The following is a 112085-nucleotide window of genomic DNA, read 5'->3' on the forward strand; positions in this document are numbered from 1 at the left end:
GACAGTGAAACGACTTTGCGCCGATGATAGTGCGGGTTCCCGTGTGAAAGTAGGTCATCGTCAGGCTCTTACAGCCCCAACCGCCCCCAGTACCATTTGGTATTGGGGGCGTTTGCTTTGGGCCTGCGAAAGGTGCATTGGCACTGTTCAATACCATCAAAAAGGGGGCTGCAGCCCCCTTGTGATCCTCGGATCTTGATCGTCCTCGCGTCAGCAGCCTTGCCGCTGTCCATCCACAAAGACCAGCAATTCGCCCTTGCTGAAAGCCGTCCACTCCTCGTTGACCGTGAGCGGGGCCGTGACGACGATGGCCACACGGTCGCTGGCCGTGGTCTGGGTGGCGAAGTCGATGCGCACGTCCTCGTCGGACAGCTGGGCTTCGCTGAACGGATGCTTGCGCTCGATGTAATACAGATTCGTGGACGCATGGGCCCACAGCGCCTGCCCATTGGAGAGCAGGAAGTTGAAGGTGCCATGCGGCGCGATGCGCGCAGCCAGCTCCTTGAGGGTAATGGTCAGCTCGGCGATGCTGGGCACGCTGGCGTGGGACTTGGCCAGCTCCTGCATGATCCAGCAGAACGCATGCTCGCTGTCCGTGTCACCCACCGGATGGAAATGCGAGTGCAGGCGCGGCCGGAAGTCCTTGAGGTCACCGTTGTGGGCGAACACCCAGTAGCGGCCCCAGAGTTCGCGCACGAAAGGGTGGCAGTTCTGCAGGCTCACCAGGCCCTGGGTGGCCTTGCGGATGTGGGCGATGACATTGCGGCTCTTGATCGGGTAGCGGCGGATCAGCTCTGCCACGGGAGAATCCACGGCCGGCAAGTGGTCCACGAAATGCCGCAGGCCCCGGTCCTCGAAGAAGGCGATGCCCCAGCCGTCCGCATGGTCGCCGGTGTTGCCCCCACGCTGCGCAAACCCCGTGAAGCTGAAGGTCACGTCCGTGGGGGTGTTGCAGTTCATTCCAAGCAATTGGCACATGCCTGCAAGGATACCGGAGCTTAGCGTGGCGGGGTGGGCTCCGACGGTGGTGCGGCAGGTGCCTGGCGCAACTGCCAGGCCGCCACCATGGCCAGTGCACACAGGGCGGTCAGCATCAGAAAAGTCTCGCCAAAGGCAGCGATGCGCGCCGGGTTGCTGGCACCCGTTGCCAGCGACGCGCCATGTGCGCCCATGCGCCACTCCAGCACGATGCCGCAGAGGCTCACCCCGGCCGCTCCGCCCAGCATGCGCAGGAAGCCAATGGTGCTCGAGCCCTGCGAGATCAGCGACTTGTCCAGCGGCCGCATGGCGCCCAGGTTCAGCGAGGGCAGGATGAAACCCAGCCCGATGCGCCCCAGGATGGCAAACACCACCAGCATCCACAGCGGAGAGCCCAGGCCCACCACCACCATGAGCCCGAAGGACAGGGCCAGCAGTGCCAGGCCGGTGCTCACCAGCAGGTGCGTGGGCTGCCGGTCGGCCAGCCGGCCCACCATGGCAATGGTGACGGCCAGCACGAAGCCCGCAGGCAGCATGATGGTGCCCACATGCGAGGCCGACAGCTGCAGGCCCAATTGCATGAACACCGGCAGCAGGTAGGTCGAGCCGAACAGCGCCGTGCCGTAGATGAAGGCCACGACGCTGCCCATGGCGAATTGGCGGTACTGGAACAGGCGCAGGTCCATGAGCGGCTTGCGCCCCTGCTGGAGCTGCCGACGCTGCCAGCCGATGAACAGGCCCGTGGCCACGACCGCACCGGCGAGAAGCAGAATGGCCTCGTGCAGGGTACCGCCATGCAGCGCCACCAGGCCGTTAAGCAGGCACAGCGTGCCGGCCGTGCCCAGTGCCAGGCCGCGCCAGTCCAGGGCTTCGCCGTTGCGGTTGGCGGCCACGCCGCCCGGTGCGGTCACGGGCACGAACTTGTAGGCCAGCCAGATCGATGCCAGGCACAGCGGGACCACCATGAAGAAGATCGAGCGCCAGCCGAACCAGTCGACCAGCAACCCGCCGATGCTGGGGCCGATGGCCGGCGCCAGCACCACGCCCATGCCGAAGATGCCGCTGGCGCGGCCCTGCTCATGGGGCTGGAACGCATAGAGGATGATGACCGCAGGGATGGGCTGCACCACACCGGCCGCGAGGCCCTCGGCCACGCGGGCCAGCAGCACCAGGCCGAAGTCGCGCGCCAGCCCGCCGCCGATGCCGCCGGCCAGCAGCAGCAGCATGGCGCCGACATAGGTCGCACGGTAGCCATAGCGCGACAGCAGCCAGGGCGTGGTGAGCATGGACACTGTGGTCGCCACCATGAAGCCCGAGGTCACCCACTGGGCCCGCTCCTGCCCCAGCGTGAAGTAGTGGCTCATGTCCGGAATCGCCACGTTCACGATGGTCGAGGACATGATGGATGCCATGGTGCCCGCCATGACCGAGAGCAGCAGCAGCCAGCGGTAACGCTCGCCATGGCGCTCGCGCAGCGCGGCAAGGGAGCCGGAAGAAGACGGGGTTGTCATGGCTCAGGATGCAGGGCGTGGTGCAGTCGATTGCGAAGGATCGCAGCACCCTCGTTGGGGGTTGCGGATCCAGGCGAGGGCCACCAGGTGAGGGCAGCCCTGCAATGCCTCAGGAAGCGGTCAGGTCCGTTCGGACCAGAGCTTGCCGCCCGTGGCCCAGTTCTCGCGCTTGATGTCGGTGATCAGGATGTCCACCGATTCGGGCGAGCCGCCCAGTACCTCAACGGACACGCGGGTGATCTCTTCGACCAGCTTGCGCTTTTGTTCGACCGTGCGGCCTTCCATCATTTCGACGTGGTACGTGGGCATGGTGTGCTTTCTTCAGAAAAAAGGGTTGTGCAAACCCCAAATCATATCGGCTGAGGGGGCGGCGGCCCGGCCGCTGCCGCACTGCCGGTGGGCTCGCGCGCGCACACCGGGCAGATACAGGTCAGGCCCCGCTGCCCGGCGGGCAGGCGTGCCAGCGCCGTGGGCGATACCGGGGTGTGCATGCACCAGCAGTCTTCTATGGGGCGGCCGGCCGTGACTGCGCACTGGTTGGGTTGGCCGCACAGGGGGCACTGGGACGGGCCGGTGGGCGCGAGGGCGTCATGGGACATGGCCTGCGCAGTGTAGGCGCTGCCCGTGCCTGGCGGGGTGCCTGCCCACGACCCCGTACCCTTTGACTTGGGGCAGATGTCCGGTTCAGCCCGCGCCGCGCTGGTGTGCAGCTGGCTAGAATGGAACGCACTTGCAAGGGTAAAAAATACAATGTCCACCATTGCTGCCAAAGTCCAATCCCAGATTTCCGAGCTGATCATCAGCGGCCAGTTCAAGCCCGGCACCCGCCTCGACGAGCGCGTGCTGGCCGAGCGCTTCAACGTGTCGCGCACCCCCGTGCGCGAGGCATTGCGCCAATTGGCGGCGCGCGGGCTCACCCAGCTTTTGCCCATGCGCGGCGTGGTCGTCATGGAAATCAGCGTGAAGGAGCTCGCGGAGATCCTGCACGCAGACTGCGAGCTGGAGGCCATGTGCGCGCGCCTGGCCGCCGAATCCATGACCACCATGGAGAAAGCCGAACTGCGCTACATCCACGAGCGCTCCAACGAATACGTGGCCGCGGGCGATCTCGACAAGTACCTCGAGGCCAATCGCGAACTCCATCGCCTGATCCTCGAAGGCGCGCACAACGCGGTGATCAGCAGCATGGTGGGCGAGATCCGTGATCGTCTGAGTCCTTACCGCCAATACCACCCGGCCGAGACGGACCGCCTGGTGACATCGCACGATGCCCACAAGGAGATCGTCGACGCCATCGCAGAGGGCCATGGCGAGAAGGCCTACCTCGCCATGCGCGCACACAACGCTCACCTGGGCAATGCCGCGCTGCGGGCGCTGCGCCAGGCGAAGGAAGCCGAAGGCGCCGTGGAGCAAGCCCCTCCTGCACCGCCGGCGGGCAAGCGTGGCCGGCCGAAAGCCGCACCTGCGGTGAAAGCCATCGCCCCCACCCGTGCACGCAGGGCAAAAAAGCCCGATTAATAAAGTACCAATAAGTCGTTTGGTATACCAAGCGACAAAATTCACCTAGAATCGCAGCAGCTTCTCCGGAAGGTGCTGTGCCGGTCTGCACGCGTTACGTCACTGTTTCGCGGGCCGGGCTGCCAGGCCATGGGCTGCTGGCATGTCTTGCGCCATCCATCCTTCTGCGGCTTGCGCTCGCGCCGTTCGGCCGTGGCGGGCTGGCACCCGACGGAGTCGCTCGCACGGTTCAACTTCGGCAAGGATGTGGGTGATGCTCGACAAGGCTGGCATGGATGCGCTTTTTTCCGGCGCGCGTTCGCACAACGGATTTCTGGACAGACCGGTGCCCGAGGCACTGCTGCGCGAGCTGTATGAGCTGGTGAAGTGGGGGCCGACCAGCGCCAACTGCTCACCCCAGCGCATCCTTTTCCTGGCCACCCCCGAAGCCAAGGCGCGCCTGCTGCCCGCACTCAGCCCGGGCAATGTGGCCAAGACGACTTCGGCGCCCGTGACCTGCATCCTGGCCTATGACCGGCATTTCCACGAGCATGCCGAGGCCCTGTTCCCGCACAACCCTGGCCTGTACAGCAGCTTCGCCCGTGATGAGCGCCACGCCGAGACCACGGCGTTTCGCAACGCCACGCTCCAGGCCGGCTATTTTCTTTTGGCCGCCCGGGCCCTCGGGCTCGATTGCGGCCCCATGTCCGGCTTCGACGAAGCCCTGGTCAACCAGACCTTCTTCCCGGATGGCCGCTGGCGCGTGAACTTCCTGTGCAACCTGGGGCGGGGCGACCCCACCAAACTCTTCGGCCGGCTGCCGCGGCTGGCGTTCGACCAGGCCTGTTCGGTGCTGTAGGCCTGGACAAGCCCTTGCATCGCCTGCAGTGAGGGATAGCACTCGTTGAAGTTTTGTATTTTATTGTGTATTCTTGGTATACCAAATAAAAACGAAAGGATGACAATGTACCGAGCACTCGCAGGATTCGCCCTGGCCTTGTGTGCCGCCACCGGCTTCGCACAGACCTGGCCGGCCAAGCCCATCACCATCATCGTGCCCTTCGGCGCGGGGGGAAACACCGACACCATCGCGCGCCTCACAGCCAGCCACCTCACCAAGGCCTTGGGCACGGCCGTGGTGGTGGACAACCGGCCTGGCGCCTCGGGCCTCATTGCCGCCAAGCAGGTGCTCGGCGCCCCGGCAGACGGCTATACGCTGTTCATGGCCACGGCCACGCAGATGGTCACGGCGCCCTTCGTGAACCCGAACTTCAACTATGACCCGGCCAAGGACTTCGCACCGGTGGTCAACATCGGCGCCAACGCCTTCGTGATCGCCACCAAGTCCGCGCTGCCGGTCAAGAACCTGGGGGAACTGGTGGCCCTGGCCAAACTGCAGCCGGGCAAGCTCAGCTATGGCAGTGGCGGGACCGCGGCGCTCACCCATCTGTCGGCCTACATCTTCGCCAAACGGGCAGAGATCGACATGGTGCATGTGCCCTACCGGGGCGCGGCGCCGGCCATGACGGACCTGCTGGGCGGCGTGATCGACATGTACTCGGCCAGCCCGTCCGAGGTGATTGCCCAGGCGAATGGGGGAAAGATCCGCCTCCTGGCCATCTCCAGCGCTACGCGCTCCAAGGAGCTGCCGAATGTGCCGACCATCTCCGAGACCTTTCCCGGCCATGAGGTCACCACCTGGAACGGCTTGGTGGCGCGCGCCGGCACGCCCCCCGAGGTGCTGGACCGCATCGCCGCGGAGGTGCTGCGCATGAAGGACGACCCCGTGGCACTGCAGAAGCTCGAAGAAGCCGGCGTGGTGCCGCTGTTCACCCCCCGCGCCGCATTCGGTGCACAGATCCAGCGCGAGCTGCTGATGTGGGGCAAGGTGCTCAAGAACTCCGGGATCCGCGCCGAATGAAGCCGCGGTCCCCAACTGCATGAATTCAAGGAAGGAAACTGCAATGAACTGGTTTGGAATTGCCACCTACATGGCCGGTGCGGGTGACACCGCGCCGCGCATGGGTCTGGTGGTCGACAATGCTGTCTACGACGCGCAGGCCGCCCTGCAGGCGTTCACGCCCGCCGCGCAGGCCATGCCCATGGACCTCTGGGGGCTGTTGGCGCAGTGGGATGCGTCCGCCGCCGCGCTGGAGGCCCTGGAAGCGGCGGCGTTGGCCATCCGCCAAGGGCGCATCCAGCTGCCACGGCAAGAGGGGGCGCTCGCCGTTCCCTACGCGCCCGCCCGCATCTTCGCGACAGCCTCCAACTACTACGAGCATGCCGCGGAGATGGGCACCCAGTTGGCCGCGCGCAGCGAGAGCTCGCCCTACATCTTCATGAAGGCCGAGACCAGCGTGACGCCCACGAAGACCGCCGTCGTCATGCCCGCGAGCACGATGAAGCTCGATTGGGAGGTGGAGCTGGCGGTGGTCATCGGACGCGGCGGCCGCCATATCGCCGAGAAGGATGCCTACGCGCACATCGCCGGCTACACGGTGATCAACGACATCAGTGCCCGCGATCTCACGCGCCGCTCGGACTACCCCTTCTCGCACGACTGGTTCCGCGGCAAGAGCTTCGACACCTTCGCGCCGCTGGGTCCCTGGTTCGTGCCCCGCGATTGCGTGGGGGACCCGATGGACCTGCGCATGCAGCTCACGGTCAACGGCGAGAGCATGCAGGACGCGAGCACCCAGGGCATGATCTTCAACATTGCCGAACAGATCGCCTACCTCTCGAGCATCCTCACGCTCAAGCCGGGCGACCTGATCGCCACGGGAACGCCCACGGGCGTGGGCATGGGGCGTGGCCTTTTCCTCAAGCCGGGTGACGTGATGGTGGCCTCGATCGCGCAGATCGGCTCCATCGAAAACCACGTCATTGCAGCGCCCTGAACAGCGCGCGACACAGATTCACACGCAACGGAGTTCGCCATGGAAAAGCTCAAACCCCGCCGCCTCGGGCACATCGTGCTCATGGTGCGCGATATCCAGAAATCGGCCAGGTTCTACACCGAGGTGCTGGGCCTCGAAGTCTCGGACTGGATCGGCGAGAACATGGTCTTCCTGCGCGCGGGGGAGGACCACCATGACCTCGCGCTCGCGCAACTGCCCGCCGACTCGCCGGACCTGGACGACCTGCCGCGCTACTCGCGGCCAGGCCTGGAGCATTTCTCCTACCTCATCGACAGCCTGGAGGAAATGGAGCGCTCGGTGCGGGTGCTGCAGGCGCACGGTGTGGAAATCGTGCGCGGCATCGGCCGCCACGGGCCGGGCAACAACCTCTTCCTGGTGTTCAAGGACCCCGATGGCAACAACGTCGAGGTCTACTGCGACATGACACAGATCCCGCAGGATGGTCAGCACCAGGCCGAGGTCTGGGAGCGCAACCTGGAGAGTTTTGACCAGTACCGGCTCGAACGCTTCGTCGTGCCCCCACCACCGCATCTGGTGGCGTCCAAGACCGGAAGGGGCAAGGCTTCCTGAGCGGCCAGAGGCCGCGTCAAGAGAAAGAGGCGGTGCTCCTGGAGGGGCACCGCCTTTCTGGTTTTGCCGGTTCTCAGCAGAGGGAGATGGCCGTCGCCGGCACACGCCCCGCAAAACAGTCCGCCAGGCTGGCGAGCAGCGCCGTGGTCTGCGCCGCCTGGGATGCGGGTGAGCGCCCTGCCATGTGCGGTGTGAGCAGCACATTGTCGAGCGCACGCAGCGCCGCAGGCACGTCGGGCTCGTACTCGAACACATCCAGGCCCGCGCCTGCAATGCCGCCGGTGCGCAGGGCCTGCACCAGGGCATCGGTATCGACCACCGAGCCCCGCGCCACGTTCACGAAGAAACCCTCGGCACCGAGGGCCGCCAACACCGGCCCGTCCACGATGTGGTGGGTGGATGCGCCGCCTGGGCAGGCGGCCACCAGGTAATCGCTCGCGCTGGCGAGCGCGAGAAGACTGGGCTCATGCTGGTAGGGCAGGCCGTGGCCCGGGCTGCGGGTGCAGTAGCGCACCTGCATGCCAAAGCCGATGGCGCGCCGGGCAATGGCCTGCCCGATGCGGCCCATGCCGATGATGCCGAGCGTGGCGCCATGGAGCGTCGGGCGCGCTGCCCTGAGGCCATGCCAGCCACACGCGCGCACGGCGGCGGTGAGCGCGCCGTAGCCCCGGCTGAGCGCGAGCAGAAAGCCCAGCGCATGGTCGGCCACGGTCTCGTCGTTGGCGCCTGGGGCGTTGGCCACTACCACGCCGCGCCGTGCAGCGGCGGCGAGGTCCACCGCCTCGTAGCCGGCACCGAAGGCGCAGACGATGCGCAGCGCCGGCATCCGCTCCAGCTGCGCGGCGGACAGGCCCGTGGTGCCGTTCGTCACTACCGCAGCGATGTCTTCCCAGGGCACGGGCAGGGTGGCCGTGGCGTCATGCACGGTGTAGAGGCTGGCCAGGGCTGCCCGCGTGGCCGCAGGCAGCGGGATCAGCGCCAGGATGTGGGGACGCTGCTGCTGCACGCTGCGCTCCATTCAGCCCGCGGTGGCCGGTGCCACCTCTTTGACCGCCCCCTTCCAGCCGGACTCGGTGATGTCGAACACGATCCCGTCGGGCGTGCGGTACTTCACCTCGTAGAACACGTTGGGGTCGGTCTCCTTGCGGCCCGTGAGGTAGGTGCCGCCTGCGGCGACCACGCGCTTTTCGGCCTCCTCGAGGTTGTCCACCCACATGCCGAAGTGGATCACGCCACGCACGTCCTTGAGCTTTTCGTAGCCGGGAACCGCCTCGTCCTTGAAGTTCAGCAAGGCCACGTTCATCACGCCGTCGGTCATGTACCAGCCTCGCATGGCGCGGCCCGCGCGGGTCATGCCGAAGGCCTGCTCGAAGAACTGGGCCGCGGCCTCGGGGTCGCTGACCGACAGGGCGATGTGCCTGAGCTTTTCCATGTGATTTCTCCTGTTGTGTATGTCGACATGGAAAGTATAGTGAATTAAATTTCAATTGGTATACCAAAACATCAATGTGTATAATTTTTGGCATGAACAACGCATCGCAGCCCTTCGGATCGCTCAGTGCCCAGGACCAGGCCTTGCTCGACGGCATCGGGCCGCGCTGGGCCGAGGACATCAACCGGCACCGCGACCTGGTGGTGCGCACCTACACGCCCCTGGTGCTGCAGGCAGACAACCGTGGCATCGAGGTGGCCCGCGACCTGCCCTATGGCGCTGCACCACGCCAGGTGCTCGATGTGTACAGCCGCAGCGCCTGGGCGGGGGAGGCGCGCGATGTGCTGGTCTTCTTCCATGGCGGGGCCTTCATCCGCGGCAGCAAGAGCGCCAACGGCGCCATCTACGACAACGTGGCCTACTGGTTCGCGCGCCAGGGCTGCGTGGCGGTGAATGTGGAATACCGGTTGGCGCCACACACCGCGTACCCGGGCGGTGCCGCTGACGTGGTGGCCGCTGTCCGCTGGGTGCGCACGCACATCGCGCGCTTTGGTGGCGATGCGGGGCGCATCTTCCTCATGGGCCATTCGGCCGGGGGCTCGCATGTGGCCAGTGCACTGTTCGACCCGGCGCTGGCAGAGCGCCTCACCCCGGCCGAGACCGCCGGGGCCCTGCTCGTCAGCGCACGGCTGCGTGCCGACGTGCTGCCGGACAACCCCAATGCCGATGGGGTGCGCGCCTACTTCGGCGAGGACACCGCGCTGTACGAACAGCGCTCGCCCGCCAGCCATGCGGGCCAGAGCAATGTGCCCCTGTTCATTGCCGTGGCGCAGTACGAGAACACGCACCTCGACCGCTATGGCCAGGAGTTCCACGCCCGCGCCCTGGCCAGCGGGCGCACTGCGCTCACGCGCTTTGCCTCCCTGCCGCGGCACAACCACACCTCCATCGTCGCCCACTTCAACAGCGGCGAAGAGACCCTGGGCCCGCAGCTGCTCGATTTCATGCACGCAACGCGCTGACCCGCCTCGACCACCCCACCGCTTCTCCAACCCCTTGCGCACCGACACCATGCAAAGCACCCGCCCCCTCAAGGTCCTCGCTCCGGCCCTCACGCCCTTCCATGCCGACCTGTCCGTCAACCGCCCGGCGTTCATCGCCTTCTGCCGTTGGCTTGTGGCGCAGGGTGCCGGTCTGGCGGTGTTCGGCACCAACAGCGAGGCCAATTCGCTCAGCCTGTCCGAAAAAATCGAACTGCTCGAAGCGCTGGTGGATGCCGGCATTCCGGCCAGCGCCATGGTGCCCGGCACCGGTCTGTGTTCCGTGCCAGAGACCGTGGCCCTGACCCGCCGTACCGTCGAGTTGGGCTGCGCCGGCGCGCTGGTGCTGCCGCCCTTCTATTTCAAGCCCGCGGCCGAGGACGGGCTGTTCGCCCACTATGCGCAGGTGATCGAAGCCGTGGGCTCCGAGCGCCTGAAGCTCTACCTCTACCACATCCCCCAGTTCACGGGCGTGCCCATCAGCTGCGCGCTGATCGAGCGGCTGCTCAAGGCCTACCCCGGCACCGTGGCCGGCATCAAGGACAGTTCGGGCGACTGGGCCAACACCGAGCGCGTGCTGCGCGAGTTCCCGGGGTTCGAGGTCTTCCCCGCATCGGAGGCGCTGCTCGAAAAGGCCTTGCCGCTGGGGGCGGCGGGCTGCATCTCGGCCACCGCCAACGTGCAACCGGGCGCCATCGCGCAGGCACTGCAGGCCTGGGGGACGCCGGGGTTCGAGGCCCTGCAGGCCCAGCTCAAGGCGGTGCGCAGCCTGTTCCAGGCCCACCCCATGATTCCCGCGCTCAAGCATGTGGTGGCCCGGGAGTTCGGGGACAGCGGCTGGTGCCATGTGCGCCCGCCCTTCGCGCCCGCCGATGCGGCCTGGGCCGAAGGCCTGTGCGCGCAGCTCGCCCAGGCCGGCTTCCACATGGCGCGCCCATGACGGCGGCCGTCACCCTGCCGCGCCCCCTGGGTGCCTACGCGCGCTGGCGGCGGGTGGGTGACCTGGTGTTCATCGCCGGCGTCAGTGCACGCCTGCCCAGTGGCGAGATCGACGGTGTCCTGCGCGATGGCGCTGCGGTGCGCCACGACGTGGCCGCACAGACCCGCCGCGTGCTGCAGACCATAGCCGCGCTCGTGCAGGAAGCGGGCGGGGCAGGCCTGGCGGACTGCGTGGACATGCAGGCCTTCCTGGTGCGTGCCGAGGACTTCGCCACCTTCAACGCCGCCTATGGGGAGTACTTTCCCGGCGAAGCCCCCACGCGCACCACCGTGGTCGTGCGCGCCTTGCCCCACCCCGACATGGTGGTCGAAATCAAGGCCGTGGCCTGCCTCACCGGGGTGCGCATCCGATAGCCGCTGATCGCCCACGGTGTATGCAACTGGCGGGGCCCAAGCCAGTGCCCCCGTGCAAGGGCCGCCCCGCCGCACCGGGGGCGTCCCCCTCCCGACTCGCGCAGCGAGTCGAGAGAGGGGTGAAGGCGCGCAGCGCCTCAGGGGGTGCTTCACATCACGCCGGCACCGGCATCCCCTGCAAGGCCTTCACCTCCTGCAGCGAAAAGCTCGTGCGCACATGCTTGACGCCGGGCAGGCGCCGCAGCCTGTGCTGCATCAGCGCCGAGTAGGCATCCAGGTCCTGCGCGACGACCACCAGCACGAAGTCCTCGGGGCCCGAGACACCGTGGCACATCACCACCTCGGGAATGTCGCGCACCGTGGCCTCGAAGGCCAGCGACAGTGCTTCATCCTGGCTGTCGATGGTGATGGTGGCAAAGGCCATCACACCCCAGCCCAGGGCGCGCCGGTCCAGCCGAGCGCTGTAGCCGCTGATCAGCCCGGTGTCTTCCAGCCGCTTCACGCGCCGCCAGCAGGGCGACTGGGAGAGATGGGCACGTTCGGCCAGCTCGGAGGAGGTGAGCCGCGCATCGCCCTGCAGGGCGTTGAGCAGCAGTCGGTCGGTGGCGTCGAGGGCAATGGGCATGGCGTTTCCTGAAAGTGCGAATGGCGGGAATGTCTAGACCTGCTCCCCCTGAAACGGGGGCGAAATTGCAAAGAAATTTCGGCAGTCACGGCATAGACTACTTTCATGAATACAAAAATCAATTCTGGTATTCCAGATAAAGACATCCGCACACGGGATGCGGCTCCCATCACATGGGAAGATTGCCTGGCGCGTGACGACGTCGACCCCCTGGCCCCGGTGCGCCAGCGATTCCAGCTGCCCGAGGGCGTCATCTACCTCGACGGCAACTCCCTGGGCGCGATGCCGCGTGCCGTGCCGGCGCGCATGCACCGGGCCATCGAGCAGGAATGGGCCACCGGGCTGATCCGCTCCTGGAACGACGCCGACTGGTACCCCGCCCCCCAGCGCGTGGGCGCACGCATCGCCAGGCTCGTGGGGGCCGAGGACAACGAGGTCATCGTCGCCGACTCCACCTCGGTCAACTTGTTCAAGCTGCTCGTGGCAGCGCTGCGCATGCGACCCGGGCGCAGTCTGATGCTGGGCGAGCGCGGCAACTTCCCCACCGACGCCTACGTGGCCCAGGGCGTGGCCGAAATCACCGGCACGCAGTTCCGCGCCGTGGAGCCCGAGGAGGTGCTGGCCGCGCTGAACGAAGACGTGGCCGTGCTCGCGCTCACGCACGTCAACTACAAGAGCGGCCAGGCCTATGACATGGCCGCCGTGACGCGGCGCGCGCACGAGGTGGGGGCGCTCGTGATCTGGGATCTGGCCCACACCGCAGGCGCCATGCCCTGTGCGCTCAACGACTGCCAGGTCGACTTCGCCGTGGGCTGCGGCTACAAGTACCTCAATGGCGGGCCCGGGGCTCCTTCGTTCGCCTTCGTAGCCCGGCGCCACCAGGAGGGGCTGCGCCAGCCGCTCACGGGCTGGCACGGCCATGCGCGGCCTTTCGCCTTCACCCACGGTTACGAGCCCGCACCAGGGATCGACCGCATGCTCGTGGGCACGGCGCCGCAGCTCGGTTTGATTTCGCTGGAGGCCGCACTCACTGCCTTCGACGGTGTGGACATGCAGGCCCTGCGCGCCAAGAGTGTGGCTTTGACCGGGCTGTTCATCGCGCTAGTGGACCAGGAGTTGGGTGCCTACGGCTTCGGCCTGGCCACGCCGCGCGATCCCGCGCTGCGCGGCAGCCAGGTTTCGCTCACCCACCCCGAGGGCTACGCCATCGTGCAGGCCCTCATCGCACGGGGCGTGATCGGCGATTTCCGCGCACCCGACATCCTGCGCTTCGGCTTTGCCGCGCTGTACCTGGGCCATTGCGACGTGTGGAACGCCGTTGCCGCGCTCAAGAGCGTGATGGCCGAAGGCGACTGGCGCAAGCCCGAGTTCATGGCCCGCAAGGCCGTCACCTGATTCCCGTCCTGCAGACCATTACCACCATAAAAGAGGAGACAAAGAACGTGAATCGAAAGAACATCATTCCGCGCTGCGTGCCCGCCGCCATCGCGGCCTGGGCCATCGCACCGACGCTTGCGTTCGCGCAGGTGACGCTGTCCGGCTTCGTCGATCTGAATCTCGAGATCGCCAAGTCCGGCGGCGGCACCCAGCGCAGCCTGGTGTCGGGGGGGCTGAACACCTCGCGCCTGCAGTTCAAGTCCGTGGAGGACCTGGGCGGCGGGCTCAAGGCCACCGCCGTGCACGAGCTGACCTTCCGCGCGGACTCCGGCCAGGCCGGATCGCCGCGCCACACCTATGTCGCGTTGGGCAGCAAGGACTGGGGCGAGATCAGCGCGGGCCGGCGCGACCTGCCCTCGGCCGAGATGTACGGCTACATCGACCCGACCTTTTCGGGCGACTACAGCCCCATCAGCAACACCCTGCTGTACTTCGCGCCCTGGCGCGAAAGCAACGGGATCTTCTACACCTCGCCGCGCGTGGCCAACCTGCAGGCGCGCATCGGCACCACCTTCGGCCGCGAAGACGGCAGCAAGGACGCCAAGGCCACGAGCATCGCCATCGACTACTGGAACAAGGACCTGTACCTGATGGCCGCCTTTGACCGGCAGTACCGCCGCGACCTGGACAGCCCCGAGCGCATGCGCCACTCCACGGACCACTACCTGGGCGGGGTGTACTCCATGGGGCCGCTGGACCTGACCTTCCTCTACCACCGCTACAACGGCAACTACGCCTATCCGCCCTATGTCGGCTTTGCCTCCAAGGGCAACGACGTGCAGCTGGGCCTGCGCTACGAATTCAATGCGCTGCAGCGCGTGTTCGCCAGCGTGGTGCGCAAGAACGACCGGCCCAACGCCGCGCTGTCGGATGCCACGAGCTGGGTGGCCGGCTACCTGCATGGCCTGTCCAAGCGCACCGACCTGTACACCATCGTGGGTGCAGTACACCACGCACGCGACTCGGAGCTGCGTTTTCCGGTGAGTTTCAACCACGCCACCCCCCTGTCCAACGAAAACCCGCGTGGCGTGCAGATCGGCATGCGCCACAAGTTCTGAAGGAGCGAACGAACATGAAGCCCACCACCACCCTCCTGGCCTGCCTGCTGAGCGCCGGCCTGGTCGCACCCGCACTGGCCCAGACCATCGTGCCGCCGCCTGAAGGCGCGGCACGGCTGCCCGTCAAGGAAGAGCGCGAAGAAGCCAAGGGCACGCCCGGCGAACCGGCGCGGCCGGCCGCGGGCAGCTATGGCATGGACGCCAGCGGCGCTTTCCGGCACCCGGCCGAAGCCCCGGGCATCGGCGGCACCCACCCCTTCAAGGGCAGCCTCGATTACCTGGACCAGAACAGCTACCTTCACAACACCAAGGTCGAGGCACGCTACCCCGACATGCTGGGCAGCCCCTACCACTCGTGGCAGACCACGGTGGACATGGAGGGCCGGCGCTACATGGTGATCCACGAGAAGTCGTTCTACAAGGTGTTCGACATCACCGACCCGCGCGCGGCGAAGAAGGTGGCCGAAAAGAAATGGGCCTGGGGCAGCAACGAGCATCCCTTCGGCCCGCTCACCATCCAGTTCAACGAGAAGCTGGGCAAGCATGTCGCCGTGCAGTGCTATGAAGTCACGCGCTTCGGTATCCTGGAAAACAAGTACAAGCCCGAGCAGAAGGCCAAGATCGACGCCATCCGCCAGCAGCCCATCCTGCGCGGCTTCCGCGTGTTCGAGGTGGGCAGCCCCGACCCGGCGCAATGGAAGAAGCTCTCCGAGCTGCCGCTTCACAGCAAGGCCGTGGCCGACCAGTTCCCACAGCAAGGCTCCGGCTGCGGCGACGTGCCGGTGTACTGGGGGGGCAAGTACCTGTTCGTCTCGGGCGCGCCCGACGACAGCTTTGCCAACCAGGAGTACGCCAACTTCCTCTACAACCAGGCGCAGATGGCCTTCGACCTGAGCGACCCGCGCAAGCCGCAGCGGCTGTCGACCTGGTGGGTGCCGGGGGCGCGCACGGGTGAAGAGGCGGAGTACCGCAAGAACCCGCGCGTGGGCAAGAAGACCGCATGGATGGGCGCGCGCATGCCGCTGTTCATCCCGCGCGATCCCGAAAAGGGCGGCAAGTACGGCTATGCGGCCATGGGCGGTATGGGCTTCCATGTGATCGACGTGTCCAACCCCGGCGCGATGAAGCGCGTGGGCCACCTGGACATGCCGGTCAGCCAGGCGGGTACCGAGGGCGACAACGTCGACGTGAGCCAGGTGGAGAAAACCGGCATCGTCTACTTCAGCGGCTACCCGCTCAACGAGGACTGCTACGAGCCCTACAAGGACATCTATGCGATCGACGTGAAGGATCCGGCCAAGCCGCGCATCCTGGCGACCCTGCCGCGCCCCACGCCGCCCCAGGGCGCGCCCTTCACCGACTACTGCCAGCGCCGCGGCAGCTTCGGACCCAAGCGCAGCGGCTACTGGCACCAGCCGGGCACGCCAAGCGACAAGTACCTGGTCTACGCCTTCTACAACGCGGGTGCGCAGATCTTCGACGTGAGCAACCCGGCAGAGCCGAAGATCGCGGGCTACTTCGTGCCCCCGACCGTCGACCCCAAGGTCAACCAGCACTTCGGTGACCAGACGCATGGCGTGTTCATCGAGTGGGACCGCAACCTGATCTGGGTCTTCACCAACCACGGCGCCTATGCCGTGTCCTCGCCACTGCTCGGGGCTCCCAAGTCCGGCCTGTGACTCTGCCAGAAGAAAAAGGAACATTCATGCCATACAGCCAACATTGGATGATCGGCGCCACGCTCGCACTGCTGGGTGCAGGCGCCAGCGCGCAAGACGTCGTGCGCATCGGCCACGTGGGCCCCACCAGCGGCCCCATTGCCCACCTGGGCAAGGACAACGAGCTGGGCGCGCGCATGGCCATCGATGAACTCAACGCCAAGGGCGTGGTCATCGGCGGCAAGAAGGTCCGGCTCGAACTGCAGGGCGAAGACGACGCGGGCGACCCGCGCCAGGGCACGGCGGCCGCACAGAAGCTCGTCGATGCCAAGGTGCATGCCGTGGTCGGCCACCTCAATTCGGGCACGACCATTCCGGCGTCCAAGATCTACAGCGATGCGGGCATCGCGCAGGTCTCGCCCTCGGCCACCAACCCCAAGTACACGCGCCAGGGCTACAAGACCACCTTCCGGGTGGTGGCCGACGACGTGCACCTGGGCGGAACGCTGGGCAAATACGCGGTGAACGTGCTCAAGGGCAAGAGCATTGCCGTCATCGACGACCGCACGGCCTACGGCCAGGGCGTGGCCGCCGAGTTCGAGAAGGGCGCCAAGAGCGCGGGTGGCAGCATCGTGGGCCACGAGTTCACCACCGACAAGGCGGCGGACTTCATGGCCATCCTCACCAGCCTCAAGGCGAAGAAGCCCGATGTGATCTTCTTCGGCGGCATGGACTCGGTGGCCGGCCCCATGCTGCGGCAGATGAAGCAGCTGGGCATCCAGGCCCGCTTCGTCGGGGGCGACGGCGTCTGCACGGCCGAGCTGCCCAAGCTCGCCGCGGGCGACATGGCCGACGGCCAGGTGGTCTGCGCCGAAGCCGGTGGTGTGGAGGGCGCGCAGAAGAAGGGCATGGACGACTTTCGCGCGCGTTTCAAGGCAACCACCAAGAACGAGGTGCAGGTCTACGCCCCGTACTCGTACGACGCGGTCGGCGTGATCGTGGCCGCCATGGTCAAGGCCGGCTCCTACCAGCCTGCCAAGTACCTGCCGGTGCTGGCACAGACCAAGGGCTACCCGGGCGTGACGGGCAGCATCAGCTTTGACGCCAAGGGCGACCTGCAGGGCGGCGCGTTGACCCTGTACACCTACAAGGCCGGCCAGCGCGAGGCCATCGGCGTGGTGCGCTGACAAGCGCTGCAGCCGGGGAGGGGATCCCTGGCACCCTGGAGGAGCGACCAAGGTTTGCCTCCATGCCCTGCGGCATGGAGGCATTTTTTTTGGTCGCCTGGACGGTGCGGGGAAAAGAGGGTGGATCCTCCATTGCTCGGGATTGGTGTTTTTGGTATACCTAAACACGTTTGGGTATCCATATTGAAGAAATTACCAACCACGAGGATCTCTATGAACTCTTCCATGCATCGCGCACTGGCCCTGGCGGGCTGCGCCGCCCTGCCGCTTGCCGCGCTGGCCCAGCCGGCGGACGCCAACCGGGTCAGCCTCTATGGCTTTCTCAAGGTGGACGTGGAGCAGGTGCGCGCATCGGGCACCGCGGGCGCTGCGGCCCTGCGTGCCAACCGGCTGTCCAACAACCTGTCGGTGCTGGGCTTCCGGGCCCGGGAGGACCTGGGCGGCGGCATGGCCGCCTGGGCCCAGTTCGAGGGCAATGTCCGCGTGGACACCGGCGACGGGCCGTTCAGCGGGCGCAATACGGCGCTGGGGCTTTCCACCCCGGCCGGCGAACTGGTGCTGGGGCAATGGGAGGCGCCGCTGCGCTTTGCCTCGGTGTATGCCATCGACCCCTTCACGGCCGGCATATTCGCCTCCAACTCCATCATGGGCAACGGTTTCGCGACGGCGGCCAACGGCCAGTCCCCGGCTTCGTTCGACCGGCGCCAGCCCAACCTGCTGCAGTACTGGTCGCCGGCCATGGGGGCCTGGTCGCTGCGGCTGGCCTATGCCCTGCCGGAGGAAAAGACCGACCAGACCTCCCCCGACATGTTCAGCGGCCTGCTCAGCTACCGCGACGGCCCGCTCTACGCGGCTTGGGGCTACGAGTTGCACCGCGCCTACTTCGGCGCACACAGCCGCGACGATGCGCACCGCCTGGCCCTGGCCTACACCTTGGGCCGAACCCGGCTGCGGGGCAGCTGGGAGCAGTTGCGCTACGAGCCCGCGCCCGGCGAGTCTCTGCGGCGCAGTGCCTGGCAGGTGGCCGTGACGCACCAGCTCGACGACTGGCAGGAGCTGGCACTGTCCTACGTGCAGGCCCAGGCGGCGCGGGGCCATGCCAGCAGCGCCGTGGGCGGTATCGGCGTCCCGGGCAGCGACTCGGGCGCGCGCCAGGTCTCGCTGGGCTACACCTACCGCCTGTCCAAGCGCACGGACCTGTGGGCGGCCTACACGCGCATCACCAATGGCGCGACGGCGGCCTACAACCTGTCGGCCAACGGCATCGCCGGCCTCAAGCCGGGGCAGGACCCTTCGGGCCTGGGCCTGGGCATCACCCACCGCTTCTGAGCGGCGGCCAGCAAAAACGGCACCCGAAGGTGCCGTCGTTGTGGGCTGGTGGCTCGGCTCAGGCGGCGGCAGCGGCCTTGAGCTTCAGGCGCCAGGCATGCAGCAGGGGCTCGGTGTAGCCGCTGGGCTGGGCCATGCCCTTGAAGACCAGGTCGCAAGCCGCCTGGTAGGCCATGCTGGTGCCGAAGTGGCCGGCCATGGGCTGGTACAGCGGGTCGCCGGCGTTCTGGCCGTCCACCACGGCGGCCATGCGCTCGAAGGTCTCCTTGACCTGGGCTTCGGTGACCACGCCATGGCGCAGCCAGTTGGCCATGTGCTGGCTGCTGATGCGCAGCGTGGCGCGGTCTTCCATCAGGCCCACGTTGTGGATGTCGGGCACCTTGGAGCAGCCCACGCCCTGGTCCACCCAGCGCACCACATAGCCCAGGATGCCCTGGGCGTTGTTGTCCAGCTCCTGCTGCTTCTCGGCGTCGGTCCAGTGGGGCGTGGCCGTCACGGGCACGGTGAGCAGGCCGGTCAGCAGGTTGTCGCGCTCGGCGTTCACATCGGTCTTTTCCAGGCCGATCTGGATCTCGCTCACATTGACCTGGTGGTAGTGCAGCGCGTGCAGCGTGGCGCCCGTGGGGCTGGGCACCCAGGCGGTGTTGGCGCCGGCCTTGGGGTGGGCGATCTTCTGCTTGAGCATCTCGGCCATCAGGTCGGGCATGGCCCACATGCCCTTGCCGATCTGCGCCTTGCCGCGCAGGCCGCAGGACAGGCCCACGAGCACATTGTTCTTCTCGTACGACTGGATCCAGGCGCTGGTCTTCATGTCGCCCTTGCGGATCATGGGGCCGGCCAGCATGGCGGTGTGCATCTCGTCGCCCGTGCGGTCCAGGAAGCCGGTGTTGATGAAGGCCACGCGGCTGGCGGCCGCGGCGATGCAGGCCTTGAGGTTCACGCTGGTGCGGCGCTCTTCGTCCATGATGCCCAGCTTCACGGTGTCGGCGGGCAGGCCCAGCAGCTGTTCCACGCGGCCGAACAGATCGCTGGCAAAGCCCACTTCAGCGGGGCCGTGCATCTTGGGCTTGACGATGTAGACGCTGCCCTTGCGCGAGTTGCGGATGCCGTTGGCGCCGTGGCCTTGCAGGTCGTGCAGGGCGATGGTCGTGGTCACGACCGCATCCATGATGCCTTCGGGGATCTCGCGCTGCGTGCCTTGGGCATCGGTGTACAGGATGGCCGGGTTGGTCATCAGGTGGCCCACATTGCGCAGGAACATCAGCGAGCGGCCATGCAGGCGCACGCCACCAGCCTTGCCGTCGGGGGCCGTGTACACGCGGTCGGCGTTCAGGCCGCGCGTGATGGTCTTGCCGCCCTTGGCGACCTGTTCGGTCAGCGTGGCCTGGATGATGCCCAGCCAGTTGCTGTAGCCCAGCACCTTGTCTTCGGCGTCCACGGCGGCTACCGAGTCTTCCAGGTCGAGGATGGTGGACAGGGCCGCTTCCAGCACCAGGTCGCTCACGCCGGCCGCATCGCTCTGGCCGATGGGGGTGGCACGGTTGATCTGGATGTCGAGGTGCAGGCCGTTGTGCTGCAGCAGCACCGACGAGGGGCTGGCCGCATCGCCCTGGTAGCCCTTGAACTGCGAAGCGTCCTTGAGGCCCGTGCTGCTGCCATTGGCCAGCGAGACCACCAACTGGCCGCCTTCGACGCGGTAGCCGGTCGAATCCTTGTGCGAGCCGCCCGCCAGGGGTGCCGTGTCGTCCAGCACCTGGCGTGCGAAGGCGATCACCTTGGCGCCGCGCACCGGGTTGTAGCCCTTGCCCTTCTCAGCGCCATCGGTCTCGGGGATGGCATCGGTGCCATACAGCGCGTCGTACAGGCTGCCCCAGCGCGCGTTGGCGGCGTTCAGCGCATAGCGCGCGTTCAGGATGGGCACCACCAGCTGCGGGCCGGCCTGGGTGGCCAGCTCATCGTCCACATTGGCGGTGGTGGCCTGCACGTTGGCGGGCTGGGGCACCAGGTAGCCGATCTTTTCCAGGAAACCGCGGTAGGCCACCATGTCGGTGATCGGGCCGGGGTTGGCCTGGTGCCAGGTGTCCAGTTCGGTCTGCAGGCGGTCGCGCTCGGCCAGCAGGGCGATGTTGCGCGGTGCCAGGTCGGCGACGATGGCGTCAAAGCCCTTCCAGAAGGCGGCGCTGTCCACGCCGGTGCCGGGCAGCACCTTGTCTTCGACGAAGCGGAACAGGGAGGTGGCCACTTGCAGGCCGTGGATGGAAGTGCGGTCGGTCATGGGAGTGCCTCGGGCGGTTGGATGTGGACAAAAGCAGGGCCCACCATGGCAGGCCATGGGCACACTGTATTGCAAATGTTTGTCGATATAAATATGCTCAAAAGCTGGAAACCAATGACTTTTTCGCAAAAATAGAGGGCTCCACCGCCCGCCCACCTTCCGGATCCACGCCATGGACAAGCTCAAGGCCTTTGAATCCTTTGTTTCGGTTGCCACGCGCGGCAGCCTGACCGCCGCTGCCAAGGCCGAGGGGGTGGCGCCGGCCATCATGGGCCGCCGGCTCGATGCGCTCGAAGAGCACCTGGGCGTCAAGCTGCTGGTGCGCACCACCCGGCGCATCAGCCTCACGCACGAGGGCAGTGCCTTTCTGGAGGACTGCCAGCGCCTGCTGTCCGACGTGGCCAATGCCGAGGCCAGCGTGTCCGAAGGCGGCGTCAAGGCCACGGGGCACCTGCGCATCACGGCACCGGCCGGTTTTGGCCGGCGCCATGTGGCGCCGCTGGTGCCGCGCTTTCGCGCCGAGCACCCCGATGTGACGATCTCGCTGAACCTCAGCGACCGCGTGGTCGACCTGGCCGGCGAGGGTTTCGACTGCGCCGTGCGTGTGGGCGACCTGCCCGACTCCTCCCTGGTCAGCGTGCGCATTGCCGACAACCGGCGGCTGTGCGTGGCCACGCCCGGCTACCTCCAGCACCACCCGGCCCCGCGCCACCCGGGCGAACTGCCCTCGCACGACTGCCTCACCCTGTCCAGCGAAGCCTCGCAGACACGGGGCTGGGCCTTTCGCATGCCGCTCGAAGGCGGCGGCACCGAGGTCGTGCACCTCAAGCCGGGCGGGCCGCTCGATTGCTCCGACGGGCAGGTGCTGCACGACTGGTGCCTGGCCGGCTATGGCATTGCCTGGCGCAGCACCTGGGAGGTGGAGGCCGAGATCGCGGCCGGCCGCCTGGTCGAGGTGCTGGAGGACTTTGCGGCGCCGCCCAATGGCATCTACGTGGTCTTCCCCCAGCGCAAGCACATGCCGCTGCGCGTGCGGCTGTGGATCGACTTCCTCAAGCACCATTACGCGCAGCCCGCGTTCTGGCGCGGCATGCCGGCCCCCTGACCAGGGTCTTGCGCCTGGATGCACGGTGCCGGCCGTGGCAGACTGTGCACTCCATGTCCGAGCCCACGCTCCTGGTCGCCGATGACCATCCCCTGTTCCGTACCGCCGTGCTGCATGTGCTGCGCGAGCGCCTGCCCCAGTTCCGCACACTGGAGGCGGCCAGTGCGGCCACGTTGGGCGCCGCCTTGCAGGAGCATCCCGAGGTCGAGCTGGTGCTGCTGGACCTGAGCATGCCCGGCGCCCGCGGCTTCTCGGCCCTGCTGCACGTGCGCGGCGAGTACCCGGAACTGCCCGTGGTGATCATCTCGTCCAACGACCACCCGCGCGTGATCCGCCGGGCCCAGCAGTTCGGCGCCGTGGGCTTCATTCCCAAGTCCGCACCGGCCGAGGCCATGGGCGCGGCCATCGAGGCGGTGCTGGCCGGCGACAGCTGGTTCCCGCCCATGGCGGCCGAGCGTTCCGAGGCCGATGCCGAACTCGCCGCCCGCCTGGCACAGCTCACGCCCCAGCAGTTCCGCGTGCTGCTCTACCTGGCCGATGGCCTGCTCAACAAGCAGATCGCGGCCGAGATGGGGCTGGCCGAGAACACCGTCAAGGTGCATGTCACCGCCGTGCTGCGCAAGCTCGCCTGCCACAGCCGCACCCAGGCCGCGGTGCTGGTCAAGGGCCTGGAGACGGAAGACGCCGCTTCCGCCTGAGGCCGGCTCAGCGCTCGCGCAGCCGCAGCAGGGTCTGGCTCATCAGCGCACGCAGCGCGGGCGCACGCACCGGCTTGGCCAGAAAGCCCCAGCCGCGTTCGGCGGCCTGGCGCCGCAGGGTGGCATCGCGCTCCGCCGTCACCAGGATCACGGCGGGCGACTGGCCCCAGCGCTGGCACAGGGCCGCATAGACGTCCGGGCCGTGGTGGCCGGCCCCCAGGTTCACGTCCAGCAGCACCAGCTCGGGCGCCTGGCCGGGCCGGGCCTGGCCCAGCGCCTCAGCCGCGCCGCCGGCCAGGGGCACCTGGCAGCCCCAGCGTTCCAGCAGGGCCCGGGTGGCGGTGCAGGTCGGTCCGTCGTCCTCGATCACCCAGGCGCTGCTGCCGTGCAGCGGTGCGTCCTCGGGCGGTTGCTGCGTGGTCGCGGGCGCCGGGGTCTGCGGCACGGCGGCCGCATCGCCCAGGGGCACCAGCACCCAGAACACACTGCCCCGGCCCAGTTGCGAGCGCAGCCCGATGGGGTGGCCCAGCAGCCGGCCCAGGCGCTCCACGATGGCCAGGCCCAGGCCGGCACCCCGGTCATCGGCACGGCCTTCGTCCAGGCGGCGGAACTCCTCGAAGATCTCGCGCTGCAGCGCTTCGGGGATGCCCGGCCCTTGGTCGTGCACCTCGATGCGCAGGTGGCTGTCGCCTACGCGCCGGCAACCCACCACGATGCGCCCGCGCCGGCTATAGCGGATGGCGTTGGAGACGAAGTTCTGCAGGATGCGGCGCAGCAGGTTCTCGTCGGTGCGCACCACCTGGCGTGTGGGCACGCACGAGAGCTGCAGGCCCTGGCTCTCGGCGAGCACGCCGAAGTTGTGCGCCAGCACCTGCAGCAAGGGGCCCAGGGCCACGTCGTGGATGCGCACCTCAAGCTGGCCCGACTCCATGCGCGAGATGTCGAGCAGGCTGTTGAGGATGGCGTCCTGCGCGGCCAGGGCCCCGTCGATGCTGTCGGCCGCATGCCGGCCGGCCTCGTCGTGCAGGTGGCCGCGCAGCAGCGAGGTGAACATGCGCGCGGCGTTCAACGGCTGCAGCAGGTCGTGCACGGCGGCCGCCACGAAGCGCGTCTTGTAGCGGTTGGCCTGCTCGGCCTCGCGCCGGGCCGCGTCCAGGTCGCGCGTGCGGTCGGCCACGCGCTGCTCCAGTGCATCGGCCAGCGAACGCAGTTCGCGCGCGGCGTTCTTGTAGCTCGTGATGTCGGCATAGCTGGTCACGAAGCCGCCTTCGGGCAGCGGGTTGCCGCGGATCTCCAGCACTGTGCCATCGCCCTTGGCGCTCTCGTGCAGGTGGGGCAGGCCGCTACGCAGGTGCGACAGGCGCCGTTCGATGGCGTCGTCCACCGGGCCCGCACCCAGCAGGCCACGGCGCGCGTTGTGGCGCAGCAGCTCCGCGATGGGCCGGCCCACCTGCATCAGGTCGGCGGGGTAGCGGAACAGCTGCACATAGCGCGAATTCCAGGCCACCAGGTTCAGGTCGGCATCGATGATGACCACGCCTTGCGGCAGGTGCTCCAGGCTGCGCGACAGGCCCGTGTCGGTCTGCTGCGCCGCCTGCTGCGCGGCCTGCACGATACCGTCCTGCGCGGTGCGCAGCTCCTGGGCGTGCTGCTGCAGCACGGTCTCCAGCTCCTGGCGGCTGCGCTGGCGCAGCGAGGCCAGGCGCTGGCGCTGGCGCACGAACAGCACCAGCAGGGCCAGCGCCAGCCAGCCTCCGCCGCCAGCTGCGGCCGCCCAGCGGCTGTCGGCCACGCTGCTGTGGGTCTCGTGCACCAGGTGCAGCTGCCACGGGGTTCCGGGCAGGGGTTGGGTCTGCCACAGCAGGCGGCCGGGCACGCCCGGCAGATCGGCGGTCTGCAGGCGCACCAGGCGGCCGCCGTTGTCCATGTGCTCGTCCACCCGGTAGTCCAGCGGGCGCAGCGGCTGGTCGGAGTACTGGCGTGTCGTGGCCAGCTCGCGCCGCTCGGCATCGGAAAGGGGCTCGAGCAGCCGGTAGCGCCAGGCATCCTGGCTCGCCAGGAAGACCACGCCATGCGCGTCGGAGGCGAGCACGATGTCCTCGGTCTGCAGCCACTCGCGCTCCAGCTCCTGCAGCGCGATCTTGATCACCACCAGGCCCAGCGGTTCACCCTGTGCGTTGCGGATGGCCTGCGACAGGAAGTAGCCCGGCTCGCCCGTCGTCACCCCGATGCCGTAGAAGCTGCCGCTGCCCAGCGCCAGGGCCTGCTGCACGTAGGGGCGAAAGCTGTAGTCCACGCCCACGTTGCTCGTCGCCGTGCGCCAGTTGCTGGCCGCCACGGCCAGGCCCTCGCGGTTGATCAGGGTCAGCGTGGAGGACTGGCTGGCGCCGTTGGCACGCTCCAGCTTGCGGTTGAGCCCGTCCACCTCGGCCGGGCTCTGGGGCCGGCTCAGCGCCTCGTACAGCTGCGCGTCCAGTGCCAGCACCTCGGGCAAGGTGCGGTAGCGGTCGATGCGTTGGCCGAGTGTCTGCCCGTACAGGGCCAGTTGGCGCTGCACGCTGTCGCTCTCTTCGTGGAGCGAGTGCTGCCAGGCCCATTGCCCGGCCACGAACATGCTGGCCGCCATGCCGGCGAGCAGGGTCAGCACGGTCCAGAACTTGCGGCGGTGGGGCAGGGGCATGGCAGGGGCGGGTGTCCGCGGGCGTTTTTCGGTGCGCCGCCGGCAGGAAGAGGGCGGCTGCCCGCACCGGCGCGGTGCGCCTGCGAGTGTGCCGCAGCTTCTGCGGGGCTAAGTATTTCCACTAGGTCGTGCGGGCGTTCTCCCTATGGGAGCGCCAGCGACTACTACCAATTAGCTATCTGCTGAAACGGCGTGCAGCGGTACAAACGGCAGCCTCGACGCACCCCGCTGGTGCGGTTTCCGTGACTTCTGGAGTCCCCCATGCACGCCATTCCTGCCCAGGCCACCCCACCGGTGCACCTGCCGTTCTACCGCCAACTCTACTTCCAGGTGGTGCTCGCCATTGTCCTTGGGGTGCTGCTGGGCCATTTCGAGCCGGCCTACGGCGAAGCGCTCAAGCCGCTGGGCGACGCCTTCATCAAGCTGGTGAAGATGATCATCGCCCCGGTGATCTTCCTGACCATCGTGACCGGCATCGCGGGCATGTCGCAGCTCTCCTCCGTGGGGCGCGTGTTTGGCAAGGCCATGGCCTACTTCCTGTTCTTCTCCACGCTGGCGCTCATCGTCGGCATGGTGGTGGCCAACGTGGTGCAGCCCGGCGCGGGCATGAACATCAACCCGGCCGACCTGGACCAGACGGCCGTGAAGACCTACGTGGCCAAGTCGCACGAGATGACGCTCACCGGCTTTGCCATGGACATCATTCCCAAGACCCTGGTCAGCCCCTTCGTGGGCGACAACATCCTGCAGGTGCTGCTGGTGGCCGTGCTGTTCGGCATCGGCCTGGCCATGGTGGGTGAGGCCGGCCGCCCGGTGCTCAACTTCCTCGAAGCGCTGACCACGCCCGTGTTCAAGGTGGTGGCCCTGGTCATGAAGGCCGCACCCCTGGGGGCCTTCGGCGCCATGGCCTTCACCATCGGCAAATTCGGCCTGGGCTCGCTCGTGAACCTGGCCTGGCTGGTGGGTTCGTTCTACGTCACCTCGCTGCTCTTCGTGCTGGTGGTGCTGGGTTTCGTGGCGCGCCTGTGCGGCTTCTCGGTGCTCAAGCTGTGCCGCTACCTCAAGGCCGAACTGCTGCTGGTGCTGGGCACCTCGTCGTCCGAGTCCGCGCTGCCCTCGCTGATGGAAAAGATGGAGAAGGCCGGCTGCAGCAAGTCGGTGGTCGGCCTGGTGGTGCCCACGGGCTACTCCTTCAACCTGGACGGCACCAACATCTACATGACGCTGGCTGCGCTGTTCATCGCCCAGGCCACCAACACCGAGCTGACGCTGGGCCACCAGGTTGCCCTGCTGCTCGTGGCCATGCTCAGCTCCAAGGGCGCAGCGGGCGTGACGGGCGCGGGCTTCATCACCCTGGCCGCCACCCTGGCCGTGGTGCCCGAAGTGCCCGTGGCCGGCATGGCGCTGATCCTGGGCGTGGACCGCTTCATGAGCGAGTGCCGCTCGCTGACCAACTTCATCGGCAATGCCGTGGCCACCGTGGTGGTCTCGCGCTGGGAAAACGCACTCGACTACCAGCGCCTGAATGCCGCGCTCGACGGCCATCCGCTGCCGGACGTTGCAGCGGCTTCCCCGGTGGTGCCCGCCGACGTGGCGGCCCTGGCGCGTCCTGTGGCCTGATCGCGGACGGCCCCCTGGCGGGGAGCGAAGGGGCATGCCTGCAAGGGCCTGCCCCTTTTTTTGCCTGCGGTTGCCGGTGTCGGGCAGGGCGCCTGCCCGCACGGGCCGTTCATCGCGCACAATCGCCGCGAAACGACCCAAGCAAAGGACCCGCGATGACCCTCGAAGCCGTACTGGCCGCACTGCACATAGTGGCCATACTGACCCTGGTGGTGTTCCTGTCGAGCCAGGCGGCGCTGTGCCGCACCGAATGGCTCAATGCCGCGGTGGTGGAGCGCCTGGCCCGGCTCGACGCCATCTACGCCGCCTCGGCCATGGTGCTGGTGGCCACGGGGCTCGCGCGCGTGTTCTTCGGCGTCAAGGGCATGTCCTGGTACATCTCCCAGCCCATGTTCCACCTCAAGATCACGCTGGTGGTGGCGATCGCCATCGTCTCCATCTTCCCGACCATCGCCTTTCGCCGCTGGCTGCGCCAACTGCGTGCCAACGGCGGCCTGCCCGATGCGGCCGAGGTCGCCCGCGTGCGCCGCCTGGTGATGCTGCAGGCCCATGTGATCCCCGTGGTGGCCGTGATCGCGGTGTTCTGGGCGCGCGGCTGGTAGAAAAAGAAAACCCGCCGGGCAGCAGGCCGGGCGGGTTGGTCTTGGCTGGCGGGGCATCCCGCTCAGGGCTTCACTTCTTGAGGCAGTCGCTCATGAAGGCCTTGCGCTCGTCGCCCTTCTTGCCGGCGGCTTCGGCGTTGCAGGTCTTCATCTTGTCCTGCTGGGTGGCGGGCTTGTTGGACAGGCAGGTCTTCATGAAGGCCTTGCGCTCATCGCCCTTCTTGTCGGCCGCTTCGGCGTTGCAGGTGGCCATCTTGGTCTGCTGCTTGGTGGGCGCTGCGGCGGCAGAGGCCGCTGGTGCTGCCGGGGTGGCGGCTGCAGCCGGTGCAGCGGCCTTGGCCGGGGCTGCAGGGGCATCGGCAGCATGCGCTGCGCCGAACGAGAGAACCAGGCCCAGGGCCGTCAGGGAGAGAAGCTTTTTCATGTAGTGCTCCGGTGGTAAGGGCATCCGATGCAATCCACATCGGATTGCCCGATTACAACGTACGGGCATCGGCCGGCGCTGACACGCGCGCCCGGCGGCAAGAATTCTTTACGATCTGTTGCGAAGACGCAGCGCCTTGCGGGCCCGCCAGGGCCGGATTTGGTGGCGTGGGCCATACACCTGGCCAGGGCGTCCTTGGCCGGCCCCGTAAAATCCCCCGATGCTCTCTGTCAAACACGATCTGCTGGCCGCGCTCGCGGCCGAGCTGGACACCCTTTCCCCTGGCGCAGGCGCCAAGGCGGCGTTCGAATCCCCCAAGGTGGCGGCGCACGGCGATTTCGCCTGCACGGCGGCCATGCAATTGGCCAAGCCGCTCAAGCTCAACCCGCGTGCGCTGGGCGAGCAGCTCAAGGCCGCGCTCGAGGCCACGCCGGCCTTCACGCGCTGGGTGGATGCCATCGAGATCGCCGGCCCCGGCTTCCTGAACATCCGCCTGAAGCCCGCCGCCAAGCAGGAGGTGGTGCGCGAGGTGCTGTCGGCCGGCGAGCGCTTCGGCTACCAGGCCGACCGCGGCGCCAAGGTGCTGGTCGAATTCGTCTCGGCCAACCCCACGGGCCCGCTGCACGTGGGCCACGGCCGCCAGGCCGCGCTGGGCGACGCCATCTGCAACCTGTTCGCCACGCAAGGCTGGAGTGTGCACCGCGAGTTCTACTACAACGACGCGGGCGTGCAGATCCAGACGTTGACCCACAGCACCCAGCTGCGCGCCAAGGGTTTCAAGCCCGGCGACGAATGCTGGCCCACCGACCCCGACAACCCGGCCAGCAAGGCCTTCTACAACGGCGACTACATCCAGGACATCGCCAACGATTTCCTCGCGAAGAAGACCGTCAAGGCCGATGACCGCGAATACACCGCGAGCGGCGACGTGGACGATGTGGAGTCGATCCGCCAGTTCGCCGTGGCCTACCTGCGCAACGAGCAGGACAAGGACCTGCAGGCCTTCAACCTGAAGTTCGACGAGTACTACCTCGAATCGAGCCTGTACACCAGCGGCCGCGTCGAGGCCACGGTGGGCAAGCTCGTGGCCAACGGCAAGACCTACGAGCAGGACGGCGCCCTGTGGCTCAAGAGCACGGACTACGGTGACGACAAGGACCGTGTCATGCGCAAGAAGGATGGCACGTTCACCTACTTCGTGCCCGACGTGGCCTACCATATCGCCAAGTGGGAGCGCGGCTACACCAAGGTGGTGAACATCCAGGGCACGGACCACCACGGCACCATCGCGCGCGTGCGTGCCGGCCTGCAGGCGGCCGAGGTGGGCATCCCGCAGGGCTACCCCGACTATGTGCTGCACACCATGGTGCGCGTGGTCAAGGGCGGCGAAGAGGTCAAGATCAGCAAGCGCGCGGGCAGCTACGTGACCCTGCGCGACCTGATCGAGTGGACCAGCAAGGACGCCGTGCGTTTCTTCCTGCTCAGCCGCAAGCCCGACACCGAGTACACCTTCGACGTGGATCTGGCCGTGGCGCAGAACAACGACAACCCGGTGTACTACGTGCAATACGCGCATGCGCGCATCTGCTCGGTGCTGCGCAGCTGGGCCGAGCAGGGCGGCGGCGACGTGGCCTCGCTCCAGGGCGTGGACCTGTCCGCCCTGGAAGGCCAACAGGCCCAGGCGTTGATGCTGCAGCTGGCCAAGTACCCCGAGATGCTGACCGCCGCCGCCGAGGGCGAGGCGCCGCACGACGTGACCTTCTACCTGCGCGACCTGGCGGCCAGCTACCACAGCTACTACGACGCCGAGCGCATCCTGGTGGACGACGAGGCGGTCAAGCGCGCGCGCCTGGCGCTCGTCGCCGCGACCGCGCAGGTACTGCACAATGGCCTGGCTGTGCTGGGCGTATCGGCTCCGGCCAGAATGTAAGCAACCACTACCATGAAGAAAAAGCAACTGGGCGGAACCATCATCGGCTTTATCGTGGGCGTGATCTTCGGCCTGGGGGCCGCGCTGGCGGTGGCCGTGTACGTGACCAAGGTACCCGTGCCCTTCCTGAACAAGGGCGGCGCGCGCGGCACCGAACAGGACGCCGCCGAAGCGCAGAAGAACAAGAACTGGGACCCGAACTCGCCGCTGTACGGCAAGAACCCGGCCCGGCCGCCTGCGGCTGCCGCGTCTGCCCCCGCCACGGCGGGCGTGGCCCCGGCGCCCGCGCCCACCGCCTCGGCGCCTGCCGTGGCCGCCGCGGCCTCTTCGGCCAAGCCGGCTGCAGCCGCCAAGCCCGGCAGCGCCGACCCGCTGGGCGACCTGGCAGCCGCCAAGGCCGCTGCGGCGCCGGGCAACAGCGCCGACCCCTTCGACTACTTCGTGCAGGCGGGGGCTTTCCGCACCCAGGCCGATGCCGACGCGCAGCGTGCCAAGCTGGCCATGCTGGGCTGGGAGGCCCGCGTGAGCGAGCGTGAGCAGAACGGCCGCACGGTGTTCCGTGTGCGCGTGGGGCCCTTCACCAAGCGTGACGACGCCGCCCAGCTCAAGGACAAGCTGGACACCACTGGCGTGGAATCCGCCCTGGTGCGGGTGCAGCGCTGACGGTGCAGGCGGGCCGCTGCCCGCCTGAACTTTTTCCAGGGGCGTGGCTCACACCCCCAACACCAGACCAAGGAGTGTCTTTTTCATGAAACGCCGCGAGTTTTCCCTGTCTGCCGCTTCCGCAGTGGCTGCATCCGCCCTGGCCCTGCCCGTGGCCACCCCCGCACTTGCGCAGGCGCGCCAGTTCAAGGAGGGCAAGGACTACCGCAAGCTCGACAAGCCGCTCACACCCGATGCACCGGCCGGCAAGGTCGATGTGATCGAATTCTTCTGGTACGCCTGCCCGCACTGCAACGCCTTCGAGCCCACGCTGGAAGCCTGGATCAAGGCCGCTCCCAAGGAGCTTTCCATCCGCCGCGTGCCCGTGGCCTTCAATGCCAGCTTTGTGCCGCTGCAAAAGCTGTACTACACGCTCGAAGGCATGGGCAAGGTCGGCGAACTGCATGCCCGGGTCTTCCGCGCCATCCACGTCGAGAAGGTCAAGCTCGCCAAGGACGAGGAGATCATGGCCTGGATCGCCACGCAGGGCGTGGACGTGGCCAAGTTCAAGGAAATCTACAGCTCGTTCACGGTCTCCAACCAGGTGCGCCGTGCTTCGCAGCTGCAGGACGCCTACGGCGTGGAAGGCGTGCCCTCGATGGGTGTGGCCGGCCGCTACTACACCGACGGCACGATGGCGGGCAGCATGTCCGTGGTGCTGCAGGTGGTGGATCAACTGGCGGGTGTGGCGCGCAAGGCCTGACCCTGGCCTGGCGGGACGACCTCCTGCTGCCGACCCAAGCCCGCACATGCGGGCTTTTTTCATGGGGTGTCGCCACGGGTGGCTACAATGATCTGCAAGATTCGTGCCCTATGAACTACCGCATCCTCCCGACCCTCCTCCTCGCGGCCCTGGCTGTCGTCCAGACCGCGGCCCATGCCGAAAAGGCCGACCGCAACAAGCCCATGAACATCGAGGCCGACGCACTGCGCCACGATGAGCTCAAGCAGACCAGCGTGTTCACTGGCCGGGTGGTCATGACCAAGGGCACCATCGTGTTGCGCGGTGCGCGGCTCGACGTGCGCCAGGACGCGGACGGCTACCAGTTCGGCGTGGTCACCGCCGAGCCGGGCAAGCGCGCCTTCTTCCGCCAGAAGCGCGACACCCTGCCAGGCGCGCCCGACGAGTTCATCGAAGGCGAGAGCGAGGTCATCGAATACGACGGCCGCGCCGACAATGTGAAGTTCATCACCCGTGCGGAACTGCGGCGCTTCCGCGAATCCACGCTGACCGATGAGATCACCGGCCAGGTCATCGTCTACAACAACCTGACCGACGTGTTCACCGTGGATGCCAAGCCACGCAGCAGCACCAATGCCGCGGGCGACGCGCCCGCACCCGGTGGCCGCGTGCGCGCCATCCTGTCGCCCAAGGAAACCCCGGCCGGTGCCGCGGCACCGGCCGCACCGGCCTCCGGCACCACCCTGCGCCCCAGCAGCACCCTCGGCGGCGCCAAGTGAGCGAGGCTGCCGTGAACACCGTCGCCGCGTCCCCGGCGGAAAGCCGGCTGGAGGTGCACCACCTCGAAAAATCCTATGGCAGCCGCAAGGTCGTCAAGGACGTTTCGCTGGTCGTGCAAAAGGGCGAGGTCGTCGGGCTGCTCGGCCCCAACGGCGCGGGCAAGACCACCTCGTTCTACATGATCGTGGGCCTGGTGCGCAGCGATGCCGGCGATATCCGCATCGACGGCCATTCGGTGGCCCACATGCCCATCCACCGGCGCTCGCGCCTGGGCCTGTCCTACCTGCCGCAGGAAGCCTCGATCTTTCGCAAGCTCACGGTCGAGGAAAACGTGCGCGCCGTGCTCGAGCTGCAGCGCGGCGAGGACGGCCAGCCCCTGGCGCGTGCCGTGATCGAGGAGCGCCTCACGGCCCTGCTGACCGAGCTGCGCGTGGAGCACCTGCGTGCCTCGCCCGCACTGGCCCTGTCGGGCGGCGAGCGCCGCCGCGTGGAGATCGCCCGTGCGCTGGCCACGCAGCCGCGCTTCATCCTGCTGGACGAGCCGTTTGCCGGCATCGACCCCATCGCGGTGATCGAGATCCAGCGCATCATCGGCTTCCTGAAGGCACGCGGCATCGGCGTGCTCATCACCGACCACAACGTGCGTGAGACGCTGGGCATCTGCGACCACGCCTTCATCATCAGCGACGGCCACGTGCTGGCCCAGGGAACCCCGTCCGAGATCGTCGACAACGCCGAAGTGCGCCGGGTCTACCTGGGTGAACACTTCCGCATGTAGCCCCACGATGGAACGGACGCCCTTTGCCCACCCGCCTTCGCTGCAGTCCCGGAAGGACGCGCGATGAAGCCCGGCCTGTCGCTGCGCGTATCGCAGCACCTGGCGCTCACGCCGCAGCTGCAGCAATCGATCCGGCTGCTGCAGCTGTCCACGCTGGAGCTGGGCCAGGAGGTCGAGCAGATGCTCGACGAAAATCCGTTCCTCGAACGCAATGCCGACGAGGCGCCGCGCGAGGAGTTCGGCGTGGACACGGCCGATGCGCCGGCCCAGCCCGATGAGTACAGCTCCGACGATGCGGTCTACTCCAACGCCCCGGGCAGCAGCACGCCGAGCGAGTCCGTGGCCGACACGCCCCAGGGCGATGGGGAACTGGGCAGCAGCGCCAGCGACGAGCCCGACTGGAGCGGGGATGGCACAGTGGATGTGTCCCCCAACGATGCCGAGTGGGGCGGCGATGCGCCGGCCCGCAACCGCAACGATGGCGAAGGCGACGAGGCCGATGCCACCGAGCTGGCCCGCTCGCACGAATCGCTGACCGCCTTTCTGCACCGCCAGGCCCTGTCGCTGCGCCTGTCCGAGGTGGACAGCGCCGCACTGCGCTTCCTGATCGAATCGCTCAACGACGATGGCTACCTCGAAGAGCCCCTGGAAGAGCTGGCCATCGCCCTGGCCGGCCCCGACGATCTGGAGCAGATCGAGGAACTGGTGCACCGCTTCACCGTGGCCCTGCGCCTGCTGCAGAGCTTGGAGCCCGTGGGCGTGGGCGCCCGCAACCTGGGCGAATGCCTCACGCTGCAGCTCTCGGCCCTGGCGGCCGACGAGGACAGCGATGCCGACCCCGACACCGTGCAGACCGCGCTGCGCGTGTGCCAGCAGCCGCTGGAGATGCTGGCACGCCGCGACATCCGCCGCCTGACCCAGCTGTGCGGCGACGGCGAGGAGCGCACACGCGCCGCCATGGCCCTGATCGCCCGGCTGGAGCCGCGCCCGGGCCGCAAGTTCGTCGATGTGGAGCGCAACATCATCGTGCCCGACGTCATCGTGCGCAAGGCCGGGCGCGCCAACGGCCGCGACGGCCAGCACAATTTCATCGTGGCGCTGAACCCCGACGTGATGCCGCGCCTGCGCGTGCACGACATCTACGCCGGCGCCCTGCGCGGCCACAAGGGCGGCGAGGGCCACCAGGCCATGCAGCAGCGGCTGCAGGAGGCGCGCTGGTTCATCAAGAACATCCAGCAGCGCTTTGACACCATCCTGCGCGTCTCGCGCGCCATCGTGGAGCGGCAAAAGAGCTTCTTCACCCATGGCGAGCTGGCCATGCGCCCGCTGGTGCTGCGCGACATTGCCGACGAGCTGGGCCTGCACGAGTCCACCATCAGCCGGGTGACCACGGCCAAGTACATGGCCACGCCCATCGGCACCTACGAGCTCAAGTACTTCTTCGGCTCGGGCCTGGGTACGGAGACGGGCGGCAATGCATCGAGCACGGCCGTGCGTGCGCTCATCAAGCAGTTCGTCGCGGCCGAAAGCCCGGCCAAGCCGCTGTCGGACAGCCAGATCGCCGAGATGCTCAAGGAGCAGGGTATCGAATGCGCACGCCGCACCGTGGCCAAGTACCGCGAAGCGCTCAAGATCGCACCCGCCAACCTGCGCAAAGCGCTCTGATCAGGGCAGGTTGCGGAAGGCGCGGCTGGAGATGCTGACGGCATTGCCGTCCGGGTCCTTGGCATTGGCGAAGGCATAGCCCTTGGCCTGGTGCGTGGGTCCGAACTCCAGCCCCTGCGCCAGCGCCTGGGCCTTGAAGGCCTCCACTTCCGGCACATGGAAGCACAGCTTGACCCCTGCCTGCCCGAGCTTCACGCTTTTGGCCGCCTGGTGGATGAGGATGCCAGCCCCGCCACCGGGGGCGTGCAGCTCGATCAAGCCCTCCACCACCACCTCGCCCGTGGTCTCGAACCCGAAGTGCGCGCGGTAGAAGGCGGCGCTGCGCTGCATGTCGCGTGCATAGACCATCACGGTGCCGAGGACGGCAGGCAGAGCCATGGTCAGGGCGCCTTCGTCGCCGGCGCACGCCGCAGCGAGCGCAGCAATTCCAGAGCCTGGGCCGTGGGCTCCTGCGGTGCGCCGTTGACCAGCACCGTGAAGGTCACGCGCAGCTCGTTCATGCCCAGCACCCCCTGGGTCAGGTGCTTGTAGCCATCGGGTTCGGGCGCGCGGTCGGTGGCCGAGAAGTAGTAGCCCGTCTTGCCCGGGGCGCCCAGGTCCTGGAGGGGCAGATCGCTTTCGACGGCCTTGGGTTTGGCCCGGGCAGCGCCCGCCTGCACCAGGGCCCGCAACTCCTCGGCCGTGGGAGCCTTGGGCGCACTGCCCACGGGCCAGATGGGCGTGATGAGCATCTGCAGCACCTTGGCGTCCGGGCCGCTGATGGCCACCGAGGGCGGCAACTCCGCATGCGGGCGGCGCACCTGGGCGCGCCAGGGTGCCGGCAGGTCCATCACCAGGTCGTCGCGGCCGGGCAGGGGCACGCGCAGTTCTTCGGCAAGCACGGGCAGGCACAGCGCAAAGGCCATGGAAACAAGGGTGGTACGGAACATGGGGTGTGTTTATTGGCGTTTGGCAAAGACGGCGTCGTAGGACTGGGTGCTGAAACCGTTCACCCGCTGGCCATTGGTGAGCAGCACCGGCACGCCGCGCGCACCGATCTGCGCGAAGGCGGCCTTGCCGGTCGGGGTGTCCACATCGAATTCGCGGTAGGCGATGCCCTTGCCGCCCAGGTAGGCCTTGGCCGCCTTGCAGTAGCCGCACCAGGTGGCCATGTAGAGAGTGACCTCGCCCCGTGGCTGGGCCGCGGCAGCCGGGGCCCCTGCGGAGGCCTGGCCGGGCGCGGCCGGCGGCAGCGGGTTGCCCGGCACCACGCTGATGGGCGGGGCTTCGAGCTTCATGGTCTTGTGCCCCGCACCGGACGCGGGCGGCTGGTCGCTGTAGACCACCTTGCCATTCGGGTCCACGGATTTGTAGAGCGTCTGGGCGTGTGCCGTGCCTGTGAGCGAGGCCACCACCAGGGCGAGGATCAGGCTGCAGCGCAGGGGGTGCATGGGGGCTCCGGGTAAAATCGGCATCCCGGGAGCATAAGAGACTTCTGCCGCCCCGCGGTCCGCTGGGGCCATGCCTCACCCGTATGGGGCACCCTTGCAGCCCCCGATACCCTTTGCCGGGCTTTTCCGCAGGGCGCCATGTCCCCGGTTCGCTGCCTTTTCCCGATCCTTCTGTTTTCCCGCGCCATGGCCCGCATCGTTTTCGACCTTCCCGCGCAGTTCGGTTTTGCCACCGAGCTGCAGATCTACATCAGCCACGTCAACCAGGGCGGGCACCTGGACAACGCGCAGCTGCTGAGCCTGGTGTCCGAGGCGCGCGTGCGCTTCTTCCAGTCGCTGGGCTACCCCGAGGCCGATGTGGGCGGCCTGTCCACCGTGGTGGGCGACATCGTGGCGCAGTACAAGTCCGAGGGCTTCCACGGCGAGACCATGCGCGTGGAGATGGCGCCGGCCGACCTCAACCGCTATGGCTTCGACCTGGTCTTTCGCATGACCGAGAAGACCTCGGGCCGCGAAGTGGCGCGCGGCAAGGTGGGCATCGTCTTCATCGGCCGCAGCGACCGCAAGGTGGCGCCCATCCCCGAATCCATCCGCCAGCTGCTGCTGGCGCGCGCCGCATCCCACGCATGAGCGTATCCTGTCGCCCAGTGCCATGAACCAACTCCAACTCTTTCTTCCCTGCGCCGCCGGTGTCGAGGGCTACCTCGCCGACGAGGTGCATGCCATCACCGGCCTCACGGGCCAGGACCTACTGGTCGGCCGCGGCGGTGTGCTGCTGCGCGCCTCGTGGCGCCACGCGCTGCTGCTCAACCTGCACAGCCGCCTCGCGCAGCGCGTGCTGGTGCAACTGGCGCACCGGCCCTACCGCTCCGAGAACGACCTCTACGGCATCGCCAGCGAGGTGGCCTGGGAGATCTGGTTCACCACGCGCCAGACCTTCAAGGTGGAGGTCACGGCCCAGCACAGCCCGCTGCAGAGCCTGAACTTCGCCGGCTTGCGCGTGAAGGACGCGGTGGCCGACCGCTTTCGCCACAAGACGGGCGTGCGGCCCGATGTGAACACCCAGTGGCCCGATGTGCGCATCCACCTGCACCTGACCACTGACGAGGCCACGGTCTACATCGATACCTCGGGCGAGCCGCTGTTCAAGCGCGGCTGGCGCGAGGACAAGGGCGACGCCCCGCTCAAGGAAACCCTGGCCGCAGCCATGATCGCCGCGAGCGGCTGGGACCCGCTGGGCGATGACCCCGTGCCCCTGTACGACCCCTGCTGCGGCAGCGGCACCATCGCCATCGAGGCAGCGCAGATCGCCTGCCGCATCCCGGCCGGCATGCTGCGCCGCTTTGCGTTCGAGAAACTCCTGCCTTTCCAGGGCCATGTGTGGTCGGCCATCCAGGCCGAGGCCGAGAGCGCCATCCGCCCCAGCCCCGTGCCCGTGTTCGGCAGCGACGTGGCCCACCGCATGGTCGACTTTGCCCAGCGCAATGCCGAGCGTGCCGGCGTGGCCGAAGCCCTGCAGCTGCGCGGCGGCGATGCGCTGCAGCGCATGCCGCCCAGCGAGCAGTCGGGCGTGATGCTGCTCAACCCGCCCTACGGTGAGCGCATTGCCGCCGCCGGATCGGCCGGGCGCAATGCCAACGAGCGCGCGGCCGAGCGCGCCCAGGGTGCCAGCGTGGGCCGCGAGGCCGCGCACACCGATGACGGCGGCGAATTCTTCAGCCAACTGGCCGCGCACTGGAAGAAGAACTACTCCGGCTGGACGGCCTGGATGCTCACGCCCGACCTCAAGCTGCCCGGCAAGATGCGCCTGAAGGAGTCGCGCCGCGTGCCGATGTGGAACGGCCCCATCGAGTGCCGCATGTTCCGCTTCGACATGGTCAAGGGCGCGGTGCGCGAGCGCAGCGCCGCCAAGGCCCCTGGCCAGGGGCCGCGCGATGCGGGTTGAGCTCTCCCTGCCGGCCGAGGCCCCTGTCGGCGAGCCTGCGCGCCCGGTGGTGGTGGACACCAATGTCGCGCTCGACCTGCTGATCTTCTCCGACCCGGCCACCGCGCCGCTGCGCCAGCTGCTGGCCGAGGGGCGCCTGGCCTGGATCGCCACGCAGGTCATGCGCGACGAGCTCGAACGCGTGCTGGCGTATCCGCACATCGTTGGCCGCATGGACTACTACCAGGTCGATGCCGCCCGGGTGCTCGCCGCTTTCGACGCGCAGGCGCGCCTGGTGGAGATCGCGCCGCGCGTGGCCTATGTCTGCAAGGACGCCGACGACCAGAAATTCATCGACCTGGCGGCCGCGCACCGCGCCATCCTGCTGAGCAAGGACAAGGCCGTGATCTGCATGCGCAAGCGCCTGCTCCTGCTCGATGCCCATGTGGCGACGGCGCTGGTGCTGGAGGCGGCACCCGCCGAAGCCCATCTGGAGTCCTGGACCGCGCCCGCCTGAGCCCCCGGCCCATAAAGCCGGCGCGGCCAAGGCCAGTGCCCCCGCGCAAGGGCCGCCCCGCCGCGCTGGGGGCGTCCCCCTCCCGACTCGCGTGGCGAGTCGAGAGAGGGGGAAGGCGCGAAGCGACTCAGGGGGTGTTTGACTTCAAGGCCCCAGCAGGTCGTAGGCCGCACGCACGCGCTGCATGTCGCGCCCCAGTTTGCGGCTTTGCGGCAGGTGGCGCATCCAGCCCATGCGCCCGACACTGCTGGCCATCACGGCCTGCAGCTCGGGGCTGCCGGCGGCGATCCAGGCCGCCCACAGAGCGCGGGCATCGTCGAGCGCGCCCACCAGGCGCAGGTAGATGGCGGTGGAGTGGGCGTAGCACAGCGCATCGCGCGCATGGCACACGGGCAGTGGCAGCACGCCGGCCGGGTCGTCCTCGAAATCGATGTAGCCCACCACACCATCGGGGCAGCGCACCAGGTTGCGCGCAAAGGCCTGGCTCAGGCAGGTGCCGGCTGCATGCACCTGCGCAATCGCCGCCAGGCCCTGCTGCCACAGGGCCAGCACGGCGGCGGGGCCGGCGGACACGGCATGGTCGATCTCGTTGCCCAGCGACGGTGTCTGCTGCGCCGGGCGGCCCAGGTGGCGCATCAGAAAACCGTCCTCCTGCGCCGCCAGCACCATGGGCACGCGCAGACCCCGCGCCTGCAGGTCGCGCAGGCGCCGCACCTCGGTGGCGATGGCCTCGTTCCCGCCCCGGTTGGGCACGGGGCGCAGCACCTCCAGGCGCAGCAGGGCCGCCAGCGCCGCCATGGCGCGGTAGCGGCCCGTGCCGTGCGGCGCTCCCGCCTTCTTGAGCCACACCTGCTCATCGCCCAGGCGGTAGCTGGCCACATTGAACTGCTGCTGCGCGAGCTGCTGGCGCAGGTAGGCCACGTAGTCGATGATGCTGCTGCTGCCCGGGGTGGTTTCAGGGGCCTGGCCTGCGTCCATCGTCGTCATACGGCGGCGTTGGCAGGCAGTTCGCCGACGGCGGCCACGGCCGCGTGGGCCACCTCGACATGGTGGGGAACCGAAGGCTCCAGCGCCGGCTCGCTGGCCGCGAAGCTGTGCGCGCTGGCCAGCGGCCAGTACAGGCGGAACACATTGTGCTGGGCATCGAGCGGTCCCAGCAGCGCACCCGGCTGCATGCGCGTGATCAGGTTGGACAAGAGGCGCACCTCGGTGTCGCTGATGCGGCGCACGATGTGGTGGGCCGTGATGTCCTTGGGGTGCTGCAGGCCGGCCGCCTGCACCAGCTCCTGCAGCGCATGCAGGGTGCTGCGGTGGAACTGTGCCACGCGCGAGGCCTTGTCGGGCACCACCAGCGCCTGCTGGCGCTGCGCGTCCTGCGTGGTCACGCCCGTGGGGCAGTGGCCGGTGTGGCAGCTTTGCGCCTGGATGCAGCCCAGCGCCATCATGAAGCCGCGCCCGGCGTTGCACCAGTCGGCGCCCAGGGCCATCATGCGCGCGATGTCGAAGGCCGTGATCACCTTGCCGGCGCAGCCGATGCGCACGCGCTCGCGCAGGTTCACGCCCACCAGGGTGTTGTGCACCAGCAGCAGGCCTTCCTGCAGCGGCGCGCCCACATGGTCGCTGAACTCCACGGGCGCGGCGCCGGTGCCGCCCTCGGCACCATCGACCACGATGAAGTCGGGCGTGATGCCGGTGATGAGCATGGCCTTGACGATGCCGAACCATTCCCAGGGGTGGCCCAGGCAGAACTTGAAACCCGTGGGCTTGCCGCCCGAGAGTTCGCGCAGGCGCGCGATGAACTGCATCATCTCCACTGGCGTGGAAAAGGCGCTGTGGCGCGAGGGCGAAATACAGTCCTTGCCCATGGGAACGCCCCGCGCGGCGGCGATCTCGGCCGTCACCTTGGCGGCGGGCAAGACCCCGCCATGGCCCGGCTTGGCGCCCTGGCTGAGCTTGAGCTCGATCATCTTGACCTGCGGGTCCTGTGCGTTCGCGGCGAAGCGCTCGGGGCTGAAGCTGCCATCGTCGTTGCGGCACCCGAAATAGCCCGAGCCGATCTCCCAGATCAGGTCGCCGCCATGCACGCGGTGGTGCTGCGAGATCGAGCCCTCGCCCGTGTCGTGCGCAAAGCCGCCCTGCTGTGCGCCCTTGTTCAGCGCCAGCACGGCATTGGCCGACAGGGCGCCAAAGCTCATGGCCGAGATGTTGAACACGCTGGCATGGTAGGGCTGGGTGCAGGGCGAGACCGAGGGCGACGGCGCATCGGGGCTGCCGCCGATCCACACGCGGAAGTCGTGCGAGGTGAGCTGTGTGGGCGCCATGGAATGGTTGACCCATTCATACCCATGCGCGCCCACGTCCAGGTGGGTACCGAAGGGGCGGTTGTCGGGCTCGCCCTTGGCGCGCTGGTAGACCAGCGAGCGCTGGGCGCGCGAGAAGGGCGCTGCCTCGCTGTCGCTCTCGATGAAGTACTGGCGTACCTCGGGGCGCACGTACTCGAGCATGAAGCGGATATGCCCGATGACCGGGTAATTGCGCAGGATGGCGTGGCGCCTCTGGCGCAGGTCGTAGACGCCCACAGCCACCAGGGCCCCGAAAACCAGCACCAGCGGCAGGCCCACGCCGAATGCCACCAGGGCGAACAGTGCCAGCAGCAGGCCCAGCACGCACAGGGCAAATGCCGTGTAGCGCACCGGGTACAGGGAATTGAGTTGGTGGAGCATGGCTTGTCCTGGTTTTTTTGCGGGCGTGGCGGGAGGGCTACACTGCCGCCTTTGCACCGGGTGGCGCTGCCGCGCTCGTCCCCGGGCCCATCATAAAAGTAAAAGTTTGCCTCCAGCACCCGTCCACGGAGCCCCGCCATGACCGAATCCACCGAAAAACCCGAAGCCGACCCTGAAACCGCCGCCCTGGCACCTGCCCTGGGCCCGGACGCGCTGGAAGAAATCGACAATATTCTCGACGACCTGCGCACCCGCGGGGAGGAAATCCCGCAGTGGGAGTTCTGCGACGGCTTCCTGGCCGCCGTGGTCTGCAGCCGCCGCCCCATCGCGCCGGCCGAGTACCTGCCCATGCTGTTGGGCGACGGTGCCGAGCTCGAGGTCGCCGAGGGCGAGCCTCTGCCCCTGCTGCCAGCCTTTGCCGATGCCGCCCAGCAGGCGCGCTTCCTGGAATTGTGGACACGCCGCTGGGACGAGGTGGTGCAGCAGCTCGACGCCAAGGTCGACCGCCTGGACGACGACCGCACCTACCAGCCCGAGGCCATGGACATGCGCGGTGCAGTGGCCAGCCTGACCGAGGAACAGCGCGCCGAGATGGACTCCGACGAAGAGGAGATCCCCTCGTTCGGCCAGATCTGGGCCCTGGGATTCATGTTCGCCGTGGAGAACTGGCCCGAGGACTGGGCCGCCCCGCGCGACAAAGAGGCCGCCCAGTGGATCAACGATGCGCTGGACAGCATCGTCGCCCTGACCGAGGACGACACCGGCAAGCCCGAGGTCTGCATGTTCGACGAGAACGGCCCGCCCAGCACCAGCCAGGCCCGTGTGGAGGCCTTCGGCGAGGCCATCTGGGCGGTGTACGACCTGCGCCAGGTCTGGAAGAGCCTGGGCCCGCGCGTGGAAACCCTGCGCAAGGCCCCCGAACCCGGCCGCAACGACCCCTGCCCCTGCGGCAGCGGCAAGAAGTACAAGAAGTGCCACGGCGCCACTTGAACGGCCTGCCCTGACCTGCCGGCGCGCGGCCATGCGCCGGCCGGTGCGTTGCTTGCGCAGGTCTTTCCCCTTTTCCCTGTGACCGTACGTCTGCGCGTGCGGCCTGCCATGTCTTCTTCCGTCCTGTCCCGGCTGCGCGCCGAATGGGCGCCGGTCAGCATTCCGCGCGAACTGCTGGCGGGCGCCGTCGCCACCTTTGCGCTGATCCCCGAGGTCATCGCCTTTTCCTTCGTCGCGGGGGTGGACCCGTCGGTGGGGCTCTTTGCCTCCTTCGTCATCAGCCTGGTGATCGCCTTCGTGGGCGGGCGGCCTGCCATGGTTTCTGCGGCGGCCGGCTCCGTCGCCCTGGTGGCGGCGCCGCTGGTGCAGTCGCATGGGCTGCAGTACCTGCTGGCGGCCGGCATCCTCGCGGGCCTGGTGCAACTGGCCTTCGGTCTGCTGCGCATGGGGGTACTGGTGCGCTTCGTCTCCAGCTCGGTGCGCACGGGGTTCGTCAATGCCCTGGCCATCCTCATCTTTTCGGCGCAACTGCCGCACCTCTCCGGCGCGGGTGCGGCCACCTGGGCCATGCTGGCACTGGGCCTGGTCATCATCTACGGCCTGCCCTGGCTGGGCCAGCGCCTGGGTTGGCGAGCGCTCACGGCGATCCCCTCACCGCTGATCTGTGTGGTGCTGCTCACGCTGCTCGCCTCTGGCATGGGCCTGGCGCTGCCCACGGTGGCGGACCTGGGGCGGCTGCCCGATGCGCTGCCCGCCTTGGGCTTGCCGCAGGTGCCGCTGGCGCTCGATACCCTGCGCATCATCGCGCTGCCTGCCCTGGCGATCGCCATGGTGGGCCTGCTCGAATCGGTGCTGACCGCTGCCGTGGTGGACGAGATGACCGACACCCCCAGCTCCAAGAACCGCGAGTGCGCGGGCCTGGGCGTGGCCAACGTGGCGGCCAGCCTGTTCGGTGGCATCGCCGGCTGCGGCATGATCGGCCAGGCCGTGGGCAACGTGAAGTACGGCGGGCGCGGGCGCCTGTCCACGCTGTTCGCGGGCGTGTTCCTGCTGATCCTGATGGTGGTGCTCAAGCCCTGGGTGTCGCAGGTGCCTGTGATTGCGTTGGTGGCCATCATGGTCATGGTGTCGGCCTCCACCTTTGACTGGAAGTCGCTGGGCACCCTGGTGCGCCACCCGCACCTGTCCAGCACCGTGGTGCTGGCCACGGTGGCGGTGACGCTGTTCACGCACAACCTGGCCGCCGGTGTGGGCGTGGGCGTGCTGCTCAGCGGCGTGTTCTTCGCCGCCAAGGTCTCCCGCATGCTGCGGGTGAGCGTGCACGATGGCGGTGCGGCCGGGCTGCGCACCTGGCAGGTCACGGGCCAGGTGTTCTTCGCCTCGGCCGATGCCTTCATCGACGCCTTCGACATCCTGGGGGCCGAAGGCCGGGCGGTGCGCATCGACGTGTCGGGCGCGCACTTCTGGGACGTGACCGCCGTGGCGGCGCTCGACAAGGTGGTCGAGCGACTGCAGCACCATGGCTGCACCGTGGAGGTGGTGGGGCTCAACCAGGCCAGCGCGGTGCTCATCGACCGGCTGGGCTCCTCGCCTGCCGCAGGAAACTGAGTTCTTCAGGCCACAGCGGGCTCGGCGCCGTGCAGGAGGGAGCGCTCGCCGGCATCCCGCTGGCCCAGCACGTCCAGTCCATGCACATAACCCTGCTGCACGATCTGCTCGAAGCGGTTCCACTGCAGCATGCCCACGCGCTCCATGGGCGGGTTGAAGTACAGGTCGGTCAGCTGCTGCGACTGGCGCTGGCGTGACATGCTGTACAGAATGGTCACCGTCATCAGGTAGCTGGCCAGCGAGGGCAGCTTGTAGCGCCGCTGCGCGCGCGGGCGCAGCTTGTCGCGCAGCAGGGCCCAGCTGCTGGGCACATCGTCCAGGTCGATCTGCCGGGGCTTGCGGAAGTTCAGGTCCACCCCGATCACCGTGCCCACGCCGCGCATGCCGCGCATCACGTCCACCGGAAAGTTGTTGAACGTGCCGCCATCGCACAGCAGGTCACCCTCATGCACCACGGGCGGCAGCGCACCGGGGATGGAGATGCTGGCCAGCAGCGATTTGACCAGGCTGCCCTGGCGCACCACCTGCTCGCAGGCGCGGGAGTAGTTGGTGGCCACGCAGTAGTAGTTTTTCCACAGGTCCTCCACCCGGGCCGGAAAGCCCACCAGCCGGCCCACGGCCTGGTCCAGGATGTGGCGCAGGCGCCGGCCCTTGATCAGCGAGAGCATGGGCAGCAGGTTGAAGTCGCCCGTGGGGTTGGTGCGAAAGGCCGCGCGCGCGTTGGCCATCACCGCCTCCAGCGGCTGGTCCGAAGCCACGTAGGCAGCCATCACCGAGCCGATGCTGGTGCCGCCCACGCAGTCGATCTCCACGCCCTGCTCCAGCAGCGCGCGGTAGACCCCCAGGTGCGCAAAGCCGCGCGCACCGCCGCCGGCCAGCACCAGGCCCACGGCGGTGCGGCTCTGGATGCGCGCCAGGCGCGCCATGTCGCGCTCCAGCGCCGGGCGCACGTGCACATGGTCGGCCACCGTGCGGCGCGCCAGCCACTGCTCGGTATGGCGCGGGCAACGGGCGTCGGCCGGGTGCAGCAGCACCAGGATCTCGGCCGCCTCGGTCAGCGGCGCGCGCTGGGCCAAGCACTGCGCCTCGATGGGGTGGATGGCGGGCTCGGCCGAGGCATCGGCCAGCAGCAGCAACTCGTCGCAGTGCCGGCTCACGCGGCGCGTCCAGGGCGTGGGTTCGGCGTCGGCCAGCAGCAGCACGAAGTCGTTGCGTGCCTCGATCTCGTCGAGCAGCATGGCGATGCGCCGGTTGGCCGAGGCATCGGCCCCTTCGCGCTGGGCGATGCCGGGGTCCTGCAACTCGCGGTCCACGGTGGCCGAATCCACCACGCGCACCTTGCCGGGGGCGCCGAGCTGGCGCGCGAGCTTCACGGCAAAGCCCTGCAGGTCCACCCCGGCGCTGATGGGCAAGAGGCCCATGGCCACGGGCCGCTCCGTCGCGGGGTTGGCCGAGCGCGACTGCAGGCGCTCGATGGCCTGGCGCGTGAGCGCCATGGACAGCTGCGCGCTGCTGGCCAGCAGGCTCTTGAATACCGGCTTGGTCAGCCGCACCAGCACCGAGTCGCGCACGGCCACGACGGTGGCGGCACGCGGTGCGTCGGTGAACAGGCTGATCTCGCCGATGGCCTGGCCGCGCCCCATGTCGGCCACACGGCGCTGCTGGCCATCGTCGCCACGCACGTAGGCGCGCAGGCGGCCGCTCACGGTGAGGTACATGGACTCGCCGGGATCGCCCTGGTTCATCAGCGTGCCGCCGCCAGGGATTTCCACCCACTCCATGTGGGCGCGCAGCAGCTCCAGTGCGTCGGGCTCCATGCCCTGCAGAAAGCTGCGCAGGTGCTCCATCAGGAGCTGGTTCTGGGTGGCGGTGAAAGGCGACATGGCGGCAGCGGCGGGCGGATCGGCCGGCTGCGTGCAGGCGCAGTGTCGGGGCCGAAGGGGTTCCAGGTGGCCGCAGGCACCCGGCCGGGAGGGCCTGCCCGCAGCGTGCGAAGCCGCGGATTCTAGGGATGCATTTGCGCAGCGCCCCACCCCGTCGGGGTAGCGGGCGCGGGTGGCGTGAACAAACGCACGTTCTGCGCCGAGAACCTGCCTGCGATGCTCTGCGAGATCGCAGGCAGGTGATTCTTACTTCTTTTCCTGCGCCAGGAATTTCGCCAGGTTGCCGGCCGCCGTGCTGCGCACCTTGCGCTTGAGCGAGGGTGACCAGCCTAGCAGCAGGCCGGGCGTGCCCAGGGCCTGGCGCGACCAGCGCCAGAAGTTGAAGCGGTCGCGGTGCGTGGCGATCAGGCCTTCGGGCGTGAAGGTGAAGCTGCCGTCGATGATGTTGTGCACCTTGCGCCCCGTGGCGCTGAAGAGGTAGTGCGCCTCCCAGTGCGCGCGGCCGGTCTTGTCGTCGGCCTCGATGCCGCTCGATTCGAGCTTCCAGTGCTCGCGGCCGTTCTTGCTGGTGGCCGTGGCCAGCATGCGCCACATGCCGCCGATCTGCTCGCGCCCCTTGAGCGAAAAAGCCTCGTCGTCGAAGCTCGCGTCGGGCGCATAGCAGGCCTGCATGGTGGCATGGTCGAGCTGGCCGAAGGCGGTGTAGAAGCGCTGCAGGGTCTGGGCGTTGGGGTGCATGGATGGAGGCTCCGTTGGGGCAATGGCGGGCCGATGCTACACCGGCGCCGTGCAGGCAGTTTGGCGCCTGCGCGACGCGGCCGCAGGTTCAGGTGAGGTAGCCATGCAGGCGCTGCAGCGCATGGGCCACGGTGGCACTGCGCACGGCGGCCCGGTCACCTGTGAACTGCTGCAGCTCGGTGTGCACGGAACCGTCCACCGCCCAGCCGAACCAGACCGTGCCCACGGGCTTGGCGGGGCTGCCGCCCGTGGGGCCGGCCACGCCCGTGACGGCCACGGCCACCTGCGCGCGTGAATGCGCCACCGCGCCAGCCGCCATGGCACGGGCCACCGGCTCGCTCACCGCGCCGTGCGCCGCGATCAGCCCGGGCGGCACGCCCAGCAGCTCGGCCTTGGCCTCGTTGGAGTAGCTCACCAGGCCGCGCTCGAACCACTGGCTCGACCCCGACAGGTCGGTGCAGGCCGCCGCGATCATGCCGCCGGTGCAGCTCTCGGCCGTGGCCAGCATCTGCCCGCGCGCGAGCAGCCGGGCGGCAATGTCGGCCAGCAGCCGCTCCTGGGCAGCCATGCTGCTCATCGCCAGAACCTCCACAGCGCGATCACCAGCAGCGTGCAGAAGGCGGCCACGAAGTCGTCCCACAGAATGCCCCAGCCGCCACGCCAGCCAAAGCCCTTGAACAGGCCATCGGCCCAGGCCACGGGGCCGGGCTTGGCGGCATCGAAGAAGCGGAACAGCGCAAACGCCACCAACTGCCCCCACCAGCCCATGGGCATGGCCAGCCACAGCACCAGCCAGAAGGCCACGACCTCGTCCCAGACGATGTTGCCGGGGTCGGCGATGCCCAGGTTGCGCGCGGCCACCGTGCAGGCCCACCAGCCGACCACGGTGCTGGCGGCGATCAGCATGCCCATGTGGAGCGGGCTCAGCCACTGCTGCAGCGCCAGAAAGGCCAGCCAGGCCCACAGCGTGCCCACGGTGCCAGGCGCAATGCGCGAGAGGCCTGCACCAAAGCCCAGCGCAATGCAGTGGGCCGGGTGCGAGAACATGAAGGCCGCCGTGGCACGGCGTGGTACAGAGGGGGCAATCACTGGCGTTCCTGCAACTGAATATCCTTGGAATAGCGGATGGTGTGTTCGGCGCTGAACTGCGCCGTGGCGCCCGCCGCCAGCGGCTGCTGCCAGGCCACCGTGCCCGGCGTGCGGTTGAAGGCTAGCTCGGCCGGCTGCGGCTGGTAGCGCGACTCCACCTCGATCTTCTCGTTGCGCGAGACCGGCGCGGCATGCAGCACCTGCAGCGTGATGCCGGTCTTGTGGCGGTTTTCCACGCTGTAGGTGCGGCGCGTGCGGCGCTCCGTGCGCGAACCCGTGAAGCCCGTGGCGCTGGTCAGGTCCTGCGGGGCCTCGGCGCGCACGGTGACCAGGTCATCCTTGCCGAACGACAGGCTCGTGCTGCCCGCCGGGGCGGTGCTGGGCGCGCCGAAGTCCAGGCGCCCGGCGCCCACAAAGGCGCCGTCGCGGTACAGGCCCACGGCGCCTGCCGGCCATACGCCCGGCGGCGTGGGGACCTCGGCCACCAGGTAGGCCACGTCTTCCACCGCGGGGGCGGTGCGCGTGAGCAGGGTGGCGGCCGCGCTGTGGCTGCCCAGGGCCAGCGTCACGCGCTGCCCGCTCGAGGGCACGGTGATGCGCTGGGGCACGGCGAACTCGGTGGCAAAGCCCTTGTCGGTGGTGTTCACCTCGAAGCTGGGCATGGCTTCGTCGGCCATGCCCTGGGCCCGCGCCACCGGGGCGGGGGCCGCCATGGCCATGGCCGGGGCGGGAATGGCCTGGGGCTGGGGCGGTGGCGGTGGCGCCACATCCAGCGTCCAGGGACGCGGCAGGCGGCCCTGGGTGGCGCGGCCGGGCTGGCCGGTGGACAGGACCAGCTGCACATTGCTCCAGTCCTCACCGCTGTTCTGGGCCACCAGGGCCTGGCGTTCGAGCAGCACGGTGGACTTGGCCGCATCGAGCGTGGCGCGGTAGCTGGGCTGCCAGCCCGGTCCGCGCACCTGGTAGGACAGGCGCAGCTCGCCCTCACGCTCGGCCGCGAGGTTGATGCTGACCGACACCACGCGCGCGCGCTGGCTGGCCACGCGGTTGCGCTCGGCCACCAGGGGCTTCAAGGCCAGCTCCAGCGCTTCCTGCTTGCGCTGGAGCTGGTGGGTGCGCGCCAGAGCATCCTGGCCGGACTTGCGCAGCGCATCGGCCATGGCGCTGATCTGCGCCGGCGTGGGGGCGGGTGCGCGACCGTTGGCACTGTCATCGCCGGCAGCCCTGCCGCCCGCCACGCCCTTGAGGTAGCTGTCCACCAGCTGCAGCCCGCCCGATTCGGCCTTCACTGCGGCGATCTGGTCTTCGAGGTCGCGGATGCGGCCGTCCAGCGGGCTGCTGCAGGCCGCGGCCACGTCGCGGTCTTCGGTGAGCACATTGAATTCGCCCACGCGCACACCGGCGTCAGCGTTGATCTGCAGGCTCTGCGCATCCAGCGAGGCGGGCAGGCAGGCGAAGGTGAAGCTGCGCGCCCCCGCGGCCACCCTGGCCACGCGCTCCACGGTGGCGGTGCCGGAATAGACGGTCACGCGCGCGATGCGCGAGCTGCTGGAGTCCTGCGCAAGCGCGCTGCCGGTCGTGCCCAGCAGCAGGCTGGCGCAGAGGATGGCGGTAAAGCGGGTCATTCCGGTGGAAGGGTTCAAGAGATCCTCCTGTGGGGGGCGCCCATGGCCCGGGCGCGGATTTCCGTGTTTGTATCCCAAATGCGGCCGGCCATCGGCGGGTGTGGCGCCAGCGGGGCCGCTGCAGCACCGACCTTGGTGGATTCATGGGATTGTCACGCAGCCTTCATATGCTGGAAAAGCCTTCCATTCTCACTCCCACAAGCATGAAGCATTTTGTTCCCCGTGCCCTGTCCATCGTCGCCCTGGGTTGGGGCATGGTCGCCTGTGGCGGCTCCGATGGCGGGTTCCAGTTTCCGGGTGCCAGCGGCACCAGCCTGCCCTACGAGGTGATGGGCAAAGTGGCCAACGCAGAGAAGACCGAACTGCGCAACGGCAGCTACGGTTCGTCCATGACGCCGCATCCCACCCTGGAAGGCTACTTCTACGGCCTAAGCGACCGCGGCCCGAACGCCGCCACCGAACCGACCCGCACGCCTGCGGGCATCATCTTCATCACGCCGGAGTACACGCCCCGCATCGGCCTGTTCAAGCTCACGCACGAGGGCAAGGCCGAGCTCGTGAGCACCATCCTGCTCAAGGATCCCAAGGGCCGCCCCATCACCGGCCTGCCCAACAGCCAATTCGGCGGCACGGGCGAGACACCCTACAACCTGGACGGCAGCATCGTCTCGCTGGACCCCGATGGCGACGGCGTCAAGGGCTTCGACGAAAGCGGTCTGGACTCCGAAGGCCTGGTCGCCATGAAGGACGGCACATTCTGGATCAGCGATGAGTACGGCCCGCACATCGTGCACTTCGATGCCACGGGCAAGGAGATCGAGCGCATCAACCCGTTTGCGGCCGACCCGCGCAACAAGGCCGGCCGCACCCTGCCGGCCGAACTGTCCACGCGCTGGCCCAACCGCGGCATGGAAGGCCTGACCATCACTCCCGACGGCAAGACGCTGGTGGGCATGATGCAGTCCAACCTGTACAACCCGACCAGTGCGGTCGGCAGCATCAACCTCACGCGCATCGTCACGGTGAACATCGAGACCGGCGCCACGGCCCAGTACCTGTACCGCCAGGATGCAGCGGGCCTAGCCAACTCCGAGATCGTGGCGCTGTCCGCCACGAGCTTCCTCGTGGTCGAGCGCGACACCAAGTTCTACGGCATCGACACCGGCGTGGTGCGCAAGAACATCTACAAGATCGACCTCAGCCAGGCGACCAATGTGGACCGCTCCAATGCCGCCCTGCGCAGCGCCAACGCCTCCCTCTCGGTGAACGCCGCCAACGGCCTGCTCGTGGACGGCAAGACGCTGGAGCTGGTGGTCAAGGACGGCGGCACCGCCGACAACTACGCCGCGGGCTGGGCGCAACTGGCCGCGCTGGGCATCCGGCCCGTCGCCAAGACCCTGGCCTACGATGCCATCGCCTCGCAGAAGTACCCGCACGACAAGCTTGAAGGCATGTGGGTCATCGACGCGAACCGTCTGGCCATCCTCAACGACGCCGACTTCGTAATCGCCCCGGACAACCTGGGCGGCATCAAGCAGAAGTACCTGTACGACGGCAAGGCCGACAGCAACATGCTGTATGTGGTCAAGCCCATCGCACCGCTGTATTGACCGCGCTTCAGCGCGGGCCGTACACGGGCAGGGCCTGGCCCTGCTCGTAGGCACCCATGTCGGGCGCGCTGCCCTGGTGGCCTTGGTTGATGTTGGGGATGCGTTGCCCGGCATCGACGGCAGCGGAACCGGGCTGCAGGCGCAGGTCGGGCACGTTGTACAGCGTGAGCGGAGCGCCGGGGAACACGGGTGCAGCGGCAAACGAATCCATGCCCACCTGCACGGCTGACCGCTCCGTGGTGCGCGCGCGCAGCTCGGCCAGGCTGGCAAGGCTGGTCGCACCCCAGCGGCCGGTGAAGCTGCCCACCGTGGACCCATAGGCATCGAAATCGAGGTCGGCGCTGGCCACATCGAGGTCGGCAATCGACAGCACCCGCCCGGTGCCGCTGGAATAGCCGCCATAGGTGCCGCCCGGCCCGCCGATGAACAGGTTGTTGCGCGCATACAGCCGCCCCACCGTGGCACCGGCATAGATGCCCAGCGCATCGCCGTTCTTGACCACGGTGTTGTGCAGCAGCACGTCACCGTAGCTGCTGCGGTAGAGCTTGAAGGCCACATGCACCGCGTTGTAGACCACGTTGCGCACGAAGTAGGTGGGGCCGCCCAGCCCCGGTTGCGAGGACAGCGCGATGAACACGTTGGTCAGCCGGTTGCGCAGGATGCGGCAGTTGTGCATGCAGAAGTCGGCCTCCACGCCATCGTCCGCCGCTTCGGAGAGATCGTTGTTCAGGATGTCGATGCTGTACTGGTCCACGGCCTCGCCGTCTTCGAGCAGGGAGATGTTGTCGCGAAAGCGGGCCACGCGGTTGTGCGCGATCACATGGCCCGGCCCCGTCACGAGGATGCCTTCGCCGGCATTGCCGCCCGACACGCCGAGCGCCGCCTCGGACCAGACCACCGTGCCGGTGACCGTGTTGTCGGCGATGTAGGCGTTCTCCGCCCGCGTGAAGGTGATGATGCCATGCCCGCCCAGCGCCGCCGTGGCGTTGACGGTGCTGCGCGTCATGCTGAAGTCGTTGGTGCCGTTGAAGCGCACGCGGCCATTCAGGGTCAGTTCGGTCAGCATCACGTGGCGCTGGTTGAAGACGCCGATCTCGCCATCGACCACGGCGCCCGGGGTACCCCGGACGACCAGCGGCCGGCCCGGCGTGCCGCTGCGCCCCACGCTGAAGCCGCTGTAGCGCCCGGCCCCCAGCTCCACGATGTCACCGGCATTGGCCGCCGCCAGCACGCTGGCCAGGGTGGCTGGTGTGGCGGGCCTGACCAGCGCGCCGGGCGTCGGCATGGGCACGCTGCGCGTGGTGGCTGTGGTGGTGCGCACGGCGCTGCCGCCATCGGGGTCGGTGAGGGTGAGTTCGATCTCGTAGGTGGTGCCCGGCGCCAGGTCGAAGATGCTGCCCGAATGGCGCAGCGGCCAGGTGCGGCCCTGGTCCGAGGTCTCGTTGTGGATGCGGCGGAGGGGCATGCCAGCGAGCCAGGTGTTGCTGCCCTGCGCGCGGTAGCGCACGCTGACCACGGCATTGCGGTTGGCATCGCCTGTAAACGCCCATTCCACCGAGATGTTCTCCAGCGTGGGAAAGGGCGTGCTGATGGTGCCCGGCACGCTCGCGTCCGCCGCGCTCGGGGGCGGCAGCAGCCCGCCCACGGAGAGCAGTTCCAGCCCCGGCCGGGTGAGGCTGACCCGGGGGTAGGTGGCCGTGCCGATCACCACCTGGGGCAGGCGCAGCACGCTGCCCGTGGTCAGGTACTGCAGCTCCGCACCCACGGTGGGGTCGTCCACGCGCAGCTGCCCGGGATCGAGCAGGCGCACCACCACATCGCGGTAGCGGTCGCCGGCATCCAGTTGCAGCGTGGGCAGGCGCAGCGTGCCGGTCGAGGGTTCGAAGCTCGCGGTGTCGGCGGCCATGGCCGGCGCTGCCGCACCCAGGAGGCCGGCGAGAAGGCTTGCTGCGAATCGGCGCAGAGGGTGGTGCATGGTCATGGGCAGAGGGGTGGGTTACAGGGCGTCGGGCACGGCCTGGGCCAGAAAATCGTACACCGCCCGGATGCGCTGGCTGGTGCGTATCTCGCGGTGCACCGTGAGCCAGATGGGCAGTTCGGGCAGCTTGAGCATGGGCAGCAGGGCCACCAGGTCGGGCTCGGTGCGGGCCATGTAGTCGGCCACAAAGCCGATGCCCAGGCCGCTGCGCACCACCTGCCAGTAGGCGATCAGGTCGTCGGTGCGCAGTGCGAATTGCTGGCGTTCCACGGGAAAGCCCATGGCCGCGAAGCCGCGTGCGATGTCGCCCTGGCGGTCGTTGCCGACCACGTCGTGCTGCATCAGGTCGGCCGGCTGGCGTGGCGTGCCGCGGCGGCGCAGGTAGTCGCGGTGGGCATAGGTGCCCAGCGTGACCTTGCCGATGCGCTTGGCCACCAGGCTGGCCTGCGTGGGCTGCACCATGCGCAGGGCGATGTCGGCCTCGCGGCGCAGCAGGTTGGTGACCTCGTTGCTGGCCACCAGCTCCACCTGCACCTCGGGCAGCTCGATCCGCATGCGCGCCAGCAGCGGCGGCAGCAGCATGCAGGCCACGGGCTGGCTGGCCGTGATGCGCACCGTGCCGCTCACGCCCGCCTCGGCCCCCGAGACGCTGCGCGCCAGTTGATCGGCACCGGCCTGCATCGCGCGGGCCGATTCCGCCAGGCGCAAGGCCGTCTCCGTGGGCAGCAGGCCGCGCCCCGTGCGCTCGAACAGCACCACGCCGAGCTGCGTTTCCAGCTCGACGATGTGGCGGCCGATGGTGGGCTGGCTCGCGTTCAGCGCGCGCGCAGCGCCCAGCAGGCTGCCCTGGTCCAGGGCGGCCAGAAAGGACTGGATCAGGCTCCAGTCAAAGCGCTGTGTCATCGGCAGGCCCCCTAGAGGTATTCATTTTTGCATTGCTGTTATGGATGGTTAGCCAATTGTGTAACGGCTGGATGGTTTCCACAATCGCTTCCATCCCTTGTTTTTCAGGAGCCAGTCCATGATGAATGCCGCATCCACCGTCCTCATCCTCGGCGCCCGCGGGCGCCTGGGCCTTGCCGCCGCCCATGCGTTTTCCCAGGCCGGCTGGCAGGTGCGCGCCCAGGTGCGCCCAGGCGCCACCGGCCCTGCGGTGCCCGGCGTGCAATGGATTGCCGCTGCTCCCGAGGACACACCGGCCCTGGTGGCCCATGCGCAGGGGGCCCAGGTCGTGGTGCACGCCATGAACCCGGCCTACACCCACCGGGCCTGGCGCGCCCAGGCGCCCGGGCTCATGGACGCCGCCATCGCAGTCAGCCGCAGCCTGGGCGCCACGCTCATGCTGCCCGGCAGTGTGTACAACTATGGCCGCGCCATGCCGCCCGTGCTGCGCGAGGACACGCCGCAGACCGCACTGGACTTCAAGGGCCGCATGCGCATCCACCTGGAGCAGCGCCTGCAGGCCGCCACGCGCGATGGCGCCATGCGTGCTGTCGTGCTGCGTGCCGGCGATTTCTTCGGCAGCGGCGCGGGCAGCTGGCTGGACCTGGCCATCGCCAAGGACCTGGCCCGGGGCCGCATCACCTGGCCTGGGCCCCTGGACACCAGCCGGCCCTGGGCCTACCTGCCCGATCTGGCCCGTACCCTGGTGAAGGTGGCCGAGGCGCGCCACCACCTGGCCGCCTTCGACACCCTGCACTTTGCCGGCCAGCAGGTCACGGCGCAGCAATGGGTGCAGGCGCTCTCCGCCGTGGCTGCCGAGCAGGGCTGGGTGCCCGATGCCGCTGCCGTGCGCGTGGGCCAACTGCCCTGGCCGCTGCTGCGCGTGGCCGGCCTGGTGCTGCCCACCTATGCCGCCCTGGCCGATGTGCGCTACCTCTGGAGCACCCCGCACCGGCTGGACAACACGCGCCTTGTGGCGCTCATCGGCGCCGAGCCGCACACCCCGTTCGAGCCGGCGGTGCGCCGCGCCCTCCACGACCTGGGGCTGCTGGCCCCGGCCCCTTCCCCCGCCGCCCTGGCATGAACCGCAAGGAGACATCCACCATGCAACGCCGTACCTTCATCCGCTTGGCCGGCGGTGGCACCATCGCCGCCGCAGTCATCGCCCCCTTGGCCGCCTGCAGTTCGGGCCCGCACTACCCTGCCCAGGCCGTGGAGGCCTGGCAGGGCCCCGTGGGCGAAACCGACCTGCGCCGCCGTGCCGTGGCCTACGCCATCACCGCGCCCAACCCGCACAACCTGCAACCCTGGGTGGTGGACTTGCGCGAAGAGGGTGTGATCACGCTGCGCACCGACCGCGAGCGCGTGCTGCCCGAGACCGACCCGCTGGGCCGCCAGATCCTGATCGGCCATGGTGCCTTCCTGGAGCTGTTGGTGCTGGCACTGGCCCAGCAGGGCGTGGCCAGCGAGGTCACGCTGTGGCCGCAAGGGCCGCTGCCTGCGCAACTGAGCGCGTGGGATGACCGACCCGTGGCGCGCGTGGTGCTCAAGGCCGGCGGGCAGGCCGACCCCTTGTTCACCCAGGTGCTGCGCCGGCGCACGCCCAAGGTGGACTACGACCTGGCGCGCCCCGTGGCGCCCGATCTGCTGCAGGCCTTGCTCGCCAGCGCCTCCCGCACGGGCCCTCTGCAAGCCGGTGGCACGGTCGACCCGGCCCGGCTCGATCCGCTGCGTGCGCTGTGCTGGCAGTCGGCCCAGGTGGAGATCGGTACACCGCGCACGATGATGGAAAGCATACGCCTCACGCGCGTGGGCCCGTCCGAGATCCTGGCGCACCGCGATGGCATCTCGCTGAACAGCCCTTTCGTGCGGGCGCTCACGGCCTTTGGCATGTTCGATCGCACGGTGGCCCCGCCCCAGGGCAGCGCCGGCTACAAGGCTGCGGCAGAGCGCTTCGAGGGCCACAGCCGCACGGCCATGGGCTTCGTCTGGCTGACCGGCGGCAACACCCGTGCCGACCAGGTCGCGGCGGGCCGCGCCTATGTGCGCCTGCAGCTCAAGGCCACGGAACTCGGCGTGGGCATGCACCCCATGAGCCAGGCGCTGCAGGAGTTTGCCGAGATGGCGCCGCACTACGAACGCGTGCACCAGCTGGTGCTGGGCCGGGGGGCGCCCAGGGAGGCGGGCGACCCCACGGTGCAGATGCTGTGCCGCCTGGGTTACCCAGAGGGTGAGGTGCCCGCCACGCCGCGCCGGCCGCTGGCGCGCCTGCTGCAGGCCTGACGTTTCAGGCCTGCGGTGCCACGTAGGCGATGAGCCGGCCCATGCGGCGTATCCATTCCGAGGTCACGATGAACTGCGGCTTGTCGCGCTTCACATAGGGCTCGGTCTCGGGCGGGTTGTCGGCCGGGTAGGGCGAGGTGTCGTACACATCGCCCACATGCTTGCTGCGGTAGGCCGTGCCCGTGTAGGGGGCCGTGGGTCCATCGCCGCGGTAGGTGTTGACGATCTCGGGCACGGCCGAGGTCCAGTAGTTCTTGCTTCCCAGCTCGGCCAGCAGCGTCTGCACCTCGCTGTCGGGCACCACCGGCGTGGGCATGGTGGCGCCGGTGAAGAGGTCCGGGAAATCCACCTCGCGGATCGAGAAGTAGCGCGGCAGGGCGCGCGTGGCCCCCGTGGACTTGAGTGGCGAGCGCGCCACCATGTCGGCGATCGCCGCATCGCCCATGCGGCTGAGCGACTGGTAGGTCGATTCCAGGCCGGCGATGTCGATCTGCCGGCCGGCCGAGTAGTGGCTGATGGTGTTGGTGTAGTCCTTGTCCGCGTAGTAGGCGCCGTTGTGGATGTTGGAACCGTAGCGGTGCATGTACAGGCCGTCGTTGCTGCCCAGCTCCACGAAGGTGGGGTGGGTGCGCCCGCCACCGAGCAGCGGATTGACCGTGGCCGCGTCTGCAGGCAGCGGGCAGGACTTGAGCCAGGCAATGGCTTCCGGAATGCGGGCCAGGTATTTCTTGTCGCCCGTGAGCTGGAAGTAGTTGAACAGCTGGCGGATATTGGTCTGCGTGGTGTGCGTGGCCAGCGAGCGCGGCTCGTAGCTGCGCGCGCCCGCCGGTGCGCCCGCGGGCCGCCCGGCCGTGGGGCGCGACAGGTGCTGCAGGCTCCAGCCGGCCTGGGGCCCCGGTTGCTGCATGAGGCGCATGCACTCCATGGCGCGCTGGATGTTGCCGATCAGGCGTGTCTCGCCCAGGGCCGTCACGCACAGGGTGAGGAACTTGATGTTCTCACCCATCACGTCGTCGTTGAAGGTGACGTGCAGCGTGTAGTCGCCATCGGCCATGCCCACGCGCGCGCCGGCGGGCACCTGCTGCGGGTTGGGCAGCGGCATGCTGCTCACGGCACCCGGGAAGTGCGGAAAGCGCTGCGGCCAGCCTCCGTCGGCAATGCCGTATTCAGGACCGAACTGCGACTGCACCACAAAGTCGATGGCGCGTTGCAGCGGCCCGGAGAAGCGCGCGTCGCGCTTTTCCACGAACATGCGCAGCAGCAGCTGCGAGGCCACGGCCGTGCCCGCGTCGTCGAAGGTGGCATTGCCGTAGTAGTGCTGGAACTCCTCCAGCCGCCAGCCGTTCTTGCCGATGGTGTCGTACCAGCGCTTGAGCGAATCCTCGCCCGCAAAGTCGTGGATGTAGTTCCACCCGCCTGAACGGTGCTGCGCCGCGACGATGGCCAGCGCGGTGCGCTCGGCGGCCTGGTAGTAGCGTTCATCGCCCGTGGCGTGGTACGCGTCGAGGTAGACATGGCCGACGGAGGGCGTGCCGGGCGGCTGGATCCAGCACATGGTGCGGTAGGCCTCCATCTCGCCGAAGGTCTGCTTGAGATCGGGCGAGTACGACCACACGTAGCCCCCCTGGTAGGACACCACCTCGTCCATGTACTGCGCGGCACGCTTGAGAGCGGCCGCGGCTTCGGCCTGGGGGCCGGTCAGGGGCGCGGGCCCCGCGTCGCTGCCGCCGCACGCGGACAGGAGCAAGGGGCTCAGGGTGGTGGCAATCGCAAAATCTCTGCGCTTCATGGGTGTGTCTCCTCCAGGGTTGGGAACAGGGTTGGCAGGCAGGGGTGTGCTGCCGTCGCAGGCCGGCCCAGGGGCCCTTGTCCTGCCGTTGTCGCGCATCAAGAAAGATGACGTCGTACAACTTGGCTGCGATTCTCAGCAGACCCAGCCGGCGGCGTGCTGGCGTTTACCCGGAGCTCTTGTGTACAGATGTTGCAGCAGAATCCGCTGCAGGCTGGAGTGCTGCGCCCTTGGGAGATACCTTGTCCGGTATCGCAAGCGGCAATTTAGTTATATGACGTCATATGAATTGACGCGCTTTTGACCGAAGCAGGGCCTGAGGGCCCGGCATCGCGTGGCAATGGAAAAGGGGGAGACCTGTGAACCAATGGATACGATTCGGCAGGGCATGGCTCGGCGTGCTGTGCCTGGCGCTGTTGTGCAGCGAGGCCAGCCATGCGCAGGCACCGACGCGGCTGCGCGCCTGGAACATCCACCCCGACGGCTACCCGGTGACCGAGGCCATGAAGGGCTTTGCCGCCCAGGTCGCGCGCACCACGCAGGACCGTTACCAGATCGAGGTGTTCTCCAACGCCACGCTGGGCGATCAGCCCAAGGCCGTGCAGATGCTCAAGAGCGGCGAGATCGACATTGCCGAGTTCAGCTCCGGCCCGTTGTCTGATGCGGTGCCTGGCATCAAGGTGCTGAACCTGCCGTTCCTGTTCACCGACTCGGCCCACATGTTCCGCCACCTCGACGGCGCGCTGGGCCAGCGCTTTGCCGCCAACCTGCAGGCTGCCGGCTTCGTGGTGCTGGGCTGGTACGACGGGGGCGGGCGCTCCTTCTACTGCGCCAACCGGGCGCCGGCCAACATCCGCGATCTCGCGGGGGCGTCGATCCGCGTGCAGCAGTCGGAGGTGTTCATGGAGATGATCCGGCTGCTCGACGCCAAACCCGTGGCCCTGCCGTTCAAGGACGTGCTGGGAGGCTTCCAGCAGGGCGCCATCGACTGCGCGGAGAACAACATGCCCTCCTACGAGTCCACCGGGCACTTCAAGCTGGCCAAGAGCGTGTACGTGACCAACCACGTGATCTCGCCCGAGGCGCTGGTGGTGTCCAGCGCACTGTGGTCCCGGCTCTCCCCCGAGGACCGCAAGGCCTTCGCCGATGCGGGCGCCCAGTCGGCCCTGCTGATGCGCGAGCTGTGGAACAAGCGCGTGGCCCAGGCGCTGGAGAACACGGCCCGGCAGGGCGCGCAGTTCGTGCGGGTCAAGGACATCTCGCCCTTCGTGCGGCGCATGGCGCCGCTGTACAGCAAGTACATGGCCGACCCGACCACGCGCGAAGAGCTGCTGACCATCATCGCCAAGTAGGCTGCGCGGCCGGCATCGGTAGCCCGGCCCTGTGCTCAGGCGGGGAAGGCCGGGCCGTGGGGTTGCAGGCACACGGGCCGTTCATCGAAGGCCAGCCAGCCCAGCCGGTCGCACAGCGACTGCACCCAGGGCGTGTAGTCGATGCGCAGTGAGCAGTGCATGGCCAGCGGGCCTTCGGACACGTCCTCGGGCAGGTGGAATTCCACCTGGTGGCCCAGCACCGTGGCGTGGCCCCAGGTGGGCAGGGCCCACTCCAGGCCAGGCGCCACCTGGGAGAGGCCTTGCTTGATGCGATCGATGTCACGCAGCACCAGCACGGTGTCGGGGGACAATTCGTCGGTGGACAGCGGCAGGCGTGCAGGCTGGAAGAACAGGTAGGTATAGGCCATGGGGCGCGATGTTGCACCCTGTTGCATGCGCCGGGGCGTGGCCCCGTGGCGCACAGCGTGAACTATTGCGCAGCGAGGCCGCTTTGCTGCCGGGACCCGGCAGGGAAAGTGCCGAGGTGGGCAGGCTGCAGCTGCGTTAACCTCCGAGAGCGCAGTTGCTTATGCCCACCCGAATTCCGATGATTGTTGCAGCGGCGGCCGCCATGGCCGCCAGCAGCCTGGCCCATGCCCAGGGTTCCGTGGTCCGCCTCGGCACCGTGGCGCCCTTGAGCGGCGGTGCGGCCTATGCCGGGCAGGCCAACCTCAATGGGGTGCGCATGGCGGTCGAGGGGCTCAATGCCCGGGGCATCGCCATCGGCGGCCAGAAGGTGCGCTTCGAACTGCTGGCCGAAGACGATGCAGGTGATCCCAAGCAGGGCGTGGCGGCGGCGCAGAAGCTGGTGGACGCACGGGTCCATGGCGTCATCGGGCACCAGAACTCGGGCACGGCGATCCCGGCGTCGCGGCTCTACAGCGATGCCGGCATTCCCCAGATATCGCCCTCCGTCACGCACCCGCGCTACACCCGCCAGGGCTTTGCCACCACCTTCCGCATGGTGGCTGACGACGTGCAGCTCGGCGGCATGCTGGGCCGCTACGCCGTCAAGGAACTTCACTTGCGCAGCTTCGCGGTCGTCGATGACCGCACGGCCTATGGCCAGGGCCTGGCACGCGAGTTCGCCGAGGCGGTGCGTGCCGCTGGTGGCGTGGTGGTCGACCAGCAGTTCACCACCGACAAGGCGACGGACTTCAGCGCCATCCTCACGGCTATCAAGGCCAAAAAGCCCGATGTCCTCTTCATCGGCGGCATGTACGCCACGGCCGGCCCGATGCTGCGGCAGATGCAGCAGCTGGGCCTTTACGCGCGGCTCATGGGCGGTGACGGCATCTGCAACGATGCCATCGTGCCCCTGGCCGCCGGCGCGGTGGGCGACAACCGCATCGTGTGCGCCGAGCCCGGGGGCTTCGACCAGGCCCAGCAGCCGGGGCTGGAGCGCTTCCAGGCCGCCTACCGCAAGCGCTTCGGCAGCGAGGCCGAGGGCATTTCGGTCTACGCCTACGACGCCGTGAACCTGATGGCCGAGGCCATGGTGCAGGCGGGCTCCGCCGAGCCCCAACGCTACCTGCCCGTGCTGGCCAGGATGCAGGGTTTCCAGGGCGTGAGCGGCAGCATCGCCTTTGACGAAAAAGGCGACCGCAAGGACCCGCTGTTGACCCTCTACACCTTCCGCAATGCGCGGCGCGCCACCCTGGCCGTGGTCCGGGCCGATGCGTCCCGGACCCACTGAGCCCGCGCGCAGGCCCCGCGCATCAGGTCACGATCAGTGCCAACCCGCGTCCCCGGGGATCGGACACCGGCATCACATCGCGCCCCGTGATCTTGATGGCCTGGATGTCGGTGTCGAACGAGTTCGTGCTGACCGTGTAGCCGCGCGCCTGCAGCTGCAACGCCAGGTCCGGCGGAATGGGCGAGAACGGTTCGCCTTCCATGATCTTGCCCTGTGGCAACTGGTGGTGGAAGCGTCGGTTGGCCACCGCGGCGGGCAGGGGCATCTGGTAGTCGTAGGTGTTGGCCAGCACCTGGTAGACGGCGTTGAAGATGCGCGAGCCGCCGGGCGTGCCGATCACCATGGTGGGCAGGCCGTCCTTGACCAGGATGGTCGGCGACATCGACGACAGCGGGCGCTTGCCCGGGGCCACGGCATTGGCGTCCGAGCCGATCACGCCGAAGATGTTCGGCTGGCCGGGCACGGTGGCGAAGTCGTCCATCTCGTCGTTGAGCGCAAAGCCCGCACCGCGCACCACCACGCCGCAGCCGTAGCCCATGTTCAGCGTGTAGGTGTTGGACACCGCGTTGCCCCACTTGTCCACCACCGAGAAGTGCGTGGTGTGCATCTTCGCCAGGCCGGGCTGCACCGTCTCCGTGGGCGTGATCTCGCGCGGGTTCACCTCGGCCGCCCGCGCCTTGATGTAGGCCGGGTCCAGCAGGCGCGCCTGGGGAACGTTGACGAAGCCGGGGTCGCCCAGGTACTCGGCGCGGTCTGCGAACACGCGCTTGAGCATCTCGGCGTTGAGGTGCATGTACTGCACGGTGTTGGGTTTTTCGCCCACGAACAGGGTGTCGCGCAGCGCGGCCTTCATGCCCAGCAACTGGCCGAGGGCAATGCCGCCGGAGCTGGGCGGCGGGGCGGTGTACACCGTCATGCCGTTCCATTCGATGGGCAGGGGGTTGCGCCAGACCACCTTGTAGTTGGCCAGGTCGGCCTTGGTGATGATGCCGCGGCCGCCGTCCTGGGTCATCGCGGCGACGATCAGGTCCGCCGTGCGGCCCTTGTAGAACTCGTCCGATCCGTTGGCCGCGATGCGGCGCAGCGTCTCGGCCAGCTCGGCCTGGCGGAACAGCTGGCCTTCGCGCATGGAGCCGAAATACTCCATCAGGTTCGCCGGGTAGCCCGACGATCCGAAGTTGGTGATGGCGTAGTCGCGCCAGAAGACCTCGGCCTTGGAGGCGACATGCCCCTTGTCCGCCAGGTCGATGGCGGGCGCGAGCACGTCCTTCCAGGCCAGGCGGCCAAAGCGCTGGTGCGCCTCGTACAGGCCGCGCACGGTGCCCGGCACGCCGGCGGCCTGGGCGCCCCACAGGCTGCTCAGCGGGTCCTGCTTGCCATCGGCCGTCTTGAAGCGGGTGTACATGTCGCTGGTGGCGGCTGCGGGCGCCATCTCGCGGTAGTCCACGAAGTAGGGCTTGCCCTCGATGAAGATGTTCATGAAGCCGCCGCCGCCGATGTTGCCGGCCTCGGGGTAGGTCACTGCGAGCACGAAGGCGATGGCCACGGCCGCGTCCACCGCGTTGCCGCCCGCCTGCAGAATGGCCTTGCCGGCCTCCGAGCTGTACTTGTCGCTCGATGCGATGGCGCCGCCGTCGAGCCGGGCCCCGTCGTCGCTGCCGCTACCGCAGGCGGAAAGGGCCATGGTGGCCGCTGCCGACGCGATCAGGCTGCGCCGGGAAATCAAAATATCGCTGTTCACACAGTCTCCTGCTTGGGTGTCTCGTATGATGGTTTTGTGTCGGAAATGCCCCGTGGGTGGGGGCGCTACGGACTCTAGGGACGCGCAGCCGGAGCGTCCAATGAAACGTTTTTTGGGCCGGCATTCCAAACACTCATGGACTCGAGAAAACTCGAACACCTCGCTGAGCTGGCCACGACCGGCTCCTTCAGCCGTGCTGCAGAAAACCTGCACCTGACCCAGCCGGCCCTGAGCAAGAGCATCCAGGCGCTCGAAGAGGAGCTGGGCGCGGTGCTGATCGACCGGCGGCGCAAACCCTTTGCGCTCACGGCCAAGGGCGAGATGGTGGTGCAGCGGGCACGCCGCCTGCTCAAGGACATGGACGAGCTGCACCGCGTGGCGGCCGAGGACATCGGCCCCGAAGGCCTGCTGCGCATCGGCTTCGGTGCCGGGCCCTGGGCCACGCTGTCGCGCGGCTTCATCCAGCATGTGGTGGAGCACTTCCCGCGCCTGCACCTGCAGGTGCGCCATGGTTCGGGCGATGCGCTGGTGGGGGCCTTGCATGAGCGGCAGATGGACCTGGCCATCGTCGATGCGCGCTCGTTCCCTTCGAGCCCGCACCTGCAGGCCGAAACCCTGGGCCACCTGCACGGCAGCGCCGTGTGCCGCGTGGGGCATCCGCTGCAGCGGCTGGAGCGGGTGACCCTCAAGGACCTGCTGGCCTACCCGACGCTCAACACCTCGATCTCCGACGAGGCCGTGCGCTGGGTGCAGGAGAGCCATGGCGTGGACCTGGACCTGCGCCAGCACACCACCGTGGAGTGCGAACAGCTGGAAACCCTGCTGGACGTGTGCGCCCGCAGCGACGCGGTCTTCCTCGGCGTGCGCGAGGCCGCGCACCCCTGGGTGCTGCGCGGTGAAATGGCGGTGCTGGCCGTGCACCCGCTGATCACCGAGTTCAGCGTGCCCATCGCCCTGGTGTCGCTGGCGGGGCGCAGCCCGTCGCAGCTCACGACCTGGGTGCGGGACTTCGTGGCGGATGCGCTGGACGAGCGCCATTTCGCCGAAGGCCGGCCCTTCTGAAGTGAAACACCCCCTGAGTCGCTTCGCGCCTTCCCCCTCTCTCGACTCGCTGCGCGAATCGGGAGGGGGACGCCCCCAGCGCGGCGGGGCGGCCCTTGCGTGGGGGCACTGGCCTGGGCCGCGCCAGTTTCATGCGTCGCGGGTGGCGTGCAGCGCAATGAATAGCTGATACCGGCTACGCAGGCGGGTCCAGGTATTCGCGCACCAGAGACCGCGCGCGGTGCAGCCGGCTCTTGGCGGCCTCGCGCGTGGTGCCAAGGCGCTGGGCCATCTCCTCGATGGTGAGCTCCTCGAAGTCGCGCAGCAGCAGCGCCTCGCGGTACAGCGGCGGCAGTGAATCGATGGCCAGGGCCAGGTCGTGGCGCAGTTCGTCGTCGGGCCGGTGCGACCAGGCCAGGGCGTCCTCCACCTGTGCCAGCGGTTCGCCGCGCAGCCAGGCCAGGGCCGGGCGCATGCACAGCCGCTGCACGATGCGCACCACCCAGCCGCCAAAGGCTGCCACCTCGCGCAGCGCGCCCACGCGGCGGTAGACGATGATCAGCGCCTCCTGCACCACGTCGTCGGTGGCGGTGGTGGCCGCGCAGTGTCGCAGTGCATAGCGGCGGATGTCCGGGCGGGTCAGCGTTAACAGGCGCTCCATGGCCTCGGTATCGCCCGCGCGCGCGGCAGGCAGCAGCTGGGCGACGGTGGTCATTCCACAGGCTTTCTGCCCACCATGGCGCAGGCAGGGCAGTAACCGAAGACGCCGGTGAGGATGCCGGTGGCGCCCGATGTGGCCAGCACCAGGCCGAGCGGTGTGAAACCCAGCCAGCCCAGGCTGGCGGCGAGGAGGGCCAGGCCGGCGACGATGCGCAGCAGGCTTTCGGGGCGGGTGATATTCTTGCGGTACAGCATGGCGGCAAAGCTCCTTGGATCTTGAAGGCGAAGGCGCCGGCACGGGGCGCCTTCCCTGACAAGAGCGGGCTCTGTGGCCAAAGGATTCATGCTGTGAGAAAAAAATTTCTCAGCCAAAGTGGTCGAACGAGGCGTAGCGGTTTTCCACCGGCAGGCCTTGCCCGTCCACCAGCCGCAGACCGGGTTCTGCCTCGATCACCCCGATGCGTGCCACGGGGGTCTGGCTGGCCTGCGCAGCGGCCGCCACGGCCACGCGCTGCGAGGGCGGTGCCGTGAAGGCCAGCTCGTAGTCGTCGCCGCCGGCCAGGGTGCACTGGCGCAGCAGTTCGGGGTCGGCCACAGCGCTGCCGTGCGCCATCAGGGCGCTGGTGAGGGAGGTGTCGATGCAGGCGCCTACCCTGGATGCCTTGAGGATGTGCGACAGATCCCCCAGCAGCCCGTCGCTCAGGTCCATGGCGCTGCTGGCCACGCCGCGCAGCGCCAGGCCCAGGGCCACGCGCGGGGTGGGGCGCTCCAGCCGCTGGCGCGCGACGGCCAGCAGGTCGGGGGCGATCTGCTCGTGGCCCAGTAGCGCTTCCAGCGCCAGCCGGGCATCGCCCAGCGTGCCGCTCACATAGATGTCGTCGCCTGCGCGCGCCCCGCTGCGCAGCAGGGCCTGGCCGGCAGGCACTTCGCCGAACACGGTGATGCAGAGATTGAGCGGGCCCTGCGTGGTGTCGCCGCCCACGAGTTCACAGCCATGGCTGTCGGCCAAGGCCAGCAGCCCGCGCGAGAATCCTGCCAGCCAGGGTTCGTCCACGCGCGGCAATGACAGTGCCAGCGTGAAGGCCAGTGGCCGGGACCCGCAGGCCGCCAGGTCCGACAGATTCACTGCCAGCGCCTTGTGTCCCAGGGCCTCGGGGTCCACGTCGGCAAAGAAGTGGCGGCCCTCCACCAGCATGTCGCTGGAGACGGCCAGCTGCATGCCCGGCGCGGGGGCCAGCAGTGCGCAGTCGTCCCCCACGCCCAGCGCGGCGCGGCGCACGGGCCGCGTGAAATAGCGTGCGATCAGATCGAATTCACCCATGGGGCGATTGTGGCCCGGGTCATTCGCATTCGCCACGCCGGTGTGACATATCTCTGCAACACAGGCTGCCTAGAGTCACCGCTTCGTGCCCGGCTCGCCCCGAGCCCAGAGGCCACCCCGCAACCGCGCGGCGAAACCCCGCTTTCGCCCGCGCCTTCCCTTCCCACCCACCCGCCTCCCGCGGAGGAAACGAGCATGACCACCGTCTACCACGCCCTGTCGAGCAGCAACTTTTCCCAGAACTGGACCAACCTTGGCACCTTGATCACGGCGGCCAACGACTGGAGTGGCGTGCCGTCCATCGTGGGCTACCGCGGTGACGACCTCACCACGGCGACGGGCACCGATCCGCAGACCCTGCTGGCCAACGGCAGTGCCACGCCCCAGAGCGCCACCTTGCTGGACGCGAACACGGCCAGCACCACCGGCGCCGTGGGCGTCTTCAGCACCCTGGCCAACCCGACGGTGGCGCTCCAGGGCTCGGGCACGGCCGACGCACCCCACATCGTGGTGCACCTCGATGCCACGGGCCGCCAGGACATCGTGGTGAGCTACACCCTGCGGGATATCGATGCCACCACCGACAATGCCGCACAGGCCGTGGCACTGCAGTACCGCGTGGGCAACACCGGCGACTTCATCAACCTGCCGGCGGCCTACGTGGCCGATGCCTCCAGCGGGCCGTCGCTCACGCTGGACACGCCCATGACCGTCACCCTGCCCGCCGCCGCCAATGGGGCGGCCCAGCTGCAGCTTCGCTTCATCACGGCCAATGCCGTGGGCAACGACGAGTGGATCGGTATCGACGACCTCTCGGTCACCTCGTCCGCGGCCGTGGCCGCGGGCGCCAGCCTGTCTTACACCGGCTCCCTCAATGAGTCCCAGGCCTTCGACGGCCAGCTGTCGGCGGCCTCCAAGATCACCATCACGCTGACCGGCGACAGCTTTACCGGCAGCGATGGCGCCAGCCTGCTGTCCGCCGCCACGGTGGGCAATGCGCCCGCCGGCCTCACGGCCGTGCTCACCCGCACCAGCGCCACCACGGCCGAACTGGGCTTCACCGGCACCGCCACCGGCCACGCCAGCGACGTCAACAACCTGACCGTCACCTTTGCCGATGGCGCCTTCACCGGTGGCTCGGCCGCCGCCGTCACCAACGCCACCAAGAGCAACCTCAAGATCGACTTTGCCGAGCCGGGATCTGCAGGCAGCGCGCAGACCTTCACGCCCAATGCCGGCACCACGGTGGGCAGCTCCGACGCCTCGGCCGCGCTTGCGCTCGACGCCAACTGGATGGTGGTCGGCGACGACGAAGCCAGTGTGCTGCGCGTCTACCACCGCGAAGGCGGTGCGGCCGTCAAGGAGTGGAACTATGCCGCCGTGCTGGGCAATGGCGGTGAACTCGATCTGGAGGCCGGCACCCGCATCGGCGACACCTTCTATTTCACGGGCTCGCACAGCAACAACAAGAGCGGCGCGGAGCAGAACAATCGCGAATACATCCTGGCCGTGAAGATCACCGGCACGGGCGCCGACACGCAGTTCACCTACCTGGGCAAGCACAGCGGCCTCGAGGACCAGCTGGTGGCCTGGGACCAGGGCAATGTCCACGGCGAGGGGGCCAACTACTTCGGCTTCGCGGCCTCGTCGACGGGCGTGATCCCCGAGAACGTCAACGGCTTCTCCATCGAAGGCATGACCGCCTCGCAGGACGGCACGAAGCTGCTGGTGGCCTTCCGCGCGCCGCAGACCGATGCCAACACGCGCGACAAGGCCGTGGTGCTGGAGCTGGCCGTGGCCGGGCTCGTCGACGCCTCCGGTGGCGCTGCTCCCAACGTGAGCGCTGTCCACGAACTCAACCTCGGCGGTCGCGGCATCCGCTCCATCGAGAAGGCGGGCGACGGCAGCTACCTGATCCTGGCCGGCCCGTCGGGCGGCGCCAGCACCGAGGTGACGAACGACTTCCGCCTGTTCCGCTGGGACGGCGTGGGCACCACCCCCACCGAGCTGGACGTGAACCTCGACGCCCTGCGCGACGGCACGGGCGGCAGCTTCGAGACCATCGTCGATGTGCAGAGCACGGCCCAGGGCACCCTGGTGCAGTTGCTGCAGGACAATGGCGACAGCACCTGGGGCGGCGCGACGGCATCCAAGGACCTGCCGGCCGCGCAGCAGAAGTTCGTGGGCAACTGGGTACAGATCGGCGGCAATGTCAGCGACAGCACCGGCCCGGTGCTGGCCAGCAGCACGCCGGCGGACGACGCCGGCAGCGTGGGCAAGGCCGCCGACATCGTGCTGCGCTTCAACGAAGGCGTGGCGCGTGGCGCGGGCGACTTCGTGATCAAGAAGCTCAGCGACAACAGCGTGGTGGCCACCATCGCCGCGACCGACACGACCCAGGTCACGGTGGCCTTCAACACCGTGACCATCAACCCCGCAAGCGACCTGGACGTGGGCACCGCCTACTATGTCGAGGCCGCGGCCGGCACCCTCAAGGACCACTACGGCAACGCCTGGGCAGGCCTGTCGGGCAACGCGCAGCTGAACTTCACCACCTCGGCGGCCCCGCTGCCCAAGCTGTTGATCACCGAGGTCAACTCCAACGCCACGCCCGGCGATTTCTTCGAGCTCTACAACTACGGCAGCACCGAGATCGATCTGTCGGGCTGGACCTGGACCGACTCCGCAGCCGACCCCACCAAGCTCGGCAGCTTTGCGAGCGGCACCAAGATCGCGGCCGGCGGCAAGCTGGTCGTCGCCGGCGAGGTCACCGATGCCACGGCTTTCAAGGCCGCCTGGGGGCTGGACGCCAACACCGCCGTCGTGGCCGTGGGCGGCCCCGGCCTGGGCAAGGGCGATGGCGTGGTGGTGCTGACCGGCAGCGGCCAGGTGGCAGCCGCCATCAACTACAGCGGCACGGCCTTCACCAACAACGGCACGGCCATCGCCCCCATGGCCAAGACCGGCGGCGGTGCGGTGACGGGCTCCGAGCACGCAGGTGTCGCCTTCGGTGGCACGGCCACGGCCTCGGCCGTGTGGGATGGCCTGTCCACCACCAACCCGACCTACAAGGCGGCCGTGGTGGGCGAGCTGGGCGCCTTTGCCCAGACCGGCACACCCGCCAACATCGGTTCCCCTGGCACCTTGGTGGTGGCCCAGCCCAAGCTGCTGATCACCGAAGTCAATTCCAACGCCACGCCGGGCGACTTCTTCGAGCTCTACAACTACGGCAGCACCGAGATCGATCTGTCGGGCTGGAAGTGGACCGACTCCGCAGCCGACCCGACCAAGCTCGGTGCCTTTGCCAACGGCACCAAGATCCCCGCGGGTGGCAAGCTGGTGGTGGCCGGCGAGGTGACCGACCCCACGGCCTTCAAGGCCGCCTGGGGGCTGGACGCCAACACCGCCGTCGTGGCCGTGGGCGGCCCCGGCCTGGGCAAGGGCGATGGCGTGGTGATCCTGGATGGCAACGGCCAGGTGGCCACGGCCATCAACTACAGCGGCACGGCCTTCACCAACGGCAGCACCTCGGTGGCCCCCATGGCCAAAGCCGGCGGTGGCACGGTGGCCGGTGCCGAGCACGCGGGTGTGGCCTTCGGCGGCACGGCCACGGCCTCGGCAGTGTGGGACGGCGTGTCCACCACCAACCCGACCTACAAGGCGGCCGTGGTGGGCCAGTTGGGCGCTTTCGCCCAGACTGGCACGCCGGCCAACATCGGCTCGCCGGGCCTGACCAGCGCCCCGGCCGTGCCGGCCGGCGCCGTGCCCAGCTACACCCAGGCCTTCGACAGCCAGGCCGGCTTCAACGAGTTCACCGTGTTCAGCAAGGACGCCGACAGCGCGGCCGCGGTCAACTGGCTGTACAGCAGCGGCAAGGCCAGCATCAACGGCTACAACAGCACGGTGGCGGCCAACGACTGGCTGATCTCCAAGGCCTTCAACCTCAACGACACCGGCGCCGAGTTCCTGAGCTTCACGACCTGGACGCGCTACGCCGACACTGGCCTCGCCGATCCGGCCCAGCAGCTCAAGCTCATGGTGTCCAGCAACTACAGCGGCACGGGCGACCCCACCTTGGCCACCTGGAAGGAGCTCAGCTTCGCCCACCCGGCCGCCAACTCGCAGGTGACCACGCCCTCGGGCCTGATCGACCTGTCGGGCATCAGCGGCACCAACGTGTACTTCGCCTTCCAGTACGCCTCGTCGGCGAACAAGAGCGCCGCGCAGTGGCAGGTGGACGACTTCAAGATCGAAAGCTATGCCGGCTCGGTGGTCTCCATCGCCGCGACCGACGCCGCCAAGTCCGAGGGCAACAGCGGCAGCACGGCCTACACCTTCACCGTGACGCGCGCTGGCGACAAGTCGGGTGCGGCGTCCGTGAACTGGGCCGTGACCGGCTCTGGATCGGCACAGGCCGGTGCCGATGATTTTGCAGGCGGCAACCTGCCATCGGGCACCGTCAATTTCGCGGCCAACGAGACCACCAAGACCATCACCGTCAACGTGCAGGGCGACACCAGCATCGAGCAGGACGAGGGTTTCACGGTCACGCTGTCGGGCGCCACCGGCACCACCATCGTGGGCGGCGGCACGGCCCAGGGCCTGGTCCGTACCGACGAGGCACCGATCACGAAGATCCACGAGATCCAGGGCAGCAGCGACACCGCGCTGCTGATGGGCAATGCGGTCACCATCGAAGGCATCGTGACAGGCTACGCCCCCAACCTGCAGGGCTTCTACGTGCAGGAAGAGACTGCCGACTACGATGGCGATGCCAGCACCTCCGAAGGCATCTTCGTCTACTACGGTGGTACGCCCATCGCCGGCCTGGACGCCAACAGCATCGGCGACAAGGTCCGCATCAAGGGCACGGTGGCCGACTACAAGGGCCAGACCCAACTGACCGTGCCGACCGACTTCACCCTGGTCCAGGCCGATGCCGGCCTGCCCGCCGCCACCGTGGTGACCCTGCCCGTGGCCAGCGCCGTGAGCTGGGAGGCCTATGAAGGCATGCTGGTCACCGTGCAGTCCGGCACCGCCAACGGCGGCAAGCTGGTGGTCACCGACAACTACAACCTGGGCCAGTACGGCCAGGTCACGCTGACTTCGGATGCCATCCAGCAGCAGTACACCGAGCACAACGCCCCCAGCGTGGCCGGCAACACGGCCTACCTGGCCGACCTCAAGAAGGACCAGATCATCCTGGACGACCTGAGCAGCACGCAGAACCCCACCAGCCACATCGGCCGCGGCGGCCAGCCGCTGTCGGCCACGAACACGCTGCGCGCCGGCGACAGCGTGGCCAGCGTGACCGGGATCGTGGACCAGTTCGTGGACACCGCCGCCGCCACGCACGAGACCAGTTACCGCGTGCAGCCCACGCAGAGCGTGAACTTCACGGGCGATGCGCGCCCCACCACGGCCAGCATCCCGACCGAGATCCGCAATGCGGAGATCAAGGTCGCTTCGGCCAACGTGCTCAACTACTTCACGACCCTGGGCACGGGCAGCTTCACCACGCCCGACGGCTCCACCCAGTCGGGCCGCGGCGCGACCGACGCTGCGGAGCTGGCACGCCAGCAGGCCAAGGTGGTCGAGAACCTGGTGGGCCTGGATGCCGACGTGCTGGGCCTGATGGAGGTGCAGAACAACGGCTTCGGCGACGGCACCAGCGCGCTCGACTCGCTGGTGGACGCCCTCAACGCCAAGGCCGGTGCCGGCACCTATGCCTACATCAAGGCACCCTACAACAACGGTGCCGCCCCCGGGGACGCTGCGACGGCGGGCGGCGATGCCATCATGGTCGCCATCGTCTACAAGCCCGCCAAGGTGACCCCGGTGGGCCAGGCGGCCGTGGCCGACCCGACCGTGTACACCGCGTTCTCGGCCACCTACGGCAACCGCGTGCCCGTGGCGCAGACCTTCAAGGCGAATGCCGACGGCGAGCAGTTCACCGTGGTGGTGAACCACTTCAAGTCCAAGGGCAGCGTGCTCGATCCCGACACCGGTGATGGCCAGGGCGCCAACAACCTGGCGCGCGTGAAGGCGGCCGAAGACCTGTCGGCCTGGCTGGCCACGAAGCCCACGGGCTCCACCGACAGCGACGTGCTGCTGGTCGGCGACTTCAATGCCTATGGCAAGGAAGACCCGATCACCAAGCTCGCCGCCAACGGCTACACCAAGGTGTCCACGGGCAACTCGTATTCGTTCGACGGCCTGTGGGGCTCGCTCGACCATGCACTGGCCAGCAGCAGCCTGGGCAGCCAGGTCGTGGGCACCACCAAATGGGGCATCAATGCCGAGGAGCCGGCCATCCTCGACTACAACCTCGAGAACAAGAACGACGCGCAGGACGCCAGCTACTTCAACGCCGATCCCTACCGTTCGAGCGACCACAACCCGATCCTGATCGGGCTCAACCTGGGCAGCACGCCCGCCTCCGGCGGCGGCGGTGGCGGTGGCACACCCACCACGCCGACCATCCCCGTCACCCCGCCCACGGCGCCGGGCCAGCCAGCCACGCTGCAGGGCTCCAGCGGCAGCGACACCATCGTCGTGCCCAACCTGCCCCTGACCCGCGTGGTCACCGGCGGCGGTGCCGACACGGTGACCGGTGGCAGTGGTGTCGACACGGTCGTGCTCTCGGCCACGCTGGCCGATGTGCTGCGCCTGGGCATCAGCCAGGACAGCAGCGGCAAGGTGGTGATCAACACCCCCACGGGCCCGGTCACGATGAGCGTCGTGGAGCGCGTGGAGCTGCAGGGCAGCCTGTTCGCCTTTGACGTGGCCTTGCCCACGGCCACCAGCGAAGGCGGCAAGACCGGCCAGATGCTGGCCCTGGCCTACACCCTCTTCGGCCAGAAGCCGGACACCCTGGCGCTGAGCCAGTGGGTGCACAAGGCCGACAGCATCAACGGTCTGGATGCCCTGGCGCAAACCCTCATCAACACGCTGGCGCCCGGCATCGGCAACGATGGCCTGGTGAGCTACCTGTTCCAGAGCGTCACGGGCGTGGCCCCCACGGCCCAGCAGGTGCAGGAGTTCGCGTCGCTGATCGGCCCGGGCAAGGCCTATGCCACGCAGGGGGCCTTCCTCGCGGCCGTGGCCAAGCTGCCGATTGCCACGGAAGGCCTGGCCGAGCTGGTGGGCGTGGTGCAGCCGCTGGACGCCGCTGCGTTCCTGTGACCGGAACGTGCCCTGGCCGGTTCAGGCCGGGGCGCTGCCGCTGGCGAACCACTGCGCCCAGTGGTCGATGCAGGCCTTGATCTTGGGCAGGCGGTGGCGGCGCGTGAGCGTGATCGCGTGGATGGGCGAGGGCTGCTCGTCCACCCACTCGCGCAGCACGGGCGCCAGCACACCTTGCTGCACCAGCGGCTCGGCCACCAGCGTGGCCAGCCGTGCAATGCCCAGGCCCTGCAGGGCCAGGCGCGCCGTGATGCCGGTGCTGCCCGAGCGCCAATGCCCGTCGGCCACCACCACGCGCGGCTCCCCATCGACGGTGAAGGGCCAGCGGTTGAGCTGCGCCACCGCGCTGTTGGTGATGAGCCGGTGGCGGTGCAGTTCATCGGGGTGCTGCGGCGTGCCGTGGGCCTGCAGGTAGGCCGGTGTGGCGTAGAGCCGGCGCACCAGGGTGCCGAGCGGTCGGGCCACCACGGTATCGCTGGTGGGCGGGCCCGTTCGGATGGCGATGTCGATGCCGTCGCGCGCCATGTCGGCCATGCGGTCGTCCACCACGAGTTCCACGCGCAGCTGCGGGTGCGCCTGCTGCAGGCTGTCGAAGCTGGGGATCAGCAGGTGCTCGGCCACCACCGAGCTTGCGGCCACGCGCACCGAGCCGCTGGCCTGGCCGCCCTGGTGGCTGGCGAACTCGCCCTCCAGCTCGTCCAGGGTGCTGGTCAGGCGCCGGCAGTATTCGAGAAAGGTCAGCCCCTCGGCGGTCGGCGTGAGGCCATGGGTCGAGCGGTGGATCAGCCGCGCATTGCAGGCGGTCTCGATGCGCGCCAGCGTGCGCGACACCTGGCTCACGGGCACATCGCGCTCGCGCGCCACGGCCGAGAGCGAACCGAGGTCCGCCACGCGGACGAAGAGGTGCATGTCTTCAAAGCGGATATCGCGCATCGTGCCAATGGTAGCGGGCGCAGCCCCGGCATGCTGCCGGCTTTGCAGCCCGTGCAAAACGCCCTTGCGCGCCGGGCGGTTTCCCGGGTGCGCGGCCCTTTCTAAAGTCACCGCATCTTGGAAAGGAGGGGCGCCATGTCGCTGCACGAAGAATGGAGTCTGTCCGGTCACCTGCGCCGCAAGAAGGCGGTGGTGCTGCAGGCACACCGGCTGCGCAACGAGGCCTTGTGGAGTGCCCCGGGCGTGCTGTGGTGCGCCGGGGCACGCGCACTGGCTGCCATCCGCCGGTGGTGGGGCCGAGCACCTGCCCGGCGCGCCTGATCGGCCCTGCCGCCTGCTATCCCAGGGCAGCGCCCGCTTGCTGGCTGAACGCCTGGGCCGCGAAATCCACGAAGGCCCGCACCCGCGCCGCCATCTGGTGGCGCTGGGGGTAGATGGCGTAGATGTCCGCATCGGGCGTGAAATACTGGGGCAGCACCTGCACCAGGCGGCCCTTGTGCAGGTAGCGCCCGATGTCCCATTCGGCCCGCATCAGGATGCCATGGCCGTCCAGCGCCCAGTTCACGGCGATCTCGCCATCGTTGGTGGTGAGGTTGCCGCGCGTCTTGACCGCCTCGACGTTCACGCTGCGGCCGCGTCCGTTCGACAGCCGCCACACGCCAAAGGCCTCTTCGCCCTGGCGGATGCCGATGCAGTTGTGTTTGGTGAGGTCGTTGGGCACCTTGGGAATGCCGTGGCGCGACAGGTAGGCGGGCGATGCGCACAGCAGCCGGCGGTTGGGGGCCAGGTGCCGGGCGATCACGCGCGCATCGGGCGGTGCGCCGAAGCGGATGCAGACGTCGAACGAGTCCTCGGTCAGCGCGGGCGGGTTGACCGACAGTTGCAGCTGCACCTCCAGCTCCGGGTACTTGCGCACGAACTTCGAGATCAGCGGCGCCACATGGCTGCGGCCAAAGCCCAGCGTCGCGTTCACGCGCAGCAGGCCCTTGGGCACGGCCTTTGACACGCCGAGCAACTCCTCCATGCCATCGATCTCGGCCAGGATGCGCCGGGCATTCTGCAGATAGAGCTCGCCCTCGGGCGTGAGGCCCATGCGCCGCGTGGTGCGGTTCACCAGCGCCACACCCAGGCGGGCTTCCATCAGCGCCAGGTGCTTGCTCACGGCGGGCGTGGTGATGCCCATCTCGCGCGCGGCGGCGCTCAGGCTGCCGGCACTGGCCAGTGCCGAGAAGAAGCCCAGGTCGGCCGGCTGGATTCCCTTGCCCATGGAAGCTCCACTGTTGAATTCAGGTTAACGGTGGTTTGAATGTAAGGGTGTGCACAAGGGTTGTCGAGTTCCTACAGTCGCTCCATCCATTGAAACCATGCACGGAGACAAGCCATGAAGACATACCAGATCGCTACTATTCCCGGCGACGGCATCGGCAAGGAGGTCGTGCCTGCCGGCCAGCAGGTGCTGCAGGCCCTGGCGGCCACGCAATCGGCCTTCCGCTTCGAGTTCGAGGACTTCGGCTGGGGCGGCGACTACTACCGCGCCCACGGCGTGATGATGCCCGCCGACGGCCTGGACGCCCTGCGCGGCAAGGACGCCATCCTGTTCGGCTCGGCCGGCGACCCGCACATCCCCGACCACATCACGCTCTGGGGCCTGCGCCTGAAGATCTGCCAGGGCTTCGACCAGTACGCCAATGTGCGGCCCACGCGCATCCTGCCGGGCATCGATGGCCCGCTCAAGCGCTGCGGGCCGCGCGACCTCGATTGGGTCATCGTGCGCGAGAACTCCGAGGGCGAGTACGCCGGCGTGGGCGGGCGCGTGCACCAGGGCCACCCCATCGAGGCAGCCACCGACGTGTCGATGATGACGCGCGCCGGGGTCGAGCGCATCATGCGCTATGCCTTCCGCCTGGCCCAGTCGCGGCCGCGCAAGCTGCTCACTGTGGTCACCAAGAGCAACGCCCAGCGCCATGCCATGGTGATGTGGGACGAGATCGCGGTGCAGATCGCCCAGGAGTTCCCCGATGTGAAGTGGGACAAGGAACTGGTCGATGCCGCCACGGCGCGCATGGTCAACCGCCCGGCCACGTTGGACACGATCGTCGCCACCAACCTGCACGCCGACATCCTGAGCGACCTGGCCGCCGCGCTGGCCGGCAGCCTGGGCATCGCGCCCACCGGCAACATCGACCCCGAGCGCCGCTACCCTTCGATGTTCGAGCCCATCCACGGCTCGGCCTTCGACATCATGGGCCAGGGCCTGGCCAACCCGGTGGGTACCTTCTGGTCGGTGGTAATGCTGCTCGACCACCTGGGCGAGCATACCGCCGCACAGCAGGTGATGGCGGCCGTGGAAGCCGTGACGGCCGACCCGGCCCTGCACACCCGCGACCTGGGTGGTTCGGCCACCACGGCCCAGGTGACCGCGGCGGTCTGCGCGCACCTGGCGGCACAGCCCGAGCGCAAGGCTGCGTGACAAGGGCGGCAGCACGCCGCAGCGATGGGAGTACGACGATGGATGGGGACACCCCGCAGGCGCTGCTGCGCCGCATGTTCACGGCCGCCGTGGCGGCTGCCCAGCCCGCCCTGTGCGTGCCGCCGCACCTGCCCGCACCGCCCCGGGGGCGGCTGGTGGTCCTCGGCGCGGGCAAGGCCTCGGCTGCCATGGCGCGCGCGGTGGAAGACCACTGGCCCGGCCCGCTGTCGGGCCTGGTCGTCACGCGCTACGGCCACGCCGTGCCGTGCGAGCGCATCGCCATCGCCGAAGCCGCGCACCCCGTGCCCGACGCGGCGGGCGAGGCCGCCGCGCGCCGCATGCTGGCGCTGATCGCCGGCCTCACGGCCGATGACCTGGTGCTGTGCCTGATCTCAGGCGGCGGCTCTGCGCTGCTGCCGCTGGCCCTGCCCGGCATCACCCTGGCCGACCAGCAGGCCATCGGCCGCAGCCTGCTGGCCAGTGGCGCCAGCATTGTCGAGATGAACTGTGTGCGGCGCCACCTCTCGGCCGTCCAGGGCGGGCGGCTGGCGCGTGCCTGCGCACCGGCGCGTGTGGTGAACCTGCTGCTCTCCGACGTGCCGGGCGACGACCCGGTGGACATTGCTTCCGGTCCCACGGTGCCGGACCCGAGCACCTGTGCCGATGCCTTGGCCATCGTGCGCCGCTACTGCATCGCTATGCCACCGGCCGCACTCGACCTGTTGGCCAGCGGCGCGGGCGAAACGCCCAAGCCCGGCGATGCCGACCTGCCCACCATCGAGACCCACTTTGTCTGCACGCCGCAGATGGCACTGGAGGCCGCAGCCACGGCCGCTCGCGATGCGGGCTGGCATGTCCATATTCTGGGCGATGCCATCGAAGGCGAGTCGCGTGATGTGGGCAAGGTGCATGCAGGCATCGCGCTGCAGGTGGCCCGGCGCGGTCAGCCGTTTGCCAAACCCTGCGTGCTGCTCTCGGGCGGCGAGACCACGGTGACTCTGCGTGGCCGGGGGCGTGGCGGGCGCAATGTGGAATTCCTGCTCGCCCTGGCGCTGGCCCTCGATGGCGAACCAGGCATCCACGCCCTGGCCGGCGACACCGATGGGGTGGATGGCCAGGAAGAGATCGCCGGTGCCATGCTCTCGCCCGATACGCTTGCGCGCGCCCGCGCCTTGGGCATGAACGCCCGTGACAGGCTGGACGACAACGATGGCCATGGCTTCTTCGGGGCCCTGGGCGACGCCCTCGTGACGGGCCCCACGCTCACCAACGTCAACGACTTCCGCGCCATCCTCATCGAGTGAAACAGGGGCAGGCTCTGCGAGAGCCTGCCCCTGTGCGGTGGATCCTGCAGGAGCGCGGCGCCCGGTTGCCCGGACGCCGCAGAACTCAGTCGATCGCGACCTTCGCCTCTTTCACCAGCCGGGCGTACTTGGCCGTGTCGTTGCGGATCTGCGCTTCCATCTCGGCGGGCGTGTTGCCGATGGGCTCGGCGCCGATCTCCTCCATGCGCTTCCTGAAGTCGGGCGACTGGATGATCTTCACCAGCTCGGTGTTCAGCCGCGTGACCACCTCCTTGGGCGTGCCGGCCGGCGCCAGGATGCCGAACCAGGTGCCCTGGTCGAAGTCCTTCATGCCCGATTCCGCCAGGGTGGGCACCTCGGGCAGGGTGGTGGAGCGCTTGCCCGTGGTCACCGCCAGGGCGCGCAGCTTGCCCGCCTTGATGTGCTGCAACACCGGGGTCAGGGTGTCGAACGACACGTCGATCTGGCCACCCAGCAGGTCGGTGGTCAGTGGCGCACTGCCCTTGTAGGGCACGTGCAGCAGGTCCACATTGGCCAGGCTCGCGAACTGCGTGCCGATCAGGTGCTGCACCGTGCCGTTGCCGTTGGATCCGTACGAGAACTTGCCCGGCGCGGCCTTGGCCAGGGCGATGACGCCCTTCACGTCGGTGGCGGTGGATTTGGCATTCACCACCAGCACATTGGGCACCAGCGCCACCGTGGTGACGGGCGCGAAGCTCTTCTCGAAATCGTAGGGCAGCTTGCGGTACACGCTGGTGGCGATGGTGTGGTGCACCGCGCCCATGAGCAGGGTGTGGCCATCCGCCTTGGCCTTGGAGACATAGTCCGCACCCAGCGTGGCGCCGGCGCCCGGCCGGCTCTCCACGATCACGGGCTGGCCCAGGGCCTGGCCGAGCCGGTCCGTCAGCGCTCGGGCCAGCACGTCGGAACTGCCGCCGGGCGGGAAGGGAACGACCAGGCTGATGGGCTTGCCGGGCCAGGCCTGGGCGTATGCGGCGGGGGCGGCAAGGCCCAGGGCAAGCGTGGCAGCGGCGAGTGCCGTCAGCGCCCCGCGCGGGCGAAGAGGGGTGGTCATGGTCCTGTCTCCTGGTGGTGTTTCCCGGGTGGGAAAGCCCGCAGTCGGTTGCTGCGGTGCATGGCACCATCATGAAGTCACAGGTTCCTGGCGCGCGGGCGGGAAGTTAACCCGCTCTTAACTGCAGGTAAAAGATCAGGCCGGTGCGCCGCGAAAGCGCTGCGCCGCCTGGCGGCTGACCTCGGCCAGCAGTTGCTCCTCGCGCTGGCGCTCGCGCAGCCAGCGCGCGTCGTTCTGGCCGGCCTCGGTCTCGGTGCGCAGCATGTGCATGGCATTGGCCGCGCCCTGCATGGCGGCGTGGCTGGCGATCTTGTCCATGGTCATCATGATGTGCTCGCGCAGCGGCATGTGGTCGCCCGTGGCCGGGTCCACGTAGACCGCATCCATGCCGAAGCGGCAGGCCTGGAAGCGGTTGTAGGTGTAGACCAGGTAGTCGTCCTCTTCGGGCATGAAGGGCTGGTCCGCCAGGAACCAGGCGCCCAGCGACTGCACATAGCCTGCCAGCGCGGCGGCACGCTCGATGGTCAGCGGCGTGTCGAACACGCGGATCTCGATGGTGCCGAACTCGGGCTTGGGGCGGATGTCCCAGTAGAAGTCCTTCATGCTCTTGACCACGCCGGTGCGCGTCATCTTGTCGAAGTAGGCCGTGAAGTCCTCCCAGGTCAACGCAAACGGCGCGCGGCCCGACAGCGGGAAGGCGAACACCGAGTTGAGCCGCGCCGAGTCGAAGGCCGTGTCCTGCCCCTGCACATAGGGGCTCGACGCCGACAGTGCGATGAAGTGCGGGATGTAGCGCGACATGCGGTGCAGCATGAGCAGCGCGGCATTCGCATCGGGGCAGCCGATGTGCACGTGCTGGCCGAAGATGGTGAACTGCTTGGACAGATAGCCGTACAGCTCCGACAGCTCGCGAAAGCGCGGCTTGTCGTAGATGCGCCGCTCGTGCCACTGCTGGAAGGGGTGCGTGCCGCCGCCCACCACGGCGATGTTGAGCTTGTCGGCGCTTTTCACCAGCGCATCGCGGATCGGCGTGAGCTGGCCCAGCACCTCGCTGGCCGAGTGGCAGATGCCGGTGGAGATTTCGATCATGCTGTTCGTCATCTCGGGCACCACGCTGCCGGGCAGCGGGGTCTTGTGCATCAGGCGCAGCATGTCCTCGGCGTAGGGCGCGAGGTCGTAGTCGTTGGTGTTGACGAGCTGCAGCTCCAGCTCGACGCCCAGCGTCAGCGGTTCGGAATGGTTGAAGGCTTCGAGGCTCACGCGGCGTCTCCGTTGCTGCTGGCGGCGGCACCCGACAGCGGTGCCCAGGGTTTCGAGCTTTCGCCCGCACGGTAGATGGCCACGGTGGCGATCACGGCGCCCAGCACCTCCATGAGCAGGATGGCGGGCAGCGCCACGCGGGCGATCAGGTGGCCGGTGGACGGCGATGCCACCACGAACTGCGAGGCGATCAGCAGCGCGATGGAGGACATGGGCGTCATCGCGCCGCCCACCCACAGGGCCTGGCGCCAGCTGGCGCCGCTGCCCACATTGCCCAGGGCCACGCCCAGCACCTTGGCCACCAGGCGCACGGCGATCAGGGCCAGCACCACGCCGGCCACAGGCCCGCTCCAGTCGGCCTGTGCGGCCACGGTGGAGACCAGCACGAACATCAGCATGGTGAGCAGCGAGGACGCATTGCCCAGTTGCCGGGGCCAAGCCCAGGGACGCGGGTTGAGCTGCTTGAGCAGGATGCCGCCCAGCAGCGCGGCCAGCGGGGCCGATCCGCCCATGTGCGCGGCCACGGCCGTGCCGGCCGCGATCAGCGCCAGCAGCAGCATGGAGGTGTTCTCGCTCGTGGGGCTCATGAAGCGCAGCGCCATGCGCATCACCAGCGCCAGCGCGGCCGCCACCACCACCGAGACGCCGAGCACCACGATCACCGGGTACATGGTGTCGATCAAGGTCAGGCTCTGGCGGTTGATCTGCTCGGCCCGGGCGCTGCCCAGGGTCAGTGCGTACAGGGTGGACAGGGTGGCGAGCACGATGGCGCGCTCCGTCACCGGGCCGGCAGCACGCGTGTCGGCCACCACGCGGGTGAGCACCGCGGGCGAGGCTGCCAGCGCCACCAGGGCCAGGGGGCCTGCGACCTGCGTGGGCTGGTTGAGCCAGACCAGCACCCAGTACACGGCGAAATAGGTCAGCACCGACTCGGCGATGCTCTGCACCAGCACCATGGGGTTGTGGCGGAACCAGCGCAGCGGAATGCGCCCGCCGCATTCGAACAGCACCAGCGCGATCCCCAGCTCCAGCAGGAACAGGCCGATGCCCTGCAGCGGCCAGAGCGCGCCGCTGAAGCCGGCCAGGCCCGCGGCCGTGCCCACCAGCGAGTAGCCCACCACCTTGGGCAGGCCCGTGTGGCGCTGGCACAGGTAGCCCGCCACTGCGGCCACGGCCAGCAGCAGGGACCACTGCACCGTGGGGAGCCCGGCCGAGGGGCGCAGCCATTGCGCCCAGAAGCTCAGGATTTCATTCATGTCATGGGACCCCTGCATGGCGCGGGCACCGGAGGCGCCCGCGGGTTGATTCTTGTGCGGCATGGCGCCACGGCGAAGGTGGTGGCATGCCGTGCGCTGCCGGCCGGATCACATCCGTGCGGCGCGGCGTGGTGCACAGCCATGGCCCAGCGGAGTGCCGCTGGTGCGCCGTTACCTTAACGTACCCGGCAAAGGCCACAGGATCCGCTTCGGTTTTGCCGAAGCACCGTGGTCTGCCAGGGTGCGCCTAATTTAACTGCCGCTGCCGCGGCTTCTTGTAGGACAGTTTCGAGCTTTGTAAGAAGCTGTGGGCGCCCTGTGTCCGTGTGTTTCAGCCGGTTGCCGAACGTCCCCGCCCCGGCATGAAGAAGCTCAAGGGGGCTGAGCGCAGCCGCTGGCGGATGGCGGAGTAGATGCGCGAGCGGTCCACGCCGCTCACGTTCTGCGCACGCAGTGCCACGCTGAACGCGAGGTAGAAGCTCACCGTGACGTTGAGTGCGCCAATCAACGGAATGGCCGCCACGGCCCACCAGAAGGCCGGCATGTGCAGCGTGGGCAGTCCCAGCGAGGCCAGGGCTGCGCCGATCTGCCCGGTGGACAGGGTCACATGGCGCACATCCAGCCCCAGGCCGAAGAAGCCCGCGATCGCAGGCACCAGGCCGAGCATGAAGCCGAGCGAGATGTTGGCCGCAAAGCCCGAGATGTTTTCGCGCAGGAACTGGGCCCAGCGCGCCGCACGGGCCTGCCCCAGCAGGCCTGTGATGCGCGGGTTGTAGCGCATGGCCGAGTCGAGCCGGTGCAGCACGAACCAGTTCTCGGTCCAGCCCGCGATGATGCTGGCCACGAACAGCAGCACCCCGGTGAAGGCGGCGAAGAACAACGAGGGCCCGAGCAGGTGCAGCGACTCGAACACATGCTCGGCCTGCCGGTGCGTGATGGCCGGTGCGCCGGTGGCCTGGGCAATCAGCCAGGCCAGCCCGAGCACGGCCGGAAACACCACCAGCACATTGCCCAGCACGGCCGCCACCTGCGAGCGCACCAGGTGCGTGATCTCGTCGACGAAGGACTCGATGGCATCGCTGGCCCCGAGCTCCTTGAGCTTGGCCGCCATGGCCGGTGCCGTCATCGCGGGCTGCTTGGTGGCCACCGTGAGGTGCAGCAGCTGGATCAGCACAAAGGTGACGGCGTAGTTCACGCCGGCCCAGAAGCCACCCCAGAAGGCCGACAGCGCCAGCGCATACAGGCCGAACTTGGCCAGCGTGGTGAAGGCCATCAGGGCGCCGCCGCCGGCGGCCTTCTTCACCATGGAGCGGTACTCGGCGCCCGTGCGGGTGATGTAGTGTTCGCCCGTCTCGGCGCTGCGCTCGGCCACCTTGGCCGCGAGCAGCGAAGAGTTGGAGGCGAACAGCGCGCGCAGGCTGCGCCGCTCCTGCCCCACCAGCACCAGGCTGGCCATGAGCCTGGCGGCCGTCAGCGCGGGCTGGGGCGACAGCAGGCAGTCGAGCAGCAGGCGCACGCGCAGGATGCGCTCGCGCAGCTGGCGCAGGCGGAACACCAGGCCCACCGAGATGCCGTTGTCCTCGAAATGCGTGTACACCGTGGCGGCCGCCGCGCGGCAGGCCTCCAGCCGCTCACGCAGGCGCTGCACCGCGGCGTCGAGCCGATCGGGTGTGCGCAGGCCATGCAGCACCTCCACACGCAGGCTTTCCACGTCGTGGATCAGCGCATGGAAGGGCTGGGACTCGCGCGCCGCCTCGCTCATGCGCAGGCGCAGCTCGGGGGCGAAGCCGGTCGAGAGGATCTGCCCCGCGCAGTAGGTGATGGCATTGAGCAGCGCCTTGTGCCAGCGCGAGGCGCCGCCCGTGTCCGTGGGGGCCAGCAGGCGCACCAGGCGCGCGAGCTGGGCTTCCTCCAGTGCGGCCACCCACTGCGCATCGAACTCCCCGGGCAGGGCCAGCATGAACAGCTCCGACGCATCGATGGTCTCGGGGCTGGCCGGCAGCAGCTTGGTGCGCAGGCGCTCGGCCACCTCGCTGGCCAGCGCCGTGCGGGGCGCAAAGCCGAAGTCGGCCAGCAAGGTGGTGATGTCCACCGTGTCCACCAGCGCCGCCCACCAGGCCTGGAGCCTGGCCTGCACCTCGGGGCGGGCTTCGGCCGCGTCCAGAAAGAGCTGCAGCCGGGCGATGGCGCCCGGCACGGAGTCGCGCTTGCCGCGCACCCAGCCGAGCAGGCCGATCAGCCACAGGTGGCGTTGGGCGGTGTCGGCGGCCGGGTCCAGTTGCGCCAGGATGCTGGCCACGTCGGGCGTGCGGCTCAATGCAGCACCCGGCCCGACAGCGGCTGGCCCGAGGGGCCCTGCTGGATGGCTTCCAGCATGAACAGGTCGATCGGGGTGTCGAAGGGCTCACCCTCCTCACCCACGCAGTGGAAGGTGCCATGCATGGTGCCGCTGGCCGTGCGCAGCCGGCAGCCGCTGGTGTACTGGAACGATTCACCCGGCTTGAGCAGGGGCTGGTGCCCCACCACGCCCAGGCCCTTGACCTCCTCGGTGTGGCCGCGCGAGTCGCTGATGATCCAGTGGCGCGAGATCAGCTGCGCGGGGGCCTCCCCGGCGTTGGTGATGGTGATGGTGTAGGCGAAGCTGAACACCCCCGTCTCCGGCGCGGATTGCTCCGGCAGGTACTCGGGCTGGACCTGTACGTCAAACTGGTACTTTGGCATGGGCGAATGGTAACTGCGACAATCGGTGCATGAGCCGACCTTTCCGCATAGCCCCCTCGATCCTCTCCGCCGATTTCGCCCGCCTGGGCGAAGAAGTGCGCAATGTCATTGCCGCCGGAGCGGACTGGATCCACTTCGACGTGATGGACAACCACTACGTGCCCAACCTCACTTTCGGCCCCATGGTGTGCCAGGCGCTCAAGCCGCATGCCAAGACCGCCGATGGAGCCGCCGTTCCGGTGGATGTGCACCTGATGATCGAGCCCGTGGACGCCCTGGCGGCTGCATTTGCCGATGCCGGCGCCGACTACATCAGCTTCCACCCCGATGCCTCGGCCCATGTGCACCGCAGCATCCAGGCCATCCGCAGCAAGGGCGTCAAGCCCGGGCTGGTGTTCAACCCGGCTCAGCCGCTGGACGTGCTGGACTGGGTGATCGACGACATCGACCTGATCCTCATCATGAGCGTGAACCCCGGCTTCGGCGGCCAGAGCTTCATCGATTCGGCCCTGCGCAAGATCGAGGACGTGCGCCGCCGCATCGACGCCTCGGGCAAGGACATCCGCCTGGAAGTCGACGGCGGCATCAAGACGGACAACATCCGCCGGGTGGCGGATGCGGGTGCGGATACCTTCGTGGCAGGCAGCGCCATCTTCGGCAAGCCCGACTACAAGGGCGTCATCGACGCCATGCGCGTAGAACTTAAGTAAGCCCCTGAGTCGCTTCGCGCCTTCCCCCTACAGGGGGACGCTTCCAGCGCGGCGGGGCGGCCCTTGCGCGGGAGCACTGGCCTCGCGTGTGCCAGTTTCAACCGTCGCGCTCACTGCGCCGGGACGATGATGGTGGTGGTCGTGGATTCGCGCAGCACACCGCCGCCCGACACCGACCCACTAACGGCGCTGCTTTCGACGCGGCGCACGCATTCCGAACGCTCCTGCGCGCTCTGGAAGGCATTGCAGCGGTCGGTGCCGTTGGCCGCGGCGATCGGGCCGGGGTCGCTCAACTGGCCCTTGCGCGATGCATCCAGCGCGTTGGTGGCCTCGCGCAGGCAGGTGGCCAGACTGTCCTGGGTGTTGTTGGTGTGGCACTTCTGGCGTTCCTGCTCGTAGCGGGCCCGCGCATCGCTGGCCGGCACCTGGGCCATGGCAGCGGTGGAGAGGGCCAGCAGGGTGGCGGTAAGGACAGGTGCGGCAAAGGCAAAGCGTTTCATGGAAAAGGCTCCTTGCGACGAGCGCGACAGGTGGGGGAGGCACCCATGCCAGGGTGCGAACGGTATGGGTGCAGCGTAGCCCCCGGTCCCCCCGCGCACTGTCGGACAGCGCCGCCCGGCACCGTCCGCCCGACGCCTAAGCCTTGTCGCTGGACTTCAGCCCAGCCGCTGGAACGTCAGGATGAATGCCACCCCGTCGGCCGTGTTGCGCGCATTGATGGTGCCGCCCATCTTGGCCATGTAGGTCTTGGCCACGAACAGGCCTTGGCCCCGGTGCTCGCCTTCGCCCACGGGCGTGGGCAGGTCGGGGTCGGACACCCCGAGCTCGAAGATGCGTTCCAGCAGGTCTTCCGCAATCGTCGCCCCCACGTTGTGCAGCGTGGCGCTGGCCGTGGACTCCGACGCCGTGAGCGTGAGCGTGATGGCCGTGCCCGCGGGGCGGTAGCGGTCGGCATTGCGCAGGATGTGGGTCACCACGTCCTCCAGCGCAAACTCGTCGGCACGCACCACCACGGGGGCGCTGCCGCCCTCGTACACCACCTGGGCGATGCCTGCGAAATGGGCGTTGTCCGCCACGTGGCGCAAAAAGGCATCCAGGTCCAGCCGGCCCTGGGGCACATCGGCGGCCTGCAGCGCCTCGGCAGGCGAGGCCGTGCCGTAGAGCACATGCACGGCCTGCTGCATGCGCTGCACATAGCGGCGCCCGGGGTCGCCGGGCCTGCCGTGCAGCACCATCAGCGATTGCAGGGGGGACATGATCTCGTGGCCCACGGCGTGCCACATGTCGCGCTCCTGCTGGGCGCGCAGCTGCTCGCGCTGGATGTCGTCCTTCACGCGCTGCAGCAGGTCGGCCAGGCCGCCCGCGAGAATGCCCAGCTCGTCCGAGCCGCGCAGGTCCGAGACATCGAGGTCACCGAGGCGCGGGCCGATGTGCCCGTCCTGCACGTTGTAGGACACGGCGGCCGCGCGGCGGGTGAGGGCGGTCACGCGCCGCAGCAGCCCGACCTCGACGATCAGCCAGGCCAGAGCGATCGCCGTCAGCATGGCGCCCAGGTACCAGGACATGCGCGTGGCCACGGCGGCCAGGCCCTGCTCCAGCCCGCGCAGGTTGCCCGTGAAGGTGACCACGTAATTGCCCGTGGGCGTGTCGAGGATGTCGAGGCCCGCCGGCGTGGCGCGCGCATCGGGCGCGTCCAGTGGCAGCCAGCTCACCAGGCGGATCAGCCAGGGCGACGAGGGCTCGGCCTGCACCTCCGTGCCCTTGAAGGTGAGCGCACGCTCTTCGCCCTCGCCCATCTTGCGCACCTGCACCTTTTCGCCGGGCAGCAGGCTGCGCGTCACGTCCGTGAGCGATGCGCTGGGCTGCGCGCCCGGTGCGTTGCTGTCGAACAGGGGCGGGCCTTCGCCAGGCGCCAGCATCTCCACGCGCACGCGCATGCTGCCCAGGTCCTCGGGCGGCCAGACCAGGCGCTGGTCCTTGCGGAACAGGGCCTCGCGGAACAGCTCCACCGGCAGGCGTATGGAATAGAAGGTCCGGCGTTGGCAGTCGGGCACCGCGCCTGCCAGGTCGCGGCATTGGCCGTTCTGCCAGAGCCAGCCACGGAAATCGCGCACCGGGCGCGCACGGGCGTCGAGCAGGTCGCCGCCCGCGTCCACAAAACCGGTCAGCCGCCCGCGAGCGCCGGGCAGGGTGCCGGCGGCCGTGCCCGATGCCGGCGCCATGGCCTCGAAGGGTGCCACCCAGCGGCTGGTGGTGCCACGCATGTCCAGCGTCACGCGCGCGCGGTGCACGGCCGCCAGGTCCAGCGCACCGCGCTCGCGGCCTGCCAGTTCACCCGCATAGAAGCTGCCCACGAGGTAGATGAAACCGCCCGCATACGGGTTGTTGCCGATGGCCGCGCAGACCGAGGCGCCGTCGGGGTACTGCACCGAGCAACCCGCCATCTCCACCGCCTGCTGGGCCTTGTTCTGGTCGTCGAAGTCGATGGCCGAGTAGGGCAGCAACAGGGGCGCCAGCGGCGTGGCGCCCTGGCCCAGGCTGGCCGAATTGAGCAGCGCCAACTGCCCCGAGGGGTGGCGCAGCCGCGCCATCACCTCGGCCTGGCTGCGCTGAAAGCCGTGCTGGTAGCTCTGCCAGGCACGCTCCTTCTCCTCGCGCAGCAGCACCACGCTGAGCGCCACGGTGGCCACGGCCAGCAGGATGAACACGCTGCGCACGAGGATGCGCAGGCGAAACGCCGGCAGCCCCAGGCGCGGCATTTCGAGCCGGGGCATCTCCAAGCCGGGGCGCAGCAGGCGCTTGATCATGTCTTGAGGCGGCCCTGCGCCAGCGGCGAGCCTACCCAGCGGAAACCGCGCATGGGCACGTTCTCGATGCCCTCGAAGCCCGGATCCACCTCGCGCAGCGCCTCGCGGATGGTGCTCACGTGCTTGCGCACGTTGTCGCGGTTGCGCCCGCTCTTGACCACCTCGAACAGCTCGTCGTAGGAGACCACCTCGCCGCTGCGCTGGTGCAGCGTGGCCAGGATGCGCTGCGCCGTGAGCGGCAGGTTGATGCGCTCGCCGCGCCAGGTGGGGCTGCGCTGCCACAGCGGGTCCAGCACCAGCGCATCACCAGGGGCCGCGGTGGCAGCGGCCGGTGTGGCCGACTGCGTGGTGCGCAGGATGTCGAGGAAGGTCTCGATGAAGTCGGCTTCCTCGAAGGTCGTCTTCTGCAGGTAGTCCCAGGCGTCCAGCGCCTTCATGATGCTGCGGTAGATGGCCGCCGGCATGGCCGAGACCACCAGCACCGGCGTGCCCTGGCGCAGCTTGTTGATGGCGTTGATGAGGGCCACGCCGGCATGGCGCTCGCGGCCGAGCTCGATGTCCAGCACCACCGCGTCGTAGTGCTCGCGCGCCAGCGCGGCCTCGGCCTCGTCGCGGGTGAACCACTGGTCGATCACGATGCCGCTGCGCGCACTGCGAATCCAGCCGGCCAGCTGGTTGCTGGTGGGCAGGTCGTCTTCGATCACGGCGATGCGGGTCATGGCAGGGGGCAAGAGTGGTCCTGCGCCCGATTATCCGGGGGCCCTGCGGCGGGCGGTGTGAGTTTTTCTTCCGGGGGCGGAACGTTTGCACGGTGGCCGTGAGCGCTTTGGCGCGGCCGCCGCATTGTTGCTTCCGGGGGGAATGCGAAGAATTGGTCACCAATGCAGCACGGAAATCCGGCGCCGCAGAGCAGACACCAACCGCACCGAACTGACTGACGAGGGAAACACCATGAAAGCCACCTGGAACCGCATCATCCGCGCCCTGCGCCGCAACGCCGCTCCGGTCGAGCCCATCGACCCTACCCTGGAGGCCGCCGCGCAGGACACCATCGACACCGCGCCTGCCGTTGCCACCCCACGCCGCCTGCCCAGCGTTTCGGGCCGCACCCTGGCTTGCCTGGCCGCAGGCACGGCCGTGGTGGTGGCGGGTGCCATGGTCTACCGGAACCCGCCCGTGCAGCACCTGGACCAGGGCGAGCTCGGCGTGCGCGTGAACCAGTTCACCGGCTCCGTCACCCAGTGGCGCGACGGCAGTGTCTGGGTGCTGCCCGGCCTGCACAGTGCACGCGTGTTCTCGCTGCGCGACCAGACCTACCGCCCCGAGCAGATGCGCCAGGCCAACGGCGGCGCGCCGCTGCAGTCGGTCGAGGGCCTGTCCTTCGGCCTGGACCTGGGCGTGCGCTATGCGCTCGACCCCGCCACGGTGGCCGCGCGTTCGGGCAGCCTGCCCGACAACGTGGGCGCCGAGATCGTCGAGCCCGCCGTGCAGGGCCTGATCTACAAGGTGTTCGCCCGCTACACGGTGCGCGAGATCTTCTCCACCAAGCGCGCCGAGATCCAGCAGATCATCGAAACCGAGCTGCGCGCCCGCCTGGCCGCCGATGGCGTGCTGCTGCGCCATGTGCAGATCGGCAAGGTCGACCTGCCCGCCGAATACCGCCGCGGCATGGACAGCCTGCTGGCCGAGGAACTGGCCTCCGAGAAGATGCGCTACACGCTGGAGCTCAAGGACAAGCGCGTCAAGGAAACCGAGCTCGACGCCAGCGCCGACAAGGTGCGCCGCGAGGTGGCCGCCGAGGCCGCCGCGCGCGAGCAGGTCATTGCCGCCCGCGCCCAGGAAGAAGCCATGAAGCATGTGCTGCCCTTCAAGCAGCGCCAGATCGAACAGCGCCAGCTCGAAGCCGAGGCCGAGCGCGTGGCCCGCGTCAAGGCCGCCGAGGGTGCAGCCCAGGCCCGCCGCATCGAAGCCAACGGTGAGGCCGATGCGCGCCAGAAGCTGGCCGAGGCCGAAGCCTTCCGCATGGACCGCATCGGCAAGGTCAACGCCGAGCAGATGGCGCGCGAAGGCGCGCTGGTCACGCGCCACCCGCTGCTGATCCAGAAGACGCTGGCCGACAAGCTCTCGGACAAGATCCAGGTCATCATCGCGCCCCCGCCGACCAATGGCGACTTCATCGGTGCCGCGCTGCTGGGCGGCAACCGCAATGCCCAGGCCGTCGCTGCCCAGGCCAACACCGGCGCCGACGACGCAGCCGCCGCCCAAGCCACGGAGCAATGAGCATGAACCGCACCACCCTCACCCTTGTGGCGGCCATCGCCTCGGCCGCCACCATGGTCGCCACGGCCGCCGTGCAGCCAGCACCGGCCAGCACCCCCTCCAATGGCCTGGGCAATGCCATCGTCGTGCAGGACCAGGCCGTGCTGCGCGCGGCACCGCGCGAATCGGCCCAACAACAGTCCGCCCTGTGGCAGGGCGAGGTGCTCGAAGTGCGCGGCGAGCGCCTCGACTACCTGCAGGTCTGGGACCACAAGCGCGAGCGTGGCGGCTTCATCCGCACCAGCGAAGTGCGCCGTGTGGCCGACGGCGAGGCCGAAGCGCCGGCCCTGCTCTCCGTGCTGCGCTTTGTGCGCGACACCCCCGGTGCAGAGGCCCTGGGCATCGGCATCACCGCCGCCTACCTGCAGGCCGCCCCAGCCAAAGCGCTGGCGGGCGAGCAGAGCGCCCAGGCCTTCGATGCACTGGGCACCCTGGCCGACCGCCTGGCACGCCGCGCCTCGGCCGCCACACCGGGCAAGGCCTCGGGGGCCACGCTGTCGGCCCACCTCGATGTGGCCAACGGCTACGGCGTGCGCTTCACCACCTACGAGGTCGAAGGCCGCATGCAGGTCTGCTACGACGGCGAAGCCTTCCGCCGGGTGCTGGCCATGCCCGTGGCCGATGCCGAGCAGCGCGCCCGCGCCGCCCTGGCCCTCACGCGGCCCGAGTGCGTGAACCCCGACCTGCCGGCGCACGAGCGCGCCCGGGTGCAGGAATGGCAGTCCGAGGTGCTCGAACGCGTGGATGTGGCCGGCCTGCCGTCCTATGTGCGCAACCGCATCCAGATGCGCCGCGCCAGTGTCTGGAGTGCCCTGGCCTTCCAGCAGGCGCGCAAGGACCCCTCCGGCAGCGCAACGGCGGCGGCCGCTTCGCGTGCTCTGGCCGAGTTCGCCGGTGTCGCGAAGAACGACCTGCCCGACGAAGACCAGCCCGCCTACAACGACGCCGCCATGCGGGTCAGTGCCGTGCGCTGGGCCCTGGTGCCCGCCAGCCTGCCCACGGCCCAGGGCAGCCGCCCCGGCATCGTGACCGAAGCCGGTGCCCCCGGTGAAACCTGCGTGCTGCTGGTGGACGCCCAAAAAGGCGCCAAGGCCCCGCTGCTGCGCCGCTGCACCTACGGCGTGGTCTGGGCCGCTTCGGCCAGCGTCAACCGCGAAGGCAATGCCGTGGCCCTGGCCGTGCAGCCCCTGGAAGGCTGGCGCGAGCTGTGGGTGATGCGCAAGACCGCCGAAGGCTGGCTGGTCGACGTGCTGCCCCCGGCCGCCACCTCGCCCGAGACGGGCGTCGCCGAATGGGCCGGCTGGGTGCCTGGCGGCCAGCAGATGCTGGTGGCGCGCGAGGCGCGTGGCCAGGGCCGCTACCGCCGCAGCTTCGAGATTGTGCGCCTGGAAGGCCTGGCCACTGAGCGCGTGACGGGCGATGTGGCCGCGCTGCCCCTGTTCCAGCGCTGGCAGGACCCCTCCTGGAAGCGCCAGACCCTGAGCTTGAGGTAAGCAGGCTCTTAAAATCCAGGCAGGCCGGGCACGATGCCCGGCCTTTTGTCTGTCCTTTGAGGAGCCCTTCGCATGTCTGCACCGTCCCCCCTGCCTGCCCTGCTGTCCCGTGTGGATGCCGCCATCGTGGACCTGGACGGGACCATGGTGGACACGCTTGGGGATTTTGCCGAGGCGCTCAACCGCATGCTGCGCGAGCTGGCATTGCCGGCCATCGGCGCCCAGCACATCGAGCACATGGTGGGCAAGGGCTCGGAACACCTGCTGCGTTCGGTGCTGGCCCATGTGCTGGCATCGCAGGGCCAGGCGGTCGATGCGGCGCAGGTCGAGTCGCTGTACCCCGCGGCCTGGGCCAGCTACCAGAAGCACTACCTCGATATCAATGGCCAGTACGCACAGGTGTACCCGGGCGTGGTGGCGGGCCTGCAGGCGCTGCAGGCTGCGGGCCTGCGCCTGGCCTGCCTGACCAACAAGCCCACGGACTTTGCCGTGCCCCTGCTCCAGGCCAAGGGGCTCGATGGCTACTTTTCGCAGGTCTTCGGTGGCGACAGCTTCGCGCGCAAGAAGCCCGACCCGCTGCCCCTGGTCAAGACCTGCGAGGCCCTGGGTACGGCGCCTGCGCGCACGCTGATGCTGGGCGATTCGAGCAACGATGCGCAGGCCGCGCGCGCCGCCGGCTGTCCCGTGGTGCTGGTGACCTACGGCTACAACCACGGCCAGCCCGTGCGGGCCGTGGATGCGGATGGCTTCGTGGACGCGCTCGCGGAGTTCGCTGCCGCGGGTTGAGCCTGGCTCAGGCCGCGATGCGGCGCTGGCCGTTCGCCGGCAGCATGCGCGCGGCATGGCTGGCTGCACGGGGCGCGGCAATCGGCACGGCCTGGGCAGCACCGGCATGGCCCGCGCCGAGGCGGAACACGGCCACCGCCTCCACCAACTGGCCGGCCTGGGTCTTTAGGCTGTCGGCCGCCGCAGCGCTCTGTTCCACCAGCGCCGCATTCTGCTGCGTGGCCTGGTCCATCTGCGTGATGGCCTCGCCGACCTGGCCCACGCCAGAACTCTGCTCGCTGCTAGCGGCGCTGATCTCGCCCATGATGTCGGTCACGCGGCGGATGGAGGCCACCACCTCGTTCATGGTGGCGCCGGCCTTGTCCACCAGGGCGCTGCCGCGCTCCACGCGCTCCACACTGGTGCCGATCAGGCCCTTGATCTCCTTGGCGGCCTCGGCGCTGCGCTGGGCCAGGCTGCGCACCTCGCCGGCCACCACGGCAAAGCCGCGGCCCTGCTCGCCCGCGCGGGCCGCTTCCACGGCCGCGTTGAGCGCCAGGATGTTGGTCTGGAAGGCGATGCCGTCGATCACGCTGATGATGTCGGCGATCTTCTTGCTGCTGTCGTTGATGCCCTTCATGGTGTCCACCACCTCGGCCACCACCTGGCCGCCCTGCACGGCCACGGTCGATGCGCTCATGGCCAGCTGGTTGGCCTGGCGCGCGTTGTCGGCGTTCTGGCGCACGGTGGAGCCCAGCTCTTCCATCGAGGCGGCCGTCTCTTCCAGCGCACTGGCCTGCTGCTCGGTGCGCGCACTCAGGTCGTTGTTGCCCGATGCAATCTCGGCGCTGGCGGTGGCCACGCCCTCGGCACTGTGGCGCACATTGCCCACGATGGTGGCCAGGCGCGATTGCATGGCGGCCAGGGCCTGCAGCAGTTGACCGGTCTCGTCGTTGTGCGTGGTGGCGATGGGGTGGGTCAGGTCGCCATCGGCGATGCTTTCGGCCGCCTGCCGGCCCAGTTGCACGGGCCGCACGATCGAGCGCGTGACGGTGAAGGCCAGCAGCGCGCCCAGCGCCACCGCGATCAGCGTGCCCACGCCCAGCAGCACCTGGCTGGCCTGGGCCAGCGTGCCGGTGTCGCTCTGGCTGGCCGCCAGTTGCGTGGCCATGGCGGTGCGCAGGTCATCCAGGCTCTTGAGGTACTGGTCCGCCAGGGGGCGCAGGTCCTTGTCCACCAGCGTGGGCACATTGGGCTCGCCGCCGCGGTGCAGCTCGCGGATCTCGGCGAGCTTGTCGCTGTAGGCCTTGCTCGCCGCAGCGATGGTGGCCAACTGCGCGCGGTTCTTCTCGCCCTGCACCAGGCCTTCGATGCGCTTGACCTTGGCCTCGATGCCCTGGGCCGTGGCCTGGGTGTCGGCCGTGAGTTTTTCCATGTAGTCGCGGTCGATGGCCTTGAGAAAGGCCTCGGTGCGCACCCAATTGAGGCGGATGTCGGCGGCCCAGTTCTCCACCAGGGTCTGTTGCTCGATCTCCTGCGTGGCCACGCGCTCGCTGGCGCTGTTCAGGCTGGCGATGCGCCACATGCCGGTGGCCGCGATGAGCGCCGTGATGAGCAGGATGGCGCCAAAGGACAGGCCCAGGCGCAGGCCGACGGAAAGGTTGCTTGGTTTCATGGTGGGTCAGGCGCGCGAGCGAAGGTGCAGGGTCAATGGGCGAGGGGGGGCGGCGGATCGCTCCTGGGCGCGGGTGGCGCGGAGAAGCCCGGCCGCAGCGTGCTGCGGATGGCGCAGGCACACGCGACCGGGGCTTTGAAGGTTACGCCTGCGGTTTGCAGGCGCGGTGTCTGCCGGGTGACACAGGCGGGTAGGTGCTTTCCCGGGAGGGGTCAGGGGCAGCGGCGGGGCGCTGGCTACGCAGGTTGCTTGCCCAGCAGCGCGTCCTTGAGCTTCCAGTCCGCCGGCGCATTGCCCAGCCAGATGCCCAGGAGGGCGTTGAAGAACTCAGGCTCCTTGAACGGCTCGCCCTGGGGCTTGCCCTTGACCGTGATCACCGTGCCCGTGCCCGGGATCCAGTCCACCTGGAACTGGTCGCCCGCCACCAGTTTCTTGTGGTCCGAGAAGATCTGGCTCATGCGCATCACGCCAGGGATCAGCTTGGAGAAGGCCGCGCGGTCCATGTTGTCCTCCATGCCGCGCGAGAACAACTTGCCCAGCTCGGTGGAATCGATCTCGCGCAGCATGGTGATGCTCATGCGCTTGGGACCTTTCTGTGCCGCGACCTCCTGCGGCGTGCCTGCCTTTTTCTCAAGGTAGAGGCCGGCGGTGTAGACCTTGAACACGGCCTTGTAGCGCACACCGGCGCCATTGAGCTGCAGCGTGCTGTCGGCCAGTTGAGCGGTTTCCTCGTACTTGACGTTGGATACGGTGATCGGCTGGGCCACCGCGGCACCCGCCAGCAGGCATGCGGCGGCGAATGCAGCGCATCGCTCCATCAGGTTCATGCTTGTCTCCTCGGTTCTTAAAATAGAACGGTCGTTCGTTTCCAATTGTTGCAAGATCGGCCAGCGGCTGCAACAGGGTTTTCGAGTGGTCCATCATGGTGATTGCATGGGAAAAAACCGAAAGCGCCAAGACCTTTGCTACACTTTGGCCCATGTTCATTCACCACGTGTTCATCACAGGTTGCAGCGACCGGGGAGCCTGGCCCTGGCGTACGCCTGCTCGCCTGAACGCCTGATGGCACCTGGGCAGTTTGCCCCAGCGTGCACCCGTGGCCCTTTCTCAGGGCCGATTGAATGAACCGCAGCGCCCCCCTTTGTGTGCCGATTCGGCCGGGATTTCACGCGCTGTGACAGCTGGGAGCACTCCCCGTGATCACTGAACTCGAATTCAAAAGCCTGGCCGGCGAAGGCTACAACCGCATTCCGCTCATGGCCGAAGCCTTTGCGGACCTGGAAACCCCGCTCTCGCTCTACCTGAAGCTGGCGCGCACCAAGGAGGGCGGCAAGCACAGCTTCCTGCTCGAATCCGTGGTGGGCGGCGAGCGCTTCGGGCGCTACAGCTTCATCGGCCTACCGGCGCGCACCCTGCTGCGCGCCAGCGGCTTCGGCGCTGCAGCGCGCACCGAGGTCGTGACCGACGGCCAGGTGGTCGAAACCGCCGAGGGCAACCCGCTCGACTTCATCGCCGCCTACCAAAAGCGCTTCAAGGTCGCGCTGCGGCCCGGCCTGCCCCGCTTCTGTGGCGGCCTGGCCGGCTACTTCGGCTACGACGCGGTGCGCTACATCGAGAAGAAGCTCGAAAACTCCTGCCCGCCCGACACCCTGGGCTGCCCCGACATCCTGCTGCTGCAGTGCGAAGAGCTCGCGGTCATCGACAACCTCTCGGGCAAGCTCTACCTCATCGTCTATGCCGACCCGGCCACGCCCGAGGCGTATGCCAAGGCCAAGAAGCGCCTGCGCGAGCTCAAGGAGCAGCTCAAGTACTCGGTGAGCGCCCCGGTGGTCAAGCCCACCGAGAGCCACCCCGCCCAGCGCGACTTTGCCAAGGCCGACTACCTGGCCGCCGTGGACCGCGCCAAGGAGCTGATCGCCGCCGGTGATTTCATGCAGGTGCAGGTCGGCCAGCGCATCCACAAGCGCTACACCGAGAGCCCGCTCTCGCTGTACCGCGCGCTGCGCTCGCTCAACCCCTCGCCGTACATGTACTTCTACGACTTCGGCGACTTCCACGTGGTGGGCGCCAGCCCCGAGATCCTGGTGCGCCAGGAGGGCACGCCGGACGGGCAGAAGATCACCATCCGCCCGCTGGCCGGAACGCGCCCGCGCGGCGCCACGCCCGAGAAGGACAAGGCGGCCGAGGTCGAGCTCATCAACGACCCCAAGGAGCGCGCCGAGCACGTGATGCTGATCGACCTGGCGCGCAACGACATCGGCCGCATCGCCAAGACCGGCACCGTCAAGGTGACCGAGGCCTTCGCGGTGGAACGCTACAGCCACGTGATGCACATCGTGAGCAATGTCGAAGGCATCCTCAACGAGGGCATGACCGCCATCGACGTGCTCCGCGCCACCTTCCCGGCCGGCACGCTCACCGGCGCGCCCAAGGTGCACGCCATGGAACTCATCGACCAGCTCGAACCCACCAAGCGCGGCCTGTACGGCGGCGCCTGCGGCTACCTGAGCTATGCGGGCGACATGGACGTGGCCATCGCCATCCGCACCGGCATCGTCAAGAACGGCACGCTCTACGTGCAGGCCGCGGCCGGCGTGGTGGCCGATTCGGTGCCCGAACTCGAATGGAAGGAAACCGAGCACAAGGCCCGCGCGCTGCTGCGCGCCGCCGAACTCGTCGAGGAGGGGCTGGAATGAGCGGCCGCAGCATCGAGCGGGTGCAGCACTGCACCACCATGGCCGACGTGCGCCGCGAGATCGACGCGCTCGACGACATCCTCGTGCCGCTGCTGGTGCAGCGCACGGGCTACATGACCCAGGCCGCACGCATCAAGGGCAGCGATGCCCAAGTGCGCGACGAGGCGCGCATCCGGGCCATCGTGGACCGCGTGCGCGAGCGCGCCCTGGCCCAGGGCGGCCAGGCCGACGTGATGGAAGCCATCTACCGGGCGATCATGGAAGCCTCCATTGCCTATGAACACCGCGAGTTCGCGCGCCTGCGCGCCGGGCACGCCAGCAACGCGGCCGCACAGACCGCAGGGAGCGCAGCATGAAACTCTTGATGGTCGACAACTACGACAGCTTCACCTACAACATCGTGCAGTACTTCGGCGAGCTCGGTGCCGAGGTCGAGGTGCACCGCAACGACGAGATCACGGTGGACGAGATCGCCGCGCGCCTGGCCGCTGGCCGGCTCGACCGGCTCGTGATCTCGCCCGGCCCCTGCTCGCCGGCCGAGGCCGGCATCTCGGTCGCTGCCATCCAGCACTTCGCGGGCAAGCTGCCCATCCTGGGCGTGTGCCTGGGCCACCAGGCCATCGGCGCGGCCTTCGGCGGCACCATCGTGCGCGCGCAGCAGCTCATGCACGGCAAGACCAGCGTCATCACCACCACGCAGCAGGGCGTGTTCGCGGGCCTGCCCGAGCAGTTCACGGTCAACCGCTACCACTCGCTGTCCATCGAGCGCGCCACCTGCCCCGAGGTGCTGGCCGTGACCGCCTGGACCGATGACGGCGAGATCATGGGCGTGCGCCACAAGACCCTGGACATCGAAGGCGTGCAGTTCCACCCCGAGAGCATCCTCACCGAGCACGGCCACGCCATGCTCAAGAACTTCCTGGAGCCCCGTCCATGATCATCGAGACCCACCAACTGCTCATGTTCATCGCGGCCGGCTGGCTGCTCAACCTGACGCCAGGGCCCGACGTGCTCTACATCGTCTCCAACGCGCTGCGCTCGGGCACGCGCGCGGGCATCGTGGCGGGCCTGGGTATCACGGCCGGTTGCTTTGTGCACATCTTCGCGGCCGCCGTGGGTGTGGGCGCGCTGCTGGCCGCATCGGCCACGGCCTTCACCGTGCTCAAGTGGGTGGGCGCGGCCTACCTGCTGTGGATGGGCGTGCGCATGCTGTTCGCCAAGGCCTCGGGCGATGGTGGCAGCAGCGCCGCCATCGCGGCGGCACAGGCCGCGCCCGCTGCCGCCGTGCCGCTGCGCAGCGTGTTCATGGGCGGCTTCTGGACCAATGTGCTCAACCCCAAGGTGGCCATCTTCTTCCTGGCCTTCGTGCCGCAGTTCATCGCGCCGGGCACGGACAGCAAGGCCCTGGCCTTTGTGCTGCTCGGGGTGCTGTTCAACCTCAACGCGATTCCCGTCAACGTCGGCTGGGCCCTGGCCGCCGGCTGGATGGCGCGCCGCGTGGGCGCCGTGCAGCGCGGCATGCACTGGCTCGACCGCATCGCCGGGGCGATGTTCATCGGCTTCGGCCTCAAGCTGGCCTTCTCGGACCGGCCTTCCGTGTAAGACAAGAACCATTCTGGAGACCGACACCATGTCCATCACCCCCCAGGAAGCGCTGCAGCGCACCATCGAGCACCGCGAGATCTTCCACGACGAGATGCTGCACCTGATGCGCCTGATCATGAGCGGCGAACTCTCGCCCGTGATGACCGCGGCCATCATCACCGGCCTGCGCGTGAAGAAGGAAACCATCGGCGAGATCACGGCCGCCGCGCAGGTCATGCGCGAGTTCTCCACCAAGGTCCACGTGCCCGACAGCACGCACCTGGTGGACATTGTGGGCACCGGCGGCGACGGGGCCAACACCTTCAACATCTCCACCTGCTCGATGTTCGTTGCCGCCGCGGCCGGCGCCAAGGTCAGCAAGCACGGCGGGCGCGGCGTTTCGAGCAAGAGCGGCAGTGCCGACGTGATGGAGGCCTTGGGCATCCACATCAACCTGGCGCCCGAGGCGATCGCCCAGTGCATCGCCGAGGTGGGCATCGGCTTCATGTTCGCGCCCAACCACCACCCGGCCATGAAGAACGTGGCACCGGTGCGCCGCGAACTCGGCGTGCGCACCATCTTCAACATCCTGGGCCCGCTGACCAACCCGGCCGGCGCGCCCAACATCCTCATGGGCGTGTTCCACCCCGACCTGGTCGGTATCCAGGTGCGCGCGCTGCAGCGCCTGGGCGCCGAGCATGCGCTCGTGGTCTATGGCCGTGATGGCATGGACGAGGTGAGCCTGGGTGCCGCCACGCTGGTGGGTGAATTGAAGAACGGCCAGATCACCGAGTACGAGATCCACCCCGAGGACTTCGGCCTGTCCATGTCCAGCAACCGCGCGCTCAAGGTCGACACCCCCGAGCAGTCGCGCGAGATGCTGATCGGCGTGCTCAAGGGCGAGCCCGGCGCCGCCCAGGACATCGTCTGCCTGAACGCCGGTGCGGCGCTGTATGCGGCCAACGTGGCCAGCTCCATCGCCGACGGCCTGGCCAAGGCGCGCGCCGCGATCGCCTCGGGCGCCGCGCTGGCGCGCCTGGACCAACTGGTGGCGCGCACGCACGCGCTGGCCGTACCCGCCTGACCGGCGGCCTTTTCCTTTCGCTATAGCATTGCCCACCATGTCCGACATCCTCAACAAGATCGTTGCCGTCAAGCACGAAGAAGTCGCCGCTGCCGTCAAGCGCATGCCCCTGGCCGCGATGCGCGCCGACGCCGAGAGCCGTGTGCTCACGCGCGACTTCGAGGGCGCGCTGCGCGCCAAGATCGCCAGGGGCCAGGCGGCCGTGATCGCCGAGGTCAAGAAGGCCAGCCCGAGCAAGGGCGTGCTGCGTGCCGACTTCATCCCGGCCGACATCGCCCAGAGCTATGCCGACGGCGATGGCACGGTGAGTGCGGCCTGCCTTTCGGTGCTGACCGACAAGCAGTTCTTCCAGGGCAGCGTGGACTACCTCAAGCAGGCGCGCGCCAGCTGCCAGCTGCCCGTGCTGCGCAAGGACTTCATGGTCGACGCCTACCAGATCTACGAATCGCGGGCCATGGGTGCCGACGCCATCTTGCTGATCGCCGCCTGCCTGGACGACGCGCAGATGGCCGACTTCGAGGCCATCGCGCGCAGCCTGGACATGGCCGTGCTGGTCGAGGTGCACGATGGTGCCGAGCTGGACCGTGCGCTCAAGCTCAAGACCCCGCTCGTGGGCATCAACAACCGCAACCTGCGCACCTTCGAGGTGTCGTTGCAGACCACGCTCGACCTGCAGAAGAACGTGCCGGCCGACCGCCTGCTGGTCACCGAGTCCGGCATCCTCTCGCCGGCCGACGTGAAGACCATGCGCGATGCGGGCATCAACGCCTTCCTCGTGGGCGAGGCCTTCATGCGCGCCAAGGAACCCGGCGAGGCCCTGGCCAAGTTGTTTGCCTGATCCACGGCCCGTTCCACCCATGACCGACGCCACCCAACTGCAAAGCGCCGACCCGGCCGACTGGCCTGTGGCGCCCGGCTGGCAGCCGCTGGTCGATGCCTTCTTCTCCGGCCAGCGCGGGCAGGGCCTGCTGGCCTACCTGCAGACGCGCCTGGATGCGGGCGCCTCCATCTTTCCGCCCAAGCCGCTGCGCGCGCTGGAGCTGACCCCACCCGAGCAGGTGCGCGTGGTCATCCTCGGCCAGGACCCCTACCACGGCCGTGGCCAGGCCGAGGGGCTGGCGTTTTCCGTCGCACCCGGCGTGCAGCTGCCGCCCTCGCTGCGCAACATCTTCAAGGAGATGCAGCGCGACCTGGGCACGGCTTTCCCTGCCTGGCCCGAGCCCGGCGGCAGCCTGGTCAAGTGGGCGAAGAACGGCGTGCTGCTGCTCAACACCGGCCTCACGGTCGAAGAGGGCCAGGCCGCGAGCCACTCCGGCAAGGGCTGGGAGGAACTGACCGACGCCGTGATCCGCCACGTGGCCGAGGGCGAGCGCCCCGTGGTCTTCATGCTCTGGGGCTCGCATGCCCAGTCCAAGCGTGCGTGGATCCCGGCCGACCGCGGGCACCTGGTGCTCACCTCCAACCACCCCTCGCCGCTGTCGGCCCTGCGTCCGCCCGTGCCCTTCATCGGCAACGGGCACTTTGGCAAGGCGCGGGATTTCCGCGCCCAGCACGGCTATTGAGGCGCCGCCGACCGGCCGGAGGCGGCAGCGCGTTCCGGGCGCGGTTCCACGATGGGGAACACGCTCTCGAAGCGGTCCAGCATGCCCATGAGGGCTGCCACCTTGCCGGCATCGCCCTCGATCTTCAACTGGCCTGAGCGCACGGCCTCGGGCAGGGTGGTCTGCTGGCCGGCGATGGCGTCCAGCGTGGCGCGGCCCAGCCGCACCGTGGCATGGGCGCCGGGCGCCAGGCCGGGCGACTGGGTGAGGGCGCTGTTCTCCAGGTTCAGGGCCACCTGCTCGCCGGTGTCCGTGAAGATCCAGTTGAGCACGATGTGCTGGCCCCGGGCCTTGTCGGCGTCCAGGCGCACGGCCAGGTAGTCGAAGAACATCTCGAGCGGCAGGTTGCGCACCAGGTCGCGCGACGTGGCGCCCGGGCGGGGCAGTTGCGGTACGCCCTGGCGCAGTTCCGCCGCCCCCTGCAGGAAGGCGTTGCGCGCCGTGGCCGATTCCATCTGGTAGCCCAGTTGCTCATAGGCGTCGGCGGCCAGCTGGCGCGCGGCCTGGTTTGTCGGGTCGGCAAACACCAGTTGCGAGGCGATCTGAGCCACCCAGCGGTAGTCCCCACGCGCATAGTCGGCCTGGGCACGGCGCAGCACGGCCTCGGGCCCGCCCATGTACTCCACCGTCTTCTTCGCCGCGGCGGCGGGCGGCAGCGCTTCCAGCTGCGCCGGGTTGCCTTCGTAGTAGCCCAGGTAGTGCTGGTACACGGCGCGCACGTTGTGCTTGAGGTGGCCGTAGAACGCGTGGGTGGCGCCGTCTTCGGCCAGGGAGTCGGGCAGCTGCAGCATCTCGGCGATCTCGGAGCCCACGTAGCCGTGGTTCATCCAGCGCACCGTCTGGTCGTGCAGGTACTTGTAGGTGTCGCGCTGGCGCGCCAGTGATCCGCGCAGCCGCGCCTGGCCCCACACGGGCCAGTGGTGCTGTGCGATCAGGATCTCGGCCTGGCCGCCATAACGGTGCAGGGCCATGTTCAGGTGCCTGGACCAGCCCAGCGCATCGCGCACCTGGGCCCCGCGCATGGGCAGCAGGTTGTGCTGGGTATGCACCGCCAGCTCGGCCATGTTCAGCACCTTGAGCTGCGGGTAGTACATGACCATCTCGGCCGGGGCCTCGGCATGCGGGGTGAGTGCGAACTCGATGTCGATGCCGTCGATGCGCAGGGTCTCATAGGGTTTGTCGATCAGCCGCGTGGGCGCAATCAGACCCAGCGTGCCGGGTGCGCCCGCCTTGCCCAGCCCGGCATCCACCTGGCCTTGCGCGTTGCGCGGCAGCAGCATGCCGAACTGGTAGAGCGCGCGCCGGCCCATGGCATGGCCGGCGATCACGTTCTCGCCCACGGCCTCGGCCATGAAGCCTGCGGGGGCGATGACCTGCACGCGCCCTGCATCCACGTCCTCCTGGCGCACCACACCGCGCACACCGCCGAAGTGGTCCACATGGCTGTGCGAGTACACCACCGCGACCACCGGCTTGTGTGGCCGGTACTGGTAGTACAGCGCCATGGCGGCCTGCGCGGTCTCGGTGTACATCAGCGGGTCCACCACGATCAGGCCGGTATCGCCCTCCAGGATGCTCATATTCGACAGGTCCAGGCCACGCACCTGGTACAGCCGCTCGGTCACCTGGAACAGGCCGCTCACGCGGTTGCGCTGGGCCTGGCGCCACAGGGCGGGATGCACCGTGTCTGGCGCCGTCTCCTGCGCGAGGAAGGCGTAGTCCTGCATGCTCCAGATGGGGCGGCCCTGGGCATTGCGCACTGTCAGCGTGTCGGCCGATGCGATCAGCCCGCGCCGGGCGTCTTCCATCGCCTGCTCGTCGTTGCGCGGCAGCCGAGCCAATGCGGCCTGCTGGGCTGCGCGCGTGGCGGCCGTGGCTTGCTGGGCCGCGGATTTGCCGGGGGCGGCTTCCGGCATGGGTGCGGTGGTGCAGGCGGCCAGCAGGGCCGCGCTGGCCAGCGTGAACAGCAGGCGGGTGCCTGGGGCGGTGGAACGGGGGGCGGTGCGCATGCGGTGGTGTCTCCAGGGAGTGGCGGGAGAGGGGAAAATACGCAGAGGGCACGCTGGCGTCTGTCGGCCAGCCGACACCGATTTTCAGCCGGCCTGCCCGCCGCTGCCCCTGCGCCATGGATCTGTCCCCCTCTGCCGCCTCCTACCTGCCTGCCTTGCGCGCGGGCCGTTGGTTCAGCGCGCTGGCGCCGGCCTTCGCAGACCAACTGGTGGCGTTGGCCCACCCGCGCCGGCTGGAGAGCGGCGAGGCGCTGTTCCTGCGTGGCGATGCACTGGAGGGCGGGTTGTTCGCTGTGGTGGAAGGGGCCATCGGCTTTTCCGGCGTGGGCGGGCAGAGCGAGCACGCGCGCGAGGCGCTGCTCACCCTCATGGGGCCCGGCACCTGGTTCGGCGAAATCGCACTGTTCGATGGGTCGCCCCGCACCCATGACGCCCATGCCGTGGAGCCTTGTGTGGTGTTGCAGGTGCCGCGCCTGCCGCTGCTGGAGTGGCTGCACGGGCACCCCGCCCACTGGCATGACCTGGGCGTGCTGATGTCGGGGCGCATGCGCGCCGCCTTTGCCGCGCTCGAAGACCTGGCCCTGCTGCCGGCGCCCCAGCGGCTGGCGCGCCGCATCGTGGCCATGGCGCGCGGCTATGGCGAGCGCGTGGCCGACGCGCCGGCCCAGCCCCGCGTGCAAGTCACGCAGGAGCAGCTGGCGCTGATGCTGTCGATCTCGCGCCAGACGGTCAACCAGCTGCTGCAGGGCTTGCAGGCCCGGGGCATTCTGCGTGTGCAGCGGGGCGAGATCGAGATCCTGCAATGGCAGGCGCTGTGCGCCGAGCGGTTCTGACCGCCTGCAGGAGGGTGGCGTCGCAGGGGGGCGCTACCAGCGCCCCGGCAGCCGCTCCTTGAGCAGGTCCAGAAAGGCCTGGGCGGCCATGGGCAGGCTGCGGCCCGCCAGGGTCTGCAGTTCCAGGTCGCGCAGGTCCATGCCCTGGTCGCTGATGGGAACGGCCACGATGGCGCCCGCCGCCACCAGGTGGCGCGCCGCGATCTCGCTGGACACCGACAGCCCCCCTCCGTTCGCCACGAAGTTGAGCATGGTCTTGGCATGGTTGCTCACCAGCACCGGCGTGAGCTGCAGCCCCTGGCGGCTGCAGACGATGTCGACCATCTGGCGGATGGTGGTCTCGGGCGGCGGCAGGGCCAGCGGGTACTGGCCCATGCGGGCCAGGGTCACGCTCGCTGCATCGGCCAGGGGGTGCCCCGGCGGCACCAGGGCCAGCACCGGCGCGGTCTGGCGGTAGGCGACCTCGATGTCCTTGTGCGGCGCGCGGCTGAAGCACAGGCCGATGTCGGCGGTTCCGCTGCGCACCGCATCGGGCACCTGGGCCGTGGGCAGGGACTGCACCTCGAACTGGATGCCTGCATGCGTGCGCTGGAACTCCACGCACAGCCGTGGCACCAGCTCGTTGGCGAAGGCATCCGAGGTGGCCAGCCGCACCTGGCCTGCGCGCAGGCCCTGCAGTGCGCCGATCTCGCCCAGGGCGCGTTCGGCATCGAGCACGGTGCGCCGTGCATGCGTGGCCAGGATCTCGCCGGCCGCCGTGAGCACCATGCCGCGCGGGTGCCGCTCGAACAGCGGCGTGCCCAGCTGCGACTCCAATCCCGCGATCTGCCGGCTCAAGGCCGAGGCGGCCACGTGCAGCCGGGCCGAGGCCTCGGTCAGCGAGCCACTCTGCGCCACTTCGAGGAAGTAGCGCAGGGCGGTGTCTTGCAGGAGCTGGGCGCGCATGGGAGGGTCTGTGAGGCCGGTTTGCCGCCAATCATCTCAAAAACCGAAGCGCTTTGCCGTTACGGCAAAGCCATTTGCTGATTTGGTGGTGGTCATACGACTGCCACATTCCTAAGATGAAGCCTGTTGTGGCGGTGTCCCCTTTCCTTTCTGGAGTGCTTTGTATGCGTCTTTCGTCCCTGCGCCGTGGCCTGTTGGGCCTGGCATGGTTTGCGGCATGGTCGGTGGGCGCGCACGCCCAGGCCCAGTGGCCCGACCGCCCTGTGCGGGTGATCGTGCCCTTCCCTGCCAGCGGTGCCACCGACCTGGTGGCCCGCGTGGTCGCGCAGCGCGTGGCCCAGGACCTGGGCCAGCAGATGGTGGTGGACAACCGCCCTGGCGCGGGTGGCACCATCGGCTCGGCCGAGGCCGCCAAGGCGCAGCCCGACGGCTACACCCTGGTGCTCACCACCAGCAGCACGCACGCCATCTCGCCCCACCTGATGCCGCGCCTGGCGTATGACGCGCGCAAGGACTTCACACCCGTCGCCCACCTGGCCGATGCGCCCAGCGTGCTGCTGGTGACCAATTCCCTGCCCGTCAAGACCGTGGGCGAGCTCATCACCTACGCCAAGGCCAACCCCGGCAAGCTCAACTACGCCACCAGCGGCAACGGCACCATCGTGCACCTGAACGCCGCGGCCTTCAGCGCCCAGGCCGGTGTGGAGATGACGCACGTGCCCTACAAGGGCACGGCCCTGGCCATCCCCGACCTCGTAGCCGGGCAGACGCATGTGCTGTTTGATTCCCTGCCCACGGGCATGCCGCACGTCAAGAACGGCCGCCTGCGCGCCCTGGCCGTGACCAGCGAAAAGCGCAGCTCGCTCGCGCCCGAGCTGCCCACCATGGCCGAATCGGGCCTGCCCGGCTATTCCTCGGTGACCTGGTTCGGTGTCTACCTGCCCGCCGGTGCCAAGCCGGAGTTGGTGGACCGTGTGCACAAGGCTTTTGCCAAGGCCATGCAATCGTCCGAAGTGGCCGAAGGCCTGGCCAAGCTCGGCGTGGAGCCCGCGGCGCCCAGCACGCCTGCCAAGTTCGCGGCCATGGTGCAGGCCGACAGCGCCCGCTGGGCCACGGTGATCCGCCAGCACAAGATTTCCCTGGAGTGAACCATCCGATGACTGCACCGACCACGGGCCTGGACTGGGCCCTTCCCTACGCATCGAACCGCAGTGCGGTGATGGGCCGCAATGTGGTCTCCACCTCGCAGCCCCTGGCCGCGCAGGCCGGCCTGCGCATGCTGCTGGCCGGCGGCAATGCCGTGGACGCTGCCATCGCCGCCGCCATGGCGCTCACCGTGGTGGAGCCCACGGGCTGCGGCATCGGCAGCGACGGCTTCGCCATCGTCTGGGACGGCAAGGAGCTGCATGGCCTCAATGCCTCGGGCCGTTCGCCCGCCGCATGGACCCCGGCCTACTTCGCCGAGCGCGGCGGTCTGCCCGAGACGGGCTGGAACGCCGTCACCGTGCCCGGTGCCGTTTCGGCCTGGGTGGCATTGTCCAAGCGCCTGGGCAAGCTGCCTTTTGCGAAGCTGGCCGAACCTGCCATCGACTACGCGCGCAACGGTTTTCCCGTTTCGCCCACCATTGCCCGCCTGTGGGCGCTGGGCGCCGCCAAGCTCGGCGCCCAACCAGGCTTTGCCGAATGCTTCATGCCAGGCGGCCGTGCGCCCCGGGCCGGCGAGATCTTCCGCAGCGAGGCCCATGCGCGCACGCTGGAGCTGATCGCCCAGACCGAGGGCGAGGCCTTCTACCGCGGTGAGTTGGCACGCCAGATGGTGGCGCACGCCCGCGCCCACGGCGGTGCGATGACCGAGGACGACCTCGCATCGCACCAGGCCGACTGGGTGGGCACCGTGAGCCAGCGCTTCGGTGACTCGGTGGTCCATGAGATCCCGCCCAACGGCCAGGGCATCGCCGCGCTGATGGCGCTGGGCATGCTCGAATCCCATGGCATCGGCGGCCAGCCGCTGGACCATGTGGACACGGTGCACGCCAGCATCGAGGCCATGAAGCTCGCGCTGGCCGACCTGCACGAGTACAACGCCGACATCGACGCCATGCAGAAGGTGACGCCGCGCGACCTGCTCGATGCCGGTTACCTGGAGCAGCGCGCGAAGCGGATCGATGCCGAACAGGCCGGCGACCCCGGCCACGGCACGCCGCGCCCGGGCGGCACGGTGTACCTGGCGGCGGCCGACGCCTCGGGCATGATGGTCTCGTTCATCCAGTCCAACTACATGGGCTTCGGTTCGGGCGTGGTCGTGCCGGGCACCGGCATCAGCCTGCAGAACCGCGGCCACGGCTTCACCTTGGCGCCTGGCCACGCCAATGAGGTGGCGCCGCGCAAGCGCCCCTCGCACACCATCATCCCGGCCTTTGCCATGCATGCCGACGGCACGCCGCAGATGGCCTTCGGCGTGATGGGCGGGCCCATGCAGTCCCAGGGCCACCTGCAGATGGCCTTGCGCGTGCTGCGCTACGGCCAGAACCCCCAGGCCGCAGCCGACGCACCGCGCTGGCGCGTGACCGGCGGCAAGGGCGTGGCAGTGGAGCCGGCCTTCGACCCCGCCGTGGTCGCGGCGCTGCGCGCGCGCGGCCACGAGGTCACGGTGGAAGAGGGCAATGGCGTCTTTGCCTTCGGCGGCGCCCAACTGGTGCTGCGCCAGGGCGAGAGTTATGTGGCGGGTTCCGACCCGCGCAAGGACGGGCACGCGGTCGCGTTCTGACCGGTCTGCCCCCAGCCGGCCCTTGCCCCGGGGGCGGCGCTTGCCTTTGTTGATTTCTGTATGGCAGAATATTATTATTGTTTTACAGAAAACATGAGGCAAGCACCATGGCATCCATCCAGAGCCCGGCGTTCCGGCGCCTGTCGCGTGGCCTGCACGCGCTGACCCTGTTGTGCGCCCTGGCGGGCGTGTGCTTTTCCGTGGCGCGCTGGCTGCTGCTGGGGCGGGGCGAGCCGGGCGGCCTGGCGCAGATGCTGCTGCCCGCGCAGGCGCTGCAGGTCGGCATCGGTGCGCCGCTGCAGATCGACGTGGCCTGGCGCCTGCTCGGGCTGGCCATCGAATGCCTGCCCACGGCGGCCATGCTGTTCACCGTCTGGTGCCTGCACCGCATCTGCAGTGCCTTCCTGCGCGGCGAGGTCTTCGGGCCTGCCGTGGTGCGCGGCTTTCGCGGCGTGGGCTGGGGCTTCATCGCGATGTGCGTGGCCTCGCTGGTGCATGGCGCCGCGGTGACCGCGCTGCTGTCCTGGCTGGCCTCGGGCCAGCGTGGCGGGCAGGTGGCGCTGTCGGTGGGCTCGTTCGAGATGAGTGTGCTCATCGTGGGCCTCATGATGCTGCTGTTGGCCCACGTGATGGCCGAGGGCCAGCGCCTGCAAGAGGAATCGCATGCCTTTGTCTGAGTGCGCAGTGGCTCCGTACCGTTTCAATTGCCAGGGCATGCGCCGGAAAGGTGGCCGCCATGCCCATCGTCGTCACGCTCGATGAGATGCTGGTGCGCCGCAAGGTGAAGTCGCGCGACCTGGCGGCCCACGTCGGCATCACCGAGGCCAATCTGTCGCTGCTCAAGAGCGGCAAGGTCAAGGGCGTGCGCTTCGAGACCCTGGCCGCCATCTGCGACTACCTGCAATGCCAGCCCGGCGACCTGCTGGCCTGGGTGGCGCAGGAGGGTGCTGCTGCCGATGATGGCGACGCGTCCAGGTCCTGAGGGTCTCCGCCCGGGCTGCTGGCGCCTGGGCAGTGCGGTGGCGGCTTCGCTGCTGCTGCACGGGGTGGCGCTGTGGTGGCTGGTCGCACCGGAACGGGCCGGGCGCACACCCGTGCCCCAGCCCCGGCAGTCCATGCAAGTCCTCTGGATCACCGCGCCAGCGCCCGCCGCGCCGGTCGAGGCGCCGGTGGCCCGGGCAGAAGCGCCGGGGGCCAAGCCGTTCGCCGGCCCCGCCCGCGAAGTCCGCAGCGCACCTCACCCGGCCGTGCTGGCGCTGCCTGAGGGTACCGGGCCCGGCATGGCGGCCATCCCCGTTCCCCTGCCTGCTGCCTCGGATGCCCGCGAGGCGCCCGCCGTGCAATGGAGCCCGGAGGGCGTGGCCCGTGCCGCACGGCAGGAGCGGGAATGGCAGCGCCGCCACGGCACGCCCACGGCCACCGCGCTGGCGGCAGGCCCGGCGCCACGGGCCCTGGGCACCATGTCCGAGCAGGAGTGGCAGAACCATGCCACGGGCCGGGTGACCCGGGTGGAGAGCGATGCGGGCGTCTACTGCGTGCGCTTGCCGTCCGCCAACCGGCTGCCCGAGGTGGGCGCCGCGCCGCGCATCGCGGCGGTCACGAATTGCTGAGCGGCGTTCCCGAGGTGCGCTCGCGCTCCAGCAGCATCGAGTCGCCGTAACTGAAGAAGCGGTATTGCTGCGCAATGGCGTGGCGGTAGATGGCGCGGATGCGCTCGTAGCCCGCGAAGGCGCTCACCAGCATCATCAGCGTGCTCTTGGGCAGGTGGAAGTTGGTGAGCAGCAGGTCCACCACCTGGAAGCCAAAGCCCGGGGTGATGAAGATGTTGGTATCGCCCGAGGCCTGGCCGCTGCGTGCCCAGGATTCGAGGGTGCGCACCGTGGTCGTGCCCACGGCCACCACGCGCCCGCCGCGCTGGCGGCAGCGCTCCAGCGCCGCCAGCGTGGCCAGCGGCACCTCGTACCACTCGCTGTGCATCTGGTGCTCGGCCAGGTTCTCGGTCTTCACGGGCTGGAAGGTGCCCGCACCCACATGCAGGGTGACGCTCGCGCGCTCCACGCCGCGTGCGGCCAGGGCGGCCAGCACACCTTCGTCGAAGTGCAGGGCCGCCGTCGGGGCCGCCACGGCGCCCGGCGCGCGCGCAAACACGGTCTGGTAGCGCTGTGCGTCCTCGGCCGCATCGGGGTCGTGGTCGGCGTTCTGCTGGCGCTCGATGTAGGGTGGCAGCGGCAGGTGGCCATGGCGCTCCATCAGGTCGTGCGGGGTCTCGCCGGCCGGCCCTTCGAGCGCGAAGCGGAACAGCGGGCCGTCCTCGCCCGGCCAGCGCGAGAGCAGCGTGGCGTTGAAACCGCCACCGTGCAGGCCGCCCGCCATGTGCACCACGGCGCCGGGCAGGGGTTTCTTGCTGACCTTCATGTGGGCCACGACCTCGTTGCCCAGCAGCACGCGCTCGATCAGCAGCTCCAGCTTGCCGCCGCTGGCCTTCTCGCCAAAGATGCGCGCCTTGACCACGCGGGTGTCGTTGAACACCAGCAGGTCACCGGGCTGCAGCAGGCCGGGCAGTTCGTGGAAGATGCGGTCCACCGGCTCGGCGGCGCGGCCGTCCAGCAGGCGCGAGGCGCTGCGCTCGGCGGCGGGGTGCTGGGCGATGAGCTCGGGGGGCAGCGAGAAATCGAAGTCGCTGAGCGTGAAATGGCGCGGGGCCGTGGGCGTGCTGGGAACGGTCATGGAACTTGAGGGCCGGACGGGCCCGTACCAAGGTGAAAACAAACAGGGGCGTTATTTTCCCACGCCCGGGCCTGCTCCCGGGTGTTTACCAGGCCTGTCCCGAAAATCCGGACCACAGCTCGTTGAGGTCCGGAAACTTCCATTTCTCGGGGTCCTCGCGCGCCACGATCTTTTCCGTGGTGCCGGGCACGGCCAGGTCCACCATGTCGGGCGGGATGCGCATGCCCGACTTGGTCGAGAAGAAGACCTTGACCTTGGGCGAGGTCAGCGACTGCGCTCCCTGCTCGGTCACCACGCCGATGCGCCCCGAGGTCAGCCGCACCAGCGAGCCCACCGGGTAGATGCCGATGCTCTTGACGAAGGCCTGGAACAGGCGCGGGTCGAAATGCCCCTTGGTCCACTCGGCCATGCGGCGCAGCGACTCCGCCGGGTCCCAGCCCGACTTGTAGGGGCGGTCGGAGGTGATGGCGTCGTAGACATCGCAGATCGCCGTCATGCGCGCGATCAGGCTGATCTGCTCGCCCTTGAGCTTATCGGGGTAGCCCGAGCCGTCCATCTTCTCGTGGTGGTGGCGGCAGGCGTCGAGCACCGCGTCTTCCACGGCGCCGCCTTCCTTGAGCATGTCATAGCCTTGCGCCGGATGGCTCTGGACAACGGCGAATTCGGCGTCGGTGAGCTTGCCCGGCTTGTTGAGCACGGCCAGCGGAATGGCCGCCTTGCCCAGGTCGTGCAGCAGCCCGGCCATGCCGGCACTGCGCGTGTGCTCTTCATTGAGGTTGATCTGCTTGGCCAGCGCCACCATGAGGGCGCAGACCGCCACCGAATGCATGTAGGTGTAGTCGTCGGCCGTCTTGAGCCGGGCCAGGCTGATCAACGCGCCCGGGTTGCGTGTGACGGAATCGGAAATCTCCTCCACCAGGCCGCGCGCATTCTCCGGGTTCACGGCCTTGCCCATGCGCGCCTCGCGGAACATGGAGACCATGGCCTGCTTGGCCTCACCGCAGATCGTGGCGGCGGCCAGCAGTTCGTTGTGCATGCTGGCCGGGGCCTTGCCGCGCGACTGGCGCCGGGCAGGGGCTGGCGGCGGCGGGGGATCCACCACCAGGGGCGGCAGGTTCTCCAGCAGGCTGAAATCCGTCTCCACCTGGATGTCCGCCTCCTCGCGCGAGACGGAGCGCACGCCGGCCGCCACGTCCAGGCCCTTGGAGGTATCGATCCACACCTCTTCGATGGAGGTGCTCTTGATGCGCGCCAGGTCCTTGGGCTCCTTCAGAACGAACTTGGCACGCCAGAAGGGATGGTCCATCCACGAGCCGCAAAAATCGTGCAGGTACATCCCCAACGTGAGATGCTGAATACTGATGCGCTTGAGCATGGAAACTGTCCAGATCGCCAGGGCCGCCGAAGCCAGGTAAGAAACGGTAACCATGTTAGCCTTTTTGGCCCATGAATCCTTTGTCTTTTCGGATAACCCTTGAACACCACGCCCGCCGCTCCTAGGGCAGCCTCCACCGCCAGCGTTGCGCAAAAGGCACTGCACAAGCTGGGCCTCGTGCGCGACATCGATCTGGCCCTGCACCTGCCGCTGCGCTACGAGGACGAAACCCGCATCACGCCGCTGTCCAGCGCGCGCGATGGCCAGATGGTGCAGATCGAGGCCACCGTGACTGCCAGCGAGGTGCAGTTGCGCCCGCGCCGCCAGCTGCTGGTGCAGGTGGAGGACGCGTCAGGCTCCTGCGAACTGCGCTTTTTCAGTTTCTACCCCTCGCACCAGAAAACCCTGGCCGTGGGGGCGCGCCTGCGCATCCGTGGCGAGGTCAAGGGCGGCTTCTGGGGGCGGCAGATGCTGCACCCGGCCTTCCGCCAGGCCGGCGGCGAGCTGCCGGCCGCCCTCACGCCCGTCTACCCGACCACGGCCGGCCTGCCCCAGCCCTACCTGCGCAAGGCGGTCGTCGGCGCGCTCCAGCGGGTGGACCTCTCGGAAACCCTGCCCCCGGGCACCGAGCCGCCCTACGCGGTGTTCCGGCGCGACGGCGGCAGCTACCGTGCGTTCAGCCTGCGCGAGGCGCTGCAGTTCCTGCACCATCCCACGCCCGATGTCTCGCTGTCCACCCTGGAAGACCACAGCCACCCGGCCTGGCAGCGCCTGAAGGCCGAGGAACTGCTGGCCCAGCAACTGTCGCAGCAGCAGTCGCGCCGCGAGCGCGACCGCCTGCGCGCCCCGGTGCTGCGCCCGCGCAAGGCCGAGGATGGCGTGCTGCCCCTGCACGAGCAGCTCATGGCCGTTTTGCCCTTTGATCTGACCGCCGCCCAGCGGCGCGTGGGGCTCGAAATTGCCCATGACCTGGCCCACCGGGTGCCGATGCACCGC

100 protein-coding genes (1 of these 100 running past the window's edge) are annotated in these 112085 nt (G+C 68.8%); 56 read left to right on the forward strand and 44 right to left on the reverse strand.

What is annotated here, in order from left to right; genetic code table 11:
* Positions 1-210: 210 nt before the first annotated feature.
* The 4 genes from AC3WOH_RS06455 to AC3WOH_RS06470 form a co-directional block, all read right to left on the reverse strand.
* Positions 211-978 (reverse strand): class II glutamine amidotransferase, encoded by a 768-nt coding sequence (locus AC3WOH_RS06455; protein ID WP_492228557.1) that lies wholly within the window; start codon positions 976-978, stop codon positions 211-213.
* Positions 979-998: 20 nt separating this feature from the next.
* Positions 999-2489 carry an MFS transporter gene (locus AC3WOH_RS06460; RefSeq protein ID WP_492228558.1) on the reverse strand — a complete coding sequence of 497 codons (1491 nt, stop codon included), beginning with the start codon at positions 2487-2489 and terminating at the stop codon, positions 999-1001.
* A 120-nt stretch (positions 2490-2609) separates the two neighbouring features.
* Positions 2610-2798, reverse strand: coding sequence for a 4-oxalocrotonate tautomerase (locus AC3WOH_RS06465; RefSeq protein ID WP_007850839.1), 189 nt, complete (start codon positions 2796-2798; stop codon positions 2610-2612).
* 41 nt (positions 2799-2839) lie between these two features.
* The gene (locus AC3WOH_RS06470; protein ID WP_492228559.1) at positions 2840-3088 is read right to left on the reverse strand and encodes a cysteine-rich CWC family protein; all 249 of its coding nucleotides are present in this window, start codon (positions 3086-3088) and stop codon (positions 2840-2842) included.
* Between the two features lie 151 nt (positions 3089-3239).
* On the opposite strand from AC3WOH_RS06470, the gene AC3WOH_RS06475 reads away from it, so the two are divergent.
* The 5 genes from AC3WOH_RS06475 (at position 3240) to AC3WOH_RS06495 (ending at position 7474) form a co-directional block, all read left to right on the forward strand.
* Positions 3240-4007, forward strand: coding sequence for a GntR family transcriptional regulator (locus tag AC3WOH_RS06475; RefSeq protein WP_492228560.1), 768 nt, complete (start codon positions 3240-3242; stop codon positions 4005-4007).
* Between the two features lie 253 nt (positions 4008-4260).
* A complete protein-coding gene (locus AC3WOH_RS06480; protein WP_492228561.1) occupies positions 4261-4845 on the forward strand; it encodes a malonic semialdehyde reductase in 585 nt (194 codons plus the stop codon).
* Positions 4846-4950: 105 nt separating this feature from the next.
* Entirely contained in the window at positions 4951-5907 is a 957-nt protein-coding gene (locus AC3WOH_RS06485; protein ID WP_492228562.1) for a Bug family tripartite tricarboxylate transporter substrate binding protein, read from the forward strand.
* A gap of 43 nt (positions 5908-5950) precedes the next feature.
* Positions 5951-6883 (forward strand): fumarylacetoacetate hydrolase family protein, encoded by a 933-nt coding sequence (locus tag AC3WOH_RS06490; RefSeq protein WP_492228563.1) that lies wholly within the window; start codon positions 5951-5953, stop codon positions 6881-6883.
* A 39-nt stretch (positions 6884-6922) separates the two neighbouring features.
* On the forward strand, positions 6923-7474 hold the full coding sequence (locus AC3WOH_RS06495) for a VOC family protein (protein WP_492228564.1): 552 nt from the start codon (positions 6923-6925) through the stop codon (positions 7472-7474).
* Positions 7475-7547: 73 nt separating this feature from the next.
* Here AC3WOH_RS06495 and AC3WOH_RS06500 read toward each other — a convergent pair whose 3' ends face one another.
* Entirely contained in the window at positions 7548-8480 is a 933-nt protein-coding gene (locus tag AC3WOH_RS06500; RefSeq protein ID WP_492228565.1) for a 2-hydroxyacid dehydrogenase, read from the reverse strand.
* A 12-nt stretch (positions 8481-8492) separates the two neighbouring features.
* A complete protein-coding gene (locus AC3WOH_RS06505) occupies positions 8493-8906 on the reverse strand; it encodes a VOC family protein (protein WP_184860047.1) in 414 nt (137 codons plus the stop codon).
* Positions 8907-8998: 92 nt separating this feature from the next.
* Here AC3WOH_RS06505 and AC3WOH_RS06510 point away from each other — a divergent pair, with 92 nt between their 5' ends.
* The 3 genes from AC3WOH_RS06510 to AC3WOH_RS06520 are packed head-to-tail and all read left to right on the forward strand — an operon-like array spanning position 8999 to position 11299.
* A complete protein-coding gene (locus tag AC3WOH_RS06510) occupies positions 8999-9928 on the forward strand; it encodes an alpha/beta hydrolase (RefSeq protein WP_492228566.1) in 930 nt (309 codons plus the stop codon).
* Positions 9929-9977: 49 nt separating this feature from the next.
* On the forward strand, positions 9978-10886 hold the full coding sequence (locus AC3WOH_RS06515; RefSeq protein ID WP_492228567.1) for a dihydrodipicolinate synthase family protein: 909 nt from the start codon (positions 9978-9980) through the stop codon (positions 10884-10886).
* Positions 10883-11299, forward strand: a complete 417-nt coding sequence (locus tag AC3WOH_RS06520) for a RidA family protein (protein WP_492228568.1) — start codon at positions 10883-10885, stop codon at positions 11297-11299. Before AC3WOH_RS06515 ends, AC3WOH_RS06520 begins: the two co-directional genes overlap by 4 nt.
* Positions 11300-11453: 154 nt before the next feature.
* On the opposite strand, the gene AC3WOH_RS06525 is transcribed toward AC3WOH_RS06520, so the two are convergent.
* Entirely contained in the window at positions 11454-11924 is a 471-nt protein-coding gene (locus AC3WOH_RS06525) for an Lrp/AsnC family transcriptional regulator (protein ID WP_492228569.1), read from the reverse strand.
* A gap of 105 nt (positions 11925-12029) precedes the next feature.
* Here AC3WOH_RS06525 and kynU point away from each other — a divergent pair, with 105 nt between their 5' ends.
* The 5 genes from kynU (at position 12030) to AC3WOH_RS06550 (ending at position 18593) form a co-directional block, all read left to right on the forward strand.
* Complete coding sequence (gene kynU, locus AC3WOH_RS06530; protein ID WP_492228570.1) at positions 12030-13319, forward strand: kynureninase; 1290 nt, start codon at positions 12030-12032, stop codon at positions 13317-13319.
* A gap of 47 nt (positions 13320-13366) precedes the next feature.
* Positions 13367-14419, forward strand: a complete 1053-nt coding sequence (locus tag AC3WOH_RS06535; protein WP_492228571.1) for a porin — start codon at positions 13367-13369, stop codon at positions 14417-14419.
* 14 nt (positions 14420-14433) lie between these two features.
* The gene (locus AC3WOH_RS06540; protein ID WP_492228572.1) at positions 14434-16098 is read left to right on the forward strand and encodes an LVIVD repeat-containing protein; all 1665 of its coding nucleotides are present in this window, start codon (positions 14434-14436) and stop codon (positions 16096-16098) included.
* A gap of 26 nt (positions 16099-16124) precedes the next feature.
* Positions 16125-17264: a branched-chain amino acid ABC transporter substrate-binding protein gene (locus AC3WOH_RS06545; protein ID WP_492228573.1), complete on the forward strand. Its 1140-nt coding sequence runs from the start codon at positions 16125-16127 to the stop codon at positions 17262-17264.
* A 213-nt stretch (positions 17265-17477) separates the two neighbouring features.
* Positions 17478-18593 (forward strand): porin, encoded by a 1116-nt coding sequence (locus tag AC3WOH_RS06550; RefSeq protein WP_492228574.1) that lies wholly within the window; start codon positions 17478-17480, stop codon positions 18591-18593.
* A gap of 58 nt (positions 18594-18651) precedes the next feature.
* On the opposite strand, the gene AC3WOH_RS06555 is transcribed toward AC3WOH_RS06550, so the two are convergent.
* The gene (locus AC3WOH_RS06555) at positions 18652-20868 is read right to left on the reverse strand and encodes a malate synthase G (protein WP_492228575.1); all 2217 of its coding nucleotides are present in this window, start codon (positions 20866-20868) and stop codon (positions 18652-18654) included.
* A 172-nt stretch (positions 20869-21040) separates the two neighbouring features.
* On the opposite strand from AC3WOH_RS06555, the gene AC3WOH_RS06560 reads away from it, so the two are divergent.
* Positions 21041-21973 carry a LysR family transcriptional regulator gene (locus tag AC3WOH_RS06560; RefSeq protein WP_492228576.1) on the forward strand — a complete coding sequence of 311 codons (933 nt, stop codon included), beginning with the start codon at positions 21041-21043 and terminating at the stop codon, positions 21971-21973.
* Between the two features lie 53 nt (positions 21974-22026).
* Complete coding sequence (locus AC3WOH_RS06565) at positions 22027-22671, forward strand: LuxR C-terminal-related transcriptional regulator (protein WP_492228577.1); 645 nt, start codon at positions 22027-22029, stop codon at positions 22669-22671.
* A 7-nt stretch (positions 22672-22678) separates the two neighbouring features.
* On the opposite strand, the gene AC3WOH_RS06570 is transcribed toward AC3WOH_RS06565, so the two are convergent.
* Complete coding sequence (locus AC3WOH_RS06570) at positions 22679-25351, reverse strand: hybrid sensor histidine kinase/response regulator (protein ID WP_492228578.1); 2673 nt, start codon at positions 25349-25351, stop codon at positions 22679-22681.
* 261 nt (positions 25352-25612) lie between these two features.
* On the opposite strand from AC3WOH_RS06570, the gene AC3WOH_RS06575 reads away from it, so the two are divergent.
* Both AC3WOH_RS06575 and AC3WOH_RS06580 read left to right on the forward strand, forming a co-directional pair.
* A complete protein-coding gene (locus AC3WOH_RS06575) occupies positions 25613-26971 on the forward strand; it encodes a dicarboxylate/amino acid:cation symporter (RefSeq protein WP_492228579.1) in 1359 nt (452 codons plus the stop codon).
* A 155-nt stretch (positions 26972-27126) separates the two neighbouring features.
* Entirely contained in the window at positions 27127-27573 is a 447-nt protein-coding gene (locus tag AC3WOH_RS06580) for a DUF2214 family protein (protein ID WP_492228580.1), read from the forward strand.
* A gap of 70 nt (positions 27574-27643) precedes the next feature.
* On the opposite strand, the gene AC3WOH_RS06585 is transcribed toward AC3WOH_RS06580, so the two are convergent.
* Positions 27644-27997 (reverse strand): PsiF family protein, encoded by a 354-nt coding sequence (locus tag AC3WOH_RS06585; protein WP_492228581.1) that lies wholly within the window; start codon positions 27995-27997, stop codon positions 27644-27646.
* 220 nt (positions 27998-28217) lie between these two features.
* Here AC3WOH_RS06585 and argS point away from each other — a divergent pair, with 220 nt between their 5' ends.
* The 6 genes from argS to AC3WOH_RS06615 all read left to right on the forward strand — a co-directional run bounded on the left by argS (position 28218) and on the right by AC3WOH_RS06615 (position 34534).
* Positions 28218-29927 carry an arginine--tRNA ligase gene (gene argS, locus AC3WOH_RS06590; protein WP_492228582.1) on the forward strand — a complete coding sequence of 570 codons (1710 nt, stop codon included), beginning with the start codon at positions 28218-28220 and terminating at the stop codon, positions 29925-29927.
* Between the two features lie 12 nt (positions 29928-29939).
* A complete protein-coding gene (locus AC3WOH_RS06595) occupies positions 29940-30590 on the forward strand; it encodes an SPOR domain-containing protein (RefSeq protein ID WP_184860079.1) in 651 nt (216 codons plus the stop codon).
* Positions 30591-30675: 85 nt separating this feature from the next.
* Entirely contained in the window at positions 30676-31332 is a 657-nt protein-coding gene (locus tag AC3WOH_RS06600; RefSeq protein WP_184860081.1) for a thiol:disulfide interchange protein DsbA/DsbL, read from the forward strand.
* A 110-nt stretch (positions 31333-31442) separates the two neighbouring features.
* Positions 31443-32090, forward strand: a complete 648-nt coding sequence (gene lptA, locus AC3WOH_RS06605; protein ID WP_492228583.1) for a lipopolysaccharide transport periplasmic protein LptA — start codon at positions 31443-31445, stop codon at positions 32088-32090.
* A gap of 11 nt (positions 32091-32101) precedes the next feature.
* The gene (gene lptB, locus AC3WOH_RS06610) at positions 32102-32869 is read left to right on the forward strand and encodes an LPS export ABC transporter ATP-binding protein (protein ID WP_311773843.1); all 768 of its coding nucleotides are present in this window, start codon (positions 32102-32104) and stop codon (positions 32867-32869) included.
* Between the two features lie 63 nt (positions 32870-32932).
* Positions 32933-34534: an RNA polymerase factor sigma-54 gene (locus AC3WOH_RS06615; RefSeq protein ID WP_492228584.1), complete on the forward strand. Its 1602-nt coding sequence runs from the start codon at positions 32933-32935 to the stop codon at positions 34532-34534.
* Here AC3WOH_RS06615 and AC3WOH_RS06620 read toward each other — a convergent pair whose 3' ends face one another.
* From AC3WOH_RS06620 to AC3WOH_RS06630, 3 genes are read right to left on the reverse strand one after another with little or no spacing between them, the layout of a single operon-like run.
* Positions 34535-34912, reverse strand: coding sequence for a VOC family protein (locus AC3WOH_RS06620; RefSeq protein ID WP_492228585.1), 378 nt, complete (start codon positions 34910-34912; stop codon positions 34535-34537).
* A 2-nt stretch (positions 34913-34914) separates the two neighbouring features.
* Positions 34915-35463, reverse strand: coding sequence for a hypothetical protein (locus tag AC3WOH_RS06625; protein WP_492228586.1), 549 nt, complete (start codon positions 35461-35463; stop codon positions 34915-34917).
* A gap of 9 nt (positions 35464-35472) precedes the next feature.
* Positions 35473-35964, reverse strand: coding sequence for a glutaredoxin domain-containing protein (locus AC3WOH_RS06630; protein ID WP_492228587.1), 492 nt, complete (start codon positions 35962-35964; stop codon positions 35473-35475).
* A 186-nt stretch (positions 35965-36150) separates the two neighbouring features.
* Between AC3WOH_RS06630 and AC3WOH_RS06635 the strand changes: the two genes are divergently transcribed.
* The 3 genes from AC3WOH_RS06635 to AC3WOH_RS06645 are packed head-to-tail and all read left to right on the forward strand — an operon-like array spanning position 36151 to position 38405.
* Positions 36151-36594: an acyl-CoA thioesterase gene (locus tag AC3WOH_RS06635; protein ID WP_492228588.1), complete on the forward strand. Its 444-nt coding sequence runs from the start codon at positions 36151-36153 to the stop codon at positions 36592-36594.
* A gap of 22 nt (positions 36595-36616) precedes the next feature.
* On the forward strand, positions 36617-37909 hold the full coding sequence (locus AC3WOH_RS06640) for a THUMP domain-containing class I SAM-dependent RNA methyltransferase (RefSeq protein ID WP_492228589.1): 1293 nt from the start codon (positions 36617-36619) through the stop codon (positions 37907-37909).
* The gene (locus AC3WOH_RS06645; protein WP_492228590.1) at positions 37899-38405 is read left to right on the forward strand and encodes a putative toxin-antitoxin system toxin component, PIN family; all 507 of its coding nucleotides are present in this window, start codon (positions 37899-37901) and stop codon (positions 38403-38405) included. The genes AC3WOH_RS06640 and AC3WOH_RS06645 overlap by 11 nt, the downstream gene beginning before the upstream one ends.
* 144 nt (positions 38406-38549) lie before the next feature.
* Here AC3WOH_RS06645 and AC3WOH_RS06650 read toward each other — a convergent pair whose 3' ends face one another.
* Both AC3WOH_RS06650 and AC3WOH_RS06655 read right to left on the reverse strand, forming a co-directional pair.
* Entirely contained in the window at positions 38550-39392 is an 843-nt protein-coding gene (locus AC3WOH_RS06650; protein ID WP_492228591.1) for a BUD32 family EKC/KEOPS complex subunit, read from the reverse strand.
* On the reverse strand, positions 39389-41128 hold the full coding sequence (locus AC3WOH_RS06655) for an FMN-binding glutamate synthase family protein (protein ID WP_492228592.1): 1740 nt from the start codon (positions 41126-41128) through the stop codon (positions 39389-39391). Before AC3WOH_RS06655 ends, AC3WOH_RS06650 begins: the two co-directional genes overlap by 4 nt.
* Positions 41129-41266: 138 nt before the next feature.
* Between AC3WOH_RS06655 and AC3WOH_RS06660 the strand changes: the two genes are divergently transcribed.
* Together AC3WOH_RS06660 and AC3WOH_RS06665 are read left to right on the forward strand one after the other, a co-directional pair.
* Positions 41267-42118, forward strand: a complete 852-nt coding sequence (locus tag AC3WOH_RS06660; RefSeq protein ID WP_492228593.1) for a UPF0149 family protein — start codon at positions 41267-41269, stop codon at positions 42116-42118.
* 108 nt (positions 42119-42226) lie between these two features.
* The gene (locus tag AC3WOH_RS06665; protein WP_492228594.1) at positions 42227-43726 is read left to right on the forward strand and encodes a SulP family inorganic anion transporter; all 1500 of its coding nucleotides are present in this window, start codon (positions 42227-42229) and stop codon (positions 43724-43726) included.
* Positions 43727-43731: 5 nt separating this feature from the next.
* Here the strand turns inward: AC3WOH_RS06665 and AC3WOH_RS06670 are convergent, their stop codons facing one another.
* The 5 genes from AC3WOH_RS06670 to AC3WOH_RS06690 form a co-directional block, all read right to left on the reverse strand.
* Positions 43732-45609: a patatin-like phospholipase family protein gene (locus tag AC3WOH_RS06670; RefSeq protein WP_492228595.1), complete on the reverse strand. Its 1878-nt coding sequence runs from the start codon at positions 45607-45609 to the stop codon at positions 43732-43734.
* Between the two features lie 246 nt (positions 45610-45855).
* Complete coding sequence (locus AC3WOH_RS06675; RefSeq protein WP_492228596.1) at positions 45856-46347, reverse strand: nuclear transport factor 2 family protein; 492 nt, start codon at positions 46345-46347, stop codon at positions 45856-45858.
* Between the two features lie 88 nt (positions 46348-46435).
* Positions 46436-46915, reverse strand: a complete 480-nt coding sequence (locus AC3WOH_RS06680; RefSeq protein WP_492228767.1) for a CinA family protein — start codon at positions 46913-46915, stop codon at positions 46436-46438.
* Positions 46916-46920: 5 nt separating this feature from the next.
* Positions 46921-47394: a phosphatidylglycerophosphatase A family protein gene (locus AC3WOH_RS06685; RefSeq protein ID WP_492228768.1), complete on the reverse strand. Its 474-nt coding sequence runs from the start codon at positions 47392-47394 to the stop codon at positions 46921-46923.
* Positions 47395-47432: 38 nt separating this feature from the next.
* Complete coding sequence (locus AC3WOH_RS06690) at positions 47433-49061, reverse strand: DUF4139 domain-containing protein (protein ID WP_492228597.1); 1629 nt, start codon at positions 49059-49061, stop codon at positions 47433-47435.
* A 203-nt stretch (positions 49062-49264) separates the two neighbouring features.
* Here AC3WOH_RS06690 and AC3WOH_RS06695 point away from each other — a divergent pair, with 203 nt between their 5' ends.
* On the forward strand, positions 49265-50671 hold the full coding sequence (locus AC3WOH_RS06695) for an esterase-like activity of phytase family protein (RefSeq protein ID WP_492228598.1): 1407 nt from the start codon (positions 49265-49267) through the stop codon (positions 50669-50671).
* A gap of 7 nt (positions 50672-50678) precedes the next feature.
* Here AC3WOH_RS06695 and AC3WOH_RS06700 read toward each other — a convergent pair whose 3' ends face one another.
* Both AC3WOH_RS06700 and AC3WOH_RS06705 read right to left on the reverse strand, forming a co-directional pair.
* Positions 50679-52652, reverse strand: coding sequence for a right-handed parallel beta-helix repeat-containing protein (locus tag AC3WOH_RS06700; RefSeq protein WP_492228599.1), 1974 nt, complete (start codon positions 52650-52652; stop codon positions 50679-50681).
* Positions 52653-52667: 15 nt separating this feature from the next.
* Entirely contained in the window at positions 52668-53552 is an 885-nt protein-coding gene (locus AC3WOH_RS06705) for a LysR family transcriptional regulator (RefSeq protein ID WP_492228600.1), read from the reverse strand.
* A gap of 118 nt (positions 53553-53670) precedes the next feature.
* Between AC3WOH_RS06705 and AC3WOH_RS06710 the strand changes: the two genes are divergently transcribed.
* On the forward strand, positions 53671-54675 hold the full coding sequence (locus AC3WOH_RS06710; protein WP_492228601.1) for an NAD-dependent epimerase/dehydratase family protein: 1005 nt from the start codon (positions 53671-53673) through the stop codon (positions 54673-54675).
* A gap of 20 nt (positions 54676-54695) precedes the next feature.
* A complete protein-coding gene (locus tag AC3WOH_RS06715) occupies positions 54696-55874 on the forward strand; it encodes an Acg family FMN-binding oxidoreductase (RefSeq protein ID WP_492228602.1) in 1179 nt (392 codons plus the stop codon).
* A 4-nt stretch (positions 55875-55878) separates the two neighbouring features.
* On the opposite strand, the gene AC3WOH_RS06720 is transcribed toward AC3WOH_RS06715, so the two are convergent.
* The gene (locus AC3WOH_RS06720) at positions 55879-57663 is read right to left on the reverse strand and encodes a pectate lyase (protein WP_492228603.1); all 1785 of its coding nucleotides are present in this window, start codon (positions 57661-57663) and stop codon (positions 55879-55881) included.
* Positions 57664-58022: 359 nt separating this feature from the next.
* Here AC3WOH_RS06720 and AC3WOH_RS06725 point away from each other — a divergent pair, with 359 nt between their 5' ends.
* On the forward strand, positions 58023-59015 hold the full coding sequence (locus AC3WOH_RS06725) for a TRAP transporter substrate-binding protein (RefSeq protein WP_492228604.1): 993 nt from the start codon (positions 58023-58025) through the stop codon (positions 59013-59015).
* Between the two features lie 35 nt (positions 59016-59050).
* Here the strand turns inward: AC3WOH_RS06725 and AC3WOH_RS06730 are convergent, their stop codons facing one another.
* Positions 59051-59404, reverse strand: coding sequence for a hypothetical protein (locus AC3WOH_RS06730; protein ID WP_492228605.1), 354 nt, complete (start codon positions 59402-59404; stop codon positions 59051-59053).
* 179 nt (positions 59405-59583) lie between these two features.
* Between AC3WOH_RS06730 and AC3WOH_RS06735 the strand changes: the two genes are divergently transcribed.
* Positions 59584-60732, forward strand: coding sequence for a branched-chain amino acid ABC transporter substrate-binding protein (locus tag AC3WOH_RS06735; protein ID WP_492228606.1), 1149 nt, complete (start codon positions 59584-59586; stop codon positions 60730-60732).
* 22 nt (positions 60733-60754) lie between these two features.
* Here AC3WOH_RS06735 and ggt read toward each other — a convergent pair whose 3' ends face one another.
* On the reverse strand, positions 60755-62416 hold the full coding sequence (gene ggt, locus AC3WOH_RS06740; RefSeq protein WP_492228769.1) for a gamma-glutamyltransferase: 1662 nt from the start codon (positions 62414-62416) through the stop codon (positions 60755-60757).
* A 192-nt stretch (positions 62417-62608) separates the two neighbouring features.
* Between ggt and AC3WOH_RS06745 the strand changes: the two genes are divergently transcribed.
* On the forward strand, positions 62609-63535 hold the full coding sequence (locus AC3WOH_RS06745; protein ID WP_184860132.1) for a LysR family transcriptional regulator: 927 nt from the start codon (positions 62609-62611) through the stop codon (positions 63533-63535).
* Between the two features lie 175 nt (positions 63536-63710).
* Here AC3WOH_RS06745 and AC3WOH_RS06750 read toward each other — a convergent pair whose 3' ends face one another.
* From AC3WOH_RS06750 to thiL, 3 genes are all read right to left on the reverse strand, one after another.
* Positions 63711-64229, reverse strand: coding sequence for an RNA polymerase sigma factor (locus AC3WOH_RS06750; protein WP_492228607.1), 519 nt, complete (start codon positions 64227-64229; stop codon positions 63711-63713).
* The gene (locus AC3WOH_RS06755) at positions 64226-64429 is read right to left on the reverse strand and encodes a YgaP-like transmembrane domain (protein ID WP_492228608.1); all 204 of its coding nucleotides are present in this window, start codon (positions 64427-64429) and stop codon (positions 64226-64228) included. The genes AC3WOH_RS06750 and AC3WOH_RS06755 overlap by 4 nt, the downstream gene beginning before the upstream one ends.
* A gap of 109 nt (positions 64430-64538) precedes the next feature.
* A complete protein-coding gene (thiL, locus tag AC3WOH_RS06760) occupies positions 64539-65495 on the reverse strand; it encodes a thiamine-phosphate kinase (protein ID WP_492228609.1) in 957 nt (318 codons plus the stop codon).
* 195 nt (positions 65496-65690) lie between these two features.
* Between thiL and AC3WOH_RS06765 the strand changes: the two genes are divergently transcribed.
* Positions 65691-72680 (forward strand): ExeM/NucH family extracellular endonuclease, encoded by a 6990-nt coding sequence (locus AC3WOH_RS06765; protein WP_492228610.1) that lies wholly within the window; start codon positions 65691-65693, stop codon positions 72678-72680.
* Between the two features lie 21 nt (positions 72681-72701).
* On the opposite strand, the gene AC3WOH_RS06770 is transcribed toward AC3WOH_RS06765, so the two are convergent.
* The gene (locus AC3WOH_RS06770; protein ID WP_492228611.1) at positions 72702-73613 is read right to left on the reverse strand and encodes a LysR family transcriptional regulator; all 912 of its coding nucleotides are present in this window, start codon (positions 73611-73613) and stop codon (positions 72702-72704) included.
* Between the two features lie 135 nt (positions 73614-73748).
* Here AC3WOH_RS06770 and AC3WOH_RS06775 point away from each other — a divergent pair, with 135 nt between their 5' ends.
* Positions 73749-73934 carry a hypothetical protein gene (locus AC3WOH_RS06775; protein WP_492228612.1) on the forward strand — a complete coding sequence of 62 codons (186 nt, stop codon included), beginning with the start codon at positions 73749-73751 and terminating at the stop codon, positions 73932-73934.
* A gap of 16 nt (positions 73935-73950) precedes the next feature.
* On the opposite strand, the gene AC3WOH_RS06780 is transcribed toward AC3WOH_RS06775, so the two are convergent.
* Positions 73951-74880: a LysR substrate-binding domain-containing protein gene (locus AC3WOH_RS06780; protein WP_492228613.1), complete on the reverse strand. Its 930-nt coding sequence runs from the start codon at positions 74878-74880 to the stop codon at positions 73951-73953.
* 114 nt (positions 74881-74994) lie between these two features.
* On the opposite strand from AC3WOH_RS06780, the gene AC3WOH_RS06785 reads away from it, so the two are divergent.
* Both AC3WOH_RS06785 and AC3WOH_RS06790 read left to right on the forward strand, forming a co-directional pair.
* Positions 74995-76083: a tartrate dehydrogenase gene (locus AC3WOH_RS06785; RefSeq protein WP_492228614.1), complete on the forward strand. Its 1089-nt coding sequence runs from the start codon at positions 74995-74997 to the stop codon at positions 76081-76083.
* Positions 76084-76121: 38 nt separating this feature from the next.
* On the forward strand, positions 76122-77387 hold the full coding sequence (locus AC3WOH_RS06790) for a glycerate kinase type-2 family protein (RefSeq protein WP_492228615.1): 1266 nt from the start codon (positions 76122-76124) through the stop codon (positions 77385-77387).
* 85 nt (positions 77388-77472) lie between these two features.
* Here the strand turns inward: AC3WOH_RS06790 and AC3WOH_RS06795 are convergent, their stop codons facing one another.
* The 5 genes from AC3WOH_RS06795 to apaG all read right to left on the reverse strand — a co-directional run bounded on the left by AC3WOH_RS06795 (position 77473) and on the right by apaG (position 83699).
* Positions 77473-78462 (reverse strand): Bug family tripartite tricarboxylate transporter substrate binding protein, encoded by a 990-nt coding sequence (locus AC3WOH_RS06795; RefSeq protein WP_492228616.1) that lies wholly within the window; start codon positions 78460-78462, stop codon positions 77473-77475.
* 135 nt (positions 78463-78597) lie between these two features.
* Complete coding sequence (locus tag AC3WOH_RS06800) at positions 78598-79722, reverse strand: YbdK family carboxylate-amine ligase (protein ID WP_492228617.1); 1125 nt, start codon at positions 79720-79722, stop codon at positions 78598-78600.
* Complete coding sequence (locus AC3WOH_RS06805) at positions 79719-80978, reverse strand: cation:proton antiporter (RefSeq protein ID WP_492228618.1); 1260 nt, start codon at positions 80976-80978, stop codon at positions 79719-79721. The genes AC3WOH_RS06800 and AC3WOH_RS06805 overlap by 4 nt, the downstream gene beginning before the upstream one ends.
* A 331-nt stretch (positions 80979-81309) precedes the next feature.
* On the reverse strand, positions 81310-83295 hold the full coding sequence (locus AC3WOH_RS06810) for a site-specific recombinase (RefSeq protein ID WP_492228619.1): 1986 nt from the start codon (positions 83293-83295) through the stop codon (positions 81310-81312).
* A complete protein-coding gene (gene apaG, locus AC3WOH_RS06815) occupies positions 83292-83699 on the reverse strand; it encodes a Co2+/Mg2+ efflux protein ApaG (protein WP_184860160.1) in 408 nt (135 codons plus the stop codon). Before apaG ends, AC3WOH_RS06810 begins: the two co-directional genes overlap by 4 nt.
* Before the next feature lie 29 nt (positions 83700-83728).
* On the opposite strand from apaG, the gene rpe reads away from it, so the two are divergent.
* Complete coding sequence (gene rpe, locus AC3WOH_RS06820; protein WP_492228620.1) at positions 83729-84409, forward strand: ribulose-phosphate 3-epimerase; 681 nt, start codon at positions 83729-83731, stop codon at positions 84407-84409.
* A gap of 110 nt (positions 84410-84519) precedes the next feature.
* Here the strand turns inward: rpe and AC3WOH_RS06825 are convergent, their stop codons facing one another.
* The 3 genes from AC3WOH_RS06825 to AC3WOH_RS06835 all read right to left on the reverse strand — a co-directional run bounded on the left by AC3WOH_RS06825 (position 84520) and on the right by AC3WOH_RS06835 (position 87935).
* On the reverse strand, positions 84520-84909 hold the full coding sequence (locus AC3WOH_RS06825) for a hypothetical protein (protein ID WP_492228621.1): 390 nt from the start codon (positions 84907-84909) through the stop codon (positions 84520-84522).
* A 156-nt stretch (positions 84910-85065) separates the two neighbouring features.
* Positions 85066-87216 carry a sensor histidine kinase gene (locus AC3WOH_RS06830; protein ID WP_492228622.1) on the reverse strand — a complete coding sequence of 717 codons (2151 nt, stop codon included), beginning with the start codon at positions 87214-87216 and terminating at the stop codon, positions 85066-85068.
* Positions 87213-87935: a response regulator transcription factor gene (locus AC3WOH_RS06835; protein WP_492228623.1), complete on the reverse strand. Its 723-nt coding sequence runs from the start codon at positions 87933-87935 to the stop codon at positions 87213-87215. Before AC3WOH_RS06835 ends, AC3WOH_RS06830 begins: the two co-directional genes overlap by 4 nt.
* Positions 87936-88167: 232 nt before the next feature.
* Here AC3WOH_RS06835 and AC3WOH_RS06840 point away from each other — a divergent pair, with 232 nt between their 5' ends.
* The 3 genes from AC3WOH_RS06840 (at position 88168) to AC3WOH_RS06850 (ending at position 91814) form a co-directional block, all read left to right on the forward strand.
* The gene (locus tag AC3WOH_RS06840; RefSeq protein WP_492228624.1) at positions 88168-89496 is read left to right on the forward strand and encodes an SPFH domain-containing protein; all 1329 of its coding nucleotides are present in this window, start codon (positions 88168-88170) and stop codon (positions 89494-89496) included.
* Between the two features lie 53 nt (positions 89497-89549).
* Positions 89550-91028 carry a hypothetical protein gene (locus AC3WOH_RS06845; RefSeq protein WP_492228770.1) on the forward strand — a complete coding sequence of 493 codons (1479 nt, stop codon included), beginning with the start codon at positions 89550-89552 and terminating at the stop codon, positions 91026-91028.
* A 72-nt stretch (positions 91029-91100) separates the two neighbouring features.
* Complete coding sequence (locus tag AC3WOH_RS06850; protein ID WP_492228625.1) at positions 91101-91814, forward strand: phosphoglycolate phosphatase; 714 nt, start codon at positions 91101-91103, stop codon at positions 91812-91814.
* A 7-nt stretch (positions 91815-91821) separates the two neighbouring features.
* Here the strand turns inward: AC3WOH_RS06850 and AC3WOH_RS06855 are convergent, their stop codons facing one another.
* Positions 91822-93468: a methyl-accepting chemotaxis protein gene (locus AC3WOH_RS06855; RefSeq protein ID WP_492228626.1), complete on the reverse strand. Its 1647-nt coding sequence runs from the start codon at positions 93466-93468 to the stop codon at positions 91822-91824.
* A gap of 236 nt (positions 93469-93704) precedes the next feature.
* The gene (locus tag AC3WOH_RS06860; protein WP_492228627.1) at positions 93705-94295 is read right to left on the reverse strand and encodes a chalcone isomerase family protein; all 591 of its coding nucleotides are present in this window, start codon (positions 94293-94295) and stop codon (positions 93705-93707) included.
* Positions 94296-94664: 369 nt separating this feature from the next.
* Here AC3WOH_RS06860 and trpE point away from each other — a divergent pair, with 369 nt between their 5' ends.
* The 7 genes from trpE to AC3WOH_RS06895 are packed head-to-tail and all read left to right on the forward strand — an operon-like array spanning position 94665 to position 100394.
* On the forward strand, positions 94665-96164 hold the full coding sequence (trpE, locus tag AC3WOH_RS06865; RefSeq protein WP_492228628.1) for an anthranilate synthase component I: 1500 nt from the start codon (positions 94665-94667) through the stop codon (positions 96162-96164).
* Positions 96161-96520, forward strand: a complete 360-nt coding sequence (locus AC3WOH_RS06870) for a chorismate mutase (protein ID WP_492228629.1) — start codon at positions 96161-96163, stop codon at positions 96518-96520. The genes trpE and AC3WOH_RS06870 overlap by 4 nt, the downstream gene beginning before the upstream one ends.
* A complete protein-coding gene (locus tag AC3WOH_RS06875; RefSeq protein ID WP_492228630.1) occupies positions 96517-97101 on the forward strand; it encodes an aminodeoxychorismate/anthranilate synthase component II in 585 nt (194 codons plus the stop codon). The genes AC3WOH_RS06870 and AC3WOH_RS06875 overlap by 4 nt, the downstream gene beginning before the upstream one ends.
* Positions 97098-97766, forward strand: a complete 669-nt coding sequence (locus tag AC3WOH_RS06880; protein WP_492228631.1) for a LysE family translocator — start codon at positions 97098-97100, stop codon at positions 97764-97766. Before AC3WOH_RS06875 ends, AC3WOH_RS06880 begins: the two co-directional genes overlap by 4 nt.
* 28 nt (positions 97767-97794) lie before the next feature.
* Positions 97795-98832, forward strand: coding sequence for an anthranilate phosphoribosyltransferase (trpD, locus tag AC3WOH_RS06885; RefSeq protein ID WP_492228632.1), 1038 nt, complete (start codon positions 97795-97797; stop codon positions 98830-98832).
* A 37-nt stretch (positions 98833-98869) separates the two neighbouring features.
* Positions 98870-99670: an indole-3-glycerol phosphate synthase TrpC gene (gene trpC / locus AC3WOH_RS06890; RefSeq protein WP_492228633.1), complete on the forward strand. Its 801-nt coding sequence runs from the start codon at positions 98870-98872 to the stop codon at positions 99668-99670.
* Positions 99671-99689: 19 nt separating this feature from the next.
* Positions 99690-100394 carry a uracil-DNA glycosylase gene (locus AC3WOH_RS06895; protein WP_492228634.1) on the forward strand — a complete coding sequence of 235 codons (705 nt, stop codon included), beginning with the start codon at positions 99690-99692 and terminating at the stop codon, positions 100392-100394.
* On the opposite strand, the gene AC3WOH_RS06900 is transcribed toward AC3WOH_RS06895, so the two are convergent.
* The gene (locus tag AC3WOH_RS06900) at positions 100388-102442 is read right to left on the reverse strand and encodes an alkyl/aryl-sulfatase (protein ID WP_492228635.1); all 2055 of its coding nucleotides are present in this window, start codon (positions 102440-102442) and stop codon (positions 100388-100390) included. The two genes, AC3WOH_RS06895 and AC3WOH_RS06900, sit on opposite strands and share 7 nt — an antisense overlap.
* 116 nt (positions 102443-102558) lie before the next feature.
* Here AC3WOH_RS06900 and AC3WOH_RS06905 point away from each other — a divergent pair, with 116 nt between their 5' ends.
* The gene (locus tag AC3WOH_RS06905) at positions 102559-103275 is read left to right on the forward strand and encodes a Crp/Fnr family transcriptional regulator (RefSeq protein WP_492228636.1); all 717 of its coding nucleotides are present in this window, start codon (positions 102559-102561) and stop codon (positions 103273-103275) included.
* Between the two features lie 33 nt (positions 103276-103308).
* Here AC3WOH_RS06905 and AC3WOH_RS06910 read toward each other — a convergent pair whose 3' ends face one another.
* Positions 103309-104220, reverse strand: a complete 912-nt coding sequence (locus tag AC3WOH_RS06910; protein ID WP_492228637.1) for a LysR family transcriptional regulator — start codon at positions 104218-104220, stop codon at positions 103309-103311.
* Between the two features lie 164 nt (positions 104221-104384).
* Between AC3WOH_RS06910 and AC3WOH_RS06915 the strand changes: the two genes are divergently transcribed.
* The 5 genes from AC3WOH_RS06915 (at position 104385) to AC3WOH_RS06935 (ending at position 108597) form a co-directional block, all read left to right on the forward strand.
* A complete protein-coding gene (locus tag AC3WOH_RS06915; RefSeq protein WP_492228638.1) occupies positions 104385-105368 on the forward strand; it encodes a Bug family tripartite tricarboxylate transporter substrate binding protein in 984 nt (327 codons plus the stop codon).
* Between the two features lie 8 nt (positions 105369-105376).
* Positions 105377-106987 (forward strand): gamma-glutamyltransferase family protein, encoded by a 1611-nt coding sequence (locus AC3WOH_RS06920; protein ID WP_492228639.1) that lies wholly within the window; start codon positions 105377-105379, stop codon positions 106985-106987.
* Positions 106988-107094: 107 nt separating this feature from the next.
* Positions 107095-107664, forward strand: coding sequence for a DUF2975 domain-containing protein (locus tag AC3WOH_RS06925; protein WP_492228640.1), 570 nt, complete (start codon positions 107095-107097; stop codon positions 107662-107664).
* Between the two features lie 59 nt (positions 107665-107723).
* Positions 107724-107969 (forward strand): helix-turn-helix domain-containing protein, encoded by a 246-nt coding sequence (locus tag AC3WOH_RS06930; RefSeq protein ID WP_492228641.1) that lies wholly within the window; start codon positions 107724-107726, stop codon positions 107967-107969.
* On the forward strand, positions 107947-108597 hold the full coding sequence (locus AC3WOH_RS06935; RefSeq protein ID WP_492228642.1) for a hypothetical protein: 651 nt from the start codon (positions 107947-107949) through the stop codon (positions 108595-108597). The genes AC3WOH_RS06930 and AC3WOH_RS06935 overlap by 23 nt, the downstream gene beginning before the upstream one ends.
* Here AC3WOH_RS06935 and queA read toward each other — a convergent pair.
* Together queA and AC3WOH_RS06945 are read right to left on the reverse strand one after the other, a co-directional pair.
* Positions 108584-109714 (reverse strand): tRNA preQ1(34) S-adenosylmethionine ribosyltransferase-isomerase QueA, encoded by a 1131-nt coding sequence (gene queA, locus AC3WOH_RS06940; protein ID WP_492228643.1) that lies wholly within the window; start codon positions 109712-109714, stop codon positions 108584-108586. The two genes, AC3WOH_RS06935 and queA, sit on opposite strands and share 14 nt — an antisense overlap.
* Before the next feature lie 85 nt (positions 109715-109799).
* Positions 109800-111089: an HD-GYP domain-containing protein gene (locus AC3WOH_RS06945; RefSeq protein WP_492228644.1), complete on the reverse strand. Its 1290-nt coding sequence runs from the start codon at positions 111087-111089 to the stop codon at positions 109800-109802.
* A gap of 99 nt (positions 111090-111188) precedes the next feature.
* Between AC3WOH_RS06945 and recG the strand changes: the two genes are divergently transcribed.
* Positions 111189-112085, forward strand: partial view of an ATP-dependent DNA helicase RecG gene (gene recG / locus AC3WOH_RS06950; RefSeq protein ID WP_492228645.1) — the 5' end (the start) only. Its footprint extends 1227 nt past the window's final position; 897 of the gene's 2124 nt are visible here — the first part of the coding sequence; the start codon lies at positions 111189-111191; its stop codon lies beyond the right edge, outside the window.

The sequence above is a fragment of the Acidovorax sp. FW305-C-20-28 genome, assembly GCF_058783375.1.

Coding starts and splice junctions, on each gene's coding strand:
- AC3WOH_RS06790 (WP_492228615.1), top strand. CDS start 76,122: ATGGATGGGGACACCCCGCAGGCGCTGCTGCGCCGCATGTTCACGGCC.
- thiL (WP_492228609.1), bottom strand. CDS start 65,495: ATGGGTGAATTCGATCTGATCGCACGCTATTTCACGCGGCCCGTGCGC.
- AC3WOH_RS06745 (WP_184860132.1), top strand. CDS start 62,609: ATGGACTCGAGAAAACTCGAACACCTCGCTGAGCTGGCCACGACCGGC.
- AC3WOH_RS06480 (WP_492228561.1), top strand. CDS start 4,261: ATGCTCGACAAGGCTGGCATGGATGCGCTTTTTTCCGGCGCGCGTTCG.
- AC3WOH_RS06490 (WP_492228563.1), top strand. CDS start 5,951: ATGAACTGGTTTGGAATTGCCACCTACATGGCCGGTGCGGGTGACACC.
- AC3WOH_RS06905 (WP_492228636.1), top strand. CDS start 102,559: ATGGATCTGTCCCCCTCTGCCGCCTCCTACCTGCCTGCCTTGCGCGCG.
- AC3WOH_RS06795 (WP_492228616.1), bottom strand. CDS start 78,462: ATGACCACCCCTCTTCGCCCGCGCGGGGCGCTGACGGCACTCGCCGCT.
- ggt (WP_492228769.1), bottom strand. CDS start 62,416: ATGGCCCTTTCCGCCTGCGGTAGCGGCAGCGACGACGGGGCCCGGCTC.
- AC3WOH_RS06730 (WP_492228605.1), bottom strand. CDS start 59,404: ATGGCCTATACCTACCTGTTCTTCCAGCCTGCACGCCTGCCGCTGTCC.
- AC3WOH_RS06735 (WP_492228606.1), top strand. CDS start 59,584: ATGATTGTTGCAGCGGCGGCCGCCATGGCCGCCAGCAGCCTGGCCCAT.
- AC3WOH_RS06495 (WP_492228564.1), top strand. CDS start 6,923: ATGGAAAAGCTCAAACCCCGCCGCCTCGGGCACATCGTGCTCATGGTG.
- AC3WOH_RS06600 (WP_184860081.1), top strand. CDS start 30,676: ATGAAACGCCGCGAGTTTTCCCTGTCTGCCGCTTCCGCAGTGGCTGCA.
- AC3WOH_RS06615 (WP_492228584.1), top strand. CDS start 32,933: ATGAAGCCCGGCCTGTCGCTGCGCGTATCGCAGCACCTGGCGCTCACG.
- AC3WOH_RS06750 (WP_492228607.1), bottom strand. CDS start 64,229: ATGACCACCGTCGCCCAGCTGCTGCCTGCCGCGCGCGCGGGCGATACC.
- AC3WOH_RS06545 (WP_492228573.1), top strand. CDS start 16,125: ATGCCATACAGCCAACATTGGATGATCGGCGCCACGCTCGCACTGCTG.
- AC3WOH_RS06650 (WP_492228591.1), bottom strand. CDS start 39,392: ATGACGACGATGGACGCAGGCCAGGCCCCTGAAACCACCCCGGGCAGC.
- AC3WOH_RS06710 (WP_492228601.1), top strand. CDS start 53,671: ATGATGAATGCCGCATCCACCGTCCTCATCCTCGGCGCCCGCGGGCGC.
- AC3WOH_RS06900 (WP_492228635.1), bottom strand. CDS start 102,442: ATGCGCACCGCCCCCCGTTCCACCGCCCCAGGCACCCGCCTGCTGTTC.
- AC3WOH_RS06945 (WP_492228644.1), bottom strand. CDS start 111,089: ATGCTCAAGCGCATCAGTATTCAGCATCTCACGTTGGGGATGTACCTG.
- AC3WOH_RS06640 (WP_492228589.1), top strand. CDS start 36,617: ATGAACCAACTCCAACTCTTTCTTCCCTGCGCCGCCGGTGTCGAGGGC.
- AC3WOH_RS06700 (WP_492228599.1), bottom strand. CDS start 52,652: ATGACCATGCACCACCCTCTGCGCCGATTCGCAGCAAGCCTTCTCGCC.
- AC3WOH_RS06655 (WP_492228592.1), bottom strand. CDS start 41,128: ATGCTCCACCAACTCAATTCCCTGTACCCGGTGCGCTACACGGCATTT.
- AC3WOH_RS06845 (WP_492228770.1), top strand. CDS start 89,550: ATGGTCGCCACGGCCGCCGTGCAGCCAGCACCGGCCAGCACCCCCTCC.
- AC3WOH_RS06880 (WP_492228631.1), top strand. CDS start 97,098: ATGATCATCGAGACCCACCAACTGCTCATGTTCATCGCGGCCGGCTGG.
- AC3WOH_RS06520 (WP_492228568.1), top strand. CDS start 10,883: ATGACGGCGGCCGTCACCCTGCCGCGCCCCCTGGGTGCCTACGCGCGC.
- AC3WOH_RS06515 (WP_492228567.1), top strand. CDS start 9,978: ATGCAAAGCACCCGCCCCCTCAAGGTCCTCGCTCCGGCCCTCACGCCC.
- AC3WOH_RS06595 (WP_184860079.1), top strand. CDS start 29,940: ATGAAGAAAAAGCAACTGGGCGGAACCATCATCGGCTTTATCGTGGGC.
- AC3WOH_RS06805 (WP_492228618.1), bottom strand. CDS start 80,978: ATGAATGAAATCCTGAGCTTCTGGGCGCAATGGCTGCGCCCCTCGGCC.
- AC3WOH_RS06870 (WP_492228629.1), top strand. CDS start 96,161: ATGAGCGGCCGCAGCATCGAGCGGGTGCAGCACTGCACCACCATGGCC.
- AC3WOH_RS06765 (WP_492228610.1), top strand. CDS start 65,691: ATGACCACCGTCTACCACGCCCTGTCGAGCAGCAACTTTTCCCAGAAC.
- AC3WOH_RS06525 (WP_492228569.1), bottom strand. CDS start 11,924: ATGCCCATTGCCCTCGACGCCACCGACCGACTGCTGCTCAACGCCCTG.
- AC3WOH_RS06660 (WP_492228593.1), top strand. CDS start 41,267: ATGACCGAATCCACCGAAAAACCCGAAGCCGACCCTGAAACCGCCGCC.
- AC3WOH_RS06455 (WP_492228557.1), bottom strand. CDS start 978: ATGTGCCAATTGCTTGGAATGAACTGCAACACCCCCACGGACGTGACC.
- AC3WOH_RS06565 (WP_492228577.1), top strand. CDS start 22,027: ATGTCCGAGCCCACGCTCCTGGTCGCCGATGACCATCCCCTGTTCCGT.
- AC3WOH_RS06680 (WP_492228767.1), bottom strand. CDS start 46,915: ATGGCTGCCCAGGAGCGGCTGCTGGCCGACATTGCCGCCCGGCTGCTC.
- AC3WOH_RS06635 (WP_492228588.1), top strand. CDS start 36,151: ATGGCCCGCATCGTTTTCGACCTTCCCGCGCAGTTCGGTTTTGCCACC.
- rpe (WP_492228620.1), top strand. CDS start 83,729: ATGAGCCGACCTTTCCGCATAGCCCCCTCGATCCTCTCCGCCGATTTC.
- AC3WOH_RS06625 (WP_492228586.1), bottom strand. CDS start 35,463: ATGTTCCGTACCACCCTTGTTTCCATGGCCTTTGCGCTGTGCCTGCCC.
- argS (WP_492228582.1), top strand. CDS start 28,218: ATGCTCTCTGTCAAACACGATCTGCTGGCCGCGCTCGCGGCCGAGCTG.
- AC3WOH_RS06770 (WP_492228611.1), bottom strand. CDS start 73,613: ATGCGCGATATCCGCTTTGAAGACATGCACCTCTTCGTCCGCGTGGCG.
- AC3WOH_RS06895 (WP_492228634.1), top strand. CDS start 99,690: ATGACCGACGCCACCCAACTGCAAAGCGCCGACCCGGCCGACTGGCCT.
- AC3WOH_RS06835 (WP_492228623.1), bottom strand. CDS start 87,935: ATGACCCGCATCGCCGTGATCGAAGACGACCTGCCCACCAGCAACCAG.
- AC3WOH_RS06830 (WP_492228622.1), bottom strand. CDS start 87,216: ATGATCAAGCGCCTGCTGCGCCCCGGCTTGGAGATGCCCCGGCTCGAA.
- AC3WOH_RS06675 (WP_492228596.1), bottom strand. CDS start 46,347: ATGCACCCCAACGCCCAGACCCTGCAGCGCTTCTACACCGCCTTCGGC.
- AC3WOH_RS06780 (WP_492228613.1), bottom strand. CDS start 74,880: ATGGGCAAGGGAATCCAGCCGGCCGACCTGGGCTTCTTCTCGGCACTG.
- AC3WOH_RS06935 (WP_492228642.1), top strand. CDS start 107,947: ATGGCGACGCGTCCAGGTCCTGAGGGTCTCCGCCCGGGCTGCTGGCGC.
- AC3WOH_RS06925 (WP_492228640.1), top strand. CDS start 107,095: ATGGCATCCATCCAGAGCCCGGCGTTCCGGCGCCTGTCGCGTGGCCTG.
- AC3WOH_RS06670 (WP_492228595.1), bottom strand. CDS start 45,609: ATGTCGCCTTTCACCGCCACCCAGAACCAGCTCCTGATGGAGCACCTG.
- AC3WOH_RS06685 (WP_492228768.1), bottom strand. CDS start 47,394: ATGTTCTCGCACCCGGCCCACTGCATTGCGCTGGGCTTTGGTGCAGGC.
- AC3WOH_RS06705 (WP_492228600.1), bottom strand. CDS start 53,552: ATGACACAGCGCTTTGACTGGAGCCTGATCCAGTCCTTTCTGGCCGCC.
- AC3WOH_RS06630 (WP_492228587.1), bottom strand. CDS start 35,964: ATGCACCCCCTGCGCTGCAGCCTGATCCTCGCCCTGGTGGTGGCCTCG.
- AC3WOH_RS06485 (WP_492228562.1), top strand. CDS start 4,951: ATGTACCGAGCACTCGCAGGATTCGCCCTGGCCTTGTGTGCCGCCACC.
- AC3WOH_RS06585 (WP_492228581.1), bottom strand. CDS start 27,997: ATGAAAAAGCTTCTCTCCCTGACGGCCCTGGGCCTGGTTCTCTCGTTC.
- AC3WOH_RS06465 (WP_007850839.1), bottom strand. CDS start 2,798: ATGCCCACGTACCACGTCGAAATGATGGAAGGCCGCACGGTCGAACAA.
- queA (WP_492228643.1), bottom strand. CDS start 109,714: ATGACCGTTCCCAGCACGCCCACGGCCCCGCGCCATTTCACGCTCAGC.
- AC3WOH_RS06915 (WP_492228638.1), top strand. CDS start 104,385: ATGCGTCTTTCGTCCCTGCGCCGTGGCCTGTTGGGCCTGGCATGGTTT.
- AC3WOH_RS06875 (WP_492228630.1), top strand. CDS start 96,517: ATGAAACTCTTGATGGTCGACAACTACGACAGCTTCACCTACAACATC.
- AC3WOH_RS06715 (WP_492228602.1), top strand. CDS start 54,696: ATGCAACGCCGTACCTTCATCCGCTTGGCCGGCGGTGGCACCATCGCC.
- AC3WOH_RS06475 (WP_492228560.1), top strand. CDS start 3,240: ATGTCCACCATTGCTGCCAAAGTCCAATCCCAGATTTCCGAGCTGATC.
- AC3WOH_RS06695 (WP_492228598.1), top strand. CDS start 49,265: ATGAAGCATTTTGTTCCCCGTGCCCTGTCCATCGTCGCCCTGGGTTGG.
- trpC (WP_492228633.1), top strand. CDS start 98,870: ATGTCCGACATCCTCAACAAGATCGTTGCCGTCAAGCACGAAGAAGTC.
- lptA (WP_492228583.1), top strand. CDS start 31,443: ATGAACTACCGCATCCTCCCGACCCTCCTCCTCGCGGCCCTGGCTGTC.
- AC3WOH_RS06620 (WP_492228585.1), bottom strand. CDS start 34,912: ATGGCTCTGCCTGCCGTCCTCGGCACCGTGATGGTCTATGCACGCGAC.
- AC3WOH_RS06470 (WP_492228559.1), bottom strand. CDS start 3,088: ATGTCCCATGACGCCCTCGCGCCCACCGGCCCGTCCCAGTGCCCCCTG.
- AC3WOH_RS06755 (WP_492228608.1), bottom strand. CDS start 64,429: ATGCTGTACCGCAAGAATATCACCCGCCCCGAAAGCCTGCTGCGCATC.
- AC3WOH_RS06920 (WP_492228639.1), top strand. CDS start 105,377: ATGACTGCACCGACCACGGGCCTGGACTGGGCCCTTCCCTACGCATCG.
- AC3WOH_RS06645 (WP_492228590.1), top strand. CDS start 37,899: ATGCGGGTTGAGCTCTCCCTGCCGGCCGAGGCCCCTGTCGGCGAGCCT.
- AC3WOH_RS06840 (WP_492228624.1), top strand. CDS start 88,168: ATGAAAGCCACCTGGAACCGCATCATCCGCGCCCTGCGCCGCAACGCC.
- AC3WOH_RS06550 (WP_492228574.1), top strand. CDS start 17,478: ATGAACTCTTCCATGCATCGCGCACTGGCCCTGGCGGGCTGCGCCGCC.
- AC3WOH_RS06855 (WP_492228626.1), bottom strand. CDS start 93,468: ATGAAACCAAGCAACCTTTCCGTCGGCCTGCGCCTGGGCCTGTCCTTT.
- AC3WOH_RS06775 (WP_492228612.1), top strand. CDS start 73,749: ATGTCGCTGCACGAAGAATGGAGTCTGTCCGGTCACCTGCGCCGCAAG.
- AC3WOH_RS06575 (WP_492228579.1), top strand. CDS start 25,613: ATGCACGCCATTCCTGCCCAGGCCACCCCACCGGTGCACCTGCCGTTC.
- AC3WOH_RS06850 (WP_492228625.1), top strand. CDS start 91,101: ATGTCTGCACCGTCCCCCCTGCCTGCCCTGCTGTCCCGTGTGGATGCC.
- AC3WOH_RS06560 (WP_492228576.1), top strand. CDS start 21,041: ATGGACAAGCTCAAGGCCTTTGAATCCTTTGTTTCGGTTGCCACGCGC.
- AC3WOH_RS06580 (WP_492228580.1), top strand. CDS start 27,127: ATGACCCTCGAAGCCGTACTGGCCGCACTGCACATAGTGGCCATACTG.
- AC3WOH_RS06690 (WP_492228597.1), bottom strand. CDS start 49,061: ATGACCCGCTTTACCGCCATCCTCTGCGCCAGCCTGCTGCTGGGCACG.
- AC3WOH_RS06555 (WP_492228575.1), bottom strand. CDS start 20,868: ATGACCGACCGCACTTCCATCCACGGCCTGCAAGTGGCCACCTCCCTG.
- AC3WOH_RS06540 (WP_492228572.1), top strand. CDS start 14,434: ATGAAGCCCACCACCACCCTCCTGGCCTGCCTGCTGAGCGCCGGCCTG.
- kynU (WP_492228570.1), top strand. CDS start 12,030: ATGAATACAAAAATCAATTCTGGTATTCCAGATAAAGACATCCGCACA.
- AC3WOH_RS06860 (WP_492228627.1), bottom strand. CDS start 94,295: ATGAACCTGATGGAGCGATGCGCTGCATTCGCCGCCGCATGCCTGCTG.
- AC3WOH_RS06570 (WP_492228578.1), bottom strand. CDS start 25,351: ATGCCCCTGCCCCACCGCCGCAAGTTCTGGACCGTGCTGACCCTGCTC.
- AC3WOH_RS06510 (WP_492228566.1), top strand. CDS start 8,999: ATGAACAACGCATCGCAGCCCTTCGGATCGCTCAGTGCCCAGGACCAG.
- AC3WOH_RS06910 (WP_492228637.1), bottom strand. CDS start 104,220: ATGCGCGCCCAGCTCCTGCAAGACACCGCCCTGCGCTACTTCCTCGAA.
- AC3WOH_RS06785 (WP_492228614.1), top strand. CDS start 74,995: ATGAAGACATACCAGATCGCTACTATTCCCGGCGACGGCATCGGCAAG.
- AC3WOH_RS06505 (WP_184860047.1), bottom strand. CDS start 8,906: ATGGAAAAGCTCAGGCACATCGCCCTGTCGGTCAGCGACCCCGAGGCC.
- AC3WOH_RS06720 (WP_492228603.1), bottom strand. CDS start 57,663: ATGAAGCGCAGAGATTTTGCGATTGCCACCACCCTGAGCCCCTTGCTC.
- AC3WOH_RS06930 (WP_492228641.1), top strand. CDS start 107,724: ATGCCCATCGTCGTCACGCTCGATGAGATGCTGGTGCGCCGCAAGGTG.
- AC3WOH_RS06460 (WP_492228558.1), bottom strand. CDS start 2,489: ATGACAACCCCGTCTTCTTCCGGCTCCCTTGCCGCGCTGCGCGAGCGC.
- trpD (WP_492228632.1), top strand. CDS start 97,795: ATGTCCATCACCCCCCAGGAAGCGCTGCAGCGCACCATCGAGCACCGC.
- AC3WOH_RS06665 (WP_492228594.1), top strand. CDS start 42,227: ATGTCTTCTTCCGTCCTGTCCCGGCTGCGCGCCGAATGGGCGCCGGTC.
- apaG (WP_184860160.1), bottom strand. CDS start 83,699: ATGCCAAAGTACCAGTTTGACGTACAGGTCCAGCCCGAGTACCTGCCG.
- AC3WOH_RS06825 (WP_492228621.1), bottom strand. CDS start 84,909: ATGAAACGCTTTGCCTTTGCCGCACCTGTCCTTACCGCCACCCTGCTG.